The sequence below is a fragment of the Streptomyces sp. NPDC056296 genome (assembly GCF_042268605.1).
GTDB lineage: Bacteria > Actinomycetota > Actinomycetes > Streptomycetales > Streptomycetaceae > Streptomyces.
Map to the genome: position 1 here is coordinate 1 of NZ_JBHJRX010000039.1, position 92,881 is coordinate 92,881.

Genomic DNA, 92,881 nt, shown 5'->3' on the forward strand with positions numbered 1-92,881 from the left:
GCCTCCCCGTGGACGGGGCGGGAGGGCGACTCCTGACCAGATCCTTGCTTTTCGAACACGCGGGCACGCCGATGTCGACGCGCGACCGCTTCAGACGCGCGCGGGCAGGCCGGAGCCGTCGACGGTCGCGACGCGCAGCAAGCGGTCGAGGTAGGTCCGCAGTCGGCCCGCCATGTCGTACGACCCGGGGGCGAGCGCCCACTGCAGTTGCAGCCCGTCCATGACGGCGGCGATCTCCGCGGCGATGCCTTCGCAGTCGGTGCCCCGTTCGAGTTCGCCGCGATCGACGGCGGCGCGCAGTGACTTGGTGATTTTGCCGATCACCGTGTCGTAGCGGCGGAGAAAGTAGCCGTGAGCGGGATGGCCACGCTCGCCCGCCTCCGCGGCCAGGACATTGAACATCCTGGTGCGGCCGGGCCGTGCCGCGTTGTGCGCGGCGAGGTCGACCAGCGCATCGAAAGCCTCGACGGCGGACCGCGGTTCCCGGGCGAAGAACCGCGCCGCGTCCTGCTCGTCGCTGTGCCGCAGGACCGAGACGAGCAGGTCCTCCTTGCTGCGGAAGTGGTGCAGCAGACCGCCCTGGGTGATGCCGACGTCCTTGGCGATCCGCGCGAGCGAGGAGGCGTGGAAGCCCCACTGCGCGAAGTGCTCGACGGCGACGTCGAGGATGCGGGCGCGGCGCTCGTCGCCCACCGCGTAACTGCCGCGAGCTGCGGATCTACGGGGCTCGGGGCCCTGGGTGCGGTCCATGTCCATCACCTTAATCCGCGTTTCGACAAGCCCTGGGAGGGTGTGATTCAAGCCACTCGTGAAAACCTACTGCCTACTCGGTTTATGCGTCTACGGTGTGGGCGTCGGACGGCGAGGAAGCCGTCCCCCTCCCCTCTGGAGAGCCGTCATGGCCGTCATCCCCGACGCCGCGCCAAGCGCCGAGTCCCCCGCCCCGGCCCCCTCCGCACCACCTCGGCCCGCCTCCGCGAAGCTGGTTTTCGGCCTCGCCTTCGCCCAGTTCGGCGTGATGCTCTCGCTGCTGACACCGGTGATGGTCACGCTCGCGCTCCGCGTCGCGCAGATCGTCCCGGAGGACGACCGGGGCTCCGCCCTGGGCCAGGTCCTCTCCCTGGGCGCGGTCCTCGCGATGATCGGCAACCCGGTCTTCGGCTCCCTGTCCGACCGCACCCGCAGCCGGTTCGGACGCCGTCGGCCCTGGCTGATCGGCGGCATGGCGGCCGGGTTCCTCGGCCTGCTCGTGGTCGCGCTCGGCGGCAGCGTCCCGGTCCTCATGCTCGGCTGGGCCCTCGCCCAGCTCGGCGGCAACGCGGCGCTGTCCGCGGTCGTCGCCGGCGTCCCCGACCTGGTGCCCGAGCAGCAGCGCGGCAAGGTGTCCGGCATCATCGGCATGATGACCTCGGTGGCGATGATCGTCGGCACCGTCCTGGCCAACGCCTTCGACGACAACCTCGCCCTGGCCTTCGTCGTGCCGGGCGCCATCGGTCTCCTCGGCGTGGGCTACCTGACCTCCGTCATGCAGGACCGCCCCGCCACGCCGGGCGCCTTCGCGCCGTACAGTGCACGCGAGTTCCTGCGCTCCTTCTGGGTCAGCCCGAAGCGGCACCCGGACTTCGCCTGGAACTTCGCCGGCCGCTTCCTGGTCTTCGTCGGCATCTCCTGCGTCACCAGCTACCAGGTCTACTTCCTCATGGACCGACTCGGCTACAGCGAGGACGAGGTCTCCGGGAAGGTCCTGATCGGCACGGTCGCCATGGTCGCCGCGGTCATCGCCGGATCGCTCCTCGGCGGCACCCTCTCCGACCGGTCGGGCCGCCGCAAGCCGTACGTTCTCGGCGCGTCGCTGGTCATCGCCGCCGGTCTCCTGCTGGTCGCGACGGCGCACTCCTTCCCGGTCTTCGTCCTCGCGATGGTCGTCTTCGGCTTCGGTGAGGGCCTCTACCTCTCGGTCGACGTGGCCCTCGCCGCCGCCGTCCTGCCGAACCCCGAGGAGTCCGCCAAGGACATGGGCGTCCTCAACATCGGCAACGCCCTCCCGCAGTCCCTCGTCCCCATCGTCGCCCCCGCCCTGCTCGCGGTCGGCGCGGGCGACGAGAACTACGGAGCGCTCTTCCTCTTCGGCGGCATCGCGTGCGTTCTCGGCGCGCTCGCCGTCCAGTTCATCCGCAGCGTCAAGTGAGGCACCCGGTCATGACATCCACGCCCAAGGTCCGCGACGAAGGCCACCCCTACCAGAATCCCGAACTCCCCGTGGAGCGGCGGGTCGAGGACCTTCTCGCCCGCATGACGCTCGCCGAGAAGGCGGGCCAGCTCTTCCACGCGATGCTCGCCATGAAGCCCGACGGCTCGACCGTCGAGAAGGGCGACCCGGGCATGGTCGAGCTGGACACCACGCACATGCTGCACGGCCAGTACCTGACCCACTTCAACCTCCTGGGGACCTACGAGGCGGCCGCCATGGCCCGCTGGCAGAACACCCTCCAGGCGATGGCGGCCGACACCCGCCTCGGTATCCCCGTCACCCTCTCCACGGACCCGCGACACGCCTTCACCGACAACGTGGGAACGTCGTTCAACGCGGGCGCGTTCTCCGCCTGGCCCGAACCACTGGGGCTGGCCGCCCTGCGCGACGAGCGACTGGTGTACGAGTTCGCCGACACCGTCCGCCGCGAGTACCTGGCCGTCGGCTTCCGCGTCGCCCTGCACCCCCAGATCGACCTGGCGACCGAGCCGCGCTGGTCCCGGCAGAGCGGCACCTTCGGCTCCGACGCCGCGCTCACCTCCCGACTCGTGCGCGCCTACGTCCGCGGACTTCAGGGCGACCGGCTCGGCCGGCACTCCGTCTCGGCCATGGTCAAGCACTTCCCGGGCGGCGGCCCGCAGAAGGACGGCGAGGACCCGCACTTCGCCCACGGCAAGGAGCAGGTCTACCCGGGCGGCATGCGCGACCTGCACCTGGAGCCCTTCAAAGCAGCCATCGCCGCCGGCTGCGCCCAGATGATGCCGTCCTACGGGCAGCCCGTCGGCACCGACTGGGAGGAGGTCGGTTTCGGCCTCAACAAGGGCGTCGTCCAGGACCTGCTGAGGGACCGGCTCGGTTTCGACGGCATCGTCTGCACCGACTGGGGCCTCGTCACCGACGCGGAGATCTTCGGCGAGACGCACCCGGCGCGCGCCTGGGGCGCCGAGTCACTCGCGGAGACCGAGAGGGCGGCCCGGATGCTGGAGGCCGGCTGCGACCAGTTCGGCGGCGAGTCCTGCCCCGAACTGGTCCTGGAACTGGTGGAGTCGGGCCGCCTGCCCGGTTACCGCCTCGACGCCTCCCTGCGCCGCGTCCTGCGGGAGAAGTTCGTCCTCGGCCTCTTCGACGACCCGTACGTCGACGTGGGCCGGGCCGCCGAGACCGTCGGCCGCGCCGACTTCCAGGAAGCCGGCGCGCGCGCCCAGCGCCGATCGCTGACCCTGCTGACCAACGGTGACGGGACCGTGCCGGTGACCGGCCGGCCCAAGCTGTACGTGGAGAACGTACAGGCCGAAGTGGCCGAGGAGTACGGTCGACCGGTGGCGCGCCCCGCCGACGCGGACGTGGCGGTACTACGGCTCCGGACCCCCTACGAGCCGCGTGCCAACAAGTTCGAGTCGTTCTTCCACTCGGGGACCCTCGCGTTCCCGGAGCACGAACTGCGGTCGATACTCGACCTGTTGGCCACCGTCCCGACGATCGTCTGCATCAACCTGGAACGTGCCGCCGTCATCCCGGAGATCGCCGAGAGCGCGGCGGCGCTGATCGCCGACTACGGCGCGAGCGACGCCCCGCTGCTCGACGTGGTGTTCGGCCGGGCCAAGCCCGAGGGGCGTCTCCCGTTCGAGCTGCCTCGGTCCATGGAGGCCGTCGTGGTGTCCCGTCCCGACGTCCCGAACGACACGGCCGATCCCGTCTTCCCCCACGGAGCGGGACTCACCCTGTGACTCACGCGCGCGGGGCTCCCGGCCAGGGACCGAACTGGAGGCGGAACAGCGCGCCGCCACCGGAAGCCTGCTCCGCGGTGAGCGTGGCACCGTGCGTGCGGGCGATCTGGCGGGCCATCGCCAGACCCAGTCCGGAACCGGGCAGCGAGCGGACCGACGGGGCGCGGTAGAAGCGGTCGAAGATGTGGGGGAGGTCCCCGGGAGCGATACCGGGCCCGTGGTCCCGGACGGTCAGCTCGCGGTCGTCGACCACCACCTCCACCTCGCCGTCTGGCGGGCTGAACTTCGCCGCGTTGTCCAACAGGTTCGTCAGCAGTCGGGCCAGCCTGGAGGGGATTCCGGGGCGCAGCACGCCGGTGGCCCGGTCGGTCGTGCGGAGCTCGAAGCTGACCCGGGGCCAGCGTTCCCGGGCGGTGTCCACGGCGTGCCGGGTCAGGCCGGCCAGATCGACCTGTTCGAGCAGCGGACGCGGTTCCTCGTCGCGTGCCAGCTCGATCAGGTCGTTCACCAGGTTCGTCACGTCCGTCAGCTGCCGCACCAGCGCCCCGGCGGCCCGCTCCCGCCGGTCCACGGGCAGCCGGTCGGCGAGGGCGAGGAGTTCGGCGTTGGTCCGCAGGGCGGTCAGAGGGGTGCGCAGTTCGTGGGAGGCGTCGGCGATGAGCCGCCGCTGGGCGGTGACGGAACGGTCCAGCTCCTCCAGCATCGTATTGAACGTCCCCGCGAGCCGGGTGATCTCGTCGTCGCGCGCAGGGCCGCGGGGCGCCGGGCCGGGCAAGGTGATGCGGTGCCGCGGGTCCCGGGTGGCGGCCACCCGTTCCGCCGTGGCCGTGAGCCGGGTGACCGGTGCCAGCCCCGTGCGGGCGACGCCGTAGCCGAGGCCACCCGCCGCGAGTACGCCGGCCGCCCCTACGGCCACCAGGAGCCAGGCCGCCTGGCGCACGCCCCGGTCGGCGACGTCGGAACGCAGCGCCACCTGCACGGCTCTGTCGTCACCGTAGGAGATGGTGAGCATGCGGGCCGGATGACCGGCGACGGTGATGGCGCGGTACGAGGGCTCCCGCCGGCCGGCCGCGACCTCACGCGTCCCGTCGGACACCGGAAGGGCGTAGGGCTCGGCGGGATCGTCGGCGGGGTCCCGCGGGACGATCTGCGCGCAGGCCGGAGCGCCCAGGTAGCGGCACTCCGCCCGGACGACGCCCGGTCCGGAAGCCTGTTCCTGGCGCGAGACGAGGTTCGCCGACTGGGCGAGGCTCTGGTCGAGCTGCTGGTGGAGCTTGAAGCGCAGCACCAGGAAGGCCGCCGTACACACACCGACCACGACGAGCGCGACCGCGGCGGAGGCCGCCAGCGCCAGCCGGGTACGCAGTCGACGCGGCGCGCGGTCGCGCGGTCGGCCAAGCAGCGCACGCCACGACGCCCCGCCGCGGGGCCCTTCCGGCCCGCTCATGCCGTGTCCAGCCGGTACCCCACGCCGTGCACCGTGTGCACGAGGCGCGGTTCGCCACCCGCTTCCAGCTTGCGCCGCAGGTAGCCGACGTAGACCGCGAGGGAGTTGGAGTCGGGACCGAAGTCGCGGCCCCAGACCAGCTCGAAGAGCACCGCGCGCGGCAGCACCTGGCCGGGATGCAGCAGCAACTGCTCCAGCAGCGCGAACTCCGTGTGGCTGAACTCGATGGCGCGCCCCCCGCGCCATCCGGTGCGGGACTCCGGGTCCACCTCCAGGTCGGCGAAGGTGAGCCGGCCGCCGTCGTCCGGCCCCTCGGGGGCGGCCCGGCGCAGCAGCGCCCGTACCCGGGCGGTCAGCTCGTCCAAGGCGAAGGGCTTGACCAGATAGTCGTCGGCGCCCGCGTCCAGCCCGTCGACCCGCTCGCACACCGCGTCCAGCGCGGTCAGCACGAGAACCGGCGTACGATCCCCGATCGCACGCAGCCGACGGCATAGCCCCAGACCGTCGAGCACCGGCATCAGAACATCGGTGACGATCACGTCGGGCTGCCAGACCGCCACGTCGGACAGCGCCGCCAGACCGTCGGCGGCGCCCCGCACCGCGTACCCCTCTACGGTCAGGCCGTCCTCGACGGCGGCCCGTACCTCCGGCTCGTCGTCCACCACCAGAATTCGCTTCGCCACGGCACCAGCCTGCCAAAGCATTTCTGAGAGACCTCTTATGCCGTCCGTCCAGCGTGGCGGTTCCGGGCCGCCTCGGTCCGGGGCGCCGGTTCTTAGATCTCTCTTAGAGCGCGTCAGCAGCGTGGCCCCCATGAGGACACCGCGAATACCGCGAACACCCCAGCCCCGTCTGTCGGTGGTGATCGGCGCCGGCGGCACCGGCGGCCACATCTACCCCGGCCTGGCACTGGCCGACGCGTTGCGGCGGGCCGTACCCGATGCCGTGGTCTCGTTCGTCGGCACGACACGCGGACTGGAGACCCGGCTCATTCCCGAGGCCGGTTACCGGCTGCACACCGTCGACATGATCCCCTTCGATCCGTCGCTGGGCGCGAAGCGCTTCCTGCTGCCCGCCGCCCTGGCGAAGTCCGGCGCCCAGTGCCGGGCGATCCTGCGCGAGCAGGGCGCGCAGGTCGCGGTCGGCATGGGCGGTTACCCGAGCGCACCCGTGATCGTCGGGGCGCGGATGGCCGGTCTGCCCAGCGTGATCCACGAGTCGAACGCGGTACCGGGCCGCGCCAACCGGTTCGCGGCCATGCTGACCGACCGGATCACCCTGGCCTTCGACGAGTCCCGGGAGCACCTCTCCGGTGGCCGGCACGCCGACACCGTGGGCATGCCGATCGCCGCGGAGCTGGCCGCGCTGGACCGTCCGGGACTCCGGGCGGCCGCCCGGCACGCGCTCGGCGTCCCGGGCGACGGCCGGCTGCTGCTGGTCAACGGCGGCAGCCTGGGCGCCGCCCGGCTCACCGCCGCGGCGACCGGCCTCGCCCGGCACTGGCGACACCGCACCGACGTCCACCTCCTGATCAAGACCGGTCCGGCCGCTCTGGACGACACCCGGCGGGAGCTGGACCGGTCCGGCGCCGCCCGCGTCGCCACGGCCGTGCCCTACCTCGACCGGATGGACCTCGCGTACGCGGCCGCGGATCTGGCCGTGTGCCGGGCCGGTTCGGCGACCGTCGCCGAACTGTCGTCCACCCGTACCCCCGCCGTCCTGGTGCCTTACCCACATGCCCCCGGTGACCACCAGACCCACAACGCCCGGGTTCTCACCGACGTAGGCGCGGGCCTGCTGCTGCCCGACGCCGAGACGGACGCCGACCGGCTGGCCACCCTGGTCGAGCCGCTGCTGGCCGAGCCGTCCCGGCTCGCCGCCATGGCCGCCGCCGCCAACCCCGGCACCCACGTCCACGCCGCCGACCTGCTGGCCGCACACGTCCTGCGCCTGTCCGGCCGGACGGCACCCCACCCGGGCGGCCCGGTCCATCCGGGCCACCCGCCCCTGTTCGCACACCACACCGATACGGAGACCCCGGCATGACCGCCACGCACACCCCCGCCCCGCACACCACTGCCGACTTCGACTGGACCGGACGCACCGTCCTGGTCACCGGAGCCGAAGGATTCATCGGCTCCGCCCTGGTCGACCTCCTCGTCGCCCGCGGCGCCGAGGTCCGCGCCTTCGTCCACTACAAGCCGTACGCCGAGAAGGGCCACCTCGCCCACCACTTCACCGACCCGCACAGCCCGGTCGAGATGCTCGCCGGCGACGTCCGCGACGCGGGCCGGGTGATGGACGCCGTGGCCGGCTGCGACACCGTCTTCCACCTCGCCGCCCTCATCGGCATCCCCTACAGCTACGAGTCCCCGGGCGCCTACGTCCAGACCAACGTCGTCGGCACCGAGAACGTCGCCGAGGCATGCCGCCGGCACGCGGTGCGCCGCCTGGTGCACACCTCCACCAGCGAGGTCTACGGCACCGCCCGCACCGCGCCGATCAGCGAGGACCACCCGCTGCAGCCGCAGTCGCCGTACTCGGCCTCGAAGATCGGCGCCGACATGATGGCGCTGTCGCACTGGCACGCCTTCGAACTCCCCGTCACCGTCGTCCGCCCCTTCAACACCTACGGCCCCCGGCAGTCCGCCCGCGCGGTCATCCCCACGATCCTGTCCCAACTGCACTCCGGCACCCGGCAGATCCGCCTCGGCTCACTCACCCCCACCCGGGACTTCACCTACGTCACCGACACCGCCGCCGGCTTCCTCGCCCTGGCCGCCTGCGACCCGGCCGTCGGGCGCGCCGTCAACCTCGGCACCGGCCAGGAGATCTCCGTCGGCGACCTGGCCAAGGCACTCATCGCCGCCTCCGGGCGGGACGCCGAGATCGTCGTCGACCCCGCCCGGCTGCGCCCGGCGGGCAGCGAGGTGCAGCGCCTGCTCTCCGACAACTCCCGTGCCCGCGACTGGGCCGGCTGGCAGCCGGAGGTCTCGCTGGAGGAGGGGCTCCGGCACACCTCCGACTGGGTCGCCGACAACCTCCGTCTCTTCGCCACCGACCGCTACCACGTCTGACAGACCCGAGCGGCCCCGCGGGGCGTCCACCCCGCAGGGCCGCCCCCACGGAGGTCATCCACTGTGCGCCTCACCCTCGCCCGCCACGCCCGCGGCGCCCGCCACGCCGACACGACCCGTCGGCGCCGCTCCCGCCGCCGCACCCTGTACTGGGGCGGCGGGCTGCTCTGCGCGGCCCTCGCCCTCGGCGGCTGGGCGGCCTACAACCGACTCGACGGCAACCTGGCCACCACCGACATCGACGCCCGACTGGGCGACGACCGGCCGGCGCGCACCGCGGAAGGGGCCACCAACATCCTCGTGCTCGGCTCCGACTCCCGGGCCGGGGCCAACCGCGCCTACGGCGCCCATGTCAGCGGTGCGCGGTCCGACACCGCCATGCTCGTCCACCTCGACGCCGACCGGACGACCGCCGCCGTCATCAGCGTCCCCCGCGACACCGTCGTCCACCGCCCGCCCTGCCCCCGGCCCGACGGCGGATCGACGCCCAAGGAGCAGGCGGCGATGTTCAACACCGCCTACACCGTCGGCGGCAGCGCCTGCACCGTGAAGACGCTGGAGGAGATGAGCCGGGTACGCGTCGACCACGTCGTGGAGGTCGACTTCACCGGCTTCAAGAAGCTCGTCGACGCGATCGGCGGGGTGCGGATCTCCGTACCGCAGGACATCCACGACCCCAAGAGCGGCCTGGACCTTACCGAGGGCACCCATCACCTGGACGGAGAGCAGGCCCTGGCCCTCGTCCGCACCCGTCACGGCATCGGAGACGGCAGCGACCTGGGCCGCATACGGCTCCAGCAGAAGTTCCTCGCGGCCCTGACCCAACAGCTCCGGTCCGACCGGCTGCTGAGCGACCCCGTCCGCCTGTACCGGGTCGCCGACACCGCCACCTCGGCCCTGACGACCGACAAGGACCTCGGCTCCCTGCGGGCCCTGACGGCGCTGGCGCGCAGCCTGAGCGGCATCGACCCCGGCGACATCGACTTTCCGCACCCTGCCCGTACGGCCCTACCCCCGGGACCCCAACCGCGTCGTGGCCGCCCAGCCCGAGGCCACGGCGCTCTGGCAGGCCGTCCGCCGCGACGAGCCACTCCCGCCCGCGCGCTGAAGGCGGGGGCGGACGGCGGCCGGCGGTTCGGTGTGGACGGCTCTCAGAGACAGGCAGCCTCTCCCGCCCGCCGCTTCGCGAGACGCGCCATCAGCGACGAGCGATGGTGCTCGTCGGTGGCCAGGCCGATCGCCGTCCACGCCATCGCCAGGCCCCCGTCGAGCACGGCGCGATCCGCGCCAGGACTGGTGCCGAACCGTGTGAACTCCGGATTGTGCATGGTCGCGTCGCCGCAGTCGTAGCCGATCACCGGATGGATCGTCGGTACGACGTGGGACACGTTGCCCATGTCGGTGGACCCGGCGCGCATGGACGCGTCGTGCGGTGCGACCGTGCGGCCGAGGTCGCTCACGGCGTTCCGGTAGAGCTCGGTCATGGCCGTGTCCTGACGGAGGTCGGCGCAGTCGTTGCCCACGGCGTCGAGAGTCAGCTCCGCGCCGGTCGCCAGGGCGCCCGCCTCGAAGCAGGCCCGGACACGGTCCTGGAGCGCGCGCAGGGCGTCGGCGGTCTCGGCCCGGCAGTCGTAGTCCGCGGTGGTCCGGCCCGGGATGACGTTGGCCGCCTCGCCGCCGGAGGTGACGATGCCGTGCACGATCCCGCCGGGCGGCATCTGCTGCCGGTAGGCACTGATCGCGACCTGCGCGATCATCATCGCGAAGAGTCGGCCGATACCGGCGTGGGAGACTCGTGAACAGCGGAATCCGGCGAAGAGGGTGCGTGACATGGCGGAAGCGGCGGCCGGGCCACGGCCCCCCGGTACACCTTCGACGACGTCGACCACGCGATCCTGCGCGTGCTCGGCCGCGAGCCCCGTGCGGGCCTCGCCGACGTCGGCACCCGGGTCGGGGTGCACGAGCGCACCGTCGCGCGCCGGCTGGAACGCATGACCGCCACCGGCCTCGTACGGTTCACGGCAGCGCTGGTGCCCGAGTACCTGGGAGAAGGCATCGTCGCCGAGCTCGCTGTCACCTGCCTGCCGGGCCGCGTGCACGAGACGGCGACGGCCCTGGCCAGGCGGCCCGACGTCTGGTCCGTCGAGGTCGCCACCGGCGATCTCCAGGTTTTCGCCGAACTCCAGGCACGCGATCACGAGCAGCTGTTCACCGCCGTCGACGAGGGGATCGGCCGCGTCGAGGGCGTACGGGACGTCCACTCGTCCGTGGTCCTGCGGCTCCTCCTCACGGCGAACGACTGGTCACCCCTCGATCCCGAGCCCACTTTCGTACGCCGTACGGTCAGCGAGGGCCGCCCGCTGCCGGACCCGCCTTCGCTCGACGCCCTCGACCGCACCCTAGTCACGCTGCTGGAACAGGACGCGCGGATACCGTTCAGCCGTCTCGCCCGCGAGCTGCGCGTCGGCGAGACCACGGCCCGGCGACGCCTCGCCCGGCTGATGACCTCGCACGCGCTGCATCTGCGCCTGCTCGCCGAACCGTCCTCGGCTACCCGGTGGAGGCCCGCTTCCGGCTCTCCGTGCACCCGGGCGCGGTGGACGAGGCCGTCCGCGTCCTCGCGCGGGAGCCGTCCGTACGCCACCTCGCGCTGACCACCGGGCGCACGAACATCCTCGGCTACGCGAGCCACGCCTCCATGGCCGACCTGAGGACGTTCGTGGCCCGCGCCTTCAGCACCCTGCCGGGACTGCACTCGGCGGACACCTCGCTCCTGATGCGCACCTACAAGCGCGCGGGCGCGCCGGCTCGCCTGTGAGCACGCCCGCTCGGGAAGTGTGACGCAGGTCATGCGATATACCTGAACCGCGTGAATCGGCCACATCTGCGATAACCGAATATCGGACGGTCGTTGCTCGCTCTTTGGGAGCTACGAGTGACGCCCGCCCATCCCCTCCGCAGTGCAGGCGTATCACCTCCATCGCCTTCAATCCCATGGTGAAGTGCGTGATGGCCGGTCGAGTCACGGAACCGCCACCACGGAAACCGCAGGACTTAACGTCTTGTTCATGACTCAGCTGGACGTGCGGCTCAAGGCCCCCGAGCCGGGCGACGATGCCTCCGCCGAAGGTATGCGCGCAAAGGGCCTCAACGGGAACTCCGTAGGCCTACTGGGCAGTGCCGTCATCGGCGTCTCCACCGTGGCCCCGGTCTACTGCCTCACCTCCACGCTCGGCTCGACCGCCGGCGAGGTGGGAGTGCAGATGCCCGCGGTGTTCCTCGCGGGCTTCCTGCCGATGCTGCTCGTCGCCTTCGCCTACCGTGAGCTGAACAAGGCCATGCCCGACTGCGGCACGTCGTTCACCTGGACGGTCCAGGCGTTCGGTCCGCGCGTGGGATGGATGTGCGGTTGGGGCCTGGTGATCGCCACGATCATCGTGCTGTCGAACCTGGCCGGCGTGGCGACCTCGTACTTCTGGTTGCTCGCGGGAGAGATCACCGGAAGTGCCTCGGTGGCCGAACTGGACGGCAACAAGTTCGTGCACATCGTGACCTGCCTCGCGCTGATCGCGATCGCCACAGTGATCAGCTATCGCGGGATGACGGCCACCAAGGGCCTCCAGTACGCCTTGGTGGCGCTGCAGCTCCTGGTGCTGGCCGTCTTCGTGGCCATGGCCTTCTCGAAGGCCGGAAGCGCTGACCTCCCCACCTCCGCCGATTTCTCCTGGTCGTGGCTCAACCCGTTCGCCGTCCAGTCGTTCGCCGCCTTCACGGCGGGCCTCTCGCTGTCGATCTTCATGTACTGGGGCTGGGACGCCTGTCTGACGGCCAACGAGGAGACCAGCGGCAGCAGCCGTACGCCGGGCCGGGCGGCGCTCGTCGCCATGATCGTGCTCGTCGGTTCCTATCTGGCCACGGGCGTCGCCGCGCAGATGGTCGTGGGCTCCGGTGACCAGGGCCTCGGACTGGCCAACCCCGACACGTCGGACAACGTCTTCGCCGCCCTCGCCGGCCCCGTGATGGGCCCGAGCCTCGGCGTCCTGCTGTTCGTCGCGGTCCTCGCGTCGGCGGCGGCGAGCCTGCAGACGACGTTCATCCCCGTCGCCCGTACGGTCCTGGCCATGTCGACGTACGAGGCACTGCCCGCCTCCTACGCCCGGGTCCACCCGCGTTTTCGCACCCCGGGCCGTGCCACGGTCACCGCGGGCGTCGCCACGGGCGTCTTCTACACGGTGATGACGCTGGTCAGTGAGCACGTGCTGGTCGACACGATCTACGCGCTCGGCCTGATGATCTGCTTCTACTACGCACTGACGGCCTTCGCCTGCGCCTGGTACTTCCGCGCCGACCTGCTCAAGTCGGGGCGCGACCTGATGTTCAAGGGGCTCTTCCCGCTCGTCGGCGGCGGCCTGCTCGCGGCCGTCTTCGTCAAGACGCTCGCCGACATGTGGGACCCCGCCTACGGCAGTGGATCGTCCGTCCTCGGGGTCGGATCCGTCTTCGTGATCGGCGTGGGGCTGCTCGTACTCGGTGTCGTGATCATGTGCGTGATGCGTCGCCGCAGCCCCGCCTTCTTCCGCGGCGAGGTGCTCACCCGGTCGACCCCCGCCCTGGTCGCCGAGGACTGAGACGCAGAGGCGGGCCGTGGCGGACTTCGGCGCCCGCACTCTTGAACAACTGTCAGCTTTCCTGATGTGATCTGCGGCACTGTCGACCGACCGTGCCGGAGGTCCCATGTACCGCCGTCTGTGCGCCGTGCTCGTCTGCGTTGTCCTGCTGTCCACCACAACCGCCCACGCGAAGTCCGCCGTCGAGGACCACCGGGACCCGCCACTCGGCATCCCCCGGCTCACGGACGACCGGGGCCGCGTCCTGACCCTGCGCGGCTGGAACGTCGAGGACAAGACCCACCGCGGCGAGGCCGCTCTGTCCGCGATCGGCGAGCGTCACTTCCGGGACCTGCGGGCCCGGGGTTTCAACTTCGCGCGGCTGCTGGTCTTCTGGGACGACCTCGAACCCGAGCGGGGCCGCTACAGCGAGAGGTACCTTCGCAAGATCGAACGGATCCTCGACTGGGCGCACAAGCACCGCGTCCACGTCCTGATCGACGCGCACCAGGACGTCTTCGGGCCCGCGTTCGGGCACCGCGGCATCCCCGAGTGGGCGACGCGGACCGACGGGCTGCCGTTCACCCCGCACCCCGACGACTGGTTCTCCGAGTACTTCGAACCGGCCGTGCAGCGTGCGTTCACCCACCTCTACGAGGACCCGGACCTGCGGCGCGCGCAGGCGGACATGTGGCGGGTGCTGGCCGGACGCCTCGGGGACCATCCGGCCGTCCTCGGCTACGATCTGATCAACGAGCCCATGGGCGAGATCGCGCAGGGCGAGGACCTGCCGACGGCCGCCCGGCGCATCGAGCGCGAACAGCTCACCCCGCTGTACAACCGCCTCGCCGACGCCGTCCGCTCCGTCGACGACGACTCCTGGATCTTCTTCGAACCGACCCCCATCGTGGGCGAGGGCGTCCCCACCGGTCTGGGCCGGATCGACGACCCGAAGGCCGTCTACGCGCCCCACTTCTACAACACGGCGATGGAGGCGGGCGCCGACTACGACCCTTCGGCCGGCTGGATCGAGGCGTACGAGTCCGCGGTGACCGCCTATCCGCGGCAGTACCGCGTCCCCGTCGTGGTGGGGGAGTGGGGTCCGCTCAACAACTCCCTGCCGAACATGAGGCGCTTCTACCGTGACGCCCTGTCGTCCCTGAACCGCTACAGCTCCGGTTGGGCGGGCTATGTCTGGTGCTACGGCGGCGGGTACTGCGCCGTCGACGCAGAGGGACGCTTCCGGACCAACAAGGAGCAGACCGCGGCCCCGTACGCCCCGGCGGTCGCCGGCCGGGTCACCGCCGAGGTCCACGAGCCGGGCGGCGGAGCCTTCCGGCTGTCGTACCGGGCCGGGCGCGGCGTCACCGAGATCTCCGTGCCGCCCCGGGCGGGTGGCTGGCGCATCGAGCTGACCGGCGCCCGCACGGCCACGCCCGTGCTGCCGGGTGACCGCGCGGCGATCGCGCGCGTGCGGGCGCGGCCCGGCGCACACGTCACCGTCGTCGTCACTCCGCGCAAAAGTTGAGCAGTTGTCTTGTTTCAAGCATTCCCACGCTGCCTACCGGTCAGTACAACCCCTGGTAACACCTGAACCCACCAGGAGGTGCAGTGAAGGACGAACGGCACAGACACCACTGGCTGACGGCGGCCGCCGCCGCGGTGGCGGTGGCATGCGGATCCATCACCGCCGCCGCCCCCGCGCAGGCCGCCCGACCCGGCGCCGCCGAGTCCGTCTCCTCCGTACCGCTCTCCTCCGAACTGGAGGCCATCCGCTCGGCCGAGGCCACCAAGCTCTACGGGAACCCGGCGGAACGACCCCTCGGAGACCGCAGGACCAGCCTGATCTCACTCGGCGACAGCGAGATCTCGGGCGAGGGAATCGGCACCTACGAACCCGGCACCAACGGCCCCGACAACTGGTGCCACCGCTCGCCGGACGCCGCCATCCACCGCACCGGGATCCCCGCCGACCTCACGTTCAACGTGTCGTGCTCCGGCGCGTACACCGGCAACATCCGCATCGGCGGCTCCAAGCAATACGCCGACGAACTCGTGCAGAGCGACAGCCTCGCGATCAAGGCGCGCAACACCCGCGTCAAGATGGTGCTGCTGGTCGCCGGAGCCAACGACGACCTCCAGTTCGGCCCCGTCATGACCGACTGCGTCACGCGCTACCTGCTCATCCAGGGCCCCTGCGAATCCAAGTACGCCCCCGGCTGGCAGGACCGGGTCGACGCTCTCGTGCCCAAGGTCGAGCAGACCGTGCGCGACCTGAAGAGCGTGATGAGGGACGCCGGTTACGCCGACGGCGACTACAAGCTCGTCGTCATGGGCTACCCCAGCCCCATCGGCCCCGACTTCCGCGACAACCCGGCCTTCTCCGGCAAGCTCGCCTGCGGCGGCCTGGGGTACGACTCCGACACCGTCTGGGGCCGCAACAGCGCGGTCCCCGCCTTCGAACGCGGAATGCGCGAGGCCGCGGCCGACACCGGTGCGATCTACCTCGACAACTCACGGCTCTTCCACGGCCACGAGGTCTGTATGGAGGACACCTGGGCCCGGGGCGCCTACATCGACCTCTCCAAGCCCGGCCTCCCGGACGCGAACTCTCTCCGCCAGTCCTTCCACCCCAACAAGCGCGGCCACGCCGCCTTCGCCTCCTGCCTCACGCAGCTCTACGACTCGGGCGCCCGCGAGGCGAGTTGCGCGGACGTCGACTCCTCCGGCAAGCCGGTCCTCTTCCCGTACGCCTGGGACACGGCCTACCGACCGCTGACGAACCGGGCGACCGGCACCTGCGTGGACGTCGACGCCGCCGCGAGCGCCAACGGCACCCGCGTCCTCGGCTGGGCGTGCCACGGTGGCCGCAACCAGGGCTGGTGGTACGACCCGGCACGGGGCACCATCCACACCGAGCTGACCCAGGACCGCTGCTTGGACGTCCCCGACACCAGGTATCCGGCCGGCACGGGCCTGGTCCTGTGGAACTGCCACGGCGGGGCGCATCAGAAGTTCGTCCGTGACGGGGCCACGATCCGGCCGGCCTCCGCGCGAGGGCTCTGCCTCACCCTGGCAGGCCCGAGCGAGCCGCTGCGGATCCAGAACTGCGACGGATCGGAGAGCCAGCACTTCACGTAGAGGGCACCACTCACGGCCCTATGACGTCGACCGGACCGCCGAGATGTCGAACTGCAGCCGGACCTTCTCGCTCACCATGGTGCCGCCCGCCTTCAGGCGCTGGTTGTAGACCAGGCCCCACTCCGTACGGTCGATGGTGGTGGTGCCGTCGAAGCCGGCCCGCTCGGAGCCGAACGGGTCCATGACCGAGCCGAGGTAGTCGAGCTGCAGGTCGACGGTCCGGGTGACGTCGCGGATGGTCAGGTCCCCGGTCATACGGAAGTTCTCTCCACCCTCGTGGACGGTGGAGGTGCTGCGGAACGCCATCTCCGGGTAGCGGCGCACGTCGAAGAAGTCGGGGCCGACGAGGTGCGCGTCCCGTTGTTCCACGCCCGTGTCGACACTGGCGACCCGGATGACGAGGTCGGCCCGCGACTCGGAGGGCCGGGCTCCGTCGAAGTACAACGTGCTGTCGTAGTCGGCGAAGGCTCCTCGCACCGTCGTGACCATCGCGTGCCGCACGGAGAATCCGATGCGACTGTGCGGCCGGTCGATGGTCCACCGCCCGGTCAGCGCGCGAAGTGCGGGGTCGAGCGCGACACCCCGGGCCGCGGCCTCCGCGCCTGTGACGCCGGTGTCGACAGCCGAAGTCCGTTCGATGACGGCGGTCTGGCGACGGCTGAAGATACCCATGATCGTGAGCCCTTTCCCATCTGGTACTCCGTGCTATCACGGCATCGCCGAACACCGCCCAGCGAGATGGGCCGCCTCGTCCGGCTTCCATGGGGTCGACTGCGAAGCTGCACAAGATCAACATAATGTGCTTCCGCTCGCGTCGCAGCGGGCCTCAGCTTTTGACGGCCCCTGCGATCCGCAGAGCGGCCTCGGCGGGCGTGAGGTGCGTGGTGTCGACGACCTCGGCCTCGCCGTGCAACCACGTGCGGGCCGCCTCGGCGTACGGCTCGAGGTATCTGAGGCGGAACGGGGAGGGCACGGGAGAGTCCCCCTCGATGCGCCCTCGGAGGGTGTCCTGGTCGGCGTGGAGGACGAAGTGCCTCACCGGGATGGCGTGTTGAGCGAGGCCCGTGCTGATCTCGCGCCAATACGGCTCGACCAGGACAGTCATGGGCACCACCAGAGTGCCGCCGGTGTAGTCGAGTACGCGGCGGGCGGTCTCGACGACGAGCGGCCGCCACGGCGGCCAGTGCTGGAAGTTGTCCGTCTCGGGCAAACCCGGCGTGATGTCCATGAGTGTCTCGCCGACCTTCTCGGCGTCGAACACCCGGGAATCCGGGAGCAACTGCTGCACGAGTGCACTGGTCGTCGTCTTGCCCGCGCCGTGGGTGCCATTGAGCCATACGATCACGGGACGCCATGCTAGCCCGGGCATGGCGGCGGGACGCAGCTCGGCGCCCTCCAGGGGCGCGGTCGCGTACGGCTGGAGATCTCAACCGAAGATGTCGTACGTGCGGCGGTAGAGCGCGTCGGTGTGGTCGCGGACGTCCCGGTGCACCGCCTCAAGACGGCGGTAGAGGTCATGGTTGTCCCGGTTCGGGAGGAAGACCTCGCCGGGGCGGACCATCTTGGTGACGGCCTCCTCGAAGTCGGCGTGCACGCCGAGACCCACGGCCGCGCAGATCGCGGCACCCAGGCCCGCGGCACTGGACGCATCGGCGCGGCGGGCCGGGACGCCGTGCACGTCGGCGTGGATCTGCATCATCAGATCGGAGCGTGAGCCGCCGCCGGAGACGATGACCTCGCGGTGGGCGGTGCCGAGTTCCCGCGCCATGCGTGCCGTCGTGTCGTGGATCGTCATCGCGAGGGCTTCGAGGATCGACCGGTAGATGTGGAAGCGGCTGTGGCGTCCGTCGAAGCCCAGGATCGTGCCCTTGCGGAAGGGTGCGTCGCCGGGGGCGAGCCAGTCCAGTACGGTCATCAGGCCGTCGGCTCCCGGCGGTACCTTCGCCGCCTCGTCGTTGAGATGGTCCTCCACGCTCAGCCCGGCCTCGCGCGCCGCGGCGGTGACCTCCTCGCCGAGCAGGTCGCGGTACCAGCTGACCGTCCACATGCCGCGCCGCACTCCGCCGGACTCGTACAGGTAGGAGCGCGGCACGGAGGCGTAGTTGACCCAGAAGTCCGTGACGTCCGTGACGTTGCGGGGCCCGGTCGCCATGCCCGCCACGTACGTGCCGAGCGAGACGAGGAGTGTGTCGGGGGTGCGCAGTCCGCAGCCCAGGGCCTCGACCGCCTTGTCGTTGGCCGTGGCGACCACGGGTACGCCGGCGGGGATGCCCGTGTGCCGAGCCGCGGCATCGGTGACCTCGCCGAGGACGTCGCCGGGCAGCACGAGGTCGAGGAGGAGCTCGCGCCGCATGCCGAACTTGGCGATCTCCGCGTCGTCGTCGGTCCACCGCCAGGTGTCCGGGTCGAGGGGCCACATGCCCGCGTAGTTGGCCGCCGTGTCCCGGAAGTTCCCCGTCATCCGGTGAGTGATGTAGCCGGAGCTGGTCGTGACGCGGGCGGCCTCCGGGTCGGTGTCCGTGTACGGCAGGCCGACGCGCTCGTCCATCCAGCTCATGACGGGCTGGGCCAGCGTGCCGTCAGCCCTGAGAACGGCGCGGCAGAAGCGGATGGTGCACAGTCCCACCCCCGCGATGTCCGCCGGATCCCCGTCGAACGCGGCGAGTGCGGCGCGGCTCGCGGCGCCGATCGACGCCCACAGGTCGTCGTCCGGATGCTCCACGACGCCGGGGCGCGGGGTGTCGTAGGGGCGCAGCGCGGCGCGGCCCTCGCTGACGGCTCGCCCGTGGGCGTCGAAGACGGTCACTTTGGACGACTGGGAGCCGTTGTCGATGCCGATGAGGTAGCGGGGGCGGGCGCTGGACATGGCCACTCCGGGGAGGTCGTGCGGGGTCGGGGGTGTGGTCTGCGGGGGAGGCCCCGGTCGGTGTGTCGTCGATCGGGGCCTCCCGGGCGTCCGGCTCAGGCGTCCATGGGGAAGATGGTGCCCTTGTTCATGATCCCGTTGGGGTCGAAGGTCTCCTTGAGCTTCGACAGGATCTGGTACGCGCTGCCGTGCTCCTGGGTGGTCCACGGGGCACGGTACTTGCCGATGCCGTGGTGGTGGACCATGGAGCCGCCGACCTTGAGCGCCTCCTCGACGATGATCGCGTTGAGCGGCATGTGGTACTTCTCGATCTCCTCGCGCGGCTCGCAGTTGATCCTGTAGTCGTAGACGAAGTAGAGGTTCGTGCCGGTCTGGTAGCTGTGCGAGGAGTGGGCGCCCAGCATGACCAGGTCGTCTGCGGCCGGGAACTCGGTGCGGATGCGGCGGATCACGTTGTCGTACAGCTCGACGGTGCGCGACCAGTCGACGGAGACCTCGGTGGTGTAGCCCAGTTCGGCCTTGGCGAGCATGACCTCCTTCTCGGCCTCGATCTTGTCGACGCCCCAGTTGAGGTTGTCGAACCAGTCCTCGACGAGCCGCGGGTCGACCTTCTCGTGCGGGTACTGCGCGACAACCCGCTCGATCTCCTCGCTCGTGGCGCGCACGATGCCCTTCGGGCCCTCGGCCACGAAGACGACGACGACCTTCTCCTTGTAGAAGTGGGAGAAGTGCTGGCGGGCGTCCTCGGGCGAGTAGACGCGGACCACCGACGGCTTGAAGCCGTTGGTGACGACCTCACGGACGACCTTGACGCCGGTGGCCATGTCGTCGACGAGGAAACCGTGGAACTCGTTGTTCTCCGGCTGGTACTTGAAAACCTTGACGGTGACCTCGGTGATGTAGCACAGGGCGCCCTCGTTGCCGATGACGATGTGCCGGATGTCGGGGCCGGCCGCACGGCGCGGGACGTTCTTGATGCGGGTGACCGAACCGTCGGGGAAGACCGCTTCCAGCCCGACGACCATGTCCTCGATCGCGCCGTACAGGGTGGAGAACTGGCCGATGGAGCGGGTCGAGACGAGACCGCCGTACTGGGCGAGCGGCTTGGACTGCGGGGAGTGGCCGGTCGTCAGCCCCTGCTCGCGCAGCCTGTCCTCGAGCACCTGCAGCGGCACGCCGCACTCGACGGTCACCTGCATGTTCTCGGCGTCGATCGTGATGATGTCGTCCAGGCCGGAGCCGTCGAGCACGATGGTGTCCTCGACCGCGGTCTCCAGACCGCCCTCGGTGCCGGTGCGGCCGGTGCGCGCCACCACGTTGATCTTGTGGTCGTTCGCGAAGGCCAGGACCTTCGAGACGTCCTCGGTGGAACGGGCGTTGACGATCGCGGCCGGGAAGGGGCCGTCGAAGATGCCGTGCACCGACTGGTACTTCTTGAACCGGTCGACGCTCGCGAGCCTCAACTGCTCGTCGTCCGTGACGACCTGCTCGGCGGCGACCAGGTCGGTGAGGCGGGCAACGATGTCTTCGCGGGTCAGCTTGGAGAGCGACTGGGCCATGGTGATCTACCTCGTGGTGTGCTGTGCGGGGGGAGCGGGCGGGTACGGCGTGGGGCTCAGCGGACCAGGTAGCCTCCGTCCACCGGGAGGACATGTCCGTTGACGTAGTCCGATGCGCGGGAGGCGAGGAAGACCGTCGCTCCCATCAGGTCGGCGACGTCGCCCCAGCGGCCGGCCGGGATGTGGTCCAGGACGCGCTGGTTGGTCTCGGGGTTCGCCCGCGTCGCCTCGGTGATCCTGGTGGCGAAGTAACCGGGCGCGATGGCGTTGACCTGGATGTTGTGCTGTGCCAGCTCGTCGCAGTACGCCTTGGTGAAGCCGACGATGCCATGCTTGGTGGCGGCGTAGGCGGGCGACCACTGGCCGCCGAGGAAGGAGAACATGGAGGCGATATTGATGATCTTGCCGGAGCGCTGCGGGATCATGAATCGGGTCGCCTCGTGGCTCAGCTCGAACGGCGCCGTGAGATTGATGTCGACCATGGGGTCCCACTGCTCACGACCGAACTGCTCCACGTCGGCGATGTTGCAGATGCCCGCCGAGTTCACCACGATGTCGACCGATCCGAAGGCCTCCACGCACCCCTCGACGATCCGCCGCGGCACGCCCGGCTCGGTCAGGTCCGCCGCCATGAACTCCATGCGGCGTCCCTCGCCCTCGATCAGCTTGCGGGTGGTGCCGTCGTCCTCGGTCACGGACGGTACGAAGACGTTGGCGCCCGCTTTGGCGAGGGCGAGCGCGAAGGCCTGACCCAGTCCGGTGTTGCCGCCGGTGACGACGGCGTTCCGGCCGTCGAGGGAGAAGAAGTCGCGGTTGAACTCGGTGATGTCCATCGGTGAGTGACCTTCCTCAGATCGCGGGAGCCGGTTCGGTGGGAGTCGATGCGGACGACGTGGCACGCGCGGCCAGCTCCCTGCGGCGGGTACGGATGGTGAGCGTGGTGAAGAGCAGGCCGAGCAGCGCCGCGGCCAGCAGGAAGACGAACATGGTGGTGTAGCCGCCGCCGTGCTCGGGCACCGCCGGACTGGCCGACGGGTCGCCGATCCACCAGGCGGCGAGTGACGGCAGGAAGGCGTCGGGCAGGAAAGCGATTCCGGAGACCAGGCCGATGACGCCGCCACGCTCGTTCGCCGGGACCTCCACCTCGCCGACGGTGGCGAAGTACACGCCACGGCTGGCGAAGACGAACAGGCACAGCAGGAACATCAGGGCGACGGCCACTGTGCCGAAGGCCGTGCTGCGAGGCATGACGAGGAACACGGCGGCGACGGCGGCGCACCCCAGGAACATCCAGCGCAGGAAGCGTGGCGTCGACCGGGTGACCTTGTCGACGATCACGCCACCCGCGGGCCCGGCGGCGAACTGGAACACGTACGTACGCACGACGCCGATGACACCGATCAGGCCGGCCGCGATTCCGTAGCGGTACTCGAGCAACGGCGAGAAATAGCCGAGCGTGGAGTAGAAGCAGTACATCATCATGACGGAGAGCCCGATGAGCCACGTGTATTTGTTCCCGGCGGCCCGCCACAACTGCTTCAGTGTGACGGTGCTGGAATCCAGTGCGGCCAGTTTCTCATTGTCGCTGTCCACGAAGAACCAGACGAGCGCGGCGAAGACGAAGGCGAGTATCCCATACAGCCGGATAAGCCAGGTGACACCGGCTGCCTGCGTGACTGCGGTGGCCACGAGCGCGGTGCCGACGAATCCGACCAGGGTCGAGGTGACACCCCGCGCACCCTCCAGGAATCCGAAAAGACGTCCCTGTTCCGAGGCGTCGCCGAGCATTCCGATGGCCTTGAGCAGAGCCGGCCAGTAGAGGCCGGTGCCCATCACCGCCATGAGGGCGTGCGCGACGAGCGTACCGGTGTAGCCGGGCGCCTGCGCGATGTACAGATCGAGCACACCGGTTCCGGCGAGCCCCGCCGTGACCAGCGCCTTCGGTGAGAACTTGTCGGCGAACCAACCGCCCGCGAAGTACATCACGATCGCCACGATGCCGAACACGGAGATGATGTTGCCGTAGTCCTGCGTCGAAAGGTGCAGCGCCTCGGCCGTGGGGCCGAGAAAGACGAAGCGGATGTAGGCGACCTGGAAGATGATGCCGCACGACATCGACAGGATCAGGAATCCCGTCCATTTCCGCGCTCGGTTCACAGTCCACCTCGTTGTGGCTAGTAAGCGGGCAACAAAAAAGAACAGCAACCCTCGACGAGCGAGGAGTTACTGTTCTCTGGTCTCTAGTAACTGCTCCGGCACAGAGGCAGGAGCCGATATGTGATTGTGGCAGCCGATCGGGTGGCCGCGGAGCAAACCTAGAGTGACGCTCGGGCGAGTGTCAAGGGTTCGCCAGGTGTGTCACATCTCCCAGACGTCGGTATTCGACGAGGCAATGGCTGCGGCGCCGGCCTTGAGCGCGGCGAACACGTCGTCGCGGTCGCAGACCAGGCCGCCCGCGATGAGCGGCACGTCGATGTCCGCGACGACCCAGGAGATGACCCGCGGCATGCACCCGGGAAGGATCTCCACGCAGTCCGCCTGCGACGCGCGCACCTGCGGGGCGAGCTTGCGGTACGAGAGTGAGTCGATGAGGAAGAAGCGGTGCACCGCGTACAGGCCGAGTTCGCGGGCAGCGCGCACCATGAACGCCTTGGAGCTCAGGATCCCGTCGGCGTCCGTTTTCTCCTTCACGTAGCGGACGACGATCTCCTTGCCGGCGAAACCCTCCAGCAGATCGACGTTGACCAGGACCGTCCGACCGTCGTTCTTCAGACGCGCCACGATCTCCGGCAGGTCCAGGAGTGTGCCGTAGAGCAGGAAGACGATGCGGCAGTCGGAGCGGAGCACTGCCTCCAGCCCCTCCGCGTCCTTGACGCTGGCGACGACGGGATGGTCCTCCAGGAGGGCGGGCAGCGGTGGGGTGGCCAAGGAGCTCTCCTAGAAGACGCAGACAGTGTCCTTCCGCTCAGGGTATGACGCCGGCGTCGCGGAACGCTCCGCGGGACCGGACTACCCGGCGGGGTCTTCCTCCGTCTCCCGGACGGCGCGCTTGACCGCACTCTCGACGGCTTCCGCCGACTGGCCGCTGACCGTGGCGTGATCGGCGATCGCCGCCTGCGCGGCCTGGGCGGCCTCCTGCCAGGCCCGGTGCTGCAGGTCGAACTCCTCGCCGTCGAGTCCGGCGAGGCGGGCACGCTGCTCTTCCGCCGCCCGCTCAAGAAGGATCAGGTCCTGGGGAATGTCCACGCCTCCGATCCTAGGGCGGGATCCGGCGGTGCCCCAGCGCCGACCCGCGGGCACCACGAGGTGGCCCCGGTTGTCCCCGCCCCTGGAGACCGGGGCGGGGCTCGCGGAGGTAGCGCCGGGACTGGTGCGGTGGGGCCCGTGCGCAGGAGGACTGTGCGCCCGGTCAGTCCCCGACCGCGACGGCCCGGGGGACCGGCACCGGTGCCCGGGAGGTTGCCGAGAAGGCTGCCGGGAAGTTGTCCTCGACCTCGGCCTTCTCGGCCGCGTTCGGGTAGGGATTGGTGCACGGGACGCCCGCGCTGGAGCCCGACATCAGGCTGGAGCAGGGGCCGGGCTTGCGGTCCGGCAGGCCCAGGATGTGACCGAGCTCGTGGGACGAGATGCGTACCGTGTTGTAGCCCTGGTTCACGGCCTGGCGTCCGATGTAGACGGTGCCGTTGCCCAGGGAGGTGGGCAGGGCGCGCGGCCAGCCGTTGTCGGCGAGGATCCGGATGTTGGCGCGCTGCCCGGACGCGGCGGGACGCAGTTCCACGCCGTCGACGCTCTCGTTCCAGATCGCCGCGCCCCGGTCGACCGCGGATGCGAACTCCGCGGAGCCGCTCGCGTCATAGGTGAGCACCCGGGCGGCGGTCAGGGGGAGCGCGGTGCCGCCGGGCGGTTCGGCGGCCACGGCCTGGCCGCTCAGCAGTGGGAGGGACACCAACAGAGCCGCGGCCAGGCCGCCGGTCAGGGTACGGACGTGCATGATCGACCTCCTTGTGGGGGGAAGGGCAGTCGTGTGCATGACACCACTTGGCTCCCTGCCCACCGCACACCGTTGCCAATCCGCCATTCCGGCTCCGGGATTGGCCGGGACGGACGGTCAGCGGATGCGGTGGGTCTCCCAGAAGGGGCCGAGGTCCTCGTCCGTCAGGGCCTGGGCGGCCTTCTTGAAGTCGGCGGTGGTGGAGACGCCGTACCAGTGGTCCTGGGCGTATCCCTTGAGAAGCCGTGCCATGGTGCCGGCGCCGAGGGTGCGTTCGAGGTCGGCCAGGGCACAGGGTCCGGCCGTGTAGACGACGTGGTACTCGCCGGGGTGCTGCGACCAGTAGGCCATTGAGTTGGTCAGCGCGGTGCTGTCGTCGGGCCAGTAGACGTCCGACCAGCAGTCGCGGGTGTCCCAGCCGTAGAAGCGGGCGTTGGCGTACTGGGCGAAGCTCTCGTCCAGCCAGGGCGAGGCGTACTCGTCGTTGCCGACGACGCCGTACCACCACTGATGCGCCACCTCGTGGACGACGGCGCTGCCCTCCTCGGTGGTGCCCAGGAGGACGAGGCCGGGGTACTCCATGCCGCCGCCGAAGCGGCTGGTCATCACCAGGTCGATCTCGCCGTACGGGTAGCGGCCGAACTCCTGGCCGAACCGGTCGATCGAGGCGACGGCGTCCGTGCGGTTGATGCGCACGCCCGCGGCGGGGGTGTCGGGCGCCCAGTACGACTTCACCCGCACGCCGCCGGGAGTCGTCTCCGTCGCCGTGCGGAACGGACCCGCGGCCCAGGCGAAGTCCCGCACCCGGTTCGCGACGCTGAGTGTGACCGTGCGGCCTGGACTGCCGGGGAGGGTGCGGGTGTCACCGGTTGCCGGCACCTTCAACGCCGACGGATGGTCGAGACGGACCCGGAAGTCGCCCGTCAGCGCGTAGAAGCTCTCACCCAGCGCCACGTACGGGTCGAGGTGCCACCCCTTGGCGTCGTGCACGGCGAGCACCGGCAGCGCGTTGCCCAGGAAGCGGTAGGCGCCCTCGCGGCCGAAGCGGGCATTGCGGTCGGGGACGGTGATGGAGACGTCGAAGGCGACGGACGCCCGCTGACCGCGCGCGAGCGGCTTCGGCAGAGCGATGCGCAGGGCCGTGCAGTTCACGGCGAGACCGTCCGGTGTGCCACCGTCCACCTGCGAGACCGTGACAGGGGAGCGCGCATCGGGTGTGCCGCACTGGTCCTCGCCGTTGCCCCACAGACGGAGGTACACCTCGCGCAGCGGACGGTCGGACGCGTTCCGGAACGACACCCGCTGCCGTCCGGTCCAGTGGCTGCCATCGGCGTCGGAGCGCAGCGTCACGTCGTAGCGAGCACGATCGGGCGTCGCGGCGGCCCTCGACACCTTCGGCCCCCCGGTCACCGCGCCGGCGTGATTCGCGCCGACGGCGACCGACACGACCAGCACCAGCAGCACGACGAACAGGCGACGACCGGACAGGAACGACCACACGGCTGAGGGCGTCATGCCAGCGGATACCGCCACATCACGCCCAGTCTCGTGCGGAGTTGGCGGTCGCCGGATCGGACTGCGGTGCGCCCGCCGGACGGGACGAGGAGGCACCGGCTCCGGCTAGGGGCGGCGAACGGCGATGGTGGGTGCCGGAGTCGTCCCGGCGAGTCGGGTCCGCGAGCGGAAGGTGCGGCGGTAGGTGTCCGGCGGCACACCGACCGTCCGGTGGAAGTGCCGGCGCAGTGTCGTGGCGGTGCCCATGCCGGTTGCCGTCGCGATCGCGTCGATGGTGTCGTCCGTGGTCTCCAGCAGATCCTGCGCGTGGCGGACGCGTTGGGTGAGCAGCCACTGCAGCGGGGTGGTGCCGGTCGCCGACCTGAAGTGGCGGCCCAGGTGGCGCGAGCTCATGCGCGCCTGGCGGGCCAGGTCCTCGACGGTGAGCGGGTGGTCGAGCCGCTGCAGGACCCAGGGGAAGAGCCCGGCGAGCGGGTGGTTGTCCGTGGCGGGGACCGGAGTGGTCACGAACTGGGCCTGTCCGCCGTCCCGGTGGGGTGGCACGACCAGTCGGCGGGCGAGCCTGTTGGCGACCGACGAGCCGTGGTCGAGGCGAACGAGATGGAGGCACAGGTCCATGGCCGCTGCCTTGCCGGCGGAGGTGAGCACGCTGCCGTTGTCGACGTAGAGGACGTCCGGGTCCACCGTCACCCGTGGGTGGCGTCGGGCCAGTTCCTCGGTGTGGGCCCAGTGCGTGGTCGCGCGCTTGCCGTCCAGCAGGCCGGCGGCGGCCAGCACGAAGGCGCCCGTGCACAAGGAGGCCACGCGCGCGCCGGCCTCGTGGGCCTCGCGCACCGCCTCGATCAGTTCGGCCGGCGGGTCCTGGTCGATGTCGGCCCATCCGGGCACGATCACGGTGGCGGCGTGCGGGAGGCGGTCGAGTCCGTGGTCGGGCTCCATACGGAAGGGGCCGACCCGCACGGCGCTCGGGCCGCAGACCGACAGGCGGTACCAGGGATCGACCATACCCGCCGGACCGTTCCCGAAGACCTCGCACGCCAAGGACAGCTCGAAGTGCAGCATGCCGTCGGTGGCGGCCAGCGCGACAGTGGTCATGTCCGGAATTGTATGGGTGATGGCGTTCCAGACAGTAGTGGCGGGTGCCGGTTCTCGTGAGGATGTTCCTGCAGAGCGCAGAGCGCAGAGCGCAGAGCGCAGAGGGTCGTTCGAGTACAGGGGAGAGAATTCATGGAGTCGGGCCAGACAGTGGCGGTGTTCGGCGCGTACGGGCACACCGGGCGGTTCGTGGTGGCCGAGTTGAGAGAGCGTGGCTTCCGCCCGGTCCTCTCGGGTCGCGACGCCGGGAAGCTGAAGGAGCTGGCATACGAGACGGGGCTCGACGCCCGTCCGGCGTCGGTCGACGATCCGGCCTCGCTCGACCGTGCGTTGGCCGGAGCGGCGGCCGTGATCAACTGCGCCGGCCCCTTCGCCGTGACGGCCGCACCGGTGATCGAGGCGGCCCTGCGGGCGGGGCTTCCGTATCTCGACGTGGCGGCCGAGATCGAGGCCAACGTCGACACCTTCGCCCACTTCGCCGACCGGGCCCGGGACGCGGGGGCGGTGATCGTCCCGGCGATGGCCTTCTTCGGCGGGCTGGGCGACCTGCTGGCCTCGGCCGCGATGGGGGACTGGACGGTGGCCGACGAGGCGCACATCGCCTACGGACTGAGCGGCTGGCACCCCACCGCCGGCACCCGCACGGCAGGTGCCGTCTCACGGCAGCGGCGCGACGGCCGGCGGGTGCGCTACACGGGAGGGCGGTTGGAGTACACGGACGACGCCACGCGGACCCAGGACTGGCCCTTCCCCGACCCCGTCGGAACGCGTCCCGTGATCGCGGAGTTCACGATGGCCGACGTCGTGACCATACCGAGCCACCTGACCGTTCCCGAAGTACGCACCTACATGACGGTCGAGGCGGCCCGCGACATAGCCGCCCCGGACACGCCGACGCCGGCCGCGGTGGACGACCGCGGGCGGTCCGCTCAGACCTTCCTCGTCGACGTCCTGGTGCGCTCGGGTGACGCCGAACGGCGCGCCGTGGCCCGGGGACAGGACATCTACGCCGTCACCGCGCCGCTGGTGGTGGAAGCGCTCGGCCGTGTCCTGGGCGGTCGGGCCGACGCGGTCGGGGTCGTCTCCGCGGGCGCGGCCTTCGACGCGGCGGACTTCCTCCGTGCGCTGTCCCCGCACATCAGCCTGGAACTGCACCAGTAGGGGGCCGACCGCCCGGCCCACGGCTTCGTGCTCGGCTCAGCTCGGCTAGGCTCGGCGCGGCCGAGGGCGGAGTCGTCGTAGCGCACCCGGCGCTGTGGGCAGCCTGAGCGTCTTGACGAGGGGACCGGCGACACAGACCTGCGACGTCCGGGGGTGGGCATGGGGGAGAGCGAGACCATGGACGTGCACAAGGAGCGCACGCGTGCGGAGCGACTGACCGAGGGTCTGACGGTCGCCGTTGCTTCGGTGCTCTCGTTCGGGCTGCTGTCGGGATCGGGGGCCGTCTTCGGTGCGATCGCCTGGCATCTGGTCACCGACACCGGTACCACCGCGTTCAGCAGGCTCTCGATGCCGGTGCTCTTCCTCGTCGTCGTGGCGTTGCCGCCGCTCGTGGCCCGCCGGGTGTTCCTCTCGCGCCGGCGCAAGGGCACGGAGCGGGTGACGGCGGCGGTCCCGGCAGCGCTGACGCTGCTGGCCACGTCCGTCGTGCCGTTCGCGATTCTGTGTCTGGTCGTCGTGTACGCGGACTGATCAGCGCCGGGTTTCGAGGTCGATCCATGTCACTCGACGTCACCTGAAAGGCGGCTGCTGCCGGACTCGTGGACCTCGGAGCGGCCGGCCGTCAGTGGCGCGTCCGGCGCGGCCGGAAGCGTCCGTCCGAGGCGTGCGAGCGGTGACAGAGCCATCACCACCGGGGACAGCATCATGCCGGCGGCCGTTGCCAGGAGACTGGTGCGCGACCCCCATTGCTCGGCGAGGAATCCGCCGAGCAGGGAGCCGAGGGGGGACAGTCCCATGCCGACGAACGTGATCGTCGCGGCCACGCGGCCTTGCATCCCGTCCGGAGTGACCGTCTGCCGGACGGCCATGAGCGCCACGTTCACCAACTGACCTCCGGCCCCGAACACGAAGTTGACCACGAGGAGCACGGGAACGGTCACCGCGGGTGAGCCGTGCAGCGCCGGTACACACAAGAACACGCCGTCGCCGAGAGCAGCCGCGGCCACGAGTACCGGGCCGTACCCGAACCGGGCCGGCAGACGGGCGGCCAGTATGGAGCCCAGGAGCGCGCCCGGCCCCGTAGCCGCGAGCGCCAGCCCGACGGCGGTGCCGGAAAGATGCAGTTCCCGCGGCAGGAAGAGGAGATAGCCGGTCATCACCGCGGCGAAGGAGAACTGGAAGGCGGCCGAGGCCAGACACACGGTACGCAGCGCGGTGTCGCCGACGACGAAACGGAGCCCCTCGTGGATCCGCCGCCAGACCGGAGACGGGCGTTCCGGGCGCTGTGGGGGCGATTCGAATCGACGGACGCGTTGTATCGACAGAAACGACAGCGCGAAGAACAGCGCGCTGGAGGCGGCGGCGACCGGTGCCGACAGCAGGGACACCAACGCACCGCCGAGGGCGGGACCGCCGATCTGAGCCGCGGACCGGCTGCCCTCGAGCGCGCTGTTGCCCCGCACCAGCTGATCGCGTCGCACCAGGCGTACCAGGGATGCCTGGTAGGCCACGTCGAAGAACACGGAGAGGGCCCCGACGGCGAAGGCGACCACGAAGAGGGCGGGCAGGCCGAGCCGGCCGAAGAGACAGGCCAGGGCGGCGGCTCCCAGGGCGAGGGCCCGACCGGCGTCAGTCAGCACCATCACTGTGCGAGTGCGCCACCTGTCCACCCATGCGCCGGCGAAGAGCGCGAGCAGCAGGATCGGCGCCTGGCCCACGGCACGCAGGACGCCCAGCTGGCCGGCACTGGCGTGGAGCGTCAGGACGGCGAAGAGCGGCAGCACCACCAGACCCGTGTGTTCCCCGAGTTGGGAGGCGGTCTGCCCCACCCAGAGTCTGCGGAAGTCGCTGTCCCGCCACAGGCTTGACGGAACGGGCCGACCGGAATCGGATGCGGGAGAAGAAGCGGACGGCACAGGGATCCCTCGGGTCGCCGACAACGAGGCCCACCACCGGGCACCCGACAGGCGCGCCGACGGTTCGGGCAGGAGCAGGCTCGCTGTGCCGCGACATCAAGGGCAGCACGCGATGACAGGCCGATCGGCCACAACGTCAACGCGCGCTCGGAAGACCGACCATGTCTGCGACTCCTCGTGGATCAACTGGCTGCACCCGGACACTAGCGCTCGGTGGCTCGACGCGAAAGGCAATTGGGGCGCGGGACAACGGACCCGAACGCCCGGTCGGCCCGCAACGGGCTTCCTCGGGTGTCAGAGGCGACTGCCACAATCGGCCCATGATCGAGAATCGCTTCAACTGGCAGCAGTTCCTGCGCCGTTGGCAGGAGGAATGGATCCCTGACGAGGACGACGCGGAGGACATGGCGGAGGGCGGAGTCACGCTCGCCGACCTGGCGCTCTCCGCTCCGCCCGCGTCCGAGACGGTCATAGCCACCGCCGAGGCACGCCTGGGCACCCGGTTCCCCCCGTCCTATCGGCAGTTCCTCGGGGCCAGCAACGGCTGGCGGCTGGACCGGGGGTCCATCTACCAGCTGGGCGCGGCGCACGAGATCGACTGGTTCGGGGATCCGTTCGACCTGACCCCCAGCTACCAGGAGGCGCAGACCGAACACTCGACGGAGCAGGAGGTGCTGCTGGCCGGGATGTGGCGACGAGCACTGCGACTGGAGACCGACTCGGACATGTCCTACGCCCTGCTGGACCCGGGAGACACCGACGAGGACGGCGAGTGGGCGCTGTACGTATACAAGGGATGGAGCGGCGAACCACCGGATCGGTATCCGTCCTTCCGCGCCTACATGCAGCGGATGTACCAGTCATTCCACTCCGCCCGGGCGAGCAGTCCCGACTTCGTGAACGACACCACCCGCGCTCTGGACGCCGAGGTCGAGCGCGCGCGGCGGGAAGCCCTGCACGGGAGGTGGGAGACCGCCCGGGAACTGCTCACCGAGGCGGAGCGCTATGGCCGGCCCTGCGCCTGGGGCATGCTGCGGCAACTGGAGGTGCTGGCGCACGGCAGCGGTTACTACGGCTTCGGTGAGCTTGTCGCCGATCCGCGCTACACGGACGAGCTGGTGCCCGTGATGGCCGCCGCGCACCTGCGGGACAAACGCTCCACCGCCTTTCCCCGCGGGTTCGTGCTGGGCACCGAGACCGACGAAGGCGTCACGGCGGACGCGGACGCGATCCTCGCCCAGGTGCGCGAAGGCTCCTACCGCTATGCGCCGGAGGGCGACTTCGGACAGGCAGTGGCCGAAGCGCGGGCAGCGGCGAGGTGGGGGGACACGGACGCGGCATGGCGGACGATCCGGGCCGCGCTGCCGTCGTGGTCGCCGCCGGGTCCGGACCTGCTGGCACCGCTCGGTGTGCTGGCCGACCCGGTACTCGGCCCCGTGGTGACGCGGGAGCGCGCCCTGGAGTTGCTGGCCACGCCCCGGGCCGGTACGCAGGGCCCCGTGCCCGATCCGGTGCCGGACCTGGATCCGCCGGGACTGTGCTGGCTCGCGGACACCCCGCGGTGGAACGCCCCGCACGACTCCTACCGGTGTCTGTGGGTGGAAGGCGCGGAGCCGGAGGCGCTCCCCGAGCTGCTCGGGGAGGACGGGGGCGTGGGTCTGACCGCTCCGCCCGGCCGCCGGACCGACTGGTTCCCCTACGACACGGGGCAACGGGACGGAATGGCGCCGTGGGAGGACAGGGCCGTGGTGTCGGTGGGCCGGACGGATTCCGGGTGGGCGTTCGGCTGCGACGCGGCCCCGCGGACGTCGCCGGCCGGCAACTTCTTCGTCTCCCCGGCCACCGCCGCCTCGCGTGACGGACGCGCGGTGGTCCTGTGGGCGCGCAGGAGTAGAGGAGGCGGCCTCGCGGTGTTCCACCTGTCGGTCGCCGACCGGGGCGAGGGACTCTACGCGTACACGCTGCGCGGCACGGACATCGAACGCTCGGGGCCGGTGCCCGGGAGCATCGATCCGGAACGGGTGCTGCACGGCGTCGGCGAGGCGGACCACGAGCGGTGTCTGCTGGCCGCCGTCCAGGACGAGTTCGGTCTCTCCCTGCCCCGGCTGGCCCTGGTCGAGGGCGTACTGCCGCAGCTGACCACACGGTCCTGGAACCGTGCGCCAAAGGACGGCGAGGCCTACGCGTACACCACGATCCGCATCGTGCGGTGAAGGGAGAGGGTGCCTGGTGCCGAGGCGTGACCGATGAGCGTCAGAGTGAGTTGAGGCGGGCCTTGAGCAGGCAGAACTCGTTGCCTTCGGGGTCGGTCAGCACATGCCACTGCTCCTGCCCTGTCTGGCCGATGTCGGCCGGGCGCGCACCCAGCTTCAGAAGGCGTTCGAGCTCGGCGTCCTGATCGCGGTCGGTGGCGTTGACGTCGATGTGCAGCCGGGACTTCCCCTTCTCCGGCTCGTCCCTGCGACTGAGGATGATGGTCGGCTGCGCACCGCCGAACCCTTCGCGCGGCCCGATCTCCAGCGTGCCGTCGTCCTCGCGATCGAGCACGACGAAGTCCAGGACCTCGCACCAGAACCGCGCCAGCACCTCAGGTTCGCGGCAACCGAGCACAAGCTCACTGATACGACATGCCATGGACGAAACCTGCTCTCAGTTCGGGAAACGCAGGGGAGGCCACACGCGAACCTCATGGCACCCAGCAGCAACAACAATGCCGCGACCGTACCGGACGAAGCGAGCACGGCCGAAGTGATTTCCGAGCTCCCCCTGTCCGGTTACCGGCCCGTTGGGGTCGACGTGCATCCGCACCGAACGAGCACTACCAGGCGGGCCCCGGGTCGGCCGTACTCGTCATCGGGCGTCGGGGAGGAGAACGACCTTGCCCGTCGTTGCCCGCGCCTCCAGGGCGGCGTGTGCCGCTGCGGCCTGCGACAGAGGGAAGGCCTGGAAGGCGGGCACCAGACTCCCGCCGGCGGCCGCCGCGAGTGCGCGAGTTTCGTCGGCGGGCGCGTCCTGGCCCTCCAACAGCAGGGCCAGTGCGTCGGTGAAGCGTACGCCGCGCTCTTTCATCTCCGCCTCCTCCGGCCGGAACTCCTCCCGGGAGGCCGCGCCGATGCTGACGTGGCGCCCGCCCTCGGTCAGCAGCCCGAAGGCGGCCCGTCCCTTGTCGCCCTCGACACCGTCCAGAACGACCGTGACGCCGCGCCGTCCCAAGGCGTTACGGACCGTGTCCGCCCAGTCAGGCAGGTTGTAGTCGACGGCGACATCGGCTCCCAGCTCTCGCACGGCCGCCGTCTTGGCCGGACCGCCCGCCGCGCCGACCACCGTGGCGCCGAGGCGGAGGGCGAACTGGACGATCAGACGGCCGATCCCACCGGCAGCGGACGTGACCAGGACCACGTCGTCGGAGGTGAGCTCCGCGATGTCGAGCAGGCCGATGGCGGTGGTGCCGGTGACGACCATGGTGACGGCGGCCTCGTAGCCCAGTCCGTCCGGGATCCGGTGCAGGGACGCGACGTCTGCGACGGCGAGTTCGGCGTAGCCGCCCGGCCTGCCGTGAGCGGTCACCGCCCTGGCGCCGATCCAGGCCGTGTCCACGTCCGGCCCCACCGACTCGACGACGCCGGCCACCTCGCCCCCGAAAACTGCCGGAAGTCGGGGAAGCGGCGGACCGATCTCCAGTCCTTCGCGCAGCGCCGTCTCGATCTGGTGGACTCCCGCGGCCCTCACCGAGACGAGGACCTCGCCCGGACCCGCAACCGGATCGGGCACTGTCTCATAACGGAGGTTTTCAGCGGGTCCGAACTCGTGCAGTACGACGGCGCGCATGGCCGTTCCTTCCAGTAGGTCCGCAGAAGAATTCTCACTCTGCGACCTCGACTTGACTTGAGGTCAAGCAGGACGGCGCTCCGTAACAGGAGACCATCGCGGCCGCGCGGTTGCGCAGGGAGGTGCGCAACCACTGCGGGGACAGGGCTTCCGCGTCCGTGGTCAGCTGCCAAAGCGCCCATTCGGCGTGTCGTGAATCCTGGTAGGTCACCTCCAGCCGCAGCCGGCCGTCCGCGTCGGGTTCCTCGGCACGGACGGCCAGTGCGGTGTTCACCAGCTCCTCCCGCCGCTCCGGGTTCACCCGCACCAGCACGGTGACTTGGTCGCCGTCGGACAGGAACTGCGCGCAGCGTTCCCGCCAGATGCGGTCCAGATCGACCCGGTTCGGTCGCTCTGCCGGTTCTGGGAGTTCCTCGGCGGCCAACACCCGCGACAGGCGGTAAGTGCGGTCCGCGCCAGCTCTTGTGGCCAGCAAGTAGCCCCGGCCGCGCACGGTGACCAGGCCGATCGGGTCCACGGTGCGCCACTGTGGGGTCTGGTCCGTGGCCGCGTAGTGGATGCGCAGCCTGTGGCCGGTGAGCACCGCGCGCCGGACCTCGATCATCGTGGCGTCGGGCAACTCCTCGCTGACCAGACGGTGTGAGAGCAGGTCGGTCTCCGGGTCGACGAGCAATCGCTGGGCGGCGTCGCTCGCGGTGGCCAGATGGCTTTCGGGCAGCGCGTCGGCCACCTTGCGCATGGCGGAAGCGAGCGCCGAGCCGAGGCCGAACACCTGCTCGCCGCGCCCCGAGCCGGCGACCAGCAAGGCAAGGGCCTCGTCGTGATGCAGTCCGGTGAGGTCGGTCTGGAAGTCGGGCAACAAGGCGAATCCGCCGCGACGGCCGCGTTCGGCGTAGACAGGGACGCCGGCTGCGGACAGCGCCTCGATGTCGCGCAGCACGGTCCGGGTGGAAACCTCCAGCTCGCGGGCGAGCGTGGCCGCGGTCAGCCGACCGCGTCGGCGCAGCAGAAGCACCAACGAGATCAACCGGTCGGCACGCATACGAGAACGTTAGCGGAATACATGACCAAGGATGTCGTCATTTGCAGGGAGGCTTGTCGACGTGATGCCGAGGACGGTGGTTGCGGAGCCATTGGACGCACGTACTGCCGTCGAACCGAATGGAGCTGAAGTGGCAATGGAGCGATCGACGGTCAACCCGTGGACGTGGTCGGTGGAGATGGGTTACAGCCAGGGTGAGATCGTCTCCGGGGACACCCGGACCCTGTACTGCTCCGGGCAGGCCGCGATGAGTGGCGACGGCAAGCCCCAGCATGCCGGTGACATGGCGGCGCAGTTGACGCTGACCATCGACAATCTGGAGGCCGTGCTCGGCCAGGCCGGCATGTCCCTCGCGAACCTCGTCCGGCTCAACGTCTACACCACCGACGTCGACCGGCTCTTCGAACACTACGGCGTGCTGGCGTCGCGGTTGGGCGCCGCCGGGGTGGCACCGACCACCACGATGCTGGGGGTGGCACGGCTGGCGGTTCCCGATCTGATGGTCGAGCTGGAGGGAACCGCGGTCGCGTGAGACGGCCTCGCGGCCGCTTGACGGGCGGCCGCGAACCCTGCCCGGTCACCTCAGCTGCGTGGCGGGTCAATCCCGAGGACCGGCAGGCAGTCGCCGACGGCGACGAGTTCGATGTCGTCGCGCCGCTGTTTGGTCCACTGCTCGCGGGTCAGCCTCCATTGTTTGATCTCCGCCGGCTCGCCGCGCCGGGTGTCCCAACTGACGCCGTTCGGCACGTACCCCAGGGCCTCGGAGACACGGTTCGAGGGACGGTTGTCGAAGAAGGCATCGCTGTTCGCCTCACGGGCCCCCAGCCCATCGAACGCCAGATGCAGCACCGCCTGCCGCATCTCCTTGCCCAATCCGCCGCCCCGCACCTCCGGACTGAGCCAGGAGAAGGTGGTGACCGTCCCGAACTTGGCGAAGTCGGTGCCGATCAGATCCTGCATGCCCACCGGCTCGCCGTCGATGACCACCACGAAGTACAGCCGCCAAAGGCTCGCGCTGACCCGGCCCCGGCCCCGCCACACCGCCTGTAGCCAACCCCACTCGCGTTGCGGGCCGTCCTCGTAAAGGGACATCGGATCGTCAAAGGGCCATGGGGGCTGCGTGACCACGCCCTTGCGGACCGTCGGCACCAGACGCTCCAACCGCTCATCCGTCGCCCCCAGCAAAGACAGCCGGGGTGTGTGCACCTGTACGTTCAACGGGGGATACGCGGACAAAGGCGAGACACTCGTCGGCATGGGCGCAACCCTAGGAGCCGGTGAACAAGGCGCGCAGCACATTGCCCGTGCCGTCGGCGATCACGCGGACCGGGTTGTGGACGGTGACGGTGTCCCCGGAGGGGATCGAGGGGCCCAGGCCGCGACCTTTTGGAGGCAGAATGAGCGGCATGACCATCGGACTGGTTTCGACGGCTCAGGTCACCACGCCTCGATGACCGGCGCGCCGGGTTCGTGCCGCCGCCAGGACTCGCTGAGGCGCGCGAGCCGGTCCGCGGCGGCGATGCCGTACAGGGACGCGACCTTGCCGTCGCTGACTTCGAACGCCACGGCGCCCACGACCCGGTCCTCGATCACGGCCAGCACGGCCGGGGCGCCGTTGACCCGCGCGATATGCATCGCCGGCGAGCCGCCGGCCAGCCGCCGTTTCGCCGGAGTGGGCCTGAAGCCGGCCCGCACGAAGGAGGCGACGCGCTCGCGCGTCCTGTACCGCAGCAGCCGCCTGGCCAGTCCGGCGCCGTCCGAGACCGCCGTCACGTCGTCGGTGAGCAGCGCCACCAGTCGTTCCGTGCGCCCTGACGTGGCGGCGGCGAGGAACTCCTCGACGACCCGGCGGGCGGACGCGGGGTCGGCCTCGCCCCCGCGGCGCCGCTCGGCGGTGACCCGGATGCGAGCCCGGTGGATGTGCTGCTGGCTCGCGGACTCGGTGATGTCGAGGATCCCGGCGATCTCCGCGTGACTGTACGAGAAGGCCTCACGCAGGACGTAGACGGCCCGCTCGACCGGCGAGAGACGCTCCATGAGGGTCAGTACGGCCAAGGCCACCGATTCGCGCTGCTCGAAGGTGTCGGCCGGGCCCAGCATCGGGTCGCCCTCGAGGAGCGGCTCGGGCAGCCAGGCACCGGCCGCTCGCTCGTGGCGCGCCTGCGCCGAGCGGAGCCGGTCGACGCAGAGATTGGTGACGACCTTGGTCAGCCACGCTTCCGGCACCTCCACCCGTTCGTGATCCGCGGCCTGCCAGCGCAGGAACGTGTCCTGTACGGCGTCCTCGGCGTCGGCGGCCGAGCCGAGCAGTCGGTACGCGAGCGAGGCCAGCCGGCCGCGGCTGGCCGCGAAACGATCGACGGCTGCACTGTCCATGCGGAACAGCCTATGCGGCGCCCCGCACATCGGACCGGTCAGGCGCGGTGACCAGGCGAAGCCGACGCTTGGGCATGCCGAAGGTCGGGTGGGCGATGCCCCACCCGGCCCCCTTGAGCACGCCCGACTTGAGGCTCGCGGCGGTCCGGCCGCCGAGGTACCAGGACTTCGACCGGACGTCCCCGTCCACCATCTGGAAGATCGCGTCCCGCCGCCCGAGGCTGATGTGGTTGCCGTGGTACTTCAGCCCGGTGGTCGGGACCTCGCCGCCCGTCAGGCGCGCTATGATCGCGGCGGTCGCCTGCATGTTGGTGAAGCCGGCCGAGGCACAGGACATCGGCAGCGGCCGGCCGTTGTCGCCGATCGCGTGGGCGCAGTCGCCGGCGGCGTAGACGTCCGGGTGCGAGACGGAGCGCATGGTGCGGTCCACGACGACCTGGCCTGTCTCGGCGACCTCCAGGCCGCTGGCGGCCGCGATGGGGTGCACGGCGAACCCGGCCGACCACACGGTCACGTCGGCCGGGAGGGAGGTACCGCCGGCGGCGATCGTCCGTGTCGGCTCGACTGCTTCGATGTGCGTGTGCTCGTGGACGGTGACGCCGAGCCGGTCGAACGCCTGGCGCAGGTGACGGCGGGCCCTCGGGGAGAGCCAGGCGCCCAGCTCGCCGCGGGCGGCGAGCGCGACCGAGAGATCGGGCCGGGACTCGGCGAACTCGGTGGCGGTCTCGATGCCGGTCAGCCCCTCACCGACGACCAGCACGGTGCCGCCCTTGTCCAGGCCGGCCAGGCGCTCGCGCAGCCGCAGCGCCGAGGACCGGCCGGTCACATCGAAGGCGTACTCGGCCGCGCCGGGGACGCCGTGGTGGGCGACGGAGCTGCCGAGCGCGTAGAGAAGCGTGTCGTAGGTGAGCTCGCCGTGCCCGTCCTCGCCGGTCACGGCGACGGTCCTGCGTACCGGGTCGACGCCGGTGACGCGCGCCAGGCGCAGCCGCACCCCGGTGCCCGCGAACACGTCGGCGAGCTCGCGGAACGCGACGTCCCGGCCGATCGCGAGCTGGTGGAGCCGCATCCGCTCGACGAAGACGGGCACGGCGTTGACAACGGTGATCTCGGTGTCGGCGGGGGAGAGCCGGCGCGCCAGGTTCCCGGCGGCGAAGGCCCCGGCGTATCCGGCGCCGAGTACGACGATGCGGTGCTTCATGGCGTTGCTCCTGTCTCGTTCGCGTGTCCCTTGAACGAGATGGCGTCCCGATTGCTGACAGGAACCGGGTGTGACGCGGGTCACCGGACTGAGACGGGTGCGGGGTGGGCGGTCGTCACTGGGCGTCGTGGCCGCCGTCGACGGGGGAGGGCGACGCGGATGACGAAGCCGGCGCGCTGCCGCAGACGGCGAACCGCGGGTGATGGCCGAGCCCGACGTGGAGCCGCCGCCTCACCGACCGAGGCCCGGCCTCCGCGTGACGGCTTACTGTGCCCCCGCGCGTCGCGGTCCGGGGACGCTATGCGTCAGGCGGCACCGGTTTCCGTCTGGCGTCGGGAACGAGGGGCACCACCATGTCGGCATCGGCATCGGCATCGGCGTCGGCGTCGGCGTCGCATCGGCATCGGCATCGGATCCTGATCGGCGTCAAGATGCGGATCCTTTGCGGGAGATGAGCGACACAGCCCCTGCTAGGGTGCGCCGATGTCATCGATCAAGCAGTTCCAGGTCACCTTCGACTGCGCTGAACCCGAGCGCGTCGCTCGCTTTTGGTGCGAGGTGCTGGGGTACGTCGTGTCGCCGCCGCCGAAGGGGTTTGCCACGTGGGACGACTTCGATCGCTCGCGGCCGCGTGAAGAACAGGGTTCGTGGTTCGCGTGCAGTGATCCCTCCGGGGCGGGCCCGCGACTGTTCTTCCAGCGCGTCCCCGAAGGGAAGGTCGTCAAGAACCGGGTGCATCTCGACGTGCGGGTCGGCACCGGGCTCGTGGGCGAGGAGCGCCTCGCCGCGCTCGAAGCCGAGTGCGCTCGCCTGCTCCCGCTCGGCGCGGTACGCGTGCGGCTTCTGTATGACGGCAGCGACTCGTGCATCGTGATGCAGGACATCGAGGGCAACGAGTTCTGCCTCGACTGAGCATCCACCGAGACGGCGAGGTGAGGAACCGACGGTGAGCCTCCGACCCGGATCACTAGAGCAGATCACGGGGCACCGTCTCGTTCCAGGTGCGCGAGAACACCCGTCGGCCACCTTCGTAGCCGTCCAGCGTGGCGTCGACGAAGAACCGGCCTTCGTCGCAGGTGAGACGGGTATGAGTGACCACGCGTACGTCCCAGTCGTCGCGCCGGAAGCCGATGGTCCACGTGCACTCGCCGCTCACGGACGTGAAGTCGTCGGCGACGGAGGCGTAGCGTTCGTGCGCGCGCCGGCCGACGTCCAGGCCGATGTCCTCGAAGCGGACCGTGCCCCGGTCCTTCACCGTGTCCAGCTCGGAGTGGTAGCCGACCAGGTCCCGCTTCACGTCCCACCGTTCCTCCGGGGGCGTCACCGTCGTGGTGCTGATGGGCGGGGTGCCCTCGGGTTCGCCGAAGGGCGCGGCCAAGGCGTGGTCGGCCTTCTCCGGGGGCCGGACCGGAAGGGTGAGCGTGCTGGAGTGCTCGTGGACACTGAGCGTCGCCGGCTTCGGCGGCGGCCACGCGAGTGGCCAGTACGAGGTGGACAGGGAGAGCCGGATGCGATGCCCGGGCGGGAAGCTCTGCGCCACCCCGTTGAGGTGGACCGTGGCACGGTAGCGGCGGCCGGGCACGAGGGGCTCGGGCTGCTCCGCGCTGTCCAGCCGGGTGAGATTGAGCAGGCCGTAGGTGACCCGGGTGGCCGCTCCGTCCGGTCGGACGTCCGACAGACGCGCGGCCACCATGGCCACCGGTTCGTCGGCCGACAGGTCGAGGTCGAGGGTCGGCGAACCGAGGATCTCCACCCGTTCGGTGAGCGGTGGGGTCTCGAAGACGAGTGAGCCGCCGTCCTCCTCACGCTGGTCGTACGGCAGGTCCGGGGGTGCGTTGTAGGAGGCCCACTTGCCCGCGAACTGCCCGACGGACAACGGGGAGCGGACGGTCAGGACGCCCTGTCCGCCGGTTCCGCCTGTCTCGCCGGTCCGTTCGCCCGAGCCCTCGGCCGTCTCCGGAGCCGTCTCTCCGGCCCGTGCGCCGCCGGGTGGTGCGATCCGGTGCCCGGTGAGCGGGTGCGTGACCGGGTGGACGTGCGGGGACGGCCAGTGGGGTTCCGCCACCCAGCGTCCCGGCCGTTCCTCGTACGAGGTGGACGGCGGGACGCTGTCCTGCATCCATGTCCGCAGCATCGGACCGTCCATGACGCCGTTGTCGACGCCCTTGAGCCAGTGGTCCCACCAGCGCACGACCTCCTGCAGGTAGCCGATGGCGGGTCCCGGCTCACCGAGGTGGGGGAACTTGTGCGACCAGGGGCCGATGAGCCCCTTCCTGGGCACGTCCAGATGGGCGAGCAGCCGGGTGACCGCGTTGGAGTAGCCGTCCGCCCAGCCGCTGGAGGCGAGCACCGGGCAGCGCACGTCGGCGTGGTTCTCGGCGACCGAGGCGTGCCGCCAGTAGTCGTCGAGGCGCTGGTGGCGCAGCCACTCCAGGACCCAGGGCCGTGCGTGCTCGAGGCGTTCGTGCCACATGTCGCGCCAGCGGTCGCCGACCACGGCCGGGTCCGGGGGACAGGTGGCGTAGGCGAACATGGTGCCCGCCTCGGCCAGGTTGTCCGACAGCATGGCTCCGCCCATGTAGTGCATGTCGTCGGCGTGCCGGTCGTCGGTGAAGGACGCGATGACGATGGCCTTCAGGCTCGGTGGCCGTCGGGCCGCCACCTGGAGGGCCGCGAACGCACCCCAGGACAGGCCCATCATCCCCGTGCTGCCGTCGCACCAGGGCTGGTCGGTGAGCCAGGCCAGCACCTCCTCGGCGTCGCGCTGCTCGATCTCCAGGTACTCGTCGCGCAGCACCCCCTCCGACTCGCCGGTGCCCCGCAGGTCGACACGGACGCAGGCGTAGCCGTGCCCGGCGATGTACGGGTGGTGGAGGGAATCGCGTTCGGCGGTGAGGTCCCGCTTGCGGTACGGGATGTACTCCAGCACCGCCGGTACCGGGTCGTTGTCCGACGACGTGGGCCGCCAGATGCGCGCCGACAGGCGGACGCCTTCCGACATGGGGATGACGACGTGCTCTTCTTCCTTGGTCGTGTACGGCAGGTGGGTCACATGACGCATGGTCGGCGCTCCTTAACCTCGCGCTCCTTCGGACGGCTCGTCGAAGGTGAGGCCCAGGGCAGCGACGCACTGGTCGTACTTCCTGCGCAGGTCCTGTTCGTCGTCGCCGCCGGTGAAGATGTGTGCGAGTTCGTAGCTGTAACTGTCCTGCTGGGAAAGGTCGGAAAGCCGCCGGCCGGGCTCGGGCAGGACTTCGATCCGTACGCCCGGTATCTCGCTCTCGATGCGGGCGATGTCCTCGGGGGAGGGCACGTGGCGCACCACTCCGTCCGTGAACCACCGGTAGTACCACTTGGCCGCCATCGCGTACGGGCCCTGCCCGTGGGGCATGCGCGGGTCGTCCCCGAGGGCGAGGGCGAGCATGGCGTGGTGGTTGGAGACGCCTTCCACGTACTGGAACAGCTCGGCGTGCGACTGCGAGTGGCGCGGGTTGATCTCCAGCAGGCTGATGTCCTGGCTGCCGGGATCGTAGAAGTACTCCACGCTGAACGTCGCGGAGTCGAAGCCGATCCGGCGCATCACCCGCTCGGTGACCTCGTGCAGCCGGGCGACGACCTGCGGGGGCAGCATGGAGGGGTACTGGTGGCGCAGGAAGCACGGAGTGTCCGGGTAGTCGATGGAGTCCAGCGTGCCGTAGACGGTCACCTCCCCCTCGTGCACGTAACCCTCCACCGCGACCTGCACACCCGTCAGCGCCTCCTCGGCGAGACACACCCGGCTCCCGACGCCGTCCATTTCCGGTGGCAGGTCGACCTGGTCGAGGATGTGCTCGAAGGGGCGGCCGATACGGGAAATGCCCTCCCGTATCTCCGCGACGGCCGCGCGGAACTCCTCCTCGTCCCCGACCCCGAAAGCGAGTTCCGACGAGTAGGACAACGCGGGCTTGAGCCACATCGGGAACCGCATGCCGTCCGGCGGGCGCGGCGGATCCGCGTCCAGGTCGACACGCCCGAAGCGCGGATGCCGGTCCGTCACCTCCTGCTGCTCGAGCCTGCTCCAGTACTTGTGCTCGCACTTGACCACCGACTCGAGAGTGGTGGTCCGGGTGCCGTACCGTTCGCCGAGCATCGGTACGAGCGTGCTGACCGGGAAGTCCCAGTAACCGACGATCGCGTCGATGCTTCCGTCGAAGGCGTCCAGCACCTTCTGTGCCTTCTCCACCACCGTCGGCAGCGACACCTCGCCGTCCTGCAGCTCCTCCACCGTCAACAGGCCGTGGAAGCGGAGCGAATCGGCGCCCGGCACGGCCTTGAGCGTCGGAAGATTGGCCTCGTCGAGGCCGACCACGAAGATGTTCTTGACATGGTCCTCAGACACGACTCTCCTCTCTCCTCCCAAGATCGACGGGGTACCCCGCCACGGCGCGGGCAACCACTGGGGGACCGCTGCTCGGTCGAGCCATGTCAGCTGCGCGGGCGCCAAGTCACCCAACGGGCTCTCGTGATGCGAGGAGATCATGCCGACCACGGTGCCGTTGGGGCTGAGCAGAGGAACGCGGCGCCGACCCCCAGCGGGATGGCCAGGACAGCGCCGACGAGCCCGTTGCCAGTGCCGGGGCCGCCGCCGGCGGTTCCCATGTGCAGTACCGCGAGGATCGTGCCGACCGTCCCCACCGCGATGGCCGACATCCCGCCGGCGCGGGCGTTGCCGGTGCTGATCCGGCCGCCGGCGCGGGCCAGGGCCAGCCGGCCGACAGCAAGGCCGAGCAGCCCCACTCCGAGGGCCAGGTTGGCCCCGGTCCGCCCGTCACCGATGATTCCGCCCTCGGCGGCCACCATCATCATTCCTGAAACACTCACACCGCTCTCCTCCTTCGCCGTCGCTGATCGCGAGGCTCGACGGGCCTTGAGCATGCGCGCCGTTCTCCCTGCCGGTCGTCCAGCAGGCGCAGGCATTTGCCGCTGCCGCCGCCGCGGCATCCGGATACCGCGGACGCGGCAGGCGGCGCGCGAGTACCGCACACGCGGTAGCCGACCTGTCGTCCGTGAGCTGGACTCGCCCACAACCGCACCCGGTTACGGTGCACCCATGGACAAAGGACGGTCGCTGTCCCGGCCGGGATCACCGACTGGTCGATCGCCGCGGGCGTGGCGGCCCTGCTGCTGAGCACCGGACTGTCCGGCCCACACCCTGCCGGGGGCCGCGAACTGCTCGGCACCGTTCTGCTGGCGGCCGGCGGGCTGGCGCTGGCCGCGCGCCGCCGGACACCGCTCCTGGTCCTGGCCGTCACCGGACTGTGCGCGGTGGGCTACCAGGCGGCCGGGTTCGAGGTGCTCGCCGTCTCCTACCTGGTCGCGGTCTACGGTGCGGTGCGCGCCGGCCACCGTGCCGTCACACTGGTTGCCTCCGTGGGCCTGCTGACCGCGCTCCACCTCACCGCCCTGGTCTTCCAGGACGGACACGCGCGTGAGGTCGTGACGCAGGCCCGCAGCACCCTGGAGATCGCCTGGTTGATCGCCGCGTTCGCGACCGGAGAGGCGGTGCGGCAGGCCGAACGGCGGGCGGACGACGCCGAGCGGACCCGCGAGGAGACCGCGCGACGTCGGGCCGACGAGGAGCGGCTGCGCATCGCGCGGGAGCTGCACGACTCGCTCACCCACCAGATCTCGGTCATCAAGGTGCAGTCCGAGGTCGCCGTCCACGTGGCCCGGAGACGGGGCGAGCTGGTGCCGGAGGCCCTGCTCGCGATCCAGGAAGCGGGCCGGGAGGCGAGCCGGGAACTGCGCGCGACCCTGGAGGCGCTGCGCGACGACGACACCACCCCGCCGCACGGACTCGACCACATCCCAGACCTGGTGAAACGGTTCCGAACGACCGCCCTGGAGACGACCCTGACGATCGAAGGGCATCCCCACGCCGTGCCGGCCGCAGTGGGCCGGACCGCTTACCGGATCGTCCAGGAGTCACTCACCAACGTCGCCCGGCACGCCGCCACCACCGCCTCGGTGCTGATCGACTACCGGCCGGACACCCTCGCGATCCGCGTCGACGACAACGGAAAGGCCACGGCGTCGTGGCGCCTGCCGGTGCCTGCTGCCCGCCAGACGGCCCGGCCTCACTTCAGGTGTCGGTCCAAGAACCGGCACCCGTCCTCCAACTCGAACCACGGGGTGCCGGTGTGCCCTCCCGGATTGGCGTGCAGCGTCTTCTCCTTGCTGCCGAAGGAGTCGAACAGGTCCAGGGCCCGTTGCCGGGGGTTCCCTTCGTCGTCCCACTGCAGCAGGAACAGCAGCGGAACGGTGACCTGCCGGGCCTCCTCGCGCTGGGCACGGGGCACGTACCCCCCGGCGAAGAAGCCTGCGGCCGCGATGCGCGGCTCGACCACCGCCAGCCGAATGCCGAGGGCGGCCCACCCCCCGGAGTACCCGACCGGGCCGTCGATGTCGGGCAGTTCGAGGAGGGCGTCCAGCGTGGTCTGCCATTCCGGGACCGCGTTCTCGACCAGCGGGCCGATGAAGGACTCGAAGATCTCGTCGACCGGCTCGCCGGCCTGCATCGCCCGCCGGAGGTCGGCACGGGCCTGCTCGTCGGCGGCGGAACGGGGACGGTCACCGCACCCGGCGGCATCGATGGTGGCCACCGCGTAACCGCGCGCCGCGGTGTACCGGGCCCGGGCCACCAGCCGGGGTTCCGCCTTGGGCAGGCCGTTGTTGTGGGCCATCAGGACCAGCGGGGCGGGTGCGGATCCAGGCGTCCACAGGGTGCCGGGGATCTCGCCGACGGTGAATTCGCGCTCGAGGACGCCGTCGTCGAGGCGCTGTTCAGAAGTGAATCGCACGGTCGTGCCTTTCGGGAGGGCTCTTGAACGGCGCCCCCGGACGACCTATCGCCCGACCGTGACCCAGGAGGGGAGCACCCATGTCGATACTGCGTTCACGGGTACCACCTCCTCGTTCTCTCGCACGGCCGCTGGGAGGTTAGCAACGGCCGCCGTGCTCCGCCAACGGGTTTTCGCGGAGGCTCCGTGGCCGGATGCCACCTCACCACACGGGACACGCTCTTGGACCTGACAGGGTTCCGATGAAGTGCGGCCGTCGGCGGGCGTAGCCACCGGGACCCCGGCGGCAGCTGCGGGCCCCCGAGATCAGCGCCGAGGGGCTCCGCCTGCGGCGCGCCGGCACCGCACCACCATCGAGAACCTGGCCGCGGCCAAGACATCAGCCCTGATCGGCCGGGAACCCTCACGGTCAACGTCGCCACCGCTCGCCAGGTCGCCGAGGTCAAGGCGGCCGGACTCGCCGCACGCATACCGGGCCGGGCCCCGGCGGCCCTGGACCGGATCAAGGCCGAACTCGACACGCTTGCCGAGAAGAAGCTCCCCGTGGGCGTGGAGTCGTGGCACGTCGACCCGGTCAGCGACAAGGTGGTCGTCACCGTCCGCGGCACTACCGACGCCACCGGCCGCGACTTCGTGGCCGCGGCCCGCTCCCACGGCTCCGCCGTCACCGTGCGAACCACGCGGAACGACGCCCCGCAGTCGGCCGCCTCCGTCGCCCCCGGCAGCAAGATGAACATCAACACCTCGGATGTGAACGGCGGTTACTGCTCCGTCGGCTTCGGTGCCCGCGACCAGCAGGGCCGGCAGTACCTCGCCACCGCCGGCCACTGCATCGAGGGCCTGCCCACCCTGTACTTCAACGGATCGCAGTTCGCCCGAGGCGCCGACACCCGCTTCGCGCACGGCTACAACAGCGTCGACATGGGCGTTGCTGCCATCACCTCCGGCAACTCCATCGCCACCGCAGTGGGCGGGTGGAGAGTCGTGGCGGACACCCCGGTCAAGGGAAGCCAGCGGGCCGCCGTCGGCGCGACGGTGTGCAAGTCCGGCGCGACCACCAAGTGGACCTGCGGAACCATCAGCAGCTACAACAACTCGGTCACGTACACCGACCCGGGCCAGCCGCGGACCCTCGTCAAGGGCCTGGCCAAGTCGGGTGTCTGCATCCACAAGGGCGACAGCGGCGGCGCCTGGATCACCAACCAGGGCCAGGCCCAAGGCCTGACCTCCGGCTCGAGTGACCTCGACTGCGACGGCAGCTTCGGCAGCGGCGCGAGCTGGATGCACCCGCTCGACGACCTGCTCCGCTACTACGGCCTGACGCTGAACACCGCCTCGTAAGCGAACTGGACTGGGCGCGCGCCACCGTTGCGCCTGGCGCCAGGACCCCTTCCCCGCACCATGACGGGCCGTACGGCCGCCCGCGCGTCGCGGCACGCGCTCTTCTTACCCGGTTCCGGCGGACGCGGACGTGCGAAGGAGGTCACGGCGGGACAGGGCACCCGTCTTCCGTATGGCACGGGCGACATGCTGTTCCACCGTCCCGGGGCGAGAGGTGCAGCACCACCGCGATCTCACGGTTCATCAGTCCACGGGCCGCGAGTTCAGCCACCTCGCGCTCCCTGGGGGAGAGCTGGTCGTCGAATGCGGGACGGCCCGGCCGGCGCACCTCCGGGGGCTGGTGGGAGCGCAGCAGAGTGCGGGCCCGGGCGGCGTCGTAGACCGCGCCGAGTTCGGTGTACTCCTCGACGCAGCGCCGCAACGACGCGACGGTTTGGGTGTGCTTCCTGCCCTCACCGGCCACGCCGTCCGCCGTGTCCCGGGCCACCGCGTCGGGCGCGTCGTCGGCGAGCGAGCATCGTGCCGCTCCCTCGGTCGTCAAGGCCCAGGCGTACGGACGGGGCAGCTTCCGGTAGGCGGCCGCGGCCTCCCGGTACGGCCCGATCGCCTCCTCCAGGCGGCCCTCGCACTCCTCCAGCGCGGCCCGGCTCCACGCGATGGCGGCCTGGGCGGCCGGCGCTTCGTATCCTTCCAGGCCCTGGATGAACTCCGCGACCATGCGACGGGCTGCTGCCGTGTCCCCCGCCCGGGCCACCGCCTCCACGGCCCAGGGCGCCAGCTCCGCCGCCCAGGCCCAGATGCCCTTGTCCGCCACGGCTGTCCAGGCCGCCCGGGCCTGGTCCGCCGCGGCCGGCAAGTCGTCGCGGACCAGGGCGAGACGGATCAGGGCTCCGGCCGTGGCCGCGGCCAGTGGCATGCGCGTGCACTCCGGCGCGGGCGCCCCGAGGGCGGTCAGCCAGTGCACGGCCTGCGTCCAGTCTCCCTGGGCGAAGGCCAGCATGCCCCGCACCATGTGCGCGTCCGCCGCCACCACGGGCATGTCGGCCATGGTCGCGACGAACCGCTCGCACCGCTCGCCCAGACCGGTCCACTGTCCGGTCCACCAGTCCAGCAGCAGACGGGTGCCCTCTGCCGTCTGCTCGGTGTACGAAGCACCGATACGGGCCGAGAGGTCCAGCCCCGCGGACAGCAGTTCCCTGCCCCACTGGTAGGACCCCGTCCAGAGCGCGGCGTCCGCGGCGTTGCACAGCCCCCGCGCGGCGTGCTCCCGGCAACCGGCCGGCGGACTGTCGACGGGCAGGGCCGTCACCAGTTCCCGGGCCTGCGGGTCACCGCAAGCGACGGCCAACGAGGCATGGTTGGCGGCGACGGCGGCCCGCGCGACGTCATCGCCGCCGACGTGCGCAAGCCGGGCGGCCCTGCGCAGCCACTCCCGGTGCCCCGCCAGCGTCCCCGTCGGCCACTCCGGCATGGCCAGCGCCACCATCGCCCGTGAGGCGAGCGCGGGACGCACCTCGTCCAGCTCCTCGACCGCCGCCTCCAGTTCGCGCATCCCGGCGGCGAGGTCACCGACCTGGTTGGCCAGCATCAGACCGAGGTCGAGCCGCAGTTGACCCCGAACGTCCACCGGCAGGCCGGGGTCGCGGACGGCCTGGGAGAGAACGTCCACGGTCTGGTCCGAGCGAAGCCCGATGACGGCGCTGCGGGCCAGCAGCGGTGCCAGCCGGGCCCGGTACTCCGCCGGGACCTCCCGCACCGCCAGCGTCCGTTCCAGGAGACCGATCGCCTCCTGGTGACGGCCCCCCTCCACCGCGGTCCGGGCGGCCTTCTCCACCGCCCTGAGCCAGCTCTTGCACCGGCCGGCGGACTTGCGGTGCCGGGCCACCTCCGCCCACGGCACCGGTCGGCGGCGGGCGAGCACCCGCGCCGCCCGCCCGTGCAGTTCCTCGCGGAGCGGCCCGGGTATCCGCTCGCGCACGGCCGTCGTGGCGAGCGGCACGGAGAATCCGTAGCGCCCCTCCGACACCTCCGACAGCGTCGCGCCGGCCAGGGCCGCGAGCAACGCCTCACGGCCCGGGGCAAGGCCCATCCCCGCCACGGACAGCAGTTCGTCCCGGGTGGCTGGCTCGCCCAGTACTCCGGCCGCCCATACGACGGGCCGGTCCGCGGCCGCCAGCGCGTCGGTACGGCTCAGCACCAGCTCGGCCAGCCTGACCGGAACGCCGACCGCGTCCACGTCGGCGGCCGTGCACTGGGGACCCGTGCCCGCGCGCAGCGTGCACAGCAGGTCAGCCACCACCTGCGGCACCCCGCCGGAACACGCGTACAGCCGGGTGACGGCCTCGTGCGTCGCACGCTCGCCCAGGGCCTCCGAGGCGGCCCGGCGTACCCGGTCCACTCCCCAGGCGCGCAGCCGGTGCCGGAAGACGGCGAGACCGGGAGGATAGGAGACGGCGGGCGCGCCCAGCGGCAGACCGGCGGAGCCCAACTCCTCGGGACGGTAGGCCACCACGGCCGCCAGCCCCTGCCACGGCCGCTCCAGTACCCCGCGCAGCCACTCCCTCTCCTGCGGTGTCGCCCGGTGCGCGTCGTCCACCAGGAGGAGGGCGGGACCCCCTCCCGTCTCCGGCGGTTCTTCCCCCGCACCGCACCGCCACAGGGCCCGACGGGCCTCGGCGGCCTCCGGTCGGCCGCTCAGTTCGTGCAGCGCACGACTCTTCCCCAGGCCCGCGGTACCTTCCACGAGAACGAGGACCGAGCCGCGTCCCCCGAGCGCCAGACACAGGGGAGTGAGCCAGGGAGACCGTTGCACAGCGGCCATGTCGTCGACCATCGCTTTCCGTCGGCCCGATCGGCCGAGGACGCGTCAGCCCTCCTCAGGGCGAGCGCCCTGGGCGAAGGGCACGTTCTCTTCGCACATTTTGACCATGGGGCTTTCCGCCGCGGCAAGGGCGGCGCCGGCCGGCTCCACCATCCAGCGCACGCTTCCCAGGCCTTCCGCGTCCAGCGTGATGCCCGGGAGCGCCCCGGAGGGAAGGGTGATGACGGCCCAGCGCCGACGGCCCCCAGGGGTGCGCTCGGAGCCGTGGGCGGTGCAGTGGGCGTCGACGAGGACGAGACCCCAGCCGTCCTCGTCGTGTTCGTCCGGCGACGGACGCCGAGCGTGGCAGGGCGCCGGGGCGCCGTCGAGCACGTCGAGGATGAGCTGGTCGCCCTCCACATCCACGCCCACCGTCAGTTGCCCCGCCGGATCCCCGGCCGCCCGCCGCACGCCCCGGGCGAGCATCTCGCCGCAGGCCACGGCGACTGCCCGGCTGGAGTCGTCGCCCAGGCGGAGGCCCCAGGAGCGCAGAGTCGTACGGATACGGCGGCGGCCCTCGGGGACGGCCGAGGGCACCGCGGGAAGGACGAAGGACACCGTCCTCGACGCCACGGGACACAGATCGAAGACCGAGTTGGCCACGGCAGGGCTCCTGGTGCGATGGACGGTTGGACGGGGGGGAGGGGGGAGGGGAGCGGAGGGGAGGGGGCACGCGCGGGGGCGTACTCGGCCGACGTCGGCAACCTACGGACCGCGACACCCCCGCGTACATACGGGCACGGGCGCTACGGATACGTAAGAAAACCAGTACGACGAACCGTCGCCGCCGGAGATGGTGTCCAAGACGGCGGTGGTCGCCCTCGTGGACGCCGCATCCACGACTGGTTGTTCTACCTGCCATCGAGGACGGTCACGCGCCGACACCGGCCGAGTTGGCGGAGGGGCGCGCCTACTGCCTCACCCGCACAAGAGCGGCGTCATGTCCGAAGAAGGCCTGCCGCCCCGGCTTCCCCGTCGCAGCCGGTGGTGTCGCTGGTCCGCCGGCACTGGGATCACCGCACGGATGCCGCGCATGCGCAGGTGGTTTCGGATCCCGCGGGAAGAGCACGCCTTGTCGGCCGGAACCATGTCGGGCCTGGTGCGAAGCCGGCCGCGCGCGGTCGGGGGCAGCACGGCGGGTCTCACCCAGGTCTGGGATCCGTGCGAGAACGGTCGGCAGCCCCTGGGACTCCCCCTGTACGAGGGCCGGATCGACCCGGCGTGGTGGCGCCGCGGACTGCCGGGCCGGTGACCGTGCCGGCACTGTCCGAGTGGGCGTCGCTCCGAGGCTCGCACGCCTGCCCGACGGGGAGCACCTAGGGTATGCGGCATGACGCTGCAACTTGTTCAAGTGAACTTCAAGGCGCGGGACGACTCGTCGCTCGGCCAGTTCTGGGCGGGGGCGCTCGGCTGGGGTGTTTCCAGCGAAGGGCCCGGCGTCACCAACCTGGAACCCGTCGGCTTCGACTGGCCGGACCCGGCCGCCGTCTGCGTCGATCTCGTCCGCGTCCCGGACCCGGAGACGGTGAAGTACCGCGTGCACATCGAGCTCGCCACCACCTCCGACGCCCATCAGGCGGAGTTGGTCGCACGTCTGAAAGAGCTCGGGGCGACGCCCGCCGATGTGGGCCAGGGTGACGTGCCGTGGACGGTGATGGCCGACCCGGAAGGCAACGTGTTCAGCGTCCTGGAGCCCCGGGAGCTCTACCGGGACACCGGGCCGATAGCCGCCCTGGTCGTCGACTGCGCAGACCCACGGGCCATGGTCCGGTTCTGGGGCGAGGCGATCGACTGGACCGTCCACGAGCTGACCGACGACCGCGCCCTGCTGCGCTCCGTCAAGGGCGTCGGGCCCTACCTGGAGTTCCGCCGCACGCCCGACGACGAGGTCGTAGGGAGCCGCGTCCATCTCGACGTGATGTCCGACCCCGTCGAGGATCAGGCGAGGGAGGTCGCCCGGCTCGAAGGCCTCGGCGCGGTACGGGCCGATGTGGGTCAGGGTGACGTCTCCTGGGTCGTCCTGGCAGATCCGGCGGGCAACGAGTTCTGCGTCCTCGGTCGGGGCTGACTCGGAACTCCGTCCACTCGGCTCCCTCATGGCGGTGCGGACGTGCGCGCCGCCGGGGCCCGCCCCCCCAGGGGCACGACGTCTGCCCCGGCAGCGGGTTCGCGCGGCCCTCGTACGCCGGGCAACCCCTCATCCCCGCGCGGGAAAAGCCTGTTCGGTCCAGATGGTCTTGCCGGAGCCGGAATAGCGTGTGCCCCAACGCTGGACGAGTTGCGCGACGATGAACAGCCCTCGCCCGCCCTCGTCGTCCTCGCCGCTGTGGCGCAGGTGCGGTGACGTGTGGCCGGTGTCGGCGACCTCGCACAGCAGGGTGCGGTCACGGATTAGGCGTACCTGGACCGGTCCTTCGGCGTATCTGACCGCGTTGGTCACCAGTTCGCTGACGACCAGCTCGGTCGTGAAGGACAGTTCCTCCAGACCCCACTGGTGCAGTTGCCGGGTGGTCAGGTCCCTGAACCGGCCCGCGGTGACCGGTTCGGCGGGGAGCTCCCACTCGGCCACCTGCGTGGTGTCGAGTTCGCGGGTACGGACGAGCAGCAGCGCGGTGTCGTCCGCCGTCGACCCGCTCGGCAGGAGTTCCGCCACCGCCCGGTCGCACAGCTCGTCCAGGGACGCGCCCCGGTCGCTGAGTACCCGTCCCAGGAGAGCGAGTCCGTGATCGATGTCGCGGTCGCGGGCCTCGACCAGACCGTCCGTGAAGAGGCCCAGCAGGCTGCCCACCGGCAGTTCGACCTCCGTGGACTCGAAGGGCAGGCCGCCGAGACCCAGGGGTGGACCGGCCGGCAAATCCGGGAAGGACACCCGGCCGTCCGGGTCGACGACCGCCGGTGGCAGATGCCCGGCCCTGGCCATGACACAGCGCCGCGAGACCGGGTCGTAGACCGCGTAGAGACAGGTCGCCCCGGTGGTGACATCGGCGTGGGTGCCGTCCGGCATGCCCATCTCGCCCCACTGCTCATCCGCCGACTGAGCCACCAGGTCGTCGAGCCGCGACAGCAGCTCGACGGGGTCCATGTCCATCTGGGCGAACGCGCGTACGGTCGTACGCAGCCGCCCCATGGTGGCGGCCGCCTGCAACCCGTGGCCGACCACGTCCCCGACCACGAGGCCGACCCGGGTCCCGGACAGCGGAATGACGTCGAACCAGTCACCGCCGACCCCGGTCACGTCGTCCGTGGGCAGGTACCGGTATGCCAGGTCGACCGCCGACCCCTCGGGCAACTGTTGCGGCAGCAACTGGCGTTGCAGGGTCAGCGCGGCAGTGCGCTCGCGGGTGAACCGGCGGGCGTTGTCGATGGACACGGCAGTGCGGGCGACGAGCTCGTCGGCCAGCGCCACCTCGCCGCCGTCGAAGGTGGCCGCGTCGGCGCCGCGGACGAAGGTGACGAGGCCCAGCATGCCGCCCCCTGCCCGCAACGGCACGACCAGGGTCGTGTTCTCGAGTACGAGCCCACTGGAGGACAGACAACGGTCCTGCGGCGAACCGGACGGGTACTCCACGGGCGAGCGATCCGAGACGAGTGACGGGGAGGACGGCGCTCCCGGCCTCCCGGCGTCGTCCTCCTCGGTCGAGCAGCGGGCGGCCCGGACGAGGGGCATGGGCGCCGCGCCGCTGATGGCCGGGACCTCGCCCTCCAGCACCTCGCTCGCCAGGTCGACCGTGACCGTGCTGGCGAACTCCGGCACCGCCACCTCGGTGATCTTCTGGGCGGTGACCATCACGTCGAGGGTGCTTCCGATCCCGAGGCCCGCCTCGACGAGCAGGGCCAGCCGCCGCTGCGCCTTGTAGCGATCGGAGATGTCGAACGCGTCCTCGCACACTCCGAAAACATGGCCGTCGGCGTCCTGCAGTCGGTAGTAGGCACAGGACCAGAGGTGGACGTTGTCCGGATCGCTGGGCGGCCGACCTTGGAAATGCAAGTCCAGAAAGGATTCTCCGGTATCCAGGACGTGGTGCATGACCGCGTCAAGGGTGGGCGGATGCCCCTTGGTCACGAATCTTCCCTCTGCGTACAGCTCATCAGCCCGAAGCCCGCGGAACTCGGCGAACGGTCGTCCGATTTCCCGTTCGAATGCCGTGTTGCACCAGGTCACACACAATTCGGTGTCGTAAATGGCCAGACCGACGGGTGACTGGGTGGCAAGACCGTTCAGCAGGGCCAGCCGGGAGTCCCACATCCGGAGATCCTTCAGCTCGGCCGCGACGAGCACGCGCGCCGCCGTACCGGCGCCTGGCAGGGGGCATACCCCGATGGCGACGATCACCTCCACCCCGTCCTTGTGTCGGGCGGTGTGGATGTCGTTTCCCTGCAGGTGAGGACTGAGAGAGCGGACAGAGGGCGTGGAGCCGGCCGGCAGGAGCATGCTCAGGGGGCGGCCGACGATCTCCTGGGGCTGATAACCGAGCAGCCGCTCCGCCGCCGGGCTCCACCCGATCACCGTGTTGTCGGCGTCGACGACCATCGTGGCCGCCCTGGTGACGTCGAGAGGGCCACGAAAGTCAGCACCGTCGTCCGTGTTCCAAACAGTCATGGCGCCACACCAGCCCCGTTCGTCCCCTACAGAATCCGCCGTCCCCTGGGCGAGCACAACCGCAGGACCGCCCGTCCGGCCAGTTCGCCTCCGGCGAGCCGGGAGGCAGGGCGACCGGTTTTCCCCAACTCCTGTCCGCAGGTGAGCCGCGTGCAAGGATGTCGCCCGTGACAGGACCGTCTTCCTCGCCGCCCACCGAAGACACGCCCCGCCACTACGGCCTGGGCTCCCGTGCGGCTGCCGTGCTCGTGTTCGGGTCGTCGGCGGCGGTCCTGGTGGTCGAGATCGTCGCTTTGCGGCTACTGGCTCCTTACCTCGGCCTCACCCTCGAGACCAGCACCACGGTGATCGGCATCGCCCTCACCGCGATCGCCCTCGGTTCCTGGCTGGGCGGGCGCATCGCCGACCACGTCGATCCGCGCCGGCTGCTGGGCCCCTCGCTCGGGGTGTCGGGAGCGGTCGTGGCGCTCACCCCCGCCGTGCTGCGCTCCACCGCGGAGTGGGCCCCAGCGCTGCTGTTGCTGATCGCGTCGCTGACGATTCTCCTGCCGGGGGCCCTGCTCTCCGCGGTGACGCCCATCGTCACCAAGTTGCGTCTCACCAGCCTCGCCGAGACCGGAACGGTTGTCGGACGGCTGTCCGGCGTCGGCACCGTCGGCGCCATCGTCGGCACCGTTCTCACCGGGTTCGTCCTCGTGTCGCGGTTGCCTGTCAGCGGCATCCTGATCGGGCTCGGCGCACTGCTCGTGGTCGGCTCCGCGCTGGTCGAGTGGCGAACGCGTCGATGGATCAGCACCGCTGTCCTCGTCTTCGTGATCATCGCCGGCGGCCTCGCCACCAGGGTCGCGCCCGGTGCCTGCGACACGGAGACCAGGTACCACTGCGCGTCAGTCGTCGCGGATCCCGACCGGCCCAGCGGCCGCACACTCGTGCTGGACGGCTTGCGGCACTCCTACGTCGACCTCGACGACCCGACCTTCCTGGAGTTCACCTACGTACGCGCCATCGCGTCGGTGGTCGACGCCGCTTTCCCGGAGGGTGAGCCACTCGCCGCCCACCACCTGGGCGGCGGCGGGCTCACCTACCCCCGCTACCTCGCGGCCACCCGGCCCGGCACGCGCAGCCTCGTGTCCGAGATCGACAGCGGGGTCGTACGCATCAACCGCGACCAGCTCGGTCTGCGAGCAGAAGCCGGAATCGACGTGCGCGCCGAGGACGGCAGGCTCGCCCTGCGGGGACTGGACGCCGGCAGCCGTGACCTCGTCGTCGGCGACGCCTTCGGGGGCGTCAGCGTCCCGTGGCACCTCACCACGGTGGAGGCGATGACGGACGTACGGCGGGTGCTCGACGAGGACGGCCTGTACGTCGCCAACCTCATCGATCACGGTGCTCTGGCCTTCGCGCGGGCCGAGATGGCCACCCTCGGTGAGATCTTCGAGCATGTGGCCCTGGTCGGTGAACCCACTGATATCGGCTTCACCAACACCACGACCTCCGAGGGCGGCAACATGGTGGTGCTCGCCTCCGACCGACCGGTCGGCCTCCGCGCGATCCAAGAAGCGCTGGATGCCCGGCAAACCGGCTGGAAGATCATCACCGGCGACGACCTGACCTCCTGGATCGGCGACGCCCGACCGCTCACCGACGATCACGCGCCCGTCGACCAGCTCCTCCAGCCCTACAGCCCACCGAGCAGCCAGTGACCGAGCCGGTTCTCAGCGCCGCCGGGCTGGGCCGCGTATCGCCTCCGGACACGATGGCCAGGTGTTCAGTCACACCCGCTACACCTGGGTTCGCCGGAGTCCGTCTCTGCCAGGGACGACAACCCCCGCCCGGTCGTCAACCGTCCTGAAACGCTCGTCTCCGCGTCCTCACGGGCCCGTTTCGCCAGAGTGCGACCGTTGGACTCGGCCGCCACATCGCCCGTGATCGTGAGGCTCGTCACCGCTCGGCTCCCCGCCGCGAGGACGTACCAGTCGCCCTGCGGTGAACGCCAGCGGGTATGGGCGACGACGTGCTGGCCGTACCTGCTGCACGCGGCCGTGTCCCGTGCCCGGGCCACGATCCGAGCCGGCGCCGTGCCCTCGGCGCGCAGGCCGACGGTCACGTCACCGCTTCCCCGCCAGGTGACGGCCCGGAAACACGACCACACGGCGTCTTCGCCGCCCTGGGGGAGTCGCTGGTCGGCGAAGTCCCAGAGGTTCACGGAGCGGACCGCGTCACCGGTGCCACCGCCGAGGTGGCAGGCCAGCCGGGACCAGGCCGCCAGGGCGGAGCTGCCGGTCGCCTCCCGGGGCCGGCGTGCCGGGGGACCCTCCTCACCAGGCAGTGGAGTGTAGGTGAGGTGGACGGGGGAGAGGCCGCCCAGATCGGTGAGGAGGAAGGCGTGGTCCTCCACGATGCGTGAGGACGACCGCAGTTGCAGGACTGGACGCCGTGCGCAGGCGGAGTCCGCCGGGGCCACGGGCACCGGCTCCGTCACGCCGTCCGCCGAGACGTCTAGGGGACGTGCGGCGCTGTCGGGAGCCAACAGATCCCGGGTGCCCGCCTCGGCGATCCACGGTGCGAGCAGGTACCGGGCCGAACCATCGCCCGCCGCGACGGTGACCGCGGCGGCCGTGGTCACGTCCGCGTCGTCGGCCAGTGCCACGGACAGGGCGGTGTCTCCTTCGCCGGTGCCCCCCGGCTCCTGGTACCTGGCCAGCCGCCGGCCGTCGTACAGGAGGACGACCGTCTGCCCGCCCACTGCGCCCGCGTACAACAGCTGCGGGGAACCGGACGGCGGATCCGTGGGTGTGCCGGGGCTGACCGACACGTGCGTCGCGCCCCGTGCGGGGCGGGCCCAGGTCTTAAGGGCGCGGGCGAGCAGATCGCCGTCGTGCGTCCGGTCGCCACGGGCCGGCCAGGCGGTGAAGTCGACGCGTGACGTGTCCGCCCAGACCTCGGGCGGGGTCCGGCGCAAGGGCTGGGATTCCGGTGCCGAGAAGGGCTTCGCCGAGTCGGGCGTCGGAGCGTCGTGATCGGCGAGGACGAGCGTTGTCACCGTGACGAGTCCGGCCAGCACGCCCGCAGCCGCCACCCGTGCCCGCCGCCTGCGCCGTAGGAGATCCGTCGGCTGTGCCCAGACCGTGCACGCGTCGAACTCACTGGGGCCCGGGGAGGACGAGACGGTGACCGCCGGAGCGCCGGCGGTGTCGAGCCGGAGCCGGTCCGCCCTGCGCAACGCCTCGACGGGGTCGTCCGCCCCGGCGGCCCGGAGTACTTCGAGTACGTCACCTTCCGGGAGCCGGTCCAGGTGGCGCAGGACGAATGCGGCTCGGGTGGTGGGTTCCTCACTCGTCAGCGACTGGCTCGCCGTCATGTCCTCGGCGCTGCCAGACCGGGGAAACAACCGCAACCCGATCACGATCGGCAACCGGGGCAGCAGCCACGCGGGGATCACACCTCCCTGTCCCCGTCCTCGCCCGTGGCGCCCGTCTCGGAGCGCGTCGCGGAGAACGACGACGCGCAGCTCGTCGAGGATGACGTCCGGGCCATCGCCTCGTGATACGGGCGCCCGGGGCGCTCGCCGGGCTTTCGGCAGGGCCCGCTGCACCAGGGAGTGGGCGAGCAGAATCCGATGATGCCTGCCGGGCGGAGTCGGCAGAACCAGGTAGGCGAGACGTACGAGGGAGCCGTACTGCTCAAGCAGGACGGACTCCGTCTGTTGAACGCGAGTCCCGCGCATGCCGAGTGGGCTGCGAAATCGATGGAGTGACATGGGGCGGTGCCCTTCACGGCCGAGGATCTGCCTTTACCGCCTTCTCAAACGAGTGAATCACGTGATGGTCACATGACGTCCGGTCAGCCTTGAGCCTCCCGACACCCGCCCGGGACGACCCGGCACCGCGGTTCGCCTTCCCGCCCGCGCGGCGGGAAGATGGGATCATGACCGAGATCCGAACTCCGCGTCTTGTCCTGCGCCGATGGCTGGACGACGACCTTGTCCCCCTGTCCGAGATTCATGCCGACCCGGCGGTGATGCAGGGAATCGGTGACGGCAGGCCGCGCTCCCTGGAGCAGACGGCCGAGGACATCGAGGCGTGGGACGAGGAATGGGACGAGGAAGGGTTCGGGATGTTCGCGGTCGAGCTCCTGGGCTCCGGTGAGGTGGTGGGCGCCGTTGGCCTGTCCGTCGCCGACGCTCCGACCGAGGTCGCTGGTCAGGTGATGATCAGCTGGCGGCTCGGGCGGGTGTTCTGGGGGCAGGGCTACGCCTCCGAAGCGGCGCACGCGACACTGGAGTTCGCCCTACAGGATCGTGGCCTGGACCGTGTGGTCGCCGTCTGCCGGGCGATCGACCGGGCTTCCGTGAACGTGGTCGACAAGCTCGGCATGCAAGCCGAAGGGACGGCACAGCACCCGGTCCACGGCTACGACCTCGCGATGTTCGGCATCGACCTGACGCAGTACCAGGATTAGCAACCGCACGACCGACTCCAGGACTCGCCCTGGGAGCTCCTGAGTATCCGGACGAGAAGGAGGCATTCGTCGTCCGCTCGGGGGCACTTGGCTGGTACGGCAACTCCCCGAAACCAGACAAGAGATGAGCGTGACGACGTGTCCTTCCCGGAACATCCCGCGACCCCGTCCGAGACCTCGCAGACGCACCGTGACACCGGCGTAAGGCGAAGTAACGGGCTGGCTGTCGCCGCACTGGTTCTCGGCATCCTGGCCGTCCTTCTCTTCTGGACCGTCGTCGGCGGTGTGGTGCTCGGGCTCCTGGCCCTGATACTCGGCATCGTCGGAGCTCGCAAGGCACGAGGCGGAAGAGCGCCACACGGCAAGATGTCCATCGTCGGCGCGGTGCTCGGAGTGCTGGGAGTCATCGCATCCGCCGTGATCATCGCGATCGGTGCGTCGATCCTCAACTCGGACGAGTTCAAGGATTTCGACGACTGCGTCCAGCACGCCGACACGCAGAGCGAACGAGACGCGTGTGCCGAAGACTTCAACAAGGACGTCAACAACTGATCTGAACGGCCGTTCACGGCGCTCAGCTCGCCGATGGGAGAACCCTATCTAGTCGGCCGTGGCGAGCAACTCGTCGACGGCGGTACGAAGGGCCTCGTCCTCGGCGAAGGCGCGCCAGCCGCCGAAGTAGTGAATACGCCGGTCACTTGCCGGGAGATCGCCCAGGAGGCGAACCGCGGGCCGGGCGGCGCGGCCCATCCGAGTCAGATGGCGCACAGCGGGGAGCATGACCGGCAGGTAGGTGCCGTCGGCCAGGTCCCGCACGATGTCGAGGAGGATTGGGACAGCGCTCTCGGCGTCTCCCGTCACGGCCCACAGGGCGTGCGCGGCCTCGGCTCTGGTCCAGGGATCGGCTGCCTCGTCCATTGCCCGGATGCGGCCCGCGAAAGCGGCGGCGTGCGAGCCGAGGTCGGCCAGCTTGCGCAGCGCAGGGTGCGGGTAGCGGCCCTCGGTGGCGGCGGGCCCCAGCACCTTCAGGGCTGGGCCCGGCTCTCCACCGACCTGCCAGTACGCCCAGGCGGCGAGCTCGGCGCCCGCTCCGCCGGCGAGTGACCGGGCCAGTAGCGCTTCACGTCCCCCGTTGCCCGCCGGGCCGATGCCGGCGAGGGCTGTGGCCGCCGCGGTCCACCTCTGGTTGTCCTCCAGCAGGCCCAGCAGCTGCGGTACGGCTGCCGCGGCGGCCGATCCCCACGCGGCGAGTACGTCGCAGAGCTGACCGACCAGCCGACCGTCCTCAGTGGGGCCGAGCCGGTCGCAAATCACCGGAAGCAGCAGCTCCGCATGGTCCGGGAGGCGAGCCAGGACCTCATAGAGGGCGGGCAGAGCCGGATGGTGGACGGCGTCACCGGCACCGCCGGTGAAGGCGTCGGCTGACGCGAAGCCGGACGGGGTGCCGGCCACGCGCTCGGCCAGGCCCGGCAGGCAGCGCGGGTCGTTCATACGGGCCAGTGCCCACAGGGCCGCGTCGGCGACCGTCTCTCCGCCTCGTGACGTCCGGGTGGCGGTGTCGCCGAGCAGCGCGGCGACCGCGTCGGCGTGGACGGCGGCCGCGGGGCCGCAGCAGGCCAGCAGCTCGGCCGCACGGTAGCGCACCTCGGTGGCCGAATCATCGAGCCGAGCCACAACAGCCGGCAACAGTACATCGGCCGGTGAGCGCCACTGCGACAGCAGCCCGCCCGCTTGCGCCAGCGCGCCGATCCGCTGCTCTTCGTCGGGATGGTCGGCCATCAGCCCCATCGCGAAGGCGGGGGAGGCGCCTGGGAAGAGCCTCGACGTCCAGTGCTGGACTCCCCGCACCCCGCTCTCCACGGAACTGGTGTGCCGCCACAGTTCGACGCTCGGATCACGAACCGCGTCGAGCACGACCCCCAGCCGCGTCGTGGCAGTCGTGGCAGGCGTCGAGTCGCGGGCCGTGAGCGCGTGCACCGCCGCCAGACGAAGCTGTGGTTCCGCAGAGGCGAGCAAGGTGCGAAGGAGGGCGCCGACCTCGTCGGCCCGGTCACCGGCCGGCTCACGCCGGACCGCCAGACCCAGTGCGAGGACCAGATCGAGGCGGGTCACCAGTTCGCGCTCCGCCCGCCAGCACCGCAGGAGCGCGGGCAGAGTGAGAGCACCGGGGCCGGCACAGCCACCGACCACGTCGGCTGCGGCCCGCCGTATCTCTGGTTCGGGATCGGCCAGCAGGACAAGCACCTCGGGCAGCAGCCGCTCCCAGGTCGGCGACCAGCCGGGATGCAATTCGAACGCGGCGTCCTGGGCCGCCGACTGATCCGGCCCCGCACATCGCTGCAGCAGGCCTGGCACGTCCTCGGCGGAGCCGTAGTTGTGCTCCAGCCCCGCCCAGTCGATCGCTTCCAGCCCCTCCCACATGCGCGTGACCCTACCGCCCGGCACAGACGCTCCTACCCGGGAAGCACGCAGAACTGCTACTCCTGAGCAAAACCGATCCGTACGCTGAACTTACGGTGTAGGTACGCAGTTCGTACGCTACGCCGGGTAGGGTGTCGGTCAGGAGGTGCTCCATGTCCGACTTGTTCGACGCGGTCGACGCGCTGGTCGCGTCCCGCGCTCCGCTGCCACCGGCGGAGGAGCGTAAACGGCTGCGTACCGCGCACGGCCTGACGTTGGATCAAGTGGCCGCCGCGCTGAAAGTGCGCAGGGCGACCGTGTCGGGCTGGGAGTCGGCCAAGAAGCCGACCGAGCCGCGAGGCCCGGAGCGTGAGGCGTACGCGCGACTGCTCAAGCAGCTCGCGGAGCTCTACCCCGCGCCCAGTGCGAAGGAAGAACAGGCCGGCCCGGTCCCAGCGCCTGCCGTGGCCACCGGCGACCCCGCCCCCGCGGACGCCCGGACCTCGTTCCCGGGGCCGGCGCCCGAGGGCGAGGCCCCGACGCCTGCCGGAAACACCCGGGCCGCCCCTGGCCGCCCTCCCCTTGGTGCCCCGGCGACCGCGCCGCGGCCGACGCGTACTCCCGGGCCGCCGTCGAAGTCGCGTCGTCCGGGCGCGGAGAGGGCGGCCCCAAAGGGTGGCACCGACCCGCGGTTCGAGCACGGACCCCTGGCGGTCGTCGACGTCGTGGACGGGCAGGTGTTGGCGTACTGCCCCGGCGGCCTCGTCCTGGACGTGCCCGCCAAGTCGATCCCGGCCCTGGTGGACTGGACGCTGCGCGAGGCGAGGCTGGGGCAGCCGAAGTTGTCGGGTCCTGGTAAGGACGCCGATCCACTGCTGGTACTCACCGAGGCCGCGCTGGAACGATACGGCCTCCCCACCACCCTCTCGGACGAGGAGCGGCTCGTCGGCCGGATCCCGGAGGGCCACAAGGTCATCGGGCAGCTGGCCCGCGCCGACTGGAAGCTGACGAAGCGCGGGTTCGGTCCGTGGGCGCGGATCTACCGCCCCGCCACCGGCTCGGCGCGGGCCTGCGTGCAACTGTGCGTCCCGTCGTGGAACGCCCTGGACGTCCGTCACTGGGGAAACGCCGGGCAGCTTCCGCCGGCGGAACTCGCCCGCGTGCTGGGTGTGTACGCGTCGCGGGTGATGACACCGCGCGGTTCCACGGCCGTGACCGGCCTGGAGCTGATGACCGCGCTGCACCCGCCGACCCGCGCCTCCGAGCCCGACGCCGACGGCAACCGGCACTCCGAGCACAATCCCGGCTCGTTGGGCAGGGAACCGGTGGACTGCGCGCCGTGCGAGGCTCCGGACGGGCACCCGCTCCTGGCGGATCTGCCACGGTTCCACGTGCGTGGCCCGGGCGAGAAGCTGTTCGAGGAAGCGTATGACTGGGCGCGGCCGCTCACCGACGACGAATGCATGCGCCGTAACCTCGTCGGCATCGACGTGAACATGGCCTTCGCCGCCGGCGCCAACGGCCTCATCGTCGGCCTCTCGGCGCCCACGCACGTCAAGGCGCCGGTGTTCGACCCGAAGCTGCCCGGCTCCTGGCTGGTGGACCTCTCCCACATCGACCTGTCCCGCGTGAAGACCGGCAAGGACAAGTGGGCGGACCTGGACGCCAGTCTGCTGCCCAGCCCGTTCACCCCGAAGGGCGAGCACCCCGAGGGCCCGGCCTGGTACGCGACGCCGACCGTCGCCTACGCCGTGGAGCTGGGCTACGCGGTGCGCCCGCTCGAGGCGTACGTCCGCTACGAGAACGGCCGCTATCTCGACAACTGGTACCAGCGGCTGCGTGACGCCTATCTCGGCACGATGGCCGACCTCGGCGTCGACGCCGACCTGACACCGGAGGACTTCCTCACGGCGATGGCCGACCACCGCACCCGTGACCCCGAACTGACGATCGTCGTGTCCGCGGTGAAGGCGACGGTGAAGGGCGGCCTGGGCAAACTGCGCGAGCGTCCGCGCGGGGACGGCTGGCGGCCGGGCGAGCCGTGGCGGGCCCTGTCCCGTCCGACGTGGCGGCCGGACATCCGTGCGGCGGTCATCTCCCGCACGAGGGTCAACCTGCACCGCAAGATCGTCAAGCACGCGGCGTTCACCGGCGAGTACCCGGTCGCGGTCCTCTCCGACTGCGTCGTGTACGCGGCCGACGGCGAGTCACCGCTGGACGTCCTTCCCTACCGGGACGGCAAGCCGCTTCCGGGTGGCTTCAAGCTCGGCGTCAACCCGGGTCTGGTCAAGCACGAGGGCACCCAGAGCGTCCTGTGGGGCGAGGAAGTCCGCGACCGGTTCAACGCCCCGGAGCTCAACCTCGCCCGGTACATCAAGGACGGCACCGTCACCGACGTCGACAACGGAGAGTAGGAGCGGGCGACGATGACCCTGTTCGGGGACGGCCTGGACGCCGCGGTACAGAAAGCCTTCACCCGTCCGGCGCCCAAGACCGCGGGCGCGCAGATGCGGTACCTGGTCAAGCAGCTCAAGGGCACCAGGGCCGTCGCCCAGATGCTGCGCGTCTCCCAGCGCACCGTCGAGCGGTACGTGAAGGGCCAGATCAGGAAACCGCGGCCCGACCTCGCCGCGCGCCTGGAGCGCGAGGTGAAGGCACGGTGGCAGCCACAGATCCGGGCGAAGGCCAAGAAGAAGGCGGCAACGACCGACGGCATCGTCATCGACACCCGCGCCCGGATCGGTTACAGCGCGCCGATCGGATCGACCGACGAAGACCGGATCCGGCACCTGACCGTCGCGCTGCCGCCGCAGTACGCCGCCCGCCTCTTCGACGCGCAACAGCAGGGCGCCGGCGACCGACAACTGCAGCAGATCGCCGCCGAAGCACTCAAGGAAACCTACTTCCAGGACGGCGGCCGCCGCGCCGGCGCCCTGGAAGAGGTGCGCTTCACCGACATCGAGCACATCGAGTTCGACCTGTAGCGGACGGACCCCGGGCGAGTCCGCCACCGGAGGATCCGGGCGCTGGGCGAGAGGCCAGACGTTTGCCGGCACCTCCTGCCGTCACCTCAGCGCGTAGCATGCACCTACTCGACAGTAACCTTCTCTGTTCCCGGCCGGAGGCAAGGCAGTGGCTCGTAAATTCACCGTGAGCGGCAGCATCGTCATCGACGTCTCGCCAGACGCCGCCTATCTGGCCGTGAGCCGTCCCGGCGACATGGGCCGCTGGAGCCCGGAGAATCTGGGCACGACGACCGGCTCGACGGACGGGAGCGCCGCCTTGGGCGCGACGTTCGTCGGGCGCAACAAGCGCGGCGCGTTCAAGTGGGTCACGCGGTGCACGGTCACGGCGGCAGAGCCGGGGGAGCGCTTCGCTTTCCGCGTCCACGCGATCGGGCTGAGCCGCCCGCGCCTGCCCGGCCCGATCGCCACCTGGGAGTACCGCTTCGAGCCAGCGGGTGACGGCACGCGCGTGACGGAGACGTGGACCGACGACCGGCGTGCGTGGCCCGCGTTCGCGGCGAACGCCTTCGACCGGCTCGTCACCTCGGGTAAGACGTTCGCCGAGTTCCAGGTCCGCAACATCGAGACGACCCTGCGCAACCTCAAGCGTGAGCTGGAGCAGGCCCACACCCCGTGACCGACTACCTTCAGTGGGCGATCGCCTTGACGGTGGTCAACTCCTCGCCGGTCAGTTCCGCGACGCGGTGCGCCGGCACGCCGGCCGCGAGTGCACGTGTCAGGAGCGCCTCACGGCCGTCCGCGCGGGAACGGTAGTCCAGCAACTCCTCCTCCATCCGCGCGACGCTCTCCGGCGCGACACTGTGGCGCACGCGGCTGAGTTCCTCCTCGCTCAGGGGGACGGGCAGCCGCTCGGCGTCCTCCGGGATGCCTGACGTCTCCTCGGGCGGCAGCAGGCGCAGACCGGGAGACGACGCGGTGACACCCTGGGCGTCGAGCCACGCACGGACCGCAGGAGTGTCCATGCAGGCAAGGTCTCCGACAGCCGCGGGCGGTGTGCCGAGTGTCGTGGGCGTGCCGGTCAGCAGGACGAGATAGGCATCGTCGGTCATCCTCGGTTCCTCACGGGAGAAGTTGGTGTCCTGACGGCCTCCCTATACCCGTCACCGCCCGTCTCACCTCTCTTGCACGCGCGGGCGCCGCCGTGTGCCCGGTACGCGTGGACCGATCGGGAGAGACACCGCGCGTGCACCCGCCATCAGGGGGCACGAGGGAGGCACGGACAGCAGCCCCGAGGTCCGAAATCAGGAGACATCACATGGTCATCGCAGGCATCATCGTCCTCTGCGTCGTACTGGCGGTACTCGCCTTCCTGCTGCCCCGACTGTCGCGCCATCCGCAGAACGGTGCTCAGCGCACCATGGGCGTCGGTTCCCGGGCCGGCTCGAAGGCTCCCGGCCCGCTGGGACGCTTGTTCAGCAAGCCCTTCCGCTCCAGCTCGCGCGCTCTTGGGCGCAGTGGTTCCGCAGGTCGTCGGGCCAGGGGACGTATGCCGTTCTGAGTCCGGCGCACGAGCGTGTCGGACGCCGGACCCGGCCTCCCGCACACTCGGGAACGGTGGATCCAGGCCGACCTCCATCAGCTCAGTGGCGGGCGCGGACGGCGCGTTGCGCGGGGCGTGGGCACGTCGCGGCAACGATCCTTTCGTCACTCCGCGCGCCCTGCCGATGCCCGGCACCCACGGAAATGATGTGCGGACCGCATGTGAGCCAGGCGAATCCGCACATCTGCCCTCGGCAGGTGGACAGGCAGGGGAAGGACTCCACCTTGTTGCTGCTCATCTCTCCCGACGGTGTCGACGAGGCCCTCGACTGCGCGAAGGCGGCCGAGTACCTCGACATCGTCGACGTCAAGAAGCCCGACGAGGGCTCCCTCGGAGCGAACTTCCCTTGGGTCATCAGGGAGATCCGCACGGCGGTGCCGGCGGACAAACCGGTCTCCGCCACCGTGGGGGACGTGCCGTACAAGCCCGGCACGGTGGCTCAGGCGGCGCTCGGTGCGGCCGTTTCCGGAGCCACCTACATCAAGGTCGGCCTCTACGGGTGCACGACACCCGAACAGGCCGTCGACGTCATGCGAGGGGTCGTCCGCGCGGTGAAGGACTACCGGGCGGACGCGTTCGTCGTCGCCTCCGGTTACGCCGACGCCCACCGCGTCGGCTGCGTCAACCCGCTCGCGCTGCCCGACATCGCGCGCCGTTCCGGCTGCGACGCCGCCATGCTCGACACCGCGGTCAAGGACGGTACCGGGCTCTTCGACCACCTTCCGCCCGACGTATGCGCGCGGTTCGTGCGGCGTGCCCACGACGCCGGAGTCCTCGCGGCTCTGGCGGGCAGCGTCAAGGTCGGCGACCTGGGCGAACTGGCCCGTATCGAGACGGACATCGTCGGGGTGCGCGGTGCCGTCTGCGAGGGCGGCGACCGCAACGCCGGCCGGATCCAGCCGCACCTGGTGGCGGCGTTCCGGGCGGAGATGGACCGGCATGTCCGGGAGCACGCGGCCGCCACCACGGCGAGCTGACCCTCACCGTGGTGACAGGACATTCCCTGCATTCCCCGCGAAGGCCCGGTGGCCGGGGTGGGGACCTGACCGTCGTCGATCCGGCGACGGGCGAGGCCTTCGACGAGGCTCCCGACCACCGGCCGGACGGACTGGACGCGCTCGTCGACCGGGCCCACGAGGCCTGGCGCGGCTGGCGGGCCGACCCGGCCGCCCGCAGGGCCGCGTTGCTCGCGGCGGCGGACGCCGTTGAGGCGGCGGCGGCCGATCTCGCCCCCCTGCTCACCCGTGAGCAGGGCAAACCGTTGACGGAGTCGTACGCGGAGGTGTCCCGTACCGCCGCCCGACTCCGCTACTTCGCCGAGCTGGACGCCGGGCCCCAGCCGATCACGGACGGGCGCCCCGTACGCAGCGAGCTCCGGTGGAGACCGCTCGGGCCCGTCGCCGCCATCGTTCCGTGGAACTTCCCCCTGCAGCTCGCGTCGGCGAAGTTCGCGCCGGCGCTCGCCGCGGGCAACACCATGCTGCTCAAGCCCTCCCCGTTCACGCCCCTCGCCACCCGGCTGCTGGGGTCCGTCCTCTCCAGCGCCCTGCCCGAGGGGGTACTGACGATCGTCACCGGGCGTGAGCCACTCGGCGCCCGGCTCGCATCGCACCCGGGGATCCGGCACGTCACCTTCACCGGTTCGACGGCCACGGGGCGGGCCGTCGCGGCGAGCGCGGCGGCCTCGCTCGCACGGGTCACCCTGGAGCTCGGTGGCAACGATGCCGCCATCCTGCTGGACGACGTCGATGTGGAGGCGAGCGCGGACCGGCTGTTCTGGGCGGCGTTCCGCAACTGCGGGCAGGTCTGCATGGCGGTCAAGCGCGTCTACGCCCCGGCCCGTCTCCACGCACGGGTGGTCGAGGCGCTGGCGGACCGGGCGAAGACGGCCGTCGTCGGGCCCGGCCTCGACCCCCACTCGCAGCTCGGACCGGTCAACAACGCCCCTCAACTGGCCCGCGTCGAGAGCTACACGGCCCGGGCCCTGGCCGACGGCGCCCGTGCCGCCGCCGGTGGGCACCGCTTGGACCGGCCAGGGTACTTCTTCGCCCCGACGATCCTCGCCGACGTACCGGCCGACAGCCCGGTCGTGACGCAGGAGCAGTTCGGCCCCGTCCTGCCGGTGCTCCCGTACGACACCCTCGACGAGGCCGTCGAGGCGGCCAACGGCACCGGTTTCGGGCTGGGCGGCTCGGTGTGGGGGAGCGACCTCGACCGGGCCGCGGCGGTGGCCGACCGCCTGGAGTGCGGAACCGCGTGGATCAACCACCACGCCGAACTGTCCCTCGCACAGCCCTTCGCCGGTGTCGGGCAGAGCGGTGTCGGCGTCGCGGGCGGACCGTGGGGTCTCTACGGAAACCTCAGCCCGTTCGTCGTGCATCAGCCCGAGGAGGCTTCCCGAGGAGGCATGGAGTGAAGTTCGGTGCGGCGGTACTGCGCTCGTACGAGGACCCGTTCACCGTCGAGGAGGTGATGCTGAAGGAGGGGCCGGCCGAGGGCGAGATCCTGGTCCGGATCGCGGGCTGCGGGATGTGCCGGACCGACCTCGCGGTCCGTGGTTCGGCGGGCCGCTCACCGCTCCCGGCCGTGCTCGGTCACGAGGGGTCCGGAATCGTCGTGGAGACGGGCGGCGCCCGCACTGGTCTGAACGTCGGCGACCACGTCGTACTGAGCTTCGACTCCTGCGGCCACTGCCCCAACTGCATGGGCGCGGCCCCGGCCTACTGCGACTCCTTCGCCTCGCTGAACCTTTTCGGCGGGCGCAAGGAGAAGGCCGGCCGGTTCACCGACGCCGACGGCACGGAGATGGCTCCTCGGTGGTTCGGCCAGTCCTCCTTCGCCGAGTACGCGATGGTCCCTGCCCGCAATGCCGTCCGGGTCGATCCCGCCCTGCCCCTCGAACTGCTCGGACCTCTGGGCTGCGGCTTCCTCACCGGCGCCGGAGCGGTCTTCAACTCCTTCGGCGTCGGGCCGGGTGACACTCTCGCGGTCTTCGGCGCGGGAGCGGTGGGCCTGGCCGCGGTGATGGCGGCGCACGCCGCCGGCGCGGTGACCGTGGCCGTCGACCGGCACCCCGAACGGCTGGCGCTGGCCGAGCGGTTCCACGCCCTTCCGCTGCACGCCGCGTCGGCCGGTCTTCCCGACCGTATCCAGCGGCTGACTGGCGGGGGAGCGCGGTACGCGCTGGACACCACGGGCTCCGTGAAAGTGATCAACGATGCGCTCCGGTCGCTGCGTCCGAACGGCCACCTCGGCCTGGTGGCACGGCTCCACACCGCGCTGCCGCTGGAGCCGGGAACACTGGACCGCGGGCGCAGGATCTCCCACATCTGCGAGGGTGACGCGGTCCCCGGACTGCTGATCCCGCGGTTGACCGCCCTCTGGCAGGCCGAACGGTTTCCCTTCGACCGACTGATCCGCACCTATCCGCTCGCCGGTATCAACGAGGCCGAACACGACTGTGAGACGGGCCGCGTCGTCAAACCCGTCCTGATCCCGGAAGGGCGGGAACGGTGAACCAGACCTCGCACAACGCGTCCGAACCGAGCTGCCGTCCCCTTCGGACGCCGGCCTCCACTCGTACCACTCGCACCAGGGGAGAACGCATGGCCGATACGGCACATCGCAGCACCGGCGCGGAGAGCATGGACGGCAGCGACGGCAGCGACGGCAGGGACGGCGTGGAGGGAGGGGTCGGCCTCACCGCCCTCCTGGTCGCCGCGGCACGGGCGATCGAGACCCACCGCCCCGACAGCCTCGCCCAGGACGTCTACGCGGAGCACTTCGTGCTCTCCGCCCCGGCGTCCGCACACTGGCCGGTCCGCCTGCACCAGGCTCCGGACGGGGACGCGAGCCCGCTGTGGGGACGCTTCGCCCGCTATTTCGGGCTGCGGACCCGCGTGCTCGACGACTTCGTCCTCCGGTCGGTCCGGGCCGGCGGCGCCCGCCAGGTGGTCCTGCTCGGGGCGGGGCTGGACACACGGGCCTTCCGGCTCGACTGGCCACCCGACTGTGTGATCTTCGAGATCGACAGGGACGGTGTCCTCGCGTTCAAGCACAAGGTGCTGGGCGCACTGTCGGCGGCACCGGTGACGACGCGTGTACCGGTCGCGGTCGATCTGCGCGCCGACTGGGTCGGCGCGCTGACGGCAGCCGGCTTCGACCCGGTGGCGCCCACCGTGTGGCTGGCCGAGGGCCTGCTGTTCTACCTGCCCAATGCGGCGGAGACCTACCTGATCAGCACGGTGGACCGGCTGAGTGCGGCGGGCAGCGCGCTGGCGTTCGAGGTCAAGCTGGAGAAGGACTTGATGGAGTACCGCGACAGCCCGCTGTACAGATCGACGCACCAGCAACTCGGCATCGACCTGCTCACGCTGTTCAGCAGAGAGCCGAGGCCCGACTCCGCGGCCCATCTGGCGAACAGCGGCTGGTCCACGTCGGTCCGCACCCCCTTCGACTTCACTCACCGGCACGGCCGCGGCCCGCTGCCCGAGGAGAACGACGCCCTCGCGGGCAACCGGTGGGTCTTCGCGGACAAGCCGCGGTCGGCGCGCTAGCGGCGCCCGGCTCGCGCGGGCCGAAGCCGCGCCCGACGCGTTGCCGGAGCGTCCCGACCCGCGTGGCGGCGTGTGCGTCGGCGACGTACGGGTGAGCATATGGCGACCGCTTTCCCCTCCCGCACCGAGGCCATGCGATGCCCGACCACGCCCAGCACTTCCAGCCCGAGGGAACCGTACCGACGGGAGGTCTCGCACCCCACCTGGCGGAGCGGTTGCTGTTCAGGGGCATCTACGGCCTGGTGCTGGCCAGCGCCATGGTGGCCGCGCTGGATGTACCGGGCGAGGAGGCCGACCCCGGTCCGGACGCGCTGTGGGTGCTCCTCACCGCGCTGGCATCGGGTGCCGCCCACGGGTACGCGCATGTCATCGCCCGGCGTGCGTCCGGCGAGGGGACGGCCAGGCCCAGCAGACTGCGGGCGGTGCTCGCCGAATGGCCGTTGCCGGCTGCCGTGCTGCCCACCGTGCTGCTTCTGCTCGGCGCCGTCGCGAAGTGGTGGACGGAGGACACGGCGGTCGAGGCGGCTCTGCTGCTCAACACCGTCGGCCTGTTCGGTCTGGGAGTCTCGGCAGCCCGCACGGCGGGGCTCGGCTGGCTGTCCTCCTGCCGCGCAGGGGCCGTGGACATGTTGATCGGGCTCGTGGTCATCGCCGCGGACGCCCTGATCGAGTGAGTCCGGCCGCTCGCCGAAGGCCGGGTGCGGGCTCGGTGCCTCGCGCGGGGCTGTTGCGCCGGGTGCCGCGGTCAGGTGCGCGCCGTCAGATTGCGCCGCAGACTGCCGGGGGCCCGTAGCGCCTTCTCGATGCTCTCGAGCGACCTGTTGCGGGTCTCGGGAACCTTGAACACCACGAAGATCACGCACAGCACGTTCATCGCGGCGTAAATGAAGAACGTTCCCGACCGCCCGACGGCGTTGATCGTGCTCAGCGCGGTCACCGCGATCAGCAGGTCGAACCCCCAGACCGTGAGGGTGGCCAGACTCGTCGCGGGGCCGCGCACGCTCAGCGGAAGGATCTCGGGGGCGATGAGCCAGACGACCGACTGCATGCCGATGCCGTTGAAGAGGATGTAGGCGAACAGAGCGGCGATCACGGTCCAGCGCTGGGCGGGGGAGTCGTCCATCAGGAAGGCGGCTCCGAGTACCGTCATCGCCAGCCCCGACAGCGGTACGAAGCAGAGCATCGTGCGGCGCCGACCGAGCGCGTCCACCGCGATCGCGCCGGTGACACCCGCGACGACGAGCATCGTGCCGATGCCGATGCCGGTGAGCAGCGCGATCGAGTCGCCGAACCCGGCGTCCGACAGCATCGTCGGGGCGTAGTAGACGACGGCGTTGATCCCGGTCAGCTGGGAGAAGGCGGCCACGCCCAGGGCGACGACCAGGGCCGGCCGGACCCAGGGCCGGGTGAGCGCACGACGGTCGGCGCGGGGAGAGGCGACGGAGACCTCGCGGATACTGCTGATCTCGGCCGCGACATCCGCGTCGCGGGGGCGAAGGCGTCGCAGTACGGCCCTCGCCACGTCCTCGTGCCCGTGCTCGACGAGCCATCGAGGGCTCTCCGGCAGTCTGAGCATGCCGACCGCCAGTACCACCGCCGGGATGACGGCGAGCCCGAACATGATCCGCCACCCACCGCTGCCTGCGAACAGCCAACCGCAGAGGTAGGCGATCAACTGCCCGATGGCCACCGTCAGTTGGAAGAGGACCATGAGGCGGCCGCGGATGGCCGCGGGGGCCAGCTCGGCGATGTAGACGGGAACCATGTTGGACGCACCGCCCACGGCCAGGCCGAGCACGAACCGAGCGGCGATCAGGGTCCCGGTTCCCGGCGCCAGGGCGGCACCCAGTGCGCCCGCGCCGAAGACCGCCGCCACCCAGAGGATCACCCGGCGCCGTCCGAAGCGTCCGGCGAGACGACCGGAGCACAGGGCGCCGACCATAGCACCGACCAGGATCACGCTGACCACGATCTCCTGCCCCCGCGAGGACAGCCCCAGGTCCTCGCGGAGATAGAGCAGGGCGCCCGAGATGATGCCCGTGTCGTAACCGAAGAGCAGGCCGCCCAGAGCGGACACCGCCGCGACCGCGTAGACCTGGGTCGGCTGCCGGCCGGACGCCCCGGTGCGGGTGGTCGCGGGGGTGGCCGTGACGGTCTCAGGCATCGCCCATGACCAGACCCTCGATGGTGTGCTTCTGCGTCACCGGCGTCAGCTCGTCCACGATCGGGCAGTCCAGGTGGCGCCGCACCCGGTCCGGCAGCGCCGCCCAGTAGGCCCGGGTGACCGCCGTGTCGTGCCGGTCGCCGTTCGTCGCCTCCGGCCCGTCCACGCCCAGGACCAGCACGGGCCTGGGCTTCGCGGAGTGATTGGTGGTGCCCCGATGAACGGTCAGGGCCGTCCGCGCCGAGATGTCACCGCGCTGCGGGTACTTGCGCACCGCCCGCTCCGCATAGCGGCCGTAGTGCGATCGGGGCGGGAACATGCCGTGCTCGAACTCATCGCTGTCGTCCCACTGAGTGCCGGGAGCGATCTCGAAGGGGCCCATGTCCTCCTCGGTGTCGACGGTGGTCACGTTGAAGGCCAGGGAGGTGAGGCGCCGTTCGCGGCGGGTCTCCTCGGGCATGGGGAAGTCGCGGTGCCAGGGCTGGTTCACGGCGCCCTCCAACGGGACGTCGAAGCCGAGCTCCACGATGCGGTAGTCCGGCCCGAGCGTCGCGGTGCACAGGGAACGCACCCAGGGATGGTCGACGAGGTCCACGAAGCCCCTGATCTGCTCGGGGTGGATCTCGACGTAGTAGCGGTTCGGCCCGCGACCGACCGCGCCGCCGGGGCGGGAGCGGGCCTCCTCGAACGCCTTGTCGACATCCTCGCCGAGCTGGTCGGCCCACTGCGGAGTGAACGCGCCCTTACGCGCGGTGATGCCGTCCGTGTACAGGGATTTCACGTTTTCGGACACGTCGACGTCCAGGTCGACGACGTCGATGCCGGGGAAGACGGGCACGTTCATGGTGCGCCTCCTTGCGCTGGGTGGAGTGCGGAGTGCGGAGTGCGACCATGTTGCGACGTTGAATGCGACGTTGCAATAGCTTGTTGGAAGATTCTGGTGACCGTTACCGTGACATGCGAGGATGTCGGCTGTGAGTAGTCGTCTGAAGGATGTCGCGGCCCTGGCGGGGGTCTCCACCCGCACCGTGTCCAACGTCGTGAGCGGCTCGGCTTCGGTGGCGGAGGAAACACGGGTCCGAGTCCAGGCCGCCCTGGACGAACTGGGCTACCGGCCGAACGTCGCCGCCCGCAATCTGCGAGCCGGACGCACCGGCCTGATCGGCCTGGCCATCCCGGAGCTCTACTCGCCGTACTTCGGCGAACTCGCCAGCCTCATCGTCCATGCCGCCCAGGACCGCTCGTGGACCGTCGTCATCGACCAGACGTTCGGGGACCCGGAGGCGGAGCAGCGGCTCCTGGACGGGGCCGGCGGCCGACTGGTCGACGGCCTGATCATCAGCCCCTGGGCCCTCGGACCGGAGGAACTGACCGACCGGTCCCGTGACGTGCCCGTCGTCCTCCTGGGCGAGCGGCAGCCGCACGGGCTGGCCGATCGTGTCGCCGTCGACAACGTTCTCGCGGCCGACGAGGCCACGACCCACCTTCTTGAGTCGGGCCGCAGGCACATCGCGGCGATCGGTCCGCAGCCGCATCTGCGGAACGAGACGGCCCGGCAGCGCCTGGAGGGATACCGCAGGGCCCTCCAGCGCGCCGGGATGAATCCCGACCCCGCCCTGGAGCAGCCCGTGACGACCCTGCACCGCAAGGACGGAGCGGAAGCGATGACCGCACTGCTGGACGCCGCGGCCCGGTCGGACGACGCGGCGGCCCGGCCGGACGCGGTCTTCGCGTTCACAGACGAACTCGCCCTGGGCGCACTGCACGTCGCTCACGCGCGTGGTCTGAGCGTCCCGGGGGAGCTGGCCGTCGTGGGCTTCGACGGCATCGAGGACGGGCGGTACGCCAACCCGCCGCTGACGACCGTGGCGCCTGACAAGCGACAGATCGCCGAGCGGGCCCTGCAGTGCCTCGCCGATCGCATATACAGCCCGGCCTCCAATGTGGCGCCCCTCGACATCGTGATCCCGCACCACCTCGAAGTACGCGCGAGCAGCGGCCGTCGCACCGGCTGACGACCTCGCCCCACACCGTCTCGGCCGCCCGGTCTTGCGGTCGGGCCACCGGGCCGTGGCTGCCCGCACCGCTGACGGCTCACTCGTGCCATTCCTTGCGCGCGAACGCGGCCGGCCCGGTCACCAGGGTGTTGGGGGGAACGTCCTTCGCGACGACGGCTCCGGCGCCGACCACGGCACCGCGTCCGATCGTGACGCCGGGGAGGACCGTCACCGCCGCGCCGAGCCATGCGTTGGCTTCGATCGTGACGGGTGACCGGGTGATGAATTCGCTTCGATCGCTCGCCGAGAGGGGGTGGTCGGAGGAGATGAGATTGGTCTTCGGACCGATCAGAACGCCGTTGCCCAGGTGGATGCCGCCCTGGTCCAGGAAGGTGCAGCCCTGATTGACGAAGACGTGCTCGCCGAAGTCGATCCCGAGCCCGTGGTCGGTGTAGAAGGGCGGGTAGACGGTGACGGAGTCGGGGACCTGCTTGCCGACGATCTCGGACAACAGGGTCGCGCGGGAGGCCTTGTCGTCGAAGGGCAGGACGTTGAACCGTGAGGTGAGCGTGGTGACATGCTCGATCCGCTCGGCCACCCGCGCGAACTCGGCAGTGCGAACGTGGAGACGGTCTTGATCAGGCATGAGGATTCCTCACGACGGGACGCTCGGGCCGTAGTCATGAAAGCGACCGGAGCACGCCGGAATCAAACAACCAACGGGACGGTCGGGATCAACGCCTGGTTGTCCGCGCAGGTGTCCTGCATGGGTGTCATGGCCGCGGTGATGTCCAGACCCACCCCGCTTCATGCGCGGATGAGAGGAGAGTCCCCCCGTTCGTGTGCACACTGCCGCTCTTCCCTGCCGGAGTGGTCGCGCTTCCTGGAGAGTGAGTCAGCCGCCGGGTCAGGGTCCCGGCGAGCAACTCGCCGAAGACGTTCCATCAGGAAAGGCAGGGGTGCACCATGACGCCCACCACCGAGGCGACCGACCGTATCGAGCTGGTCTTCTCCCTCTTCGATGCCGACGGGAACGGATACCTGGAGGCCTCCGACTTCGACTTGATGAGCGATCGCGTCGTGGCCGCGGTACCGGATGCCCAGGAGGCAACCGCGAACCGGCTCGCCGGTGCCTTCCGCCGTTACGGGGAAACGCTGCTGAACGAGTTGGACGCGAATGGCGACGGCCGTGTCAGCCCGGAGGAGTTCACCTCCGTCGTCCTCAATCCGCAACGGTTCGACGCCACCGTGGACGAGTTCGCGGAAGCGCTCGCCGCGATGGGCGATCCGGACGGCGACGGCTTCGTCGCCCGCGCCGAGTTCGTCTCGCTCATGATCGCGATCGGGTTCCAACGGCCCAACATCGAGGCGCTCTTCCAGGCCTTCGGCCCGGACGGGGAGGACCGCATCCGGGTGTCCACCTGGGCGGACGGGATCAGGGACTACTACCGCCCGGAGAAGTCCGGTATCCCTGGCGACCACCTGGTCCCGGCCGAGACCCGGTAGCGCCGAGAGGGCCGTCCAGGAGGCCTCCGCGCCCGTGCGCACTCCCCGCCCGTGAGCTGCCACTGAGGCATGCGTGGGCGCCTCTTCGACCGTCAGGCCCAGTCGCCGTTGATCCACGCCAGGAGGCGGGCGCGCTTCTTGTAGGAGCAAGGAGTGTAAGTCGCACCGGACGTGACGTGCGCTTCGAGCGCTCCCTGCAGGTCGTGTCCGTAGGCGCTGGGACCGTACTCGCCGTCGCGGTAGCCGTCCAAGTCGTCTGCCCAGTCGAGGAGTCCGAAGTCGAGGTCGAGGCTCGCGAGGTACCGGCCGGGGTCGGCCGGCTCCACGGATGTGGGACGACCGTCCGCCCCGGCGGCTGCCCCGTCCTCCAGGCAGCCGTCGGAGCGTACGGGCTGGCCCAGCCACCACCCGGCCAGGAACACGGCGTACAGAGTGGTGGCGGCGCCGAGACGGCGCAGGGTTATCCAGGCAGGCATCCGGGGAGTGTCCCACGACACGAGGTCGTCGCCCGCGTCGGCGGACACGCCGGGCCACGCCACCTCATTACCACCAGTGGCCCTCGAACCACCCTTGAAGACGGGGGCGTTCGCTCATGTCGTTGGCGCAGGCGACGGCGTAGGACCTGACCGTCACGGACAGCCTGTCGTCGGCGACCCTGGGCAGGTCGTGGAACGGCTCCGGGGTCGGGTCGCGCGGGAGGAGGGTCTCCGAGTCGTACCGTGGCGGGTACGCCGTCCGCGTCGGAGTGGGCGTGGAGGACGGTTCGGTTTCGTACTCCTCGGTGATCCGGTCGAGGGCGGCTTGGTCGACGCGGCATTCGGGGGTCACAGGCTGCCCCAGGTACCAGCCCGAAACGAAGACGCCGTAGATCGCGGCGGCGGCCCCCAGGCGGCGAGGGGTGACCCAGCGCGGGGTGTTCACCGGCGGCCCCCTTCCAGAACGCGGGCGGCGTCCCGGAGCGCCTCGAGCACGGCGCGGAGGCTGACCCGTCGTATGCCGAGAGGTGTTGTGCGCATGCCGATGGACCCTACCCGCATGTGGACCCTCTCCCGGCCCCGCCTCAACCCAACACCGGTGCGCGGCACCGCGAGTGCGGCAGTACCTGGGAGTCAGGGCGCGCGCCACACGTTGTCGTAAGCATCCTGTTCGATCCGGCGTCGCTGACGTTCGGCCTCGAGCTCCATCAGCGCGTCGCTCACCACGGCGAGAATGAGCCCGACGTCGTCCGCCTGATCGGCCGTGGTCATGTCGGTGGGTTCGGTGGGTTCGGTGGGTTCGGTGGGTTCTGGCGGCGCGGCTTGACCGATTCCGAGAGTGCCGGCGAAGGCGGCCAGAACGGAGTCGTCCGGTACCTGACGGTCTGTGGCTTCGTGGCGTGGCCGGACGGGGGGCTCCTGGGAGCGGGTGAGACCGAAGTGGCGTAGGAATCGGGGCAGGAGACCACCGCGGGCGTCGCCTGCTGTCCGCGCGGCGAGGTCATCGGCGTAGGAGCCGGCCAGCCCGCGGCCCCGCCGCCAGAGCCATTGCTCCACCGTCTCGTACGGCGGCTCTGTGACGAGTTGGGCGGAGGCCTGCGCCGTGAGGGCGTTCGTGCCGTCGGCGTGATCGTCGAGGGGGACGATGCGGTCGCCGTCCAGGCGCAGGGCGTGCGCGTCGCGGAGATCGACGAGTTCGGCGCCCGCGAGGGCCAAGGAGACGTCGCCTTGCGTGATCGGTCGGCCGGACGGCACTTCCAGGGTGATGACGAACAGATCCCGAGCAGTGTTCATGCTCGCCATTGTGCTGCTGGAACCGGGCGGCCGTGCCCCGCCACGACTCACCGGTCAGCAGATGCGCCGCCACGGCCACAACGGTCTGCCCGAGCGCTGACCGGACGTTATACGGCTGATCTTCGGGTACTCGCTTCGGCGTGCCGGGGCCGCGGGCCGGTCATCGGCGTTGGCAGCGACGAATTCAGTGGAGAGGAAGGTTGCCAGATGAGCACGGTCAAGGAAACGGTGGAAGTCGACGTTCCTGTGCACACCGCCTACAACCAGTGGACCCAGTTCGAGAAGTTCCCGCAGTTCATGGAGGGAGTGGAGGAAGTCAGGCAACTCGATGAGCGCCGCAACCGCTGGACCACCAACGTCAGCGGAGTGAAGCGCGAGTTCGACACCGAGATCGTCGACCAACTCCCCGACGAGCGCATCACGTGGCGTACCACCACGGGTGACACCAGTCAGAAGGGCATGGTCCGCTTCCAGCGCCTGGACGACACGCACACTCGGGTCGAGCTCGTCATGGACGTCGAGCCCACCGGCATCGCGGAGAAGACCGGTGACATGCTGGGCGTGATCGACCGGCGGGTGAAGGGCGACATGCAGCGTTTCAAGGAGTACATCGAGGGACGCGGCGGCGAGTCCGGTGCCTGGCGCGGGCGCATCAGGCCGGGTGAGTGACCCCTGTCCTGACCCTGACGCCCTGCCCCCTGAAGCGCAGCGTCGTCGGCGCCGGTGCCCGCTTGGAGCCGCCGACGCCGACGCTGTGCGTGTCACGACCACAGCGCTCACCTGCTCCCGTATGCATCACCCGCCAGTCCCAGTGCGTCGGCAGCCGCTGCACGGGGATGCTGCGGCGGTACCGGGTGGTGGTGGCGACGCGGTGGCAGCCGGCGGTGTGATGATCGCTACGGCCAGGCGCGGTCAGAAGTGCTCCGCCGAAGCCGACGTGGGCTCGCTGGGCATGTTCGTGGGCACCCTGGGCGAGGTGTTCGTCCGGCAGGCACGCAGGACCCGTCAATGAGCGGAGAAGGCGAGGCCCTCGCTGCCGTCCGTGTGCCCTCGATGCCCTCGACCTCCGCTCTGGCCCTCCAGGTGGCCTCGGGACATGGTCCGACAGCTGAGCGCGCCCTCGCGGGCGAGCCTGGACGACGTGCCCGTTCCCTCCGCCGACCGGTTTCAGGGCCCTGAAAGCATCGTGAAACAGCGCTGAATGCGCCCTGCCGCAACCTCTGCGGCATGACGACAACGACATCGCACCTGCCCGCCATCGCGGCCAAGGGGTTGCGCAAGGCGTACGGGGACAAGACGGTCCTCGACGGCATCGACCTGACGGTGCCGGCCGGCACCGTCTTCTCACTGCTCGGGCCGAACGGCGCAGGCAAGACCACCGCCGTCAAGATCCTCTCCACCCTCGTCACCGCCGACGCCGGCGACCTGCACGTCGGCGGCCACGACCTGGCCACCGACCCGCAGGCCGTGCGGGCCGCGATCGGCGTCACCGGGCAGTTCTCCGCCGTCGACGGCCTGATCACCGGCGAGGAGAACATGCACCTCATGGCGGACCTTCATCACCTCTCCCGCACTGCGGGCCGCCACACCGCCGCCGAACTCCTCGAGCGCTTCGACCTGGTGGAGGCCGCCAAGAAGCCCGTCTCCACCTACTCCGGCGGCATGAAACGCCGCCTCGACCTCGCCATGACCCTGGTCGGCAACCCTCGGATCATCTTCCTCGACGAACCCACCACCGGCCTCGACCCGCGCAGCCGCCACAACATGTGGGGGATCATCCGCGAGCTCGTCTCCGACGGCGTCACCGTCTTCCTCACCACTCAGTACCTGGAGGAGGCCGACGAACTCGCCGACCGCATCGCGGTGCTGAGCAACGGCAAGATCGCCGCCGCGGGGAGTGCGGACGAGCTGAAGCGGCTCATCCCGGGCGGGCACGTGCGGCTGCGGTTCTCCGACCCGGCCGCGTACCGGTCCGCCGCCGTCGCCCTGCGCGAGGCGACCAGGGACGACGAATCCCTGGCGCTGCAGATCCCCAGTGACGGCAGCCAGCGCGAGCTGCGCTCGATCCTCGACTGGCTGGACTCGGCCGGCGTCGAGGCGGACGAGCTGACGGTGCACACCCCCGACCTCGACGACGTGTTCTTCGCCCTGACCGGCAGCGACGCCCACGTCCCCGGCCGGCCCAGCCGGCCCAAGGAGACCGTCTGATGAGCGCCTTCTCCCTCGCCGTCCGCGACTCGAACACCATGCTGCGCCGCAACCTGCTGCACGTCCGGCGCTACCCGTCCATGACCCTGAACCTGCTGCTCACGCCGATCATGCTGCTGCTGCTCTTCGTCTACGTCTTCGGAGGCGTGATGAGCGCGGGCATCGGTGGCGGGGGCGCCGACCGCTCCGACTACATCGCCTATCTCGTCCCGGGGCTCCTGATGATGACCGTCGGCAGTACCGTGATCGGGGCCGCGATCTCCGTCTCCATGGACATGACCGAGGGCCTGATCGCCCGCTTCCGCACGATGGCGGTCTACCGCGGGTCTCTGCTCGTCGGGCACGTCGTCGGCAGCGTGCTGCAAGTGCTCGCCAGCCTGGTCCTCGTCGGTGCCATCGCCGTGGCCATCGGCTTCAGGTCCACCGACGCCACAGCCCTGGAGTGGCTGGCGGCGTTCGGGCTGATCGCGCTGTTCACCCTGGCGCTCACCTGGATCGCGGTCGGGATGGGCATGGCCAGCCCGAACCCCGAGGCGGCCAGCAACATGGCGTACCCGCTGATCCTCCTCCCGCTCATCTCAAGCGCCTTCGTCCCCATCGACGCGATCCCGGGCTGGTTCCAGCCGATCGCCGAGTACCAACCGTTCACGCCGGCCATCGAGACCCTGCGCGGCCTGCTGCTCGGCACCGAGATCGGCAACAACGGGTGGATCGCGATCGCCTGGTGCGTCGGCCTCACCGCGCTCGGCTACCGCTGGTCGACGGCGTTGTTCAACCGCGATTCGAAGTAACCGCCATGACAGCGCGGGCCGCCTCCCGCAGCTCGTCCCGCTCCAGAGCGGCGTACTCCGACACCGCGTCGGCGTACGCCGCCCTGTCAGCGTCCTCTGCCGCCTTCCGGGCGCGGGCCGCCGACATCGTCGGACAGAACTCACGCAGCACCCGAAGCCGTTCGGCCAACGCGATGATCCGTACGGCGGAGGCGTCGCCGGACGCGAGCCCCGCCATGCCCAGCGCATGCAGCACCGTCCCCGCCACAGGGAGTTCCATGGGCGAGCCGGGCGGACCGGAGAGCAGGGCCCGCAGCCCCTTCCGCAGCCGGTCGAGCGGCTCCGCGACCAGCTCGAGCCGTCCCGCGTGCGCGTGCGCCGTCACCGCCGCCGACTGGATCTGCAGCACCCAACGGTCGAGGAAGGGGTCGCCGCTGTACATCGGGCCGGCCTTGGCCATCCCCTCCGCGGCGCTGCGCCACAAGCCGAGCCCGACCTCCGTCAGTCCGCGGGTGAGCGCGATCTCCGCGCGTCCGCCGAGGCCGGGGCTGTGGAGGTCGTCCTGCTGCGAGGTGCTGTAGCCCTCCGCCCGCCGCAGCCAGTACTCGGCCTCGTCGGGGTCGCCGCGCTGCAGGCAGGCGAGGACGAGGCTCCCGCGGACGCCGATGGAGTCGTGCTCGTCACCGAGTCGCAGCAGCGCCTCGAGCGTCGACTTGAGGTGCCCGTACGCGGCCTCGCCCAGCTCCATCTGCAAGCACAGCTCGCTCAGCCGGGCGTGGCCCATGACCTGCAGGAACGGGTTGTCGACCGGCGCGGGCGCGTCGATGATCCGGCGTGCCGAGGCGAGCGCGCGGTCGGTGTCGTGCTCGTGCTCCCAGACGTAGGTGGCGACGCACTCGGCGACGCCGGCGAGCAGCGACTGCTCGCTGTCGCAGAGCTTCCGCAGCACTTCGTAGTCGGGAGGCAGCATCTCCGGCACCGCGCTCAGCACCACCGCGATGGCGCGCAGCAGCGTGTCCGGCGGAGCCGGGGGCAGCCGCCGGAGGGTGACGAGCTGGCGTACGGCGTGCGGGCCGTAGCCCATGAACAGGCTCCCCGTGCACATCACCGCGGCGGCGCGGGCGACTTCGACGTATTCGGGCTCGGGGTAGTAGTGCGACAGCGGGGGGCCGGTGTCCGCGGCGAGGGTGGTGAGGCGGGGGTAGCTGGAGCCGATGGACCACAGGGCGGCGAGGACGGCGGTGAGTGCGGCGGTGGTGGGGCCGTCCGACCGGGCCAGGGCGTGTCGCAGGGCCAGGACGAGGTTGTCCTGCTCGGCCCTGATCCGCTCCCAGGCGACCCGCGGTTCCGAGCCGAAGAACCAGTCGTGGTAGGTGACCCCGAAGTCCCGCGCCCAGGCGAGGAACCGGCCGACGGCCTCCTCTTCCTCGCCCGCCTCCGCGCGCCGGACCGCGCTGAACTCCCGTACGGTCTCCAGCATCCCGAACCGCACGCCGGCCGGGGTGTCGGCGACGGTGAGCAGCGACTGATCGGCCAACTGCTCCAGAAGGAACAGCGCGTCCTCGCCGAGCACTTGCTCCGCCGCCTCACCGGTGAAGCCGCCGGGAAAGACGGACAGTGTGCGCAGCGCGGCCCTGGCGTCCTCGTCGAGCAGGTTCCAGCTCCAGTCCACGACCGCGTGCAGCGTGCGGTGGCGCTCCGGCACGTCCCGCATTCCGCCGCGCAGCAGCGCGAACCGGTCGCCGAGGCGGCGGGCGATCTCCGGCACCGAGAGCACCCGCACCCGCGCCGCGGCCAGCTCCACGGCGAGCGGCAGTCCGTCGAGGTGGCGGCACAGCTCGGCCACCGCGTCCGGCGGCAGCTCCACGCCGGGCCGGGCGGCCCGGGCCCGCTGTGTGAACAGCTCGACGGAGGTGTGGAGAGCGAGCTCCGGCAGCGCGTACACCGCCTCCGACGTCAGGCCGAGCGAGGCCCGGCTGGTGGCGAGCACCCGCAGGTCCTTCGAGGACGAGACCAGGGCCCGCACGAGGTCGGCGGCGCCCCGGACGACCTGCTCGCAGTTGTCCAGCACCAGCAGTGCGGGCCCGGAGCCGAGCACACCGAGGATGCCGGACACCGGGTCGGCCCCGGCGTAGCCGCTCACGGCGCCGGGCCGTCCCTCGCCCGCGCCGAGCGCGGAGGCCACCTCCGCGGCCACGTCCGCGTCCGCGGTGACGCCGGCGAGCGGCACGAAATACACCACGCGCTGCTCGGCCCGGCGGCTGACGGTGTGCGCGAGCCGGGTCTTGCCGAGTCCGCCGGGACCGACGACGGTGACGGCGCGGGAGGCGCGCAGCAGCCGCTGCACCGCCGCCATGTCCTCGTCCCGGCCGAGGAGCGGGTTCGGCTCGTGCGGCACACCGTGCCGGACCACGACCGCCTCGCCGCGCAGGAGCTCCCGCTGGACGGCCTTGAGCCCTGCGCCCGGATCCGTGCCGAGTTCGTCGCGGAGCTCACGGCGGTACGCCTCGTACCGCGTCAGCGCGGCGGACGGGCCCGCCGTCGCCGCCTGGCCGCGCAGCAACTCGGCGAGCACCTCCTCGTCGCGCGGATACTCCGCGGCGGCCACGGCCAGCGGCCCGGCCGCCTCCGCGTGCCGTCCGAGGCGGGCGAGCGCGAGCGCCTGCGCGCGTACGAGCGTGCCGCGGACGGGGGCGCGCTCGATGCGTAGCGCGGCCACGGGGTCGTCGGTGTCGCCGGCCCGGTCAGGGGTGCCCTCCCACAGCGCGAGCCCGGCCTCGGCCGCGGCCAGCGCCCCCGCGTGGTCCCCGGCCCTGGCCCGGGCCGCGCTCGCGGCGGCGTGCAGCAACAGGGCGGAGCTGTCGACCTGGTCCTCGGCGAGGACGAGCCGGTATCCGGTCGGCGTGCTGGCGAGGACATCGGCGCCCAGCTGCGCCCGCGCCCTGGACACCAGGACCTGCAGCGCCCTTCCCGGACGCTCCGGCAACTCGTCCGGCCACAGCCCCGCCACCAGCCGCTCGGTACTGCAGCCCGTGCGCACGTCGCCCGCCAGCAGCGCGAGGAGACCACGGAGCCGGGGCGCGGTGACCTCCTGTCCGCGATAGGCGACACGCGGCAGCAGGGTCAGGTCGACGGTCATCCACGCAGATTAGCCAAGGCGCGGCGGCCGTCCGAACTCCCGCTGCGCGGGCGGCCCCCGCCCGACGCCCGCACGCCGGCCGGCCGCCGCAGCCGCGCAGGCGCCCGGAGGGCGCAGACCGCCTCGGATGTCGAACGGGAGGGCGTCCGCTCGCGCCTCACGGTCGTTGAGGCCGGACTTCGTCGCCTCCCAGCCGTTGCGGATAAGAATGATCAGAGGCCCGCATTCCTGGGTCGCGAGTGACCAGGAGCGTGGTGCGACCGCGGGTGGCGTCGAGGATGTCGGCCAGCACGGCTGCGGCGGTGTCGGCGAGGACGCGCTCGGAGTAGGGAATGCCTGGTGAGCGAGTCGCCCCAGGAGCGGGTGACGTGACCGAGGGCTCGTCGGTGGGCAGGCCGTGGTGTGGGAGAGTGATATCGGCTGCGCGGTCGAGTTCAACGCCGTGGACGAAGGCTTGGAGGTAGGGCAGCTGGGGCGTGCGGACACTCGCGGTCGAACGACGAGCACGCGAGCCACTGCGTGGTGATCCTGCCGGCGGTCTTCATGCTTTGCCCTGGGAGGACGCGGCGCCGCATTCGTAGTCGTTCACCGCGTCGAAGGCGGGACGGTTGCGCTCGCCGTACACGGGATCCACGACATCACGCGCCGTGGCGCCTGACTTCAGATTGCTTGCCGAGGTATCGATCGCCTTGAGTACCGTACGGAAGTGCTTGGCCACGTCCGGCGGCGCGCTCGCCTGCATCGTCTCACCCATGTTGGCGATCAAGGCGGCCTTCCTCCGCAGTTCTTTGAAGTCCAGCGGCTCCCCTTCGATCGCCGCACCCACTTCGGCGCTGTAGGCGATGACACCGACCTGGAAGGTCGACAGATCAAGGCAGAAGGCCGAGGTTACCGTGGCGCTTGGCCGTGTGGTCGGTGTGCTGGACGAAGCGGGGGCCGATGCCGGGGGCGCGGCCTCCGGGGAAGCGGATTCCGGGGAAGCGGACTCCGGGGAACTCGAACAGCCTGCCATCGTCATCGCGGCGGCGATCGCGAGGATCCATCTGCGTGGAGCTGTCATGGGCGGAGAAAAGCCAACGGAATCCGGGAGGGGTCCGAGAGCGGAAGCTTCGTGGTTCGTGAACCAGCATTCATCGCGCATGGGCAGATACCCTTCGGCGCCGTCTGGAGACGGCATCATCATGGCGTAAACAGGAAGAGATTATCGATCGAGGGCAGGAAGGTCCTGCCCGCATATCCTCTCGGCGGTCTTCTGCGCACCGTCCCATTGCTTTTCCGTGGGCCCGAAGTCGATGACGAGGCCGGCCCGAGGCTTCTGCTCGGCGATGTGACGCGCTACCGCAGTGCTGGCGGTTGCCCACTTCGTCAGTGCCGGCCGCAGGTTCCCATCGGCGCGTGGCGCGACCAGCAGTAGATCGTCAGCGAAGTTGCGGTAGGTCTCCGCAGCATCGGCCCGCACCACGGAGTCGCTCTTCTTCTCGCCGCCGATGGCCAGGGCCATGGCAATCAACTGGTTGCGCGCTGCCATGTCCACGCTCTGGCAGACCTCGGGTGCCGCTTCAACACCGAGGGAGGCAGCTCTCGTCGCTGGAGAACTGGAGGGAGGGGAGGCGGTTGACCGCGGCGCTGCCCCCTGTCCGCGTCCGTCGGAGGACTGGTGGGAGCAACCGGTCAGGGCGAGCGCCAGCACCACCAGCGCAGAGATCGCCGCCGTGAACGGCTCACGCATCGTTCGCCTCCGGTCGTTGGTGGTCCGTGCTCCAAGGAGTACAACGTCGTCGGCAATTGTTCAGCAGCACCACCAACTTCGTGAACAACTCCCGAGCGGCCACCAGTCGTACTGGTCACGCCCCGACCAGCCACCTTCACGTGCACGAACTCTGACGGCCCTGCCCTCTTCGGGATGGGGGGCCTTCCTGGAGGGAATGGGTGCCGCCTCGCGGGCACCGCCTCCGGTATCGGGGTGGTCGCGGCCTGCGAAACGATCCCAGCTCACCTGGCTGGGGCTCCGGGGCGGCGACAACAGCGCCGCCCCGCCCGAGGCGCTCAGGTCTGCCGACCAATGCACGGTCGTCTCCGGGTCACCCCGGTTGCCGGTCTCCCGGCAGCAGAGGCCGGGGCAGAACGATCGCGGTCAGCGCGATCCCGTCCCGCACGGCCCAGCGCCCGGTGAGGACGCTCAGGTGTTTTCCATTGACCACGGGCCCCGGCACCAAGAGCCGTGCGGTGAATGTTCCGGTCGCAAGGGCGAAGTCCACACTCGCCTCGGTGAATCCCAGTTCCCGTCGAGTCAATGGGTACCAGGCCTTGAAGACACTCTCCTTGGCGCTGAACAACAGCCGGTCCCAAGGCACATGGGCCGCCTGCTTCGCGAGCTCGGCGAGCCCGCGTCTTTCCTCAGCTTGCGATACGGCATCGAGGACACCGCCAGGCAGTGGCTCCGCGGGTTCCGCGTCAATACCGAGCGACACCACATCCGCCGAACGGGCCAGGGCCGCTGCCCGATAGCCCGCACAATGGGTCATGCTCCCCACTATTCCGTGTGGCCATCGCGGCTCCCCACGCTTTCCCGGCGTCAGCGGCAACTCCCTTTCCCCGAGCTCCTTCAGCGCGACCCGCGCACAGAGCCGCACCGTCGAAAACTCCCGCCTCCTCTTGTCCACCGCACGCGCAATCACCGCCTTCTCCTCAGGGAAGAGGGAAACCGGTTCGTCGTCGTTTGTCCGCCAGACGGTCACGACCTTTTCCGGCAGCAGCTCCCCGATCACCAGGCCCCCTCGTCCACGACCGGAGCGGGAAGTACCTGCCGCAGCCCTGGCCGCCTCGACCGGCGGTGCACGGAAACGGCCCGGAACGCACGGTGCCGCAGGCCACTCTCCCCAGTGAGCTCTACCCCACCTGCCTGAGCCCGGGGCGCCGGCTCGGACATCAGCTCGTGGTCCGCGCCACTCGTGGCACTCACGGCGGCCTCACCGGCCTCGATGTCATTCGTCACATCAGTCATCAAGTGCCACTTTCACTTGGAGAGTTATGTCATTCTCCGTACAGACTCCGTCGCCGCCGGCCGCTTCGCCACGGTGAAGGTGCACCAGCGGCTGATCCGCACGCGGGCGGGACAGTCGTCTGACGGACCGAGGGGGCGAGCGTCGGCCCCGACCCCGGAGAGTCCGCGGCGCGCTCAGCCGACGTAGATCAGAGGGGTGCGGTCCCGCCAGGGAACGGCCTGCTCCAGCTGCGCGGCCACCTGGAGCAGCAGGTCCTCAGCGCCGTGCGTGGCAACCATCTGCACGCCGATGGGCAGGCCCTCGCGGCTCTGGCCCAGCGGGAGGCTGATCGCCGGGTGGCCCGACACGTTGAACGTGGCGGTAAAGGGACCGTACGTGAACAGGCGGTGCAGCCACGAGCGCGCCGAGTGCCCGTCGTGGTCGTAGTCGAGTGTCCCGTGGGGCGCGGGCAGACGGCCGAGCGTGGGCGTCAGGAGCAGGTCGTACTCCTGGAAGAAACGTCCGAGGGACCGCGTCACCTCGTTCTGCGCCTGCGTCGCGGCCATCACGTCGAGCAGCGTGAACTCCTCGGTCTCAGTGAGTAGACGCCGCGAGACCGCTTCCAGCTTCGCGGGGTCGGGCCTGCGGGGTGCGCCGCGCAGTACGGCGCCGCCGGTGGTGACGACCGTCAGCATCGCGGCCTCGATGACGGCGTGGCCGTCGACGTCCGGCCCGGCCTCGGTCACCGCATGGCCGATCCACTCCAGGACCTGGCCCGCGGTGACCGCCGCGTCGGCGACCTGGGGGTCCACGGTGCCGCCCGTCCACGGCTCGGTGGTCAGGGCGATCCGCAGCCGTCCGGGGTCGGCGCGGATGGCCTGGGCATATGGCCGGGCGGGTGGCGGCGCCTGGTACTTGTCGCCGACGGCGGGCGCGCAGACGGCGTCCAGGAGGTGGGCGGTGTCCCGCACGGTGCGTGTGACCGCGAACTCCACCAATTGCCCGAAGGCGACTTCTCCGCTGGTCGGCCCGCACGGCGTGCGCCCGAGGCCCGGCTTGAGCCCGACGAGGCCGCACGACGAGGCCGGGACGCGAATGGACCCGCCCGCGTCGCTCGCGTGCGCCAACGGCACCGCGCCTGCCGCGACCAGGGCGGCCGCCCCGCCGCTCGACCCGCCCACGCCGCGTTTGGGGTTCCAGGGGTTGCGCGTCGGGCCGTAGCGCACCGACTCGGTCGCGAAGTTCAGGCCGAACTCCGGCGCGGTGCTCTGCCCGAGCGCCACCAGGCCCGCGGCGCGGAACCGGGCCATCAGGTCGTGGTCGGCGAGCGCGTAGGCGCCTTCGAGGGCACGGCTGCCGAGAGTGAAGGGCACACCCTGCGCGAAGGGCCCGCTGTCCTTGATGACGAACGGCACCCCGCCGAAGGGGCCCTCGGGCTCATGGGCGAGGGACGGGTCGAACGGCGGCTGCGTCAGGGCGTTGAGATCGTCGTCGGCCTGCTTCAAGGCGAGCCGCGCGCAGTCCTCGACCTCGGCCGCGGTCACCTGGCGCGTCCGTATCAGCTCACGCAGCCCCACCGCGTCGAAGGACGCGTACTCGTCGAGCTCCAGCGCTCCCACTCCTCGTTCTCTGTGTGCTGTCAGTTGCGGTCGTGTGCGCCAGTAGGCGGAAGGGTCAGCAGCCCGGGGCAGTGGCGCCGAGGTGGTCGGTGATCTCCCGCACGATCGACTCGGTGTGATCGCTGAGGAAGAAGTGACTACCAGGGAAGACACGCAACTGGAACGGCGCCACGGTGTGCTGCGCCCAAGCCCTGGCCTCGGCGACCTCGACCAAAGGGTCGCTGTCGCCGGTCAGCGCGAGGACCGGGCAGTTCAAGGGCGGCCCGGGCCGGTAGTGGTACGTCTCGATGGCGCGGTAATCGCCGCGCATGGCGGGCAGCACCATGGTCAGGACCGCCTCGTCGGCGAGCAGCTCCGAGTCGGTGCCGCTCAGCCGCCGCAGCTCCTCGACGAGCCCTTGGTCGTCGCGCAGGTGCACATGCTCCTCGCGCTGCCGTGACGGCGCCCGCCGCCCGGACACGAAAAGACCGCGCAGGACGACACCGCGTGCCTCCAGACGCCGGGCCACCTCGAAGGCGACCGTGGCGCCCATGCTGTGCCCGAAGAACGTCAGCGGTCTGTGGGCCCAGCGCTCGAGCTCATCGGTGAGCTGGTCCGCGAGGGTCGAGATATCCGTGACGCACGGTTCTTGAAAGCGATCCTGCCGACCGGGGTACTGCACGGCCAGCACGTCCGCCGCCGGGGAGAGCGCGGCCGAGAACGGGAAGTAGTACGTCGCCGAGCCGCCCGCGTGCGGGAAGCAGACGACGCGGTCGCGCGTCTCCGGTGCCGGATGGAACCGCCGGACCCAGGCGCTGCCGGTAGCTGCCATCACCTTGCCTCTTCTCCCCATCGTGCCAGTGGCGACGGCCGGCCGGGTGGTGCCCAGTCCTGCCGACGGTGCTCGCGCACGACTGATGCGCGGGCGAGGGCTACCCTAAGCGCCCCGCCCCCGACGTGACACCGGAGGGGGGCCCGGAGTGCTGAGGTAATATTTCGAGCCGCTGCGGCCACCGGCTCATGGCTCCGTCCCCGCAACTCGCACCCACTGGATCTTCGGGTCACCAGTGAGTTCTCAAGCGGAACTGGTGATGGCGGAGGAGGCGTGGAGAATCGATGCTTGACAGCTGGTCAATTCATAACGCAGCGTTGGGTGACAGTCGTCAACGAGTAGGCTGGTAGGCAGCTGCACGACGGTCGAAAATGCTGGGCACGGGGGACGGGGCGTACATGCACATGGTTCAGCAGAGCTATGACGTAATTCGGCATGCCCGCCTCTCCGACATGCCGCGTCTTCTCGAACTCGAGGAGTTGTGCTGGCCCGAACCGTTGCGTGTCTCCCCGAAAATCATCCGGCGGCGCCTTATCTCCTATCCCGTCGGTCAGTTCGTCGTCGAGTCCGAGGGCGTGGTGCACGCGGTCATCTACTCCCAGCGCATCGGGAGTCCGGACGACGTGTTCTCCGTGACCTTCGACACCGCCGACTGTTTGCACCGGCCCGAGGGCCCGGTCGCGCAAGTCCTCTCGCTGAACGTCGACCCCTCGAAGCAGAGCCTCCGTTTCGGCGACATGCTGCTGGAGCACCTGCTGATGTGCGCCGAAGGGGAACCGTTTGTGCAAACCGCTGTCGGTGTGACCCGGTGCCGGGACTTCAGCCGGCATCCAGACGCAGAGCTGGCCGCGTACATACGCGCGACGAACGTTCAGGGCCGCTGCCTGGACACCGTCCTGCGCATGCACCAACTGCACGGCGCCGAGATCCGCGCGCTCGTGCCGGGATATCGGCCGGGCGATCTGGTCAACGAGGGAAATGGTGTACTCGTCGTCTACGATCTGTCGAACCGCCGGGAACGAGTGCGAAACCTCCATAGCGAAGGACAGAAGCCCGCAGCGGTCCTCATTCCGTCGAACGGAAAACTCGAGGAGGAGATACGCGACCTATTCGACGCGATACTCGGCGGTGACTACGAGGGAATCGAGCACCCTCTGGAAAGCCCCCTCTTCGAGCTGGGATTCGACTCGGCGGGGCTTCTGGATCTTCAGGAAAAGATCGAGTCCCGATACGGAATCGCGCTCGCCCCGCTCTTCTTCTTCGAGCACAACACCGGCGCCCTGATCGTTTCCTATCTGCAAGATCTCAGAGGCCCGGAAGATCGCGGCGACGAGGAAGCAGGCCACGCGCCGGACGCCCCGCCCTCCGCCGCGCCCACGCGGCCCGGGCGCTCCGACGAATCCCGCGACGTGGCGATCATCGGCACCGCCTGTCGGCTGCCCGGCGGCATCGAGGACCGCGCCGGACTGTGGGGGCTGCTCACCTCCGGCGGCAGCGCGATCGGCACCCTGCCCGAGGGGCGTTGGCAGTGGCCTGACGGAACCGGACCCGACACTCACCCCGCCATCGACCGGGGCGGCTTCGTCGCCGACGCCGGGGCGTTCGAGGCGGGCCTGTTCCGCGTCACCCCGTACGAGGCGCGGCATATGGACCCGCAGCAGCGCTGGACTCTCGAGCTGGCCTGGGCCTGCCTGGAAGACGCCGGATACGCGCCGAGCGGTGTCTCGGGTACGCGGATGGGTGTCTTCGTCGGCGCCAGTGGCTCGGACTACCAGCGCCTCATGGACACCATCGGCCTCCCCGTGCGCGCGCACAGTGGCCTGGCGACCTCCATGGCCGTCATCGCCAACCGCGTCTCGTACTTCTTCGACCTGCGCGGCCCGAGCGTGCAACTCGACACAGCCTGCTCCAGCTCACTCGTGGCCGTGCACACTGCCCTGCGCGCGCTACGCGCGGGGGAGTGCGACACAGCCCTGGTCGGCGGCGTCAACGTGCTTTGCCACCCGGCCAACAGCGTCGCCTACCACCAGGCGGGCATGCTGTCGCCCGACGGGCGGTGCAAGACCTTCGATGCCTCGGCGAACGGCTATGTGCGCTCCGAGGGCGGTGTCGCCCTGCTCCTGAAGCCGCTCGCCGCCGCGCTCGCCGACGGCGACACGGTGCACGCCGTCATCAAAGGCAGCGCCACCAACCACGGTGGCCGGGCGGGCGGCCTGACCGTGCCCAGCGCCGCCCTCCAGGCGAGCCTCGTCGAAGCCGCTCTCGCCGACGCGGGCGTGAGCGCACGCGACATCGGCTACGTGGAGGCGCACGGCACCGGCACCGCGCTCGGCGACCCCATCGAAGTCCAGGGGCTCACCAAGGCGTTCGCCGGAAGCGACGCCCTCTGCGCGCTCGGCTCGGTGAAGACGAACCTGGGCCACCTGGAAGCCGCCGCGGGCATCACCGGACTGCTGAAGACGGTCCTCGCCCTCCAGCACCGGCAGCTCCCCGCCTCGCTGCACTACGAGCGCCCCAACCCGCACATCGACCTGGACGCCTCGCCGTTCTCCGTCGTGACCCGGCTCTCCAACTGGGACCTCGACAGGCGCCCCGCCCGCCTGGCCGGGATCAGCAGCTTCGGCTCGGGCGGCAGCAACGCCCACGTCGTCGTCGAGGAGTTCCCGCGAGCCGGGGCCGCGCCGGACGCGGGCAGCCGGGGCGCCGACGGGACCTCGATGGTGGTCCTGTCTGCCCGCAACACCCCCCAACTGCAGCGTCAGGCCCAGCGCCTACTCGACCACCTTCGGCAGGAGCGGCCGGCCGACGCCGACCTGCGGGACATCGCGTACACCACACAGGTGGGCCGCGCGGAACTGCCCGAGCGGCTCGGCCTGCCGGTGACGAGCGTCGCCTCCCTCACCGCGCTCCTCGAAGACGTCGTGGCAGGCGACGACACCTCGCCCGCCGTCCTGCGCGGCCGCGCCGAGCGGGATGCCGGGGACACCGAGGGTCACGGCCCCGGCGCGGCGGCGGAGGACGTCCTGGCTGCCTGGGTGCGCGGTGCCCGCGTCGACTGGGAGGCGCACCACGAAGGCGGGCCCCGGCCGCGCCGCGTCCCGCTGCCCACGCACGCCTTCGACCGCGACCACTACTGGATCGGCGACGAGCCCGCCGACGCCTCCCCGCGCGCCAGTGCGGACCGGCACACCGGGGCGTCCACGCCGCCCCGGCACCCGCTGCTCCACCGCGAGGCGCCGGACGGGGACGCCCTCGCCGTCTTCGAATCCACCCTCACCGCGGAGGACTTCTTCCTGCGCGACCACCGGGTCGCGGGCGAGCCGGTGCTGCCCGCCGCCGCCTCCCTGGAGCTGGCGCGCGAGGCCGCGAGCCGCACCCTGCCCGACGCCGACGCCGACGCCGACGCCGACGCCGACGCCGACGCCGACGCCGACGCCGACGCCGACGCCGACGCCGAGGTCGACGCCGACGCCGGCGCCGACGTACAGGAC

80 protein-coding genes and 4 pseudogenes are annotated in these 92,881 nt (G+C 70.8%); 38 read left to right on the forward strand and 46 right to left on the reverse strand.

The window, feature by feature from the left end; all coding sequences use genetic code 11:
• Positions 1–90 precede the first annotated feature (90 nt).
• Positions 91–750, reverse strand: coding sequence for a TetR/AcrR family transcriptional regulator (locus ACFCZF_RS26385; RefSeq protein WP_376673735.1), 660 nt, complete (start codon positions 748–750; stop codon positions 91–93).
• 148 nt (positions 751–898) lie between these two features.
• On the opposite strand from ACFCZF_RS26385, the gene ACFCZF_RS26390 reads away from it, so the two are divergent.
• A complete protein-coding gene (locus ACFCZF_RS26390) occupies positions 899–2,188 on the forward strand; it encodes an MFS transporter (protein WP_376673736.1) in 1,290 nt (429 codons plus the stop codon).
• A gap of 11 nt (positions 2,189–2,199) precedes the next feature.
• Positions 2,200–3,978, forward strand: coding sequence for a glycoside hydrolase family 3 protein (locus ACFCZF_RS26395; RefSeq protein WP_376673737.1), 1,779 nt, complete (start codon positions 2,200–2,202; stop codon positions 3,976–3,978).
• Between the two features lies 1 nt (position 3,979).
• On the opposite strand, the gene ACFCZF_RS26400 is transcribed toward ACFCZF_RS26395, so the two are convergent.
• The gene (locus ACFCZF_RS26400) at positions 3,980–5,425 is read right to left on the reverse strand and encodes a sensor histidine kinase (protein WP_376673738.1); all 1,446 of its coding nucleotides are present in this window, start codon (positions 5,423–5,425) and stop codon (positions 3,980–3,982) included.
• On the reverse strand, positions 5,422–6,129 hold the full coding sequence (locus ACFCZF_RS26405; protein ID WP_376673739.1) for a response regulator transcription factor: 708 nt from the start codon (positions 6,127–6,129) through the stop codon (positions 5,422–5,424). The genes ACFCZF_RS26400 and ACFCZF_RS26405 overlap by 4 nt, the downstream gene beginning before the upstream one ends.
• A 109-nt stretch (positions 6,130–6,238) precedes the next feature.
• On the opposite strand from ACFCZF_RS26405, the gene ACFCZF_RS26410 reads away from it, so the two are divergent.
• The 3 genes from ACFCZF_RS26410 (at position 6,239) to ACFCZF_RS26420 (ending at position 9,852) form a co-directional block, all read left to right on the forward strand.
• Positions 6,239–7,471: a glycosyltransferase gene (locus ACFCZF_RS26410; RefSeq protein WP_376673740.1), complete on the forward strand. Its 1,233-nt coding sequence runs from the start codon at positions 6,239–6,241 to the stop codon at positions 7,469–7,471.
• Positions 7,468–8,502, forward strand: a complete 1,035-nt coding sequence (locus ACFCZF_RS26415; protein WP_376673741.1) for an SDR family NAD(P)-dependent oxidoreductase — start codon at positions 7,468–7,470, stop codon at positions 8,500–8,502. Before ACFCZF_RS26410 ends, ACFCZF_RS26415 begins: the two co-directional genes overlap by 4 nt.
• 63 nt (positions 8,503–8,565) lie before the next feature.
• Positions 8,566–9,852 (forward strand): LCP family protein, encoded by a 1,287-nt coding sequence (locus tag ACFCZF_RS26420; protein ID WP_376673742.1) that lies wholly within the window; start codon positions 8,566–8,568, stop codon positions 9,850–9,852.
• A 221-nt stretch (positions 9,853–10,073) separates the two neighbouring features.
• On the opposite strand, the pseudogene ACFCZF_RS26425 reads toward ACFCZF_RS26420, so the two are convergent.
• Positions 10,074–10,334 (reverse strand): annotated as a pseudogene (locus ACFCZF_RS26425) (peptidase dimerization domain-containing protein); the annotation flags it as partial.
• Positions 10,335–10,403: 69 nt separating this feature from the next.
• Between ACFCZF_RS26425 and ACFCZF_RS26430 the strand changes: the two are divergent.
• From ACFCZF_RS26430 to ACFCZF_RS26455, 6 genes and pseudogenes are all read left to right on the forward strand, one after another.
• Positions 10,404–10,457 (forward strand): annotated as a pseudogene (locus ACFCZF_RS26430) (hypothetical protein); the annotation flags it as partial.
• Positions 10,458–11,156 carry an Lrp/AsnC family transcriptional regulator gene (locus ACFCZF_RS26435; RefSeq protein ID WP_376673803.1) on the forward strand — a complete coding sequence of 233 codons (699 nt, stop codon included), beginning with the start codon at positions 10,458–10,460 and terminating at the stop codon, positions 11,154–11,156.
• Positions 11,099–11,320, forward strand: a complete 222-nt coding sequence (locus tag ACFCZF_RS26440; protein WP_376673743.1) for an Lrp/AsnC ligand binding domain-containing protein — start codon at positions 11,099–11,101, stop codon at positions 11,318–11,320. The genes ACFCZF_RS26435 and ACFCZF_RS26440 overlap by 58 nt, the downstream gene beginning before the upstream one ends.
• A 250-nt stretch (positions 11,321–11,570) precedes the next feature.
• Entirely contained in the window at positions 11,571–13,130 is a 1,560-nt protein-coding gene (locus ACFCZF_RS26445; RefSeq protein WP_376673744.1) for an APC family permease, read from the forward strand.
• 106 nt (positions 13,131–13,236) lie between these two features.
• On the forward strand, positions 13,237–14,637 hold the full coding sequence (locus tag ACFCZF_RS26450) for a glycoside hydrolase family 5 protein (RefSeq protein WP_376673745.1): 1,401 nt from the start codon (positions 13,237–13,239) through the stop codon (positions 14,635–14,637).
• A gap of 83 nt (positions 14,638–14,720) precedes the next feature.
• On the forward strand, positions 14,721–16,250 hold the full coding sequence (locus tag ACFCZF_RS26455; RefSeq protein WP_375911300.1) for a ricin-type beta-trefoil lectin domain protein: 1,530 nt from the start codon (positions 14,721–14,723) through the stop codon (positions 16,248–16,250).
• 18 nt (positions 16,251–16,268) lie between these two features.
• Here the strand turns inward: ACFCZF_RS26455 and ACFCZF_RS26460 are convergent, their stop codons facing one another.
• The 11 genes from ACFCZF_RS26460 to ACFCZF_RS26510 form a co-directional block, all read right to left on the reverse strand.
• Complete coding sequence (locus tag ACFCZF_RS26460; RefSeq protein ID WP_376673746.1) at positions 16,269–16,922, reverse strand: YceI family protein; 654 nt, start codon at positions 16,920–16,922, stop codon at positions 16,269–16,271.
• Between the two features lie 154 nt (positions 16,923–17,076).
• Positions 17,077–17,595, reverse strand: a complete 519-nt coding sequence (locus ACFCZF_RS26465; protein WP_376673747.1) for an ATP-binding protein — start codon at positions 17,593–17,595, stop codon at positions 17,077–17,079.
• Positions 17,596–17,676: 81 nt separating this feature from the next.
• Positions 17,677–19,116 carry an FGGY-family carbohydrate kinase gene (locus ACFCZF_RS26470; protein ID WP_376673748.1) on the reverse strand — a complete coding sequence of 480 codons (1,440 nt, stop codon included), beginning with the start codon at positions 19,114–19,116 and terminating at the stop codon, positions 17,677–17,679.
• A gap of 95 nt (positions 19,117–19,211) precedes the next feature.
• Positions 19,212–20,675 (reverse strand): FAD-binding oxidoreductase, encoded by a 1,464-nt coding sequence (locus tag ACFCZF_RS26475; protein ID WP_376673749.1) that lies wholly within the window; start codon positions 20,673–20,675, stop codon positions 19,212–19,214.
• Positions 20,676–20,731: 56 nt separating this feature from the next.
• Positions 20,732–21,508: an SDR family oxidoreductase gene (locus ACFCZF_RS26480; protein ID WP_376673750.1), complete on the reverse strand. Its 777-nt coding sequence runs from the start codon at positions 21,506–21,508 to the stop codon at positions 20,732–20,734.
• Positions 21,509–21,524: 16 nt separating this feature from the next.
• Positions 21,525–22,880, reverse strand: coding sequence for a nitrate/nitrite transporter (locus ACFCZF_RS26485; protein ID WP_376673751.1), 1,356 nt, complete (start codon positions 22,878–22,880; stop codon positions 21,525–21,527).
• Between the two features lie 153 nt (positions 22,881–23,033).
• Positions 23,034–23,603, reverse strand: a complete 570-nt coding sequence (locus tag ACFCZF_RS26490) for a glycerol-3-phosphate responsive antiterminator (RefSeq protein ID WP_376673752.1) — start codon at positions 23,601–23,603, stop codon at positions 23,034–23,036.
• 81 nt (positions 23,604–23,684) lie between these two features.
• Complete coding sequence (locus ACFCZF_RS26495; RefSeq protein ID WP_376673753.1) at positions 23,685–23,921, reverse strand: hypothetical protein; 237 nt, start codon at positions 23,919–23,921, stop codon at positions 23,685–23,687.
• Positions 23,922–24,084: 163 nt separating this feature from the next.
• Positions 24,085–24,666: a snapalysin family zinc-dependent metalloprotease gene (locus ACFCZF_RS26500; RefSeq protein ID WP_376673754.1), complete on the reverse strand. Its 582-nt coding sequence runs from the start codon at positions 24,664–24,666 to the stop codon at positions 24,085–24,087.
• Positions 24,667–24,783: 117 nt separating this feature from the next.
• Positions 24,784–26,181 (reverse strand): M1 family metallopeptidase, encoded by a 1,398-nt coding sequence (locus ACFCZF_RS26505; RefSeq protein ID WP_376673755.1) that lies wholly within the window; start codon positions 26,179–26,181, stop codon positions 24,784–24,786.
• 105 nt (positions 26,182–26,286) lie between these two features.
• A complete protein-coding gene (locus ACFCZF_RS26510; protein WP_376673756.1) occupies positions 26,287–27,276 on the reverse strand; it encodes a helix-turn-helix domain-containing protein in 990 nt (329 codons plus the stop codon).
• Positions 27,277–27,408: 132 nt separating this feature from the next.
• Here ACFCZF_RS26510 and ACFCZF_RS26515 point away from each other — a divergent pair, with 132 nt between their 5' ends.
• Together ACFCZF_RS26515 and ACFCZF_RS26520 are read left to right on the forward strand one after the other, a co-directional pair.
• Entirely contained in the window at positions 27,409–28,437 is a 1,029-nt protein-coding gene (locus tag ACFCZF_RS26515) for a saccharopine dehydrogenase family protein (protein WP_376673757.1), read from the forward strand.
• Between the two features lie 159 nt (positions 28,438–28,596).
• Positions 28,597–28,968, forward strand: coding sequence for a hypothetical protein (locus ACFCZF_RS26520; protein ID WP_376673758.1), 372 nt, complete (start codon positions 28,597–28,599; stop codon positions 28,966–28,968).
• Positions 28,969–28,997: 29 nt separating this feature from the next.
• Here ACFCZF_RS26520 and ACFCZF_RS26525 read toward each other — a convergent pair whose 3' ends face one another.
• Positions 28,998–30,353 carry an MFS transporter gene (locus ACFCZF_RS26525; protein WP_376673759.1) on the reverse strand — a complete coding sequence of 452 codons (1,356 nt, stop codon included), beginning with the start codon at positions 30,351–30,353 and terminating at the stop codon, positions 28,998–29,000.
• A gap of 320 nt (positions 30,354–30,673) precedes the next feature.
• Between ACFCZF_RS26525 and ACFCZF_RS26530 the strand changes: the two genes are divergently transcribed.
• Positions 30,674–32,566 carry an SMI1/KNR4 family protein gene (locus ACFCZF_RS26530; RefSeq protein ID WP_376673760.1) on the forward strand — a complete coding sequence of 631 codons (1,893 nt, stop codon included), beginning with the start codon at positions 30,674–30,676 and terminating at the stop codon, positions 32,564–32,566.
• Positions 32,567–32,606: 40 nt separating this feature from the next.
• Here the strand turns inward: ACFCZF_RS26530 and ACFCZF_RS26535 are convergent, their stop codons facing one another.
• From ACFCZF_RS26535 to ACFCZF_RS26545, 3 genes are all read right to left on the reverse strand, one after another.
• On the reverse strand, positions 32,607–32,987 hold the full coding sequence (locus ACFCZF_RS26535) for a VOC family protein (RefSeq protein WP_376673761.1): 381 nt from the start codon (positions 32,985–32,987) through the stop codon (positions 32,607–32,609).
• A gap of 216 nt (positions 32,988–33,203) precedes the next feature.
• Entirely contained in the window at positions 33,204–34,181 is a 978-nt protein-coding gene (locus ACFCZF_RS26540; protein ID WP_376673762.1) for a zinc-binding dehydrogenase, read from the reverse strand.
• Positions 34,182–34,215: 34 nt separating this feature from the next.
• Positions 34,216–35,223 carry a helix-turn-helix transcriptional regulator gene (locus ACFCZF_RS26545; RefSeq protein ID WP_376673763.1) on the reverse strand — a complete coding sequence of 336 codons (1,008 nt, stop codon included), beginning with the start codon at positions 35,221–35,223 and terminating at the stop codon, positions 34,216–34,218.
• 136 nt (positions 35,224–35,359) lie between these two features.
• On the opposite strand from ACFCZF_RS26545, the gene ACFCZF_RS26550 reads away from it, so the two are divergent.
• Positions 35,360–35,755, forward strand: coding sequence for a RidA family protein (locus ACFCZF_RS26550; RefSeq protein ID WP_375911352.1), 396 nt, complete (start codon positions 35,360–35,362; stop codon positions 35,753–35,755).
• 50 nt (positions 35,756–35,805) lie between these two features.
• On the opposite strand, the gene ACFCZF_RS26555 is transcribed toward ACFCZF_RS26550, so the two are convergent.
• Genes ACFCZF_RS26555 through ACFCZF_RS26570 form a run of 4 tightly spaced genes read right to left on the reverse strand, consistent with a single transcriptional unit; the run spans position 35,806 to position 38,800 of the window.
• Positions 35,806–36,480, reverse strand: a complete 675-nt coding sequence (locus tag ACFCZF_RS26555) for a GNAT family N-acetyltransferase (protein ID WP_376673764.1) — start codon at positions 36,478–36,480, stop codon at positions 35,806–35,808.
• 10 nt (positions 36,481–36,490) lie between these two features.
• Positions 36,491–36,631, reverse strand: a complete 141-nt coding sequence (locus ACFCZF_RS26560) for a hypothetical protein (protein WP_376673765.1) — start codon at positions 36,629–36,631, stop codon at positions 36,491–36,493.
• A gap of 29 nt (positions 36,632–36,660) precedes the next feature.
• Positions 36,661–37,599 carry a sigma-70 family RNA polymerase sigma factor gene (locus ACFCZF_RS26565; protein ID WP_376673766.1) on the reverse strand — a complete coding sequence of 313 codons (939 nt, stop codon included), beginning with the start codon at positions 37,597–37,599 and terminating at the stop codon, positions 36,661–36,663.
• Positions 37,600–37,609: 10 nt separating this feature from the next.
• A complete protein-coding gene (locus tag ACFCZF_RS26570) occupies positions 37,610–38,800 on the reverse strand; it encodes an NAD(P)/FAD-dependent oxidoreductase (RefSeq protein WP_376673767.1) in 1,191 nt (396 codons plus the stop codon).
• 483 nt (positions 38,801–39,283) lie between these two features.
• On the opposite strand from ACFCZF_RS26570, the gene ACFCZF_RS26575 reads away from it, so the two are divergent.
• A complete protein-coding gene (locus ACFCZF_RS26575) occupies positions 39,284–39,712 on the forward strand; it encodes a VOC family protein (protein WP_375911369.1) in 429 nt (142 codons plus the stop codon).
• Positions 39,713–39,767: 55 nt separating this feature from the next.
• Here the strand turns inward: ACFCZF_RS26575 and ACFCZF_RS26580 are convergent, their stop codons facing one another.
• The 3 genes from ACFCZF_RS26580 to ACFCZF_RS26590 all read right to left on the reverse strand — a co-directional run bounded on the left by ACFCZF_RS26580 (position 39,768) and on the right by ACFCZF_RS26590 (position 43,660).
• Positions 39,768–41,861, reverse strand: coding sequence for a CocE/NonD family hydrolase (locus tag ACFCZF_RS26580; RefSeq protein WP_376673768.1), 2,094 nt, complete (start codon positions 41,859–41,861; stop codon positions 39,768–39,770).
• Between the two features lie 12 nt (positions 41,862–41,873).
• Positions 41,874–43,178 (reverse strand): acetyl-CoA carboxylase biotin carboxylase subunit family protein, encoded by a 1,305-nt coding sequence (locus ACFCZF_RS26585; RefSeq protein WP_376673769.1) that lies wholly within the window; start codon positions 43,176–43,178, stop codon positions 41,874–41,876.
• 137 nt (positions 43,179–43,315) lie between these two features.
• Positions 43,316–43,660: a DUF6223 family protein gene (locus ACFCZF_RS26590; protein WP_376673770.1), complete on the reverse strand. Its 345-nt coding sequence runs from the start codon at positions 43,658–43,660 to the stop codon at positions 43,316–43,318.
• A 229-nt stretch (positions 43,661–43,889) separates the two neighbouring features.
• On the opposite strand from ACFCZF_RS26590, the pseudogene ACFCZF_RS26595 reads away from it, so the two are divergent.
• Positions 43,890–44,869, forward strand: a pseudogene (locus tag ACFCZF_RS26595) (sensor histidine kinase); the annotation flags it as partial.
• Positions 44,870–44,916: 47 nt separating this feature from the next.
• Here ACFCZF_RS26595 and ACFCZF_RS26600 read toward each other — a convergent pair.
• On the reverse strand, positions 44,917–45,639 hold the full coding sequence (locus ACFCZF_RS26600) for a dienelactone hydrolase family protein (RefSeq protein ID WP_376673804.1): 723 nt from the start codon (positions 45,637–45,639) through the stop codon (positions 44,917–44,919).
• Positions 45,640–46,131: 492 nt separating this feature from the next.
• On the opposite strand from ACFCZF_RS26600, the gene ACFCZF_RS26605 reads away from it, so the two are divergent.
• Positions 46,132–46,980, forward strand: a complete 849-nt coding sequence (locus ACFCZF_RS26605; protein WP_376673805.1) for a S1 family peptidase — start codon at positions 46,132–46,134, stop codon at positions 46,978–46,980.
• Positions 46,981–47,122: 142 nt separating this feature from the next.
• On the opposite strand, the gene ACFCZF_RS26610 is transcribed toward ACFCZF_RS26605, so the two are convergent.
• The 3 genes and pseudogenes from ACFCZF_RS26610 to ACFCZF_RS26620 form a co-directional block, all read right to left on the reverse strand.
• Positions 47,123–49,801 carry a LuxR C-terminal-related transcriptional regulator gene (locus tag ACFCZF_RS26610; RefSeq protein ID WP_376673771.1) on the reverse strand — a complete coding sequence of 893 codons (2,679 nt, stop codon included), beginning with the start codon at positions 49,799–49,801 and terminating at the stop codon, positions 47,123–47,125.
• A 45-nt stretch (positions 49,802–49,846) separates the two neighbouring features.
• Positions 49,847–50,443 (reverse strand): ATP-binding protein, encoded by a 597-nt coding sequence (locus ACFCZF_RS26615; RefSeq protein ID WP_376673772.1) that lies wholly within the window; start codon positions 50,441–50,443, stop codon positions 49,847–49,849.
• Between the two features lie 342 nt (positions 50,444–50,785).
• Positions 50,786–50,953 (reverse strand): annotated as a pseudogene (locus ACFCZF_RS26620) (IS5/IS1182 family transposase); the annotation flags it as partial.
• Between the two features lie 217 nt (positions 50,954–51,170).
• Between ACFCZF_RS26620 and ACFCZF_RS26625 the strand changes: the two are divergent.
• Positions 51,171–51,908, forward strand: a complete 738-nt coding sequence (locus tag ACFCZF_RS26625; protein WP_376673773.1) for a VOC family protein — start codon at positions 51,171–51,173, stop codon at positions 51,906–51,908.
• Between the two features lie 129 nt (positions 51,909–52,037).
• On the opposite strand, the gene ACFCZF_RS26630 is transcribed toward ACFCZF_RS26625, so the two are convergent.
• On the reverse strand, positions 52,038–54,440 hold the full coding sequence (locus ACFCZF_RS26630) for a SpoIIE family protein phosphatase (protein ID WP_376673774.1): 2,403 nt from the start codon (positions 54,438–54,440) through the stop codon (positions 52,038–52,040).
• A gap of 167 nt (positions 54,441–54,607) precedes the next feature.
• Between ACFCZF_RS26630 and ACFCZF_RS26635 the strand changes: the two genes are divergently transcribed.
• Positions 54,608–56,143: a fused MFS/spermidine synthase gene (locus ACFCZF_RS26635; protein WP_376673775.1), complete on the forward strand. Its 1,536-nt coding sequence runs from the start codon at positions 54,608–54,610 to the stop codon at positions 56,141–56,143.
• A 65-nt stretch (positions 56,144–56,208) separates the two neighbouring features.
• On the opposite strand, the gene ACFCZF_RS26640 is transcribed toward ACFCZF_RS26635, so the two are convergent.
• Entirely contained in the window at positions 56,209–57,882 is a 1,674-nt protein-coding gene (locus ACFCZF_RS26640; RefSeq protein ID WP_376673776.1) for a hypothetical protein, read from the reverse strand.
• Positions 57,883–58,367: 485 nt separating this feature from the next.
• Between ACFCZF_RS26640 and ACFCZF_RS26645 the strand changes: the two genes are divergently transcribed.
• Together ACFCZF_RS26645 and ACFCZF_RS26650 are read left to right on the forward strand one after the other, a co-directional pair.
• On the forward strand, positions 58,368–58,901 hold the full coding sequence (locus ACFCZF_RS26645) for a GNAT family N-acetyltransferase (RefSeq protein WP_376673777.1): 534 nt from the start codon (positions 58,368–58,370) through the stop codon (positions 58,899–58,901).
• A 138-nt stretch (positions 58,902–59,039) separates the two neighbouring features.
• Positions 59,040–59,453, forward strand: a complete 414-nt coding sequence (locus ACFCZF_RS26650) for a DUF4190 domain-containing protein (RefSeq protein WP_376673778.1) — start codon at positions 59,040–59,042, stop codon at positions 59,451–59,453.
• A gap of 48 nt (positions 59,454–59,501) precedes the next feature.
• On the opposite strand, the gene ACFCZF_RS26655 is transcribed toward ACFCZF_RS26650, so the two are convergent.
• Positions 59,502–61,322, reverse strand: coding sequence for a hypothetical protein (locus tag ACFCZF_RS26655; protein WP_376673779.1), 1,821 nt, complete (start codon positions 61,320–61,322; stop codon positions 59,502–59,504).
• Between the two features lie 152 nt (positions 61,323–61,474).
• Between ACFCZF_RS26655 and tap the strand changes: the two genes are divergently transcribed.
• From tap to ACFCZF_RS26670, 3 genes are all read left to right on the forward strand, one after another.
• Positions 61,475–63,715, forward strand: a complete 2,241-nt coding sequence (tap, locus tag ACFCZF_RS26660; protein WP_376673780.1) for a telomere-associated protein Tap — start codon at positions 61,475–61,477, stop codon at positions 63,713–63,715.
• Positions 63,716–63,727: 12 nt separating this feature from the next.
• A complete protein-coding gene (gene tpg / locus ACFCZF_RS26665; protein ID WP_376673781.1) occupies positions 63,728–64,285 on the forward strand; it encodes a telomere-protecting terminal protein Tpg in 558 nt (185 codons plus the stop codon).
• 148 nt (positions 64,286–64,433) lie between these two features.
• Positions 64,434–64,943: an SRPBCC family protein gene (locus ACFCZF_RS26670; RefSeq protein WP_375908880.1), complete on the forward strand. Its 510-nt coding sequence runs from the start codon at positions 64,434–64,436 to the stop codon at positions 64,941–64,943.
• A 10-nt stretch (positions 64,944–64,953) separates the two neighbouring features.
• On the opposite strand, the gene ACFCZF_RS26675 is transcribed toward ACFCZF_RS26670, so the two are convergent.
• Complete coding sequence (locus tag ACFCZF_RS26675) at positions 64,954–65,376, reverse strand: DUF6003 family protein (RefSeq protein ID WP_375908878.1); 423 nt, start codon at positions 65,374–65,376, stop codon at positions 64,954–64,956.
• A 206-nt stretch (positions 65,377–65,582) separates the two neighbouring features.
• Between ACFCZF_RS26675 and ACFCZF_RS26680 the strand changes: the two genes are divergently transcribed.
• The 6 genes from ACFCZF_RS26680 (at position 65,583) to ACFCZF_RS26705 (ending at position 71,097) form a co-directional block, all read left to right on the forward strand.
• Positions 65,583–65,825, forward strand: coding sequence for a DUF6411 family protein (locus ACFCZF_RS26680; protein ID WP_210958462.1), 243 nt, complete (start codon positions 65,583–65,585; stop codon positions 65,823–65,825).
• Positions 65,826–66,091: 266 nt separating this feature from the next.
• Positions 66,092–66,844, forward strand: a complete 753-nt coding sequence (locus tag ACFCZF_RS26685) for a (5-formylfuran-3-yl)methyl phosphate synthase (RefSeq protein WP_376673806.1) — start codon at positions 66,092–66,094, stop codon at positions 66,842–66,844.
• Positions 66,845–66,855: 11 nt separating this feature from the next.
• Positions 66,856–68,283, forward strand: coding sequence for an aldehyde dehydrogenase family protein (locus ACFCZF_RS26690; protein WP_376673782.1), 1,428 nt, complete (start codon positions 66,856–66,858; stop codon positions 68,281–68,283).
• The gene (locus ACFCZF_RS26695; RefSeq protein WP_376673783.1) at positions 68,280–69,383 is read left to right on the forward strand and encodes an NAD(P)-dependent alcohol dehydrogenase; all 1,104 of its coding nucleotides are present in this window, start codon (positions 68,280–68,282) and stop codon (positions 69,381–69,383) included. The genes ACFCZF_RS26690 and ACFCZF_RS26695 overlap by 4 nt, the downstream gene beginning before the upstream one ends.
• An 89-nt stretch (positions 69,384–69,472) precedes the next feature.
• Positions 69,473–70,423 (forward strand): class I SAM-dependent methyltransferase, encoded by a 951-nt coding sequence (locus ACFCZF_RS26700; protein WP_376673784.1) that lies wholly within the window; start codon positions 69,473–69,475, stop codon positions 70,421–70,423.
• A gap of 137 nt (positions 70,424–70,560) precedes the next feature.
• Positions 70,561–71,097 carry a hypothetical protein gene (locus ACFCZF_RS26705; protein ID WP_376673785.1) on the forward strand — a complete coding sequence of 179 codons (537 nt, stop codon included), beginning with the start codon at positions 70,561–70,563 and terminating at the stop codon, positions 71,095–71,097.
• Positions 71,098–71,168: 71 nt separating this feature from the next.
• On the opposite strand, the gene ACFCZF_RS26710 is transcribed toward ACFCZF_RS26705, so the two are convergent.
• Both ACFCZF_RS26710 and ACFCZF_RS26715 read right to left on the reverse strand, forming a co-directional pair.
• Positions 71,169–72,587 (reverse strand): sugar porter family MFS transporter, encoded by a 1,419-nt coding sequence (locus ACFCZF_RS26710; RefSeq protein WP_376673786.1) that lies wholly within the window; start codon positions 72,585–72,587, stop codon positions 71,169–71,171.
• Positions 72,580–73,431, reverse strand: a complete 852-nt coding sequence (locus ACFCZF_RS26715; protein ID WP_376673787.1) for a phytanoyl-CoA dioxygenase family protein — start codon at positions 73,429–73,431, stop codon at positions 72,580–72,582. The genes ACFCZF_RS26710 and ACFCZF_RS26715 overlap by 8 nt, the downstream gene beginning before the upstream one ends.
• A gap of 130 nt (positions 73,432–73,561) precedes the next feature.
• Here ACFCZF_RS26715 and ACFCZF_RS26720 point away from each other — a divergent pair, with 130 nt between their 5' ends.
• Positions 73,562–74,602 (forward strand): LacI family DNA-binding transcriptional regulator, encoded by a 1,041-nt coding sequence (locus ACFCZF_RS26720; protein ID WP_376673788.1) that lies wholly within the window; start codon positions 73,562–73,564, stop codon positions 74,600–74,602.
• Positions 74,603–74,681: 79 nt separating this feature from the next.
• Here ACFCZF_RS26720 and ACFCZF_RS26725 read toward each other — a convergent pair whose 3' ends face one another.
• Positions 74,682–75,230 (reverse strand): DapH/DapD/GlmU-related protein, encoded by a 549-nt coding sequence (locus ACFCZF_RS26725; RefSeq protein ID WP_376673789.1) that lies wholly within the window; start codon positions 75,228–75,230, stop codon positions 74,682–74,684.
• A gap of 320 nt (positions 75,231–75,550) precedes the next feature.
• Between ACFCZF_RS26725 and ACFCZF_RS26730 the strand changes: the two genes are divergently transcribed.
• On the forward strand, positions 75,551–76,090 hold the full coding sequence (locus tag ACFCZF_RS26730) for an EF-hand domain-containing protein (protein ID WP_376673790.1): 540 nt from the start codon (positions 75,551–75,553) through the stop codon (positions 76,088–76,090).
• A gap of 92 nt (positions 76,091–76,182) precedes the next feature.
• Here the strand turns inward: ACFCZF_RS26730 and ACFCZF_RS26735 are convergent, their stop codons facing one another.
• The 3 genes from ACFCZF_RS26735 to ACFCZF_RS26745 form a co-directional block, all read right to left on the reverse strand.
• Entirely contained in the window at positions 76,183–76,566 is a 384-nt protein-coding gene (locus tag ACFCZF_RS26735; protein WP_375908851.1) for a hypothetical protein, read from the reverse strand.
• 67 nt (positions 76,567–76,633) lie between these two features.
• Positions 76,634–77,011 (reverse strand): hypothetical protein, encoded by a 378-nt coding sequence (locus ACFCZF_RS26740; protein WP_376673791.1) that lies wholly within the window; start codon positions 77,009–77,011, stop codon positions 76,634–76,636.
• A gap of 188 nt (positions 77,012–77,199) precedes the next feature.
• Entirely contained in the window at positions 77,200–77,859 is a 660-nt protein-coding gene (locus ACFCZF_RS26745; protein ID WP_376673792.1) for a GPP34 family phosphoprotein, read from the reverse strand.
• Positions 77,860–78,066: 207 nt separating this feature from the next.
• Here ACFCZF_RS26745 and ACFCZF_RS26750 point away from each other — a divergent pair, with 207 nt between their 5' ends.
• The 4 genes from ACFCZF_RS26750 to ACFCZF_RS26765 all read left to right on the forward strand — a co-directional run bounded on the left by ACFCZF_RS26750 (position 78,067) and on the right by ACFCZF_RS26765 (position 80,858).
• Positions 78,067–78,528, forward strand: a complete 462-nt coding sequence (locus tag ACFCZF_RS26750; protein ID WP_375908842.1) for an SRPBCC family protein — start codon at positions 78,067–78,069, stop codon at positions 78,526–78,528.
• A 202-nt stretch (positions 78,529–78,730) separates the two neighbouring features.
• The gene (locus ACFCZF_RS26755; protein ID WP_376673793.1) at positions 78,731–78,871 is read left to right on the forward strand and encodes a hypothetical protein; all 141 of its coding nucleotides are present in this window, start codon (positions 78,731–78,733) and stop codon (positions 78,869–78,871) included.
• Positions 78,872–79,086: 215 nt separating this feature from the next.
• Positions 79,087–80,067: an ATP-binding cassette domain-containing protein gene (locus tag ACFCZF_RS26760; protein ID WP_376673794.1), complete on the forward strand. Its 981-nt coding sequence runs from the start codon at positions 79,087–79,089 to the stop codon at positions 80,065–80,067.
• Entirely contained in the window at positions 80,067–80,858 is a 792-nt protein-coding gene (locus ACFCZF_RS26765) for an ABC transporter permease (protein ID WP_376673795.1), read from the forward strand. Before ACFCZF_RS26760 ends, ACFCZF_RS26765 begins: the two co-directional genes overlap by 1 nt.
• Here ACFCZF_RS26765 and ACFCZF_RS26770 read toward each other — a convergent pair.
• The 6 genes from ACFCZF_RS26770 to ACFCZF_RS26795 all read right to left on the reverse strand — a co-directional run bounded on the left by ACFCZF_RS26770 (position 80,839) and on the right by ACFCZF_RS26795 (position 89,390).
• Positions 80,839–83,976 carry a BTAD domain-containing putative transcriptional regulator gene (locus ACFCZF_RS26770; RefSeq protein WP_376673796.1) on the reverse strand — a complete coding sequence of 1,046 codons (3,138 nt, stop codon included), beginning with the start codon at positions 83,974–83,976 and terminating at the stop codon, positions 80,839–80,841. The genes ACFCZF_RS26765 and ACFCZF_RS26770 overlap by 20 nt on opposite strands.
• A 541-nt stretch (positions 83,977–84,517) precedes the next feature.
• Positions 84,518–85,036 carry a hypothetical protein gene (locus ACFCZF_RS26775; protein ID WP_376673797.1) on the reverse strand — a complete coding sequence of 173 codons (519 nt, stop codon included), beginning with the start codon at positions 85,034–85,036 and terminating at the stop codon, positions 84,518–84,520.
• A gap of 141 nt (positions 85,037–85,177) precedes the next feature.
• Complete coding sequence (locus tag ACFCZF_RS26780; protein WP_376673798.1) at positions 85,178–85,705, reverse strand: hypothetical protein; 528 nt, start codon at positions 85,703–85,705, stop codon at positions 85,178–85,180.
• A gap of 352 nt (positions 85,706–86,057) precedes the next feature.
• Positions 86,058–86,744 (reverse strand): 4'-phosphopantetheinyl transferase, encoded by a 687-nt coding sequence (locus ACFCZF_RS26785; protein ID WP_376673799.1) that lies wholly within the window; start codon positions 86,742–86,744, stop codon positions 86,058–86,060.
• Positions 86,745–87,154: 410 nt separating this feature from the next.
• Positions 87,155–88,579 carry an amidase gene (locus tag ACFCZF_RS26790; protein ID WP_376673800.1) on the reverse strand — a complete coding sequence of 475 codons (1,425 nt, stop codon included), beginning with the start codon at positions 88,577–88,579 and terminating at the stop codon, positions 87,155–87,157.
• A gap of 55 nt (positions 88,580–88,634) precedes the next feature.
• The gene (locus ACFCZF_RS26795; protein ID WP_376673801.1) at positions 88,635–89,390 is read right to left on the reverse strand and encodes a thioesterase II family protein; all 756 of its coding nucleotides are present in this window, start codon (positions 89,388–89,390) and stop codon (positions 88,635–88,637) included.
• Positions 89,391–89,842: 452 nt separating this feature from the next.
• On the opposite strand from ACFCZF_RS26795, the gene ACFCZF_RS26800 reads away from it, so the two are divergent.
• A partial coding sequence (locus ACFCZF_RS26800) for a beta-ketoacyl synthase N-terminal-like domain-containing protein (RefSeq protein WP_376673802.1) occupies positions 89,843–92,881 on the forward strand: 3,039 nt, incomplete at its 3' end.

Bases quoted from the DNA above. Each gene is read 5' to 3' on its own strand.
- ACFCZF_RS26385 (WP_376673735.1), bottom strand. From the start codon at position 750: ATGGACCGCACCCAGGGCCCCGAGCCCCGTAGATCCGCAGCTCGCGGC.
- ACFCZF_RS26390 (WP_376673736.1), top strand. From the start codon at position 899: ATGGCCGTCATCCCCGACGCCGCGCCAAGCGCCGAGTCCCCCGCCCCG.
- ACFCZF_RS26395 (WP_376673737.1), top strand. From the start codon at position 2,200: ATGACATCCACGCCCAAGGTCCGCGACGAAGGCCACCCCTACCAGAAT.
- ACFCZF_RS26400 (WP_376673738.1), bottom strand. From the start codon at position 5,425: ATGAGCGGGCCGGAAGGGCCCCGCGGCGGGGCGTCGTGGCGTGCGCTG.
- ACFCZF_RS26405 (WP_376673739.1), bottom strand. From the start codon at position 6,129: ATGCTTTGGCAGGCTGGTGCCGTGGCGAAGCGAATTCTGGTGGTGGAC.
- ACFCZF_RS26410 (WP_376673740.1), top strand. From the start codon at position 6,239: ATGAGGACACCGCGAATACCGCGAACACCCCAGCCCCGTCTGTCGGTG.
- ACFCZF_RS26415 (WP_376673741.1), top strand. From the start codon at position 7,468: ATGACCGCCACGCACACCCCCGCCCCGCACACCACTGCCGACTTCGAC.
- ACFCZF_RS26445 (WP_376673744.1), top strand. From the start codon at position 11,571: ATGACTCAGCTGGACGTGCGGCTCAAGGCCCCCGAGCCGGGCGACGAT.
- ACFCZF_RS26450 (WP_376673745.1), top strand. From the start codon at position 13,237: ATGTACCGCCGTCTGTGCGCCGTGCTCGTCTGCGTTGTCCTGCTGTCC.
- ACFCZF_RS26460 (WP_376673746.1), bottom strand. From the start codon at position 16,922: ATGGGTATCTTCAGCCGTCGCCAGACCGCCGTCATCGAACGGACTTCG.
- ACFCZF_RS26470 (WP_376673748.1), bottom strand. From the start codon at position 19,116: ATGTCCAGCGCCCGCCCCCGCTACCTCATCGGCATCGACAACGGCTCC.
- ACFCZF_RS26475 (WP_376673749.1), bottom strand. From the start codon at position 20,675: ATGGCCCAGTCGCTCTCCAAGCTGACCCGCGAAGACATCGTTGCCCGC.
- ACFCZF_RS26480 (WP_376673750.1), bottom strand. From the start codon at position 21,508: ATGGACATCACCGAGTTCAACCGCGACTTCTTCTCCCTCGACGGCCGG.
- ACFCZF_RS26500 (WP_376673754.1), bottom strand. From the start codon at position 24,666: ATGCACGTCCGTACCCTGACCGGCGGCCTGGCCGCGGCTCTGTTGGTG.
- ACFCZF_RS26505 (WP_376673755.1), bottom strand. From the start codon at position 26,181: ATGACGCCCTCAGCCGTGTGGTCGTTCCTGTCCGGTCGTCGCCTGTTC.
- ACFCZF_RS26510 (WP_376673756.1), bottom strand. From the start codon at position 27,276: ATGACCACTGTCGCGCTGGCCGCCACCGACGGCATGCTGCACTTCGAG.
- ACFCZF_RS26515 (WP_376673757.1), top strand. From the start codon at position 27,409: ATGGAGTCGGGCCAGACAGTGGCGGTGTTCGGCGCGTACGGGCACACC.
- ACFCZF_RS26520 (WP_376673758.1), top strand. From the start codon at position 28,597: ATGGGGGAGAGCGAGACCATGGACGTGCACAAGGAGCGCACGCGTGCG.
- ACFCZF_RS26530 (WP_376673760.1), top strand. From the start codon at position 30,674: ATGATCGAGAATCGCTTCAACTGGCAGCAGTTCCTGCGCCGTTGGCAG.
- ACFCZF_RS26535 (WP_376673761.1), bottom strand. From the start codon at position 32,987: ATGGCATGTCGTATCAGTGAGCTTGTGCTCGGTTGCCGCGAACCTGAG.
- ACFCZF_RS26540 (WP_376673762.1), bottom strand. From the start codon at position 34,181: ATGCGCGCCGTCGTACTGCACGAGTTCGGACCCGCTGAAAACCTCCGT.
- ACFCZF_RS26545 (WP_376673763.1), bottom strand. From the start codon at position 35,223: ATGCGTGCCGACCGGTTGATCTCGTTGGTGCTTCTGCTGCGCCGACGC.
- ACFCZF_RS26550 (WP_375911352.1), top strand. From the start codon at position 35,360: ATGGAGCGATCGACGGTCAACCCGTGGACGTGGTCGGTGGAGATGGGT.
- ACFCZF_RS26555 (WP_376673764.1), bottom strand. From the start codon at position 36,480: ATGCCGACGAGTGTCTCGCCTTTGTCCGCGTATCCCCCGTTGAACGTA.
- ACFCZF_RS26560 (WP_376673765.1), bottom strand. From the start codon at position 36,631: ATGCCGCTCATTCTGCCTCCAAAAGGTCGCGGCCTGGGCCCCTCGATC.
- ACFCZF_RS26565 (WP_376673766.1), bottom strand. From the start codon at position 37,599: ATGGACAGTGCAGCCGTCGATCGTTTCGCGGCCAGCCGCGGCCGGCTG.
- ACFCZF_RS26570 (WP_376673767.1), bottom strand. From the start codon at position 38,800: ATGAAGCACCGCATCGTCGTACTCGGCGCCGGATACGCCGGGGCCTTC.
- ACFCZF_RS26575 (WP_375911369.1), top strand. From the start codon at position 39,284: ATGTCATCGATCAAGCAGTTCCAGGTCACCTTCGACTGCGCTGAACCC.
- ACFCZF_RS26580 (WP_376673768.1), bottom strand. From the start codon at position 41,861: ATGCGTCATGTGACCCACCTGCCGTACACGACCAAGGAAGAAGAGCAC.
- ACFCZF_RS26610 (WP_376673771.1), bottom strand. From the start codon at position 49,801: ATGGCCGCTGTGCAACGGTCTCCCTGGCTCACTCCCCTGTGTCTGGCG.
- ACFCZF_RS26625 (WP_376673773.1), top strand. From the start codon at position 51,171: ATGACGCTGCAACTTGTTCAAGTGAACTTCAAGGCGCGGGACGACTCG.
- ACFCZF_RS26630 (WP_376673774.1), bottom strand. From the start codon at position 54,440: ATGACTGTTTGGAACACGGACGACGGTGCTGACTTTCGTGGCCCTCTC.
- ACFCZF_RS26645 (WP_376673777.1), top strand. From the start codon at position 58,368: ATGACCGAGATCCGAACTCCGCGTCTTGTCCTGCGCCGATGGCTGGAC.
- ACFCZF_RS26655 (WP_376673779.1), bottom strand. From the start codon at position 61,322: ATGTGGGAGGGGCTGGAAGCGATCGACTGGGCGGGGCTGGAGCACAAC.
- tap (WP_376673780.1), top strand. From the start codon at position 61,475: ATGTCCGACTTGTTCGACGCGGTCGACGCGCTGGTCGCGTCCCGCGCT.
- tpg (WP_376673781.1), top strand. From the start codon at position 63,728: ATGACCCTGTTCGGGGACGGCCTGGACGCCGCGGTACAGAAAGCCTTC.
- ACFCZF_RS26675 (WP_375908878.1), bottom strand. From the start codon at position 65,376: ATGACCGACGATGCCTATCTCGTCCTGCTGACCGGCACGCCCACGACA.
- ACFCZF_RS26680 (WP_210958462.1), top strand. From the start codon at position 65,583: ATGGTCATCGCAGGCATCATCGTCCTCTGCGTCGTACTGGCGGTACTC.
- ACFCZF_RS26700 (WP_376673784.1), top strand. From the start codon at position 69,473: ATGGCCGATACGGCACATCGCAGCACCGGCGCGGAGAGCATGGACGGC.
- ACFCZF_RS26705 (WP_376673785.1), top strand. From the start codon at position 70,561: ATGCCCGACCACGCCCAGCACTTCCAGCCCGAGGGAACCGTACCGACG.
- ACFCZF_RS26710 (WP_376673786.1), bottom strand. From the start codon at position 72,587: ATGCCTGAGACCGTCACGGCCACCCCCGCGACCACCCGCACCGGGGCG.
- ACFCZF_RS26715 (WP_376673787.1), bottom strand. From the start codon at position 73,431: ATGAACGTGCCCGTCTTCCCCGGCATCGACGTCGTCGACCTGGACGTC.
- ACFCZF_RS26725 (WP_376673789.1), bottom strand. From the start codon at position 75,230: ATGCCTGATCAAGACCGTCTCCACGTTCGCACTGCCGAGTTCGCGCGG.
- ACFCZF_RS26730 (WP_376673790.1), top strand. From the start codon at position 75,551: ATGACGCCCACCACCGAGGCGACCGACCGTATCGAGCTGGTCTTCTCC.
- ACFCZF_RS26735 (WP_375908851.1), bottom strand. From the start codon at position 76,566: ATGCCTGCCTGGATAACCCTGCGCCGTCTCGGCGCCGCCACCACTCTG.
- ACFCZF_RS26745 (WP_376673792.1), bottom strand. From the start codon at position 77,859: ATGAACACTGCTCGGGATCTGTTCGTCATCACCCTGGAAGTGCCGTCC.
- ACFCZF_RS26750 (WP_375908842.1), top strand. From the start codon at position 78,067: ATGAGCACGGTCAAGGAAACGGTGGAAGTCGACGTTCCTGTGCACACC.
- ACFCZF_RS26760 (WP_376673794.1), top strand. From the start codon at position 79,087: ATGACGACAACGACATCGCACCTGCCCGCCATCGCGGCCAAGGGGTTG.
- ACFCZF_RS26765 (WP_376673795.1), top strand. From the start codon at position 80,067: ATGAGCGCCTTCTCCCTCGCCGTCCGCGACTCGAACACCATGCTGCGC.
- ACFCZF_RS26770 (WP_376673796.1), bottom strand. From the start codon at position 83,976: ATGACCGTCGACCTGACCCTGCTGCCGCGTGTCGCCTATCGCGGACAG.
- ACFCZF_RS26775 (WP_376673797.1), bottom strand. From the start codon at position 85,036: ATGACAGCTCCACGCAGATGGATCCTCGCGATCGCCGCCGCGATGACG.
- ACFCZF_RS26780 (WP_376673798.1), bottom strand. From the start codon at position 85,705: ATGCGTGAGCCGTTCACGGCGGCGATCTCTGCGCTGGTGGTGCTGGCG.
- ACFCZF_RS26795 (WP_376673801.1), bottom strand. From the start codon at position 89,390: ATGGCAGCTACCGGCAGCGCCTGGGTCCGGCGGTTCCATCCGGCACCG.